This window comes from Micromonospora sp. NPDC006431, assembly GCF_042870725.1.
Classification (GTDB): domain Bacteria; phylum Actinomycetota; class Actinomycetes; order Mycobacteriales; family Micromonosporaceae; genus Micromonospora.
The window spans coordinates 267656-379102 of record NZ_JBIAHQ010000001.1 but is presented as its reverse complement, the minus strand read 5'-3'; the positions used below and the strand labels follow the sequence as shown (position 1 = coordinate 379102).

The following is a 111447-nucleotide window of genomic DNA, read 5'->3' as shown; positions in this document are numbered from 1 at the left end:
GGCCGCTCCCCTGCTGGTCGAGGAGCTTGGCCAGGGTGGCCACGATCCGGCCGCCGGTGGCCGCGAACGGGTGCCCGGCGGCCAGCGAGGAGCCGTTGACGTTGAGCTTGTCCCGGTCGATCGGCCCGAGCGGCGCGTCCAGGCCCAGCCGCTCCTTGCCGAACTCGGGCGACTCCCAGGCGGCCAGGGTGGCCAGCACCTGCGCGGCGAACGCCTCGTGGATCTCGTAGAAGTCGAAATCCTGCAGGGTGAGGCCGGCCCGGGCCAGCATCCGGGGCACCGCGTACACGGGGGCCATCAGCAGCCCCTCGTCGCCGTGCACGAAGTCGACCGCCGCGGTCTCGCACCAGGAGAACCAGGCCAGCACCGGCAGGTGGTGCTCGCGCGCCCACTCCTCGGAGGCCAGCAGCACCGTCGACGCGCCGTCGGTGAGCGGGGAAGAGTTGCCGGCGGTCATGGTGGCCCGCTCGGCGTCCGGTCCCTTCGTGCCGAAGACCGGCTTCAGCGAGCCGAGCTTCTCCAGGCTGGTGTCCGGACGGAGGTTCTGGTCCCGGGTGAGCCCGAGGTAGGGGGTCATCAGGTCGTCGAAGAACCCCTTGTCGTACGCGGCGGCGAGCCGCTGGTGCGAGCGGAGCGCCAGCTCGTCCTGGGCCTGCCGGTCGATGTTCCAGCGCAGCGCCGTCCGCGCCGCGTGCTCCCCCATGGACAGCCCGGTACGCGGCTCCGCGTTGCGCGGGATCTCCGGCTTGAACGGCTGGAGCGGGCGGAACTTCGCGGCGACCTTCAGCCGCTCGCCGACGGTCCGGGCGGAGTTGAGCGCGAGCAGCGTACGGCGCAGGTCCTCGTTGAGGGCCAGCGGCGCGTCCGAGGTGGTGTCGACACCCCCGGCGATGCCGACCTCGAGCTGCCCGAGGGCGATCTTGTTGGCGACCAGGATGGCGGCTTCGAGTCCGGTGCCGCAGGCCTGCTGGATGTCGTACGCCGGGGTGTGCGGGTCGAGCCGGGAGCCGAGCACCACCTCCCGGGTGAGGTTGAAGTCCCGGGAGTGCTTGAGCACCGCGCCGGCGACCACCTCGCCGACCCGCTGCCCGGCCAGGCCGAAGCGGGCGACCAGGCCGTCGAGCGCCGCGCCGAGCAGATCGGCGTTGGACGCGTGCGCGTAGCGCGAGTTGGACCGGGCGAACGGGATGCGGTTGCCGCCGATCACCGCGACCCGCCGGACACTCTGCATGATCGGCCTCCTCGATTCGGTTGCCCGTACCCTACTCGCCAGTAGGCTACGCCGCGCGGCGGCCACGGCGCGAGTCCAGTGGGCAGGTGTCAGCAGGGGCCCCTGTAGAACGCGAGGCGTCAACAGGGGACCCCTCCTTTCCACTCAGCGACCGAGGTCGCGGCGGGCGAAGCGGAGGATGCCCGCAGCGAGCAGGACGGCGATGGCGGCGGCCAGGACGAGCGGGTCGGCCGGCGCGAAGCCGTACCGCAGCGGCTCCCCGCCGAGGTAGTAGTGGAACGGGGTGAGGTGGCGCAACCACTCCGCGCCGGTCTGGGGAGCGAAACCGTGCAGGGCATAGCCGAGCACGCCCAGGCCAGCGGTGAGGCCGAAGACCGTGGCCCGGCTCTTCCCGGTGGCCGCGCCGAGGGCAGTAGCGAGCGCGCCGAAGAACAGGCCGAGCAGCGCCAGGTTGACCGACTGGGCGGTGAAGTTGGCGACGCTGATCGAGTCCAGGCGGGCAGTCGTCCGCACGGCGAGCACGGCGACCAGGACGGCGGCGGAGATCACGACAGCGCCGACGGCGAGGGCAGCGAACCGGTGCAGCAGCAGCCGGGCCCGCCCGATCGGGTGCGCCAGCAGCAGGTCGAGGTAGCCGGTCTCCTCGTCCGCCGCGGTCATCCGCGCGCCGGTCGCCGCGCCGTAGAAGGTAACCAGCAGCGGCACGAGCAGTCCGAACACCGCTCCCTGGAGGTAGCCGGCCGCGCTGGCGGTGTCGTCCAGCCCGAAGCCCCGCATCGCCTCCGGCACGCTCGCGGCCGAGTCGGCGGAAAGCTGCGGATAGAAGCTGGCGTACGCCATGGTGAGCAGACCGGTGGCCAGCGTCCAGACGGCGAAGATCCGGCGGTTGTCGTAGAGCGTCTTGGCGAACACCGACCGGCTGAAGACCCGGGCCAATGTCGACGTCCCGGGGACCGTGCCAGCCACGGTCGAGTTGGCCTGTGTTGCTGCTGGGTTCATCGTGCCGCCGTTCGTCGCCGCGCCCGCACGGGCGCCCGAGTGGGTGGAGGGGAGGGAGGCGCGGGCGTCAGGCGACATCGGCCATCTCCCGCCGCGCCGGTTGACCGGTGTAGTAGCCGTGGAACAGCTCCTCCAGATCTGGGGTGTCGGCGTGCAGGCCGGTGACGGTATGCCGGGCGGCCGCCTTGAGCAGCGCGTCCGGGGTGCCGTCGATCCGGCAGTCGAGGACGGAGTCCCGCACGACCAGGTCCCGGACGCCGGGAATGCCGGTGAACTCCGCGGCCCGGACCGGCTCGGCGAAGGTGATCCGGACCCGCAGGTGGGACCGGGCACGCAGGTCGGCGACGGTGTCCAGGGCGACGAGCCGACCCTGCCGGATGATCGCGACCCGGTCGGCGATCGCCTCGACCTCGCTCATCACGTGGCTGGACATGAAGACGGTCCGCCCGTCCTGCCGGGCGTCGGCGACCAGGTCCAGGAACGTCTGCTGCGCCAGGGGGTCCAGCCCCGACGTCGGTTCGTCCAGGATCAGCAGTTCCGGCCGGTGCATGAACGCCTGCACCAGACCGACCTTCTGCCGGTTGCCCTTGGACAGGCTCCTGATCCGAGCGGTCAGGTCGAGTTGGAGGCGGTCGGCCAGTTCGACGATCCGCGCCGGGGGGACCCCGCCGCGCAGGTTGCCGAGGAAGCTCAGGCACTCCCCGGCCCGCTGACGGCCGTCGACCACGAAGTCACCGGCGAGGTAGCCGACCCGGCGGTGCAGGTCGACTGTGTCGGCGGCGGGATCCAGCCCGAGCACGCGGGCGGAGCCCGAGGTGGGGCGGATCAGGTTCAGCAGCAGCCGGATCGTGGTGGACTTGCCGGCCCCGTTGGGGCCGAGATAGCCGAACACCTCGCCGGGCTGCACCTCGAGGGTGAGCTCGGTCAGCCCGCGCCGGGCACCGTACGTCTTGGTGAGCTTGCTCAGCTCGATAGCGGGAGGCATGCGCCGACCGTATCAGAGCCTTCAGAGATTTTTGAAGACTGAGAGATGATAGAGTTGGTCGGGATCACACAGGAGGGGCGATGACCTTGGCGGACACCATTGCGGCGGCGGAACACCTGGCGCTGATCCTGTCCGAGGGTGGGCTGCAGAAAGCGACCGCGCGGGTGATGGCGGCGTTCCTCTTCGCCGACTCGGAGAGCGTGACCGCCACCGAGCTCACCGAGCAGCTCGGCGTCAGCTCGGGCTCGGTGTCGGGCGCGATCAAGATGCTGTCAACGGTGGGCCTGATCGAGCGGGTGCCGGCACCGGGCAGCCGCCGGGAGCACTACCGGCTGCGGGAGGGTGCCTGGGCGACCCTGATGTCTGCGCAAAACGGCCTGGTCAAGTCCATGTTCGAGGCCGCCGACCAGGGGATAGCCGCCGCGGGAAAGGACAGCCCCGCCGCCCGACGGCTGGCGGAGATGCGGGACTTCTACGGTTTCATGTTCCGCGAACTCCCCGCCTTGGTGGACCGCTGGCGGGCCCAGCGAACCGCCGGGCCAGCTACCGACGCCTGACAGCCGGCCACGGCACCGAAGGGGTTGCGTCCAACCTACTCGCCAGTAGGCTACGGGCATGAGCGAGCGCCAGCGAGCGAATCAGTGCAGTGCGGTGGCGGTGGTGCCTCATGCCGGCACTGCTCACAGTCCGATCCCCGGCCGAGGCCGTATCGACGCTGCGGGATACACCGAGGCGGCCGGGGCTCGGACCGTTCGGCGAAACGGAGGGCCGGCATGAGCGACCGCTACGCGAGCTTCGTCCAAACGGGGGCCGGCCGCGGGCTGGTCAAGCGCCTCGGGCTGCCCGACCCGCCCCGACTGCGCCGGCACACGCCGGGCGACCCGCTCGTTCCCGGGCCGGTCCTGCTCGGCTCGTCGACCGGTGGCCGGCTCGCCGAGCCGGTCGGCAAGATCCTGGCCACCGCCGGGGTCGAACTGCCCGACCCGGCCGCCGCCACCGACGCCACCTCGCGCTTCGCCGCCCTGGTGTACGACGCGACCGGTCTCACCGACTCGACCGAGCTGCGCCAGCTCTACGACTTCTTCCACCCGCACGCCCGGGCCCTGCTTCCCTGCGGCCGGGTGATCGTGCTGGGCACCCCGCCAGCCGAGTGCGACTCGCCCCGCGAGGCGACCGCCCAGCGCGCCCTGGAGGGGCTGACCCGCAGCATCGGCAAGGAGTTCGGCCGGGGCGTCACCGCCCAGCTCGCGTACGTCACGAAGCACGGCGACGCCGGCACCCCGGTCAGCCTGGAGTCCACGCTGCGCTTCCTGCTGTCGGGCCGGTCCGCGTACGTCTCCGGGCAGGTGATCCGGGTCGGCGCCGGCGCGGCCACCCCGCCGGCCGACTGGGGCCGGCCGCTGGACGGCCAGGTGGTCCTGGTCACCGGGGCGGCCCGGGGCATCGGCGCGGCCCTGGCGCGGGTGCTCGCCCGGGACGGCGCCCGGGTGGTGGCGCTGGACATCCCCGCCGCCGGGGACGAGCTGGCCACCGTCGCCAACGAGGTCGGCGGCAGCGCGGTGCAGCTCGACCTGACCGCGGCGGACGCGCCGACCCGGCTGGCCGAGCATCTGGCGAGTCGGCACGGCCGGGTCGACGTGGTGGTGCACAACGCCGGCATCACCCGGGACCGGACACTCGGCCGGATGGACGCCGACCGCTGGGACTCGGTGATCGACGTGAACCTGTCCAGCCAGGAACGGATCAACGACCTGCTGCTGGAGCGCGACCTGATCCCGGCCGGCGGCCGGATCGTCTCGGTCTCCTCGATCGCCGGCATCGCCGGCAACCGGGGGCAGACCAACTACGCGACCAGCAAGGCCGGCGTGATCGGCCTGGTCGACTCGCTCGCCCCGGTGCTGCGCGAACGCGGGATCAGCCTCAACGCGGTCGCGCCCGGGTTTATCGAGACCCGGCTGACCGCCCGGATCCCGTTGCTGATCCGGGAAGCGGGCCGCCGGATGAACAGCATGGCCCAGGGCGGACTGCCGGTGGACGTGGCCGAGACGATCGGCTGGCTCTCGTGGCCGGCGACCGGCGCGGTCAGCGGCAACGTGGTCCGCGTCTGCGGCCAGAGCCTGCTGGGGGCGTGATGGCGCGGCGCAAGCAGCGGCGGCCGGAGGAGCCGGTCGAGGAGCTGTCGGTACACGAGCTGATCGAGGGCCCGACCCAGGACCTCACCGCGGCCCGGGCCGCCGCGGCGCGGACGGCCGGCGAGCCGCGCCCGTCCGCCGACGAGACGCAGGACCTCTCCGGCGCGGCCGCCGAGGTCACCCGGGACCTGTCGGCCGTCGCCGGGGCGGCGGTCGCGCCGGCGACCGTCGGCACCGCGGGGCGCGTCCGCATCGACCTGCCCCGGATGCCGGTGGCCGGCGTCCTCTACCGGCGGGCCCTGCTCGGCGCCCTGCCCGGGATGGGCGGCCGGCGCGGCCAGGAGCTGCCCGAGGTGGAACTCGGCGTGGGCGGGGTGACCGTGGACCGGGCGCACCTGGCCGACTACGACCGGGTCTGCGGCTTCCGGCTCACCGACCGGCTGCCGGCGACGTACGTGCACGTGCTGGGCTTCCCGCTGGCGCTGCGGCTGATGACCGCGGCGGAGTTCCCGATCCCGCTGACCGGGGTGGTACACGTGGCAAACCGGATCACCGTGCACCGGCCGATCGAGGCCGGCGAGACCCTGGACTTCCACACGTACGCCGAGAACCTGCGCCCGCACGAGCGGGGCCGGCAGCTCGACGTGGTGCTGGTCGGCTCGGTCGACGGCACGGAGGTCTGGCGGGGCGTCTCGACGTACCTAGGGAAGGAGCGGAAGGCGGGCGGCGGCCCGCGACGCGGCCGGGGTGACCGCCCGGACCTGCCGGCCGCCGCGGCGCACTGGCGGGTGACCCCCCGGGTGGGTACCGACTACGCCCGGGTCTCCGGCGACCACAACCCGATCCACACCTCGGTGCTCGGGGCACGGCTGTTCGGTTTCCCCCGCCCGATCGCGCACGGCATGTGGAGCAAGGCCCACTGCCTGGCCGCGCTGGAGAGCAGGCTGCCGGAGGCGTATTCGGTGGACGTGGCGTTCAAGCTGCCGGTGCCACTGCCGTCCACGGTGGCCTTCAGCGCCACCGCGGCCGGCGGGACCTGGGATTTCGCCCTGCACGACGCACGGTCCGGCGGGCCGCAGCTGGTGGGCACCGTCCGCTGACCCCAACCCGATGGCCCGACCGCGGCGGACAGGTGACCGGTAAAGAAGGGCCCTTCTCACCGGCGGGTGCGGGGCCGGCAGGGCAGCGGGCGCGGGGCGTGATCCGGCGACTCGGCCCGCCGGCCCGTCCGGCGGCACCAGCATGGGGGCATGGGGGACGTGCTCGACCTGCTGCGCCAGACGGCGACCTCGCCGTGGGCGTACCTGGTGATCTTCGTGGTCACCGCGATCGACGCGTTCTTCCCGCTGCTGCCCGGCGAGACGGTGGTGATCACCGCCGCGGTCTTCGCGGCGGACGGGGAACCCGCCCTGGTCGCGCTGATCGTGGCCGCCGCGCTCGGCGCGCTCGCCGGCGACCACCTCTCGTACGCCATCGGGCGCGGCGGCGGCGCGCACCGGCTGGCCCGGCTGCCCGCCGACAGCCGGCGGCGGGCGAGTTCCGAGTGGGCCCGCCGGGCGGTCGACCGGCGCGGCGGGCTCATCCTGACCACCGCCCGCTACGTCCCCGGCGGCCGGACGGCGGTCACCCTGACCATGGGCGCGGTCCGCTACCCGCTGCGCTGTTTCCTGATGTATGACCTGCTCGCCTGCGCCGCCTGGGCGCTCTACTGCGGGCTGCTCGGCTACTTCGGCGGGCTGACCTTCAAGCAGAACCCGATCCAGGGCCTGCTGCTCGGGGTGGGTCTGTCGCTCGTGGCCACCGGAGTGTTCGAAGCCGTCCGCTGGATCCGCCGCCGGTCCCGGTCGCGCGCCGCCACCCGCCGCTGAGCCGCGCTCAGTCGGCCGGCGGGTGCCAGGTGACGCCGCGCAGGAGGCGGTCGGCGCCGAGCCAGGCGACGTTCATCATCCGGGTGGCGGTCTTCTCCGGGTCCGCCTCCGGGTGGTCGGCGAGCCAGTCGGCCAGCGACTCGCTCGCCCCGACCAGGGCGTACGCGACCACCTCCAGGTCGGTGCCGCGCACCTCGCGCCCCTGTGCGCGCAGCGCGTGGTCGAGCATGCCGGCGACCACCTCGACCAGCCGGCCACGCATGGTGGCCACCTCGGCGGCGAACGGCCGCTCGCCGCGGGCCTGCCGGTAGAGCACCGCCCAGCCGTCGCGGTGCGCGCCGACGAAGCCGAAGAAGGCGCGCAGCCCGCGCCAGAGCCGTTCGTCGGCGGGTAGGTCGGGGGCGGCGGCCCCGGCGATGGCTTCCATCAACCGGGTGCCTTCCCGATGCAAGCAGGCGACGAAGAGTTCTTCCTTCGTGCCGAGATACGCGTAGACCATCGGCTTGGAGATGCCGGCGTCTTCGGCGATCTCGTCCATGCTGGCCGCGTGAAAACCCCTGCGTGAGAACACCTTGACCGCCGCGTCGAGCATCTGCTGTTCGCGTACGGACCGGGGCAGGCGCTTGAAGGTCGGGCTGGACACTCTTGCGAGCATACCTACTCGTGCGTAGGGTTACGGCTGAGTAACCAAAGTCGGCCCGCTCCGGAAGGTGCAATCCCCCATGACTGACTTCGACCCGGCCAATTTCACGAACGTCGGCCCGAAGGAGTTCGCGCAGCTGGTCAAGTCCACCCCTGACGACAAGATCGCCGAGGTCATGTCCGGCGACCTGCGCGGCAAGATCCTGAGCGAGGTCTTCAACCGGATGCCGAGCCTGTTCCGGGCCGACCGCGCCGGCTCCACCAACGCGGTCATCCACTGGAACGTCACCGGTCGCCCCGACGGCGGCACCGACACCTACGAGATCGTCATCGAGAACGGCACCTGCGCCGTCTCCGACACCCCGCAGCGGGACCCGAAGCTCAGCCTCACCATGGGCCCGGTCGAGTTCCTGAAGATCGTCTCCGGTGGTGGCAACCCGGTCATGATGTTCATGACCGGCAAGCTGAAGGCCAAGGGCGACCTGGGCCTCGCCGCCAACATCGCCAACCTGTTCGACATCCCGAAGGCCTGAAGTGGTGGAGTTCTCGCTCGACCTGAACGAGGAACAGCGGGACCTCCGCGACTGGGTGCACGGCTTCGCGGCCGAGGTTGTGCGCCCGGCCGCGGCCGAGTGGGACGCCCGCGAGGAGACGCCCTGGCCGGTCATCCAGGAGGCGGCGAAGGTCGGCCTGTACGGCTTCGAGTTCCTCGCCACCTGCTGGGCCGACCCCACCGGGCTTTCGCTGCCGATCGCCAGCGAGGAGCTGTTCTGGGGCGACGCCGGCATCGGGTTGGGCATCTTCGGCACCTCGCTGGCCGTCGCCGCCATCTACGGCGCGGGCACACCCGACCAGCTCGTCGAATGGGTGCCGCAGTGCTTCGGTGACGTCGACCAGCCCGCGGTCGCCGCGTTCTGCACCACCGAGCCGGAGGCCGGCTCCGACGTCGGGTCGATGCGTACCCGCGCCGTCTACCAGGAGGCCACCGACGAGTGGGTGCTGAGCGGGCAGAAGGCGTACGCCACCAACGGCGGGATCGCCGGGGTGCACGTGGTCACCGCCTCGGTCGACCCCGAGCTGGGCTCGCGGGGGCAGGCCGCATTCGTCGTACCGCCGGGCACGCCGGGGCTCAACGCCACCCGCAAGCTGCGCAAGCTCGGGCTACGCGCGTCCCACACCGCCGACGTCTTCCTCGACGACGTCCGGGTGCCGGGGCGCTGCCTGCTCGGCGGCAAGGAGGCGCTCGACGAGCGGTTGGCCCGGGCCCGCTCCGGGCAGCGCGCCTCCGGCCAGGCGGCGATGCGCACCTTCGAACTGTCCCGCCCGACCGTCGGCGCGCAGGCGCTCGGCGTGGCCCGCGCCGCGTACGAGTACGCCCTCGACTACGCCAAGAACCGGGTCCAGTTCGGCCGCCCGATCATCGAGAACCAGGCGGTCGCGTTCGCGCTCGCCGACATGAGAATGGAGATCGACGCGGCGCGGCTGCTGGTCTGGCGGGCCTCCTGGATGGGCCGCAACAACCGGCCGTTCACCGCGGGCGAGGGCTCGATGTCCAAGCTCAAGGCCGGCGAGGTGGCCGTCTCGGTCACCGAGAAGGCGGTCCAGCTCCTCGGCGGGGCCGGCTTCCTGCGTGACCACCCGGTGGAGCGGTGGTACCGGGACGCCAAGATCTACACCATCTTCGAAGGAACCTCCGAGATCCAGCGCCTGGTCATCTCCCGGGCCATCTCCGGGATGCAGCTCCGCTGATCGCCGGCGGACCCCGATCCGGCCCGCGACGACCGACCGCTGTGCCGAGCGGCACGCCGTCGCGGGTCGGGCCGCCGGTCTCCAGCACAGGCGGCCCAGGCGCTCCGGCGGTGATCACCCCGGCTGGGCGCCGCGCCGCCGCGGGTACCTGATCGAGAGGAGGGTTGCCGCGTGGACCTGCCGTTCGTCGTCGCCACGCTGACCCGACGCGGGCTGCTCAACCCGGGCCGGCCGATCCGGGTCGCCGCCCAACTCGGCGCGCTGCGGCAATGGGGCTGGAGCCTCGCCGGTGAGCTGCGCCAGGCCGCCGCCCGCGACCCCGGGCGCACCGCGATCGTCGACGAGCACGGCGCCACGCTGACGTACCAGGAGCTGCTGGACCGGACGGAACGGCTGGCCCGGTCGATTCGGGCCGGGTTCGGCGTACGGACCGGCGACCGAATCGGCGTGCTCTGCCGCAACCACCACGGGCTGGTCGAGGCGGTCGTCGCGGCGATGCTGCTCGGCGCGGACGCCGTACTGGTGAACACCGGACTCTCCGCGGCACAGCTCGCCACCGTGGCGGAGGAGCAGGCGCTGCGGGTGCTGGTGCACGACGCCGAGTTCGCCGAGCGCATCCTCGGCCTCCCCGCCGACGTGCACCGGGTCGACGAGCGCGCCCGGGACGAACTGATCGCCGGGGCCCTGCCCGGGGAGCAGCTCCAGCCGCCGGAGCGGGACGGGCGGACCATCGTCCTCACCTCCGGCACCACCGGCGCACCCAAGGGCGCCCGCCGGCCCACGCCGAACGGCTTCGGCCCGCTGGTCTCCATCATCGACCGGATCCCGCTGCACGCCCGGGACACGTGATGATCGCCGCCCCGCTCTTCCACACCTGGGGGTACGCCGCCCTCCAGGTGGCGTTCGCCATGCGCGCCACCATCGTGCTGCACCGCCGCTTCGACCCGGCTGCCACGCTGGCCGCCCTGGTGGCGCAGTCCTGCGACGCGCTGTTCGCCGTACCGGTGATGCTGCAGCGGCTGATGGAGGTGCCGGCGCCGGACCCCCGGCCGCCGCTGAAGGTGGTCGCGGTCAGCGGCTCCGCCCTTCCCGGCGGGCTGGCCACCGCGTTCATGGACCGCTACGGCGATGTCCTGCACAACCTCTACGGCTCGACCGAGGTCTCCTGGGCGTCCATCGCCGGCCCGGCCGACCTGCGTGCGGCGCCCAACAGTGCCGGCCGCCCGCCGCACGGCACCCGGCTGGCGATCCTCGACGACGCCGGCGAGCCGGTCGGGGAGGGGCAGGTCGGGCGGATCTTCGTGGGCAACGAGATGCTCTTCGAGGGCTACACCTCGGGGGCCAGCCGGGAGCGCCGCGACGGCCTGCTGGACACCGGTGACCTGGGCCGGCTCGACGACGGCCTGCTCTTCGTCGACGGGCGGGCCGACGACATGATCGTCTCCGGGGGCGAGAATGTCTTCCCCGCCGAGGTCGAGGACCTGATCGCCCGGCTGCCGCAGGTCCGCGAGGTCGCGGTGATCGGCGTACCGGACGCCGAGTACGGCCAGCGGCTCGCCGCGTTCCTGGCCCTGCACCCCGGCGAGACCCTCGACCCGGAGGCGGTCCGCGAGTACGTGCGGCACTACCTGGCCCGCTACTCGGTGCCCCGGGACGTGGTCTTCGTGAAATACCTGCCGCGCAACGCCACCGGCAAGGTGCTCGCCCGCGAGCTACGCCGCTACTACGACTGAGCCAAGGGGCCAAAAGGGACCTACTGCCCTGGGAGGGCGGGATGGTACGTTCCATCCGCCGGCGGTCCCCGGCAGGTCCGTTCACTCGTCCGGGAGCTGCCTCCATGGTCCGACTCCGCCGACGCTGGGCACTCGGCCTCCTCCTCGGCGGCGCCTCCGCCACCGCACTCGGCGCCACCGAACCCGTCCTCGGCCGGCGCCGCGCCGGCACCCTCATCCGCCGCCAGCCCCCGCCGGTCGAGGTGGAGAACCACGCGGCCGGGGAACCCTGGTGGCCGCAGGACGGCCCCCGCGCCGCCGACGACCGGCAGCGCCAGATCCAGGGGTACGCCTCGGCGACCAGCGTCGCCCCCGGGCAGACCGTCGACTTCCACGTCGCCGTCAACCCGGCCGGCCCGTTCCGGATCACCGTCCACCGGCTCGGCTGGTACGACGGCGCCGGCGCCCGCACCATGCTGACCAGCCCCGAGCTGGCCGGGGTGCCGCAACCCGTCCCGGCGGCCGACCCGGCGACCGGCACCATCGCGTGCCGCTGGCCGGTGTCCTGGACCCTGCGGATCCCCGACCACTGGACCTCCGGCCTCTACCAGGCGGTGTTCACCTCGGCTGCGGGCTGGCGCGCCTGCACGCCGTTCGTGGTCCGCGACGACCGGCGCGCCGCCCCGCTCTGCGTGGTGCTGCCGGTGACCACCTGGCAGGCGTACAACCAGTGGCCGACGGACCGGTTGATCGGCAAGAGCCTCTACAACGGCTACACGGCCGGCCGGCGGGACCCCCAGGTCCGGGCCCGGGAGGTCTCGTTCGACCGGCCGTACTCCAACGAGGGCATCCCGATCCACCTCAGCCGGGACCACGACGTCATCCATTGGCTGGAACGCAACCGGTACGACGTCAGCTACGCGACCAACTTCGACCTGCACTCCGGTCGGCTCGACCCGACCCGGCACCAGGGCATCGTGTTCGCCGGGCACGACGAGTACTGGTCGGTGGAGATGCGGCGGGCCGCGGAACGGGCGGTCGCGGCCGGCCGGAGCCTGGCCTTCCTCGGCGCCAACAGCGTCTACTGGCACATCCGGGTCCGGCCAGCCGCCGACGGGCGCGCCGAGCGCGTGGTCGCCTGCGCCAAGACCATGCCCGATCCGGGTCAGGACGGCGCCGGCCCCACTCTCCAGTGGCGCAGCATCCGCCAGCCCGAACAGGCGCTGATCGGCGTGCAATACAACGGCATCGTCGGCGCGCCGCAACCGCTGGTGGTCAACTCGGCGAACCACTGGTTCTGGGCCGGCACGGGGGTGGCCGACGGCGACCGGATCCCCGGGATGGTCGGCGGCGAGGCCGACGGCCTCAACCCCAGGACGCCCCGCCCGGCCGCCGTCACGGCCACCGTGCTGAGCCGGTCGCCCTACCGGACCCGGGAGGGCGGGAGGCGGATGCAGAACACGCACCTGTACGAGACGCCGCAGGGCGGTCTCGTCTTCGCCACCGGCACGCTCTGCTGGACCATGGCGCTGAACCGCCCTGGGCACCGCGACGAGCGGATCGAACGGGCCACCGCCAACCTGCTCGACCGGATCGTCGGCCGCGCCCGAGCCGCGGCCGAGGCCCGGGCGTCCGAGCCCGCCGCGGGATAGCGAAATCGACCGCCCGGCTCGCCGGGTCGGCCGCGCACCACCTTCTGGCGCCTCGGCCGCTCCGCGGGTCGCCCGGTCAGGCGGGGACGGTCACCTGGCCGGCCACCGCCGCGGCGGCGATGTCGGTGCGGTGGTGCGAGCCGGCCAACTCGATGTCCCGTACCAGGGCGTAGGCGGCATCCCGAGCGGCGGCCAGGTCCGGGCCGGTGGCCGTACCGCAGACGACCCGGCCCCCGGCGGAGCGCAGCGTGCCGTCGGCGTCCCGGCGGGTGCCGGCGTGGATGACCCCGGGGCGGTCCGCGCCGGTGATCACGTCGCCGGTACGCGGCGCCGCCGGGTATCCCTCGGCGGCCACCACGACGGTGACCGCCGCGCCGTCCCGCCAGCGCAGCGGCGGGTGCGCGGCCAGCGTGCCGGTGGCGGCGGCGTGCAGCAGCCCGGCGAGCGGCGTCTCCAGCAGGGCGAGGACGACCTGGGTCTCCGGGTCTCCGAAGCGGGCATTGAACTCGATCACGCGGGGGCCGACGGCGGTGATCGCCAGGCCCACGTAGAGCAGGCCCGCGAACGGGGTGCCCCGGCGGCGCATCTCGACCAGCGTCGGGTGCACGACGTCGCGCATCACCTCGTCCACCAGGCCGGGCGGCGCCCAGGGCAGCGGCGCGTACGCGCCCATGCCGCCGGTGTTCGGGCCGGTGTCACCGTCGCCGACCCGCTTGAAGTCCTGCGCGGGCAGCAGCGGCAGGGCCGCCTCCCCGTCGGTGACCACGAAGAGGGAGACCTCGGGGCCGGCCAGGTACTCCTCGACCACCACCCGGCCGCAGTCCTGTGCGTGCTCTTCGGCGACCGCCCGGTCGCTGGTCACCACGACGCCCTTGCCGGCGGCCAGCCCGTCGTTCTTCACCACGTACGGCGGCCCGAACTCGTCCAGCGCCCTGCCGGTGCTCTCCTGCTCCGTGCAGGTGTACGCCCGCGCGGTCGGCACCTTGGCGGCGGTCATCACGTCCTTGGCGAACGTCTTGGAACCCTCCAGCCGGGCCGCCTCCGCCGACGGGCCGAACACGGCGATGCCCTTGGCGCGTACCGCGTCGGCGACGCCGGCCACCAGCGGCGCCTCCGGCCCGATCACCACCAGGTCGGCACCCACCTCGACGGCGAGCGCCGCCACCGCCGCCGGATCGGTCGGAGCAACGTCCCGCAGCTCAGCCACCGACGCGATCCCAGGATTCCCCGGCGCCGCGATCAGCGCCGTGACGGACGGATCACCGGCCAACCCGAGCGCGAGCGCGTGCTCCCGCCCCCCACCACCCACAAGCAAAACCCGCACAACCCCGCATCCTACTGACCCCACCTCCCCACCCCGTTGATCAAGGAGTTTGCGTCTCAATTCCGCCTCTGGACGGCCGAAACTTCTTGATCGACACAGAATGGTCAGCCATGCCGGTGGATCAGCGGTGGCGGAGGGCTTGCTTGACGGTCTCAGGGATGTAATCGGGGCGAAGGGTGTCGGACCAGGTGAACCGGAGAACCACCCAACCGGCGTTGACCAGGCGGTTCTGCCTGAATCGGTCCTCGTAGACCGCCTGGGGTGTGCGGTGAGGGTCCTTGCCATCGGCTTCCGCGATCACCCGAGCTCGACGCCAGCCGAGGTCTCCTATGCCGAGCAGATAGCCGTCCTCATCGCGGACCTCGAGTTGAAGCGCCTCGGGTGGTACGCCTCCGTCTACACACCGCAGCCGCGTGCGGGTCTCCAACGGCGACTGCGCCCGGCCGTCCGCCTCCGCCAGACATCGTCTGGCCGCCACGGCTCCGCGCCTACCTGCGAGGAGGGCCGGGATGGCCGAAAGATCCGCCTCGGTGAGCAGTCGCCGGTTGAGCGCGGAATCCAGGAGACAGACCGCCGGATAGCGATCCACCCGGAGGATGACGTCGGCGACGGTACGGATCGGGGTCGTGACAGATGTACCAGCAAGGCTGATCACATCGGCCTCGTTGAGGGTGAGCTGGTGCACCACGAGATCCGGATCGGTGAGGCGCTGCGGGCGGGGGCAATCCACCGGCACCGACACATGGATCGCCGGTGCCGCCCTGACGCCGCTGATGCGATGCATCTCGGCGGCCGTGTGGAGGACCACCACGGCACCGGGCCCCAGACTGCGGACGGCCGCACGGATCCGGGCCAGTCGCAGCGTGCCCACGTCCAGCTCAGGAGCTGGCACGAAGCAACCGCGCGCCACCCTGATCCAGCGCCCGGACCGGGCCAGATGACGGATCTGATCCCGGCTGAAGCCCGCAGCCAACGCCTGGACGGCCGTCACCACGCCGCCCTGCCGGGCAGCCATCCGATTCAAAAGATCGAGATCACCCACCCACCCAGGCTGCCGACATCCCCGGCCGCCCCGCCGCCCCTGTGGACAACCACCGACCTCCTGTGGACAACCCTGACCCTCGGCGGCGTTGATCAAGGAGTTTGCGTCTGTCCGGCTTCAAATCCAGACGCAAACTCCTTGATCAACCACGCTTCTCGGGTGGGGGTGGGGGTGGGGGTGGGGGTGGGGGTGGGGGTTAGAGGAGGGGGTGGCGGAGGACGTTTTCGTCGCGGCCGGGGCCGACCCCGACGACGCTGACCTGGGTGCCGGTTAGTTCCTCGATGCGCGCGATGTAGCGGCGCGCGTTCTCGGGGAGTTCGTCCTCGGTGCGGGCCTTGGTGATGTCCTCCCACCAGCCGTCGAGCTCTTCATAGATCGGCGTCGCGTGGTGGAAGTCGGTCTGCGTCATCGGCATGTCGTCGACCCGCTCGCCGTTGATCTCGTACCCGACGCAGATCGGCACCTTGGGCAGGCCGGTGAGCACGTCCAGCTTGGTGACGACCAGATCGGTGACCCCGTTGAGGCGGCACGCGTACCGGGCCACGACGGCGTCGAACCAGCCGGCCCGGCGCTCCCGGCCGGTGGTGGTGCCGTACTCGTGGCCGATCTTGACAAGGTGCCGGCCGTTGTCGTCGAAGAGCTCGGTCGGGAACGGTCCCGCGCCCACCCGGGTGGTGTACGCCTTGCTGACCGCGATGACCTTGGTGATCGCGGTGGGCGGGATGCCCGCGCCCACGCACGCCCCACCGGCCGTCGGGTTCGACGACGTCACGAAGGGGTACGTGCCGTGGTCCATGTCGAGCATGGTGGCCTGGGCACCCTCCAGCAGGACCGTCTCGCCCCGGTCCAGCGCGTCCCAGAGCATCGCCCGGGTCTCGGCGATGTACGGCTTGAGCCGCTCGGCGTACCCGAGGTACTCCTCGATCGTCGCGTCGACGTCGATCGCCTTGCGGTTGTAGACCTTGAACAGCACCTGGTTCTTCTCGCGGAGCGCCAGCTCCAGCTTCTTGCGCAGGATGCCGGGGTCGAGCAGGTCCTGGAGCCGGATGCCCATCCGGGCGACCTTGTCCCCGTACGCGGGGCCGATGCCGCGGCCGGTCGTGCCGATCCGGGACGAGCCGAGGTAACGCTCGACCACCCGGTCCAGCGCCCGGTGGTGCGGCATGATCAGGTGCGCGTCGCCGGAGATGCGCAGCCGGGAGACGTCCACGCCCCGCTCGGCGAGACCGTCGATCTCCTCCAGCAGCACCTTCGGGTCGACCACCACGCCGTTGCCGATCACGATCATCGCGCTCGGCGAGAGCGCGCCGGACGGCATGAGGTGCAGCGCATACTTCTGGCCGTCCGGGGTGATCACCGTGTGCCCGGCGTTGTTGCCGCCGGAGTAGCGCACCACGTAGTCGACCCGCCCACCCAGCAGGTCGGTAACCTTGCCCTTGCCCTCGTCGCCCCACTGGGCGCCGAGGAGCACGATCGCTGGCATCTTCTCCGCCTCCAAGAGGCTCGGGTGCCAGGTGGCGACCGGTCAGCGAGCCCGGGGTGTCAGGCTAACAAGAGGTAACGGCGGGACCGGCAGGGGTTCGTCGAGAAGCAGGAGGCTCCTTCGTGTACGACGTGGTGCTGCTCAGCCTCGGCTCGGCGCGTGACGCGCCCGGCGGCGGCTGCGGCAGCGGCGGGGCCTGCTGCGGTGGCGCCGACGAAGCCGGCGGCGCGACGTCCGAGGAGCGCTGCGAGACCCCGCGCGTACCGGTGCTGGCCTGCGCGGACGCGCTGACCGCCCGGGGTGCCCGGGTGGAGACGGTCACCGCCCGCTCGGACGCCGACATCGACCAGGTGCTGGCCCGGCTCGACGGACCGCCGCGGGCGGACGGCCTCACCTGGCCCGATCCGGACGGCAAGACCCGCCTGGTGGTCGCCACGGCCAGTGACGGGCAGTTGCGCGCCGTGCTGCGCCGGCTGGTCCGGCGGTACGCTCCGCCGCCGAGCCGCCGTCCGGCCGACCTGCCCGGCAACCGGACGGTCCCGGACCTGCCGCCGGTCGGCGTACTCCCGCTTGATCCGGCCCGGACCGGGGCGGCCCGTGACCTGGCCGCCCAGCTCGGGTTGCCGCGCGACCCGGCGGCGGTGGCCGCCGCGGTGCTGGACGGCACCGCCCGCCGGCTCGACCTGCTGCGCAACGACGGCGGCTCGGTGACCCTGGACGGCGCGCTGCTCGGCGCGGCCGACGACGCGGGCCGGCCGCTGCACTGGCGCGGCCGGGTCGAGGTCGACGACGCGATCCTCTCCGACGGCGAGGAAGCGATCATGGCCTGCGCGATCGGCAACGCCGCCGGGTACGCGCGCCTCGACGACGTGACGCTGCTGGCCGACCCGGACCCGACCGACGGCCGGGTCGAGGTGGCGGTGGCCGTTCCGGTGGTCACCCGCTCCAGGTTGGGCCGCAGACGGGTACGCCTCGAGGTACGCCGGGCCCGGGGCCGGGCGGTGGCGGTCGTGCCCCGCGACGAGAAGGTGCCCTTCCTCGACGACGGCGTCGAGGGCGAACTGAACCGGAAGCGGTCCTGGTGGACCGAGCCGGGCGCCTGGGCGGTCTGGACGTCCTGACCTCCGTCGATCTCGTGCGGCCCCCCGGCTGACCGGACGGCCTATCCTCGGCGGGAGGAAGGGGGAGGAACCGTGGTGCACGAGAACGCCGACCGGGCCCACGTACCGGGCCATCCGCAGGTGCCGGAGCGGGACATCGAACCGCTCTGGCCGCCGGAGCAGACCGACCCGACCACCGCCGTTCCGCCCTGGGCGGCTCCCAGCCAACCAGGCGCGCCCGCCTGGCCCGCCCCGCCCCCGCATGCCGCCGCACCGGCGTCCGGCGGGCCGGTGGGCGGCGCGCCCACCGAGCCGGCCCGGGGCGCCACGGCCACCGGCGCGGCGACGGACGACGTGACGCGGGCGGGCGGCACCGGCAACGGGACGCCCGCGCCCCGCCCGGCGCAGCCTCCGGTCGACCTGGACCTCCCGTTCACCCTCGACCAACCGGCGGTCGCCCCGAGCAGGTCCACGGGCGCCGATGGCCCGTCGGCCGGCACCCCGGCGGCCGGGTCGGCATCGGCCGGCGCGGGGGCGGGCGGCGGATCCGGCGCCCCGGACCGGTCCTCGAACGGGTCCGGGCAGGCCGACGACTCCCCGGCCAGCACCGGCAGCCGGACGGATTCGCCCTGGGCCCAGCCGCCGCAGCGGTCGACCACCGGGCCGGCCGAGCCGGCCACCGACGCGCCAGGTCCGGACGCCGTGCCGCCCGCCGAGGGGCAGCCGGACGCTCCGCCGCCGCCCCGGCTCGGGCCGTTCCCGCCTTCCCCGGGCGTGCCGCTCCCGCAGTCCGCGTACGGGAACGGCACGGGCTATCCGCCGGGGCCGGGCGGGTACGGGCAGCCGGACGGGTCGGCGTACCCGCCGCCACCCGCGGCGGGCGGGCCCGTGTCGCCCACCCCGACACCGGGCTGGTATCCGTCCGCCTGGCCCCAGCAGGGCACCCCGCCGCCGCAGCCCGGCCCGCCGCAGCAGCCGGTGCCCGCCGCGTACCCGGAGCCGGCCTGGACGCCGGAGGGCGGGGCGCCCCCGACCGCGGAGGACTTCGCCCGGCGCCGGCAGGCCCGGCCGCTCGATCCGGTGGCCACCATGGGCGTCCGGGCGGTGGTGAACCGGCTCGGCCTGGTCCGGCTCCCACCCGGGCAGCACGAGCAGGAGGTACGGCGCGACATCGAGATGGTCCGCCGCAACTTCGGCGGGCTGCGCCAGGTGACCGTGGTCAACCCGAAGGGCGGCGCCGGCAAGACGGTGGCCATCCTGCTGCTCGCCATGACCTTCGGCCAGAAACGCGGCGGATACGTGCTGGCCTGGGACAACAACGAGACCCAGGGGACCCTCGGGATGCGGGCCCAGCAGGACTTCCACTCGCGTACGGTGCGGGACATGCTGCGCGACCTGGCCCAGTTCCAGGGCGCGCACGGCCGGGTCGGCGACCTGTCGCAGTACGTCCGCTCGCAGGGCGAGGGGATGTTCGACGTGCTCGCCTCGGACGAGTCGGCGACTGGCGGCGAGATGCTCACGGCGGCGGCGTTCGCCGAGATCCGCGAGGTGGTCAGCCGCTTCTACAAGCTGATCTTTGTGGACACCGGGAACAACGTGCGGGCGCAGAACTGGCAGGCCGCGATGGACGCCACCGACCAACTCGTGGTCACCATGTCGGCGCGCAACGACTCGGCGGAGACCGCCGCGCGGATGCTCGACCACCTGGAGCAGAGCGGCCGGCAGCGGCTGGTCCGGCAGGCGGTGACGGTGGTGTCGATGCCGCCGTCGCGCAAGGAGATCGACCTGCCGGCCATCCAGGGGCACTTCGCCGCCCGGACCCGGGCGGTGCTGCTCGCGCCGTACGAGCGGCTCATCGACACCGGCGAGCCGATCCGGTACGGGCAGCTCTCCTCGGCCACCCGGGACGCCTGGCTGAAGATCGCCGCCGCCGTGGCGGAAGGACTGTGACCAGGCGCGACGGCCGGCCCGACCCGGTGGTCGGACCGGCCGTCGACGCGGTTCAGTGGCTGGCGAGGGCGTCCGCGGCGGCCGGGTCGCAGTCGCGGAGGAACTGGGCGCAGCGGGCCGCCTCGTCGGCCTCGCCGATCTCGCCGGCGGCTCGGGAGAGCACGTAGAGGCAGCGGAGGAAGCCCCGGTTGGGCTTGTGCGACCAGGGCACCGGGCCGTGCCCCTTCCAGCCGGCGCGGCGCAGCTGGTCCAGTCCGCGGTGGTAGCCGGAACGCGCGTAGGCGTATGCCGGGACGACCTGGCCCGCGGCGAGCGCCCGGGCGGCCAGTGCCGCCCAGGCCGCGCTGTGGGCCGGGAAGCGGGCCGCGACGTCCTGGTACGCCTCGTCGGTGTCCTGCTCGGCGGCGGCGGCCAGCGCGGCGTCGGCCTCCTCGTGCGCGGGCAGGAGGGTGGCCGGTGGCTCAGGCAACAGGTTCTGCATCGCCCCATTCAACCCGCTTCGCGCCGGGGTACGCGAGGGGGTCCGGCGAGCCGGTCAACTGAACGGCTGAGGGGTTCGTCACGCCTGCGGCGGGCCGGCACGTACCCCCGGCCCATGCCACCCGGAGATATTTTCCACTACAACTAAAGATCCGGAGCCTCCCCAGGACCCGGTTATGCAGGAGCCCGGTGGCCTGGCCGCCGGGCTCCTGTCCGTCCGGCCGGCGTTTGGCCGGCTTGCCCGGCCGGGGCAGGATGATCTCGTGCCGACCCCACCTCCCGCGGACGTCATCGAGCCGCACGACACCAGCATCGACGAGATCGAGACCCGGGCCGAGTTCGACCGGCGGCTGGCCGAGGGCACCCTCGCCGGGCTGACCGTGCAGGGCCTCCGCCTCGACCTCGACCCGGTCCCCGACCTGCGCGGCGTCGAGGTCGCCGGAACCCTCTTCGTGGGCTGCCGGTTCGCCGGCCGGCAGGTCGGCGCGGACCTGGTCCGGCGCGGTGCCAACGTGGTGCCGCCCTTCTCCGGGCTGCCCTACCCCACCCAGCCGGCCCACCTCTACACCGCCGACGAACTGGCCGCCGGTTTCACGGACGGCGGCTTCGCCGGGATGTACGACACCCGGGTGTACGCGCACTTCCGGGCGCACGGCGGCGCGCTGCCGGACGTCCGGGAGGCGCTCGGCCAGCGGCTGCACGACCACGGGGTGGACAACGCCCTGGCCGATGCCACCCGGACCTGGCTGGCGGTGCACGGGCCGCAGTCCGTGGTGGGTGTGATGGGCGGGCACGCGGTGCCGCGCGGCAGCGCCGCGTACCGGATGGCGGCGGTGCTGGGCTGGGAGCTGGCGCGGGCCGACCGGCTGGTGGTGACCGGCGGCGGGCCCGGCGTGATGGAGGCGGCGAACCTGGGCGCCTTCCTCGCGGCTTGGCCGGCGGAGGAGCTGACCGCGGCGATCGACCTGCTCGCCACCGCCCCCGACTTCACCGACCACGACCGCTACACCGAGGTCGCGCTCCGGGTCCGGGAGCGGTACGCCGCCGGGCCGACGCTGCCCGCGCCCCGTCCCGCTGCGGCCGGCACCGAGTGGGCCCGCTCCGGCGGGCTGGCCATCCCCACCTGGCTGTACGGGCACGAGCCAGCGAACCTGTTCGCCGGGCGGATCGCCAAGTACTTCTCCAACGCGATCCGGGAGGACACCATCCTGCGGCTGGCCCGGGGCGGGATCGTCTTCGCGCCCGGTCGGGCCGGGACGGTGCAGGAGGTGTTCCAGGCGGCCACCAAGACCTACTACGGCACCGACGGGGCCAGCGGCGCGTACGTGTTCCTAGACCGGACCTACTGGACCACCGAACTGCCGGTCGAGTCGCTGCTGCGGCCGCTGCTGGCCGCCTCCCCCTTCGGCGACCTGTCGTCCACGGTGCACCTCACCGACGACGTGCGGGAGGCGGTCCGGCTGCTCACCGCCGCGTGAGACCCGAACGGCCGGCTCCCGTTGCGGGGAGCCGGCCGCCGTGACGGGCTGGTGGACTACTTGTTCATCGTGGTGCCGGTGGAGCGCAGCGCCTCGCAGGCCTCGACGACCCGGGCGGCCATGCCGGCCTCGGCGGCCTTGCCCCAGACCCGCGGGTCGTACATCTTCTTGTTGCCGACCTCGCCGTCGACCTTGAGCACGCCGTCGTAGTTGCGGAACATGTGGTCCGCCACCGGCCGGGTGAAGCAGTACTGGGTGTCGGTGTCGATGTTCATCTTCACCACGCCGTAGTCCAGCGCCTCGCGGATCTCCGACAGCAGCGAGCCGGAACCGCCGTGGAAGACCAGGCTGAGCGGCTTCTCCTTGCCGTACTTGGCGCCGACCGCCACCTGGATGTGGTTGAGCACCTCGGGGCGGAGCTTGACGTTGCCCGGCTTGTAGACGCCGTGCACGTTGCCGAAGGTCAGCGCCGCCATGTAGCGGCCCTTCTCGCCGAGGCCGAGCGCCTCGACCATGGCCAGGCCGTCCTCGACGGTGGTGTAGAGCTTCTCGTTGATGGCGTTCTCGACGCCGTCCTCCTCGCCGCCGACCACGCCGACCTCGATCTCGAGGACGATCTTGCCCTTGGCGGCCTCGGTGAGCAGCTCCTCGGCGATCTGCAGGTTCTCCGGCACCGGCACGGCCGAGCCGTCCCACATGTGCGACTGGAACAGCGGCTCCTTGCCGCGCTGCACCCGCTCCTGGGAGATCTTCATCAGCGGCCGGACGAACTTGTCCAGCTTGTCCTTCGGGCAGTGGTCGGTGTGCAGGGCGATGTTGACCGGGTAGTGCTTCGCCACCTCGTGGGCGTACTTCGCGAAGGCGACCGCGCCGCTGACCATGTCCTTAACGGACGGGCCGGAGAGGTACTCGGCGCCACCGGTGGAGACCTGGATGATGCCGTCGCTCTCCGCGTCGGCGAAGCCCTTCAGCGCCGCGTTCAGCGTCTGCGACGACGTCACGTTGATGGCCGGGTACGCGTAGTGGCCGGCCTTGGCGCGATCCAGCATCTCCGCGTAAGCCTCGGGGGAAGCGATGGGCATGTCGAACGCTCCTTACTTACCACTGTCGGCCGTGCAGGCCGCTGTCTTCCTTGGGTGCGCCGGACCGCGCTGTCCACCGCGGGCAGTATCCCGTAGCAGGCGGCGACCGGCACAACCGGCCCGGGAACCGCTCACCGGCGGCCCGGCCGGTCCGGCACCACGACGCTGATCAGCCAGCTCACCACGGCCATCACGATCGCTCCCCAGAAGCCGGCCCAGAATCCGTCCACCTGGAACGGCAGCTGCAACTGCCGGGCGATCCAGCCGGTGAGCAGGAACAGCAGGGCGTTGACCACGAGCGCGAACAGACCGAGCGTGAACAGGTAGAACACGCAGCCGAACACCTTGATGACCGGCTTGAGCACCGCGTTGACCACGCCGAAGATGACCGCCACCACGACCAGGGTGAGCACCGTCTCCGTACCGGTGCGCCCGGTCACCTCCACCCCCGGCACGATCAGCGTGGTGATCCACAGCGCGAACGCGGTGATCACCAGTCGGATCAGGAGGCCCACGCCACCATCCTGGCACCGGAAACCGGGCCCGGAGGGACAATCCGCCGACTCGCCCGGGCGGGGGTCAGGCCGCGCCCGCCGCCGGGCCCGCCCTGCGGTTCGGCCGGCACCGAGCGGGACCCGGAGCCAGCCCGTACGGTGTGGTGGTGACTGTCCGCACCGAGATCCAGGGAGGGACGATGGGTCAGCCCGACGAGGACTTCGCCCCGAGCGACCACCTCGCTCCGGAGGAGCGGGACCTGGAGGCGGAGCCGGCCGACGCGGTCGAGCAGGCGGCGGCGATCAACCCGGAGGACGGCGACATCGAGCCGAACCGCGGCCTGGAGGTCGGCGACTGGGACGCGATGGAACAGGCCCGGGTGGTCACCGCCGACGAGGACGACTACCGCTGACGCCGTTCCCGGCGGCCGGCACACCGGCCCGACGTCGCACCGCGCTCGCGCAGGCGCCGCCCGGCAAAACAGGCCGGGCGGCGCCCGGTCAGCGGATCGGGGTGATCCCGTCCGGGTGCGCCGCCGCCCACTCGGCCAGCCGGTCCTCGCGCAGCGCGGCGAGGAAGGCCGGAGCGCTCTCCGGATCCGCACGCAGCCGCGGGTCGCGGCCCTCCGGACCGAGCACCGGAAGGCTGAGCCCGACCGGCTCCATCGCGGCCATCTCCGGAACCACCCGCAGCAGGTCCAGCACCGATCCGCCGGCCACGGTCAGATCCGGGCCGACCTCGGCGACGACGCGGGAGAGCCACACCGGGTTGCGCAGCACGTCCTGCTCCCCGGCGCGCCGGAGGAGGCCAGCCGCGAAGCGCTGGGCGTTGCGGTCACGGTCCATGCCGCCGCCGGGCAGCCCGCGCCGCTGGCGCAGCACGTCGGCCGAGGCGGCTCCGTCGAGGCGCTGGCAGCCGGCCGGGTAGACCCGGCGGGTGTGGGAGGACGTGATCTGCTGCGGCAGGCAGACCTCCACCCCGCCGAGCGCGTCGGTCACCTTCCGCAGCACTGGGTAGGTCAGCACCGCGCCGGCGTCGACGCGTACGCCGGTCAGGGCGGCGACCGTCCGACGGGTCAGGTCGTAGCCCTTGTTCCGGTCGGCCGGGTCGTTGCCCGCACCGTAGGCGAAGGCGGCGTTGAGCTTGTCCCGATGCAGCCCGGGGATGTCGACTTCCAGGTCGCGCGGGATCGAGATCAGGTACGGCCGGCCACGGTCGGCCGGGATGTGCACGAGCAGCACCGAGTCGGCCAGCGGTGGGCGCTGCGTCGACGTCGAGTCGATGCCGAGCAGCAACACGTTCAGCGCGCCGGTCGGGGCCGGCTCGCCGAGCACGGCTGCGGGCGGCGGCTGGCGCGGCACGACCGCCGTGAAGCCGGCCAGAGCGGCGGCCGCCACCGCCAGCGCGGTGCCGCCGAGGCGGAGGCGGAATCGGCGCCGCCGGCGGCGGACCACGGCCCGGTCGATGGCGGCCCGGACCGGGCCGGCGGGCGGGGCCAGCGACTCGTGCCGCGCGAAGGCGGCTCGCAGGTCGTCCTCGATCATGAGCAGACCTCCACGTACTCGGCTCGGAGGGTGGCCAGCGCGCGGGAGATGCAGGACCGGACGGTCCCGACGGCGCAGCCGAGGATCTCGGCGATCTCCGCGTCGGGCAGGTCCTCGTAGTACCGGAGCACCAGCGTGGCGCGCTGCCGTCGGGGCAGCCGGGACAGCCAGGACCAGACCTGGTCGCGATCCACCGCGGCCTGCGCGTGGTCGGTCGGCGCCGGCACCGCCGCGTCCGGTTCGCCGCGCAGCAGCACCCGGCGGGCCCACGAGCCGCGCCGCCAGTCGACGTACTGGTTGGTGAGCATCCGGCGGACGTACCGCTCCGGGGCGTCGCTACGGGCCACCCGCCGCCAGTTCAGCTGGACCCGCACCATGGTGTCCTGCACCAGGTCCTGCGCCTGGTGCGGATCGCCGGTCAGCATGACCGCGTACCGCAGCAAGGCATCCAGCCGCGCGTCGGCGAACTCCTCGTACGTCATCTGCACCTCCCGGTGTCCCGACTGATTGACGGACCCGGGGCGGCCGAAGATTGCACACCCGGGCGATCAACCTTTCGGTCGGTTCGGCAGGCCAACCAGCCAGTCAGGGCAGCGGCGCGACTTAAAGATTCTTTAAGCTCCTCAGACTCCCCCTGAAAATTCACTGGAGGAACCCCCACATGCTCAGGAACTCCACTCGGCGCTGGCTCGCCGGGTTGGGCGTCGCAGGCGCGTTCGTCGCCGCCTCCGCCACCCCCGCCCTCGCCGAGGAGGCGCAGGTCAAGCTGGGTCTCTACTTCGGGGACACCACGATCGCGGCCGGCTCCAACGGAAAGATCGAATACAGCACCATTCACAGCTCGGCCCCCGTCGTGCTGCGTGACCTCACCGTCCGTTACGACTTCACCAACCTGGCCGGGAAGGTGACCGTCGGCGAGGAGGAGGACACCTTCTCGGACTGCACCAGCCCCTCGGAGAACGTGCTGCTCTGCACCGAGCAGTTCGAGGTCGGCCTTGACGAGTGGGGCCTGGCCGGGATCTTCCCGGTGCAGATCAAGCCCACCGACAAGGCGCAGGACGGGGACGTTGGCACGCTCAAGGTGACAATGACCGCGGCGGGCTTCGACGCGGTCTCGCACGAGGCGAAGATTCGCATCGGCGAGGGCGTCGACCTGGCGGCTGGTCCGGAGACCGCCCTCTCGGTCGCAACCGGCAAGAGCTTCACCGCGCCGCTGAAGGTCAGCAACGCAGGCGAGACCACCGCCAAGGGTGCCACCGTCGTCTTCTACAACGACTACGGCCTCAACGCGGGCAAGCACTTCAGCAACTGCACGTACGTGGGCGACGAGCTGCGGACCTGCCAGTTCAAGGAGGACCTGCCGGCGGGCACGAGCTTCAGCGCGTCGCTGCCGTATGTTCTCGGCAAGGACAGCTTCGCTCCGGGCTTCAAGTACGGCGAGATCGTCTGGATGACCCCCGCCGAGTTCGAGGACTTCCAGAACTACCTGGGCCACTACGACGTGACCATCGGCAAGCCGGGTACCGACGGCGAGCTGACCCTGGCCCAGGCCACCACGCGGGGCTTCCAGGCGGACAATCAGCCGGACAACAACTGGACCAACCTCCAGGTGACCGTCACCGGCCAGAACAGCACCGACCTCGAGGCGCTCGGCGCCTCGCTGACCGGCAAGGCCGGCGACTCGGTGAAGGCGACCATCGGGATCCGCAACAACGGTCCGGCGACGCTTGACTACAGCCGGGGCGGCAGCTCGATCACCTACATGAACTTCGATGTTCCGAAGGGCACCACGGCCGTCGAGGTGCCGCAGAGCTGCGCGCCGATGAACGGGAAGGAGTGGGGCGAGCCGGGCGAGCCAGGAGCGCCGCACTACCGGTGCTACTTCGAGCCGTTCCTGAAGGCCGGCGACTCGGCCATGCTGGACTTCTCGCTGCGGATCGACAAGGTGATCCCCAACGCCACCGGCCTCGTGAAGATCAACGTTCCGTGCGAGTGCGACGGCGGCTTCTACCGCGACCTGAAGCCGGCCAACGACACCGCCAAGGTTGTGGTGAACGCCGCTCCGGGCGGCGACGGTGGCCAGGGCGGTGGTGATGGCGGCACCCTGCCGATCACCGGCTCCGCCACCGGCCTGATCGCCGGCGTCGGCGCTCTGCTGCTGGTCGCCGGGCTGGGCGGCTACCTCGTGGCCCGCCGCCGCAAGACCCGATTCGTGGCCTGATCCGAAGGTCCAACAGGACCGGTCTGCCCCGTCGACCCCTCCGTCGGCGGGGCACCGCCACATCCCGATCCTTGAACTCCTATGGGAGGAACCCCCACATGCTCAGGAATTCCACCCGGCGCTGGCTCGCCGGGTTGGGCGTCGCAGGCGCGTTCGTCGCCGCCTCCGCCACTCCCGCCGCAGCCGCTCCGGGCTCGGACGACATGCTGCTGTACGCGAACAACGCCCTGGTCGCTCCGGGCGGTGAGGCCCGGAACGTCGCCCTGTTCGCCTACGCCGAGGCCCTGCCCAAGAACCTGACCCTCACCATCGACCGCACCGCCGTCCAGGGCTTCGCCTCGGTCACCCTGACCGACGACCTGAAGAACTGCACCGAGAGCGGCGCTGTCATCACCTGTGCCTTCAAGGACAAGGACCTCGTCGACTACGTCGTCGACCTGACTGTCCAGGCCAAGGAGAAGGCCGAGGTCGGCGCGAAGGGCGACATCGTACTGAGCCTGGCCGGCGACGGCCGGAAGGCAACCACCCGCTCCACCGTCGAGATCGGCGAGGGCGTCGACCTCGCGGCCGGGGCCGACATCACCGCGGCGGGTGCTCCGGGCGCCACCATCACGGCTCCGATCATGGTCGCGAACGTCGGCGACACGACCACCCACGGCGCGGTGCTCCTGCTGGCCACCATGGAGGCACTTGCCCCCGCCCAGCGCTACAGCAACTGCTCCTACCTCGACGGCTTCGGGTCGCACTTCGCCCAGTGCACCTTCGACGAGGACATCGCCCCCGGAGCCGGGATGCGGCTGGACGGCACGTCCGGGCTGCGGATCGCCCCGGACGCCTGGGCCCCGGGCGAGCTGTTCGGCTTCGCGTCGTGGTATGCCAAGGGCGACTGGGAGGACATCGAGACCGAGCTCAAGGAGCTGGACGGCTGGCAGCAGGGCACCGGTGCGCCGCTGAAGCTGGCCCCTGCGACGAAGGCGCAGCTGCAGCCGCTGCGGCAGACCGACAAGGACACCACCAACAACGGCGCCGGCATCGAGGTGAAGGTGACCGGCGAGCAGCGGGCCGACGTGGCCGCGATCGGCGCCGAACTGCCGGGCACCAAGGGCAAGACGGTCCAGGCCAAGGTCGGCTTCGTGAACAACGGCCCGGCCATGACCAACTCGTACTCGCCGGGCGGGGAGATCGTGACCGTTGCACAGGTCTCCATCCCCGCCGGCGCCACCGTCGTGACCGCACCCGACGGGTGCGCCACCGACATCGAGGGCGGCCCGGCCGAGCCGGGTGCCAAGGTCTACTTCTGTGAGTGGTTCGAAACCCTGCACAAGGGCGACCAGGCCCTCTTCGAGTTCGGCCTGCGGATCGACAAGGTCGACGCCGCGCCGGGCTCGGTGAAGCTGATCCACTTCGACCTGGAGAGCGACGGCCCGGTGGCCGACCTCAACCCGCGCAACGACACCGCCGCCCTGGTCATCAAGGGCAACGGTGGCCAGGGCGGCGGTGACGGCGGCACCCTGCCGATCACCGGCAGCTCCACCGGCCTGATCGCCGGCATCGGCGCCCTGCTCCTCGCGGCCGGTGCGGGTGGCTACGTCATGGCCCGCCGCCGCAAGACTCGCTTCGTCGCCTGACCCCAGGCACCCACGAAACAAGGTGCCCCGCCGACCTCCCGGTCGGCGGGGCACCTTGCATTTCCGGGTCACCCCGACACCCGAAATCAGATCGACACCCCTGGGAGCATCGAAACCGTGCTGCTGACCCTGACCACGACCCACCGCCCCGCGACCGACCTCGGCCACCTCCTCGTCAAGCACCCGGACCGCGTGCAGAGCTTCGACCTGCCGGCGGGCACCGCGCACGTGCTCTACCCGGAGGCGGACGAGCAGCGGTGCACGGCGGCCCTGCTGGTCGAGATCGACCCGCTGCAGCTGGGCGGCGGCCGGGGTCGCGGCCGTACCCAGGCGACCACCCCGGAGACCTTCACCCTCGGCCAGTACGTCAACGACCGCCCGTACGCCGCGTCCAGCCTGCTCTCCTCGGCCCTGGCGAAGGTGTTCCGGTCGGCGCTGCGCGGCGAGTCCCGGGACCGGCCGGAGCTGGCCGCCACCCCGATCCCGCTGGAGGTGCGGGTGCCCGTGCTGCGCTGCCGGGGCGGCGCAGAGCTGGCCGTACGGGTCTTCGCCCCGCTCGGCTGGACGGTGACGGCCACCCCGATCCCGCTGGACGAGGCGTACCCGGAGTGGGGCGACAGCCGCTACGTGAACCTGACCCTCGCCGGCGCGCTGCGGCTCGCCGACGCGCTCAACCACCTGTACGTGCTGCTGCCCGTGCTCGACGACGCCAAGCACTACTGGGTGGCGCCGGACGAGGTGGACAAGCTGCTCCGGGCCGGTGCGGGCTGGCTCGCCGACCACCCGGAGCGGTCCCTGATCAGCCGCCGTTACCTGGCCCACCGCCGGGCCCTCGCGGGCGAGGCGCTGGCCCGCCTGGCCGAGCTGCGCCTCGCCGACGAGGTACCCGTCGACGACAGCGTCGAGAGCGACCATCCGCGCGAGGCGCCACGTGCCTCGCTGGCCGTACGCCGGCGCGAGGCGGTGCTGGCCGCGCTGCGGACCAGCGGCGCCAGCCGAGTGTTGGACCTGGGCTGCGGGGACGGGGCGCTGCTCACCGCGCTGGTCGCCGACCGGCGGTTCACCGAGATCGTCGGCACCGACGTGTCGAGCCAGGCGCTCACCCTGGCCGCCCGGCGGCTGCGGCTGGACCGGCTGCCGGAGCGGCAGCGGGACCGGATCCGGCTGTGGCAGTCGGCGCTGACCTACCGGGACGACCGGCTGCGCGGGTACGACGCGGCGGTGCTGATGGAGGTGGTCGAGCACGTCGATCCGCCGCGCCTGCCGGCGCTGGAGGACGCGGTGTTCGGGCACGCCCGACCTGGCACGGTAGTGGTGACCACCCCGAACGTCGAGTACAACGTCCGCTACGACGGCCTGGGGGCGGGCCGGTTCCGGCACGCCGACCACCGGTTCGAGTGGACCCGGACCGAGTTCGCCGCGTGGGTCGAGCGGGTGGCGGCGACCCACGGCTACACCGCCACCATCGACGGCGTCGGCGACGACGACCCCGAGGTGGGCACCCCCACGCAGCTCGCCGTGCTGACCCGGAAGGAGGAGACGAGCGCATGACCATCCTGGACATTCCCGAGCTCGCCCTGGTGGCGCTGGTGGGCGTCTCCGGGTCGGGCAAGTCCACCTTCGCCCGGCGGCACTTCCGGCCCAGCCAGGTGCTCTCCTCGGACGCCTTCCGGGGGATGGTGGCCGACGATGAGAACGACCAGTCCGCGTCCGGCGACGCGTTCGACGCGCTGCACCACGTCGCCGGGCTCCGGCTGCGCCGGGGCCGGCTCACCGTGGTCGATGCGACCAACCTGCAGCCGCACGCCCGGGCCGCCCTGGTCCGGGTGGCCCGCGAGCACGACGTGCTGCCGGTGGCGGTCGTGCTCGACGTACCGGAGGCGCTGGCCTGGGAGCGTACGCAGGGCCGGGCCGACCGGACGCACGGCCGGCAGGTGCTCGCCCGGATGCAGCGCGACCTGCGGCAGTCTTACGGGCGGCTGGCCCGGGAGGGCTTCCGCAAGGTGCACGTGCTGCGCGGGGTCGAGGAGATCGACGCCGCCGAGATTCGCTACGAGAAGCTGTTCAACGACCGGCGCGAGCTGACCGGGCCGTTCGACATCGTCGGCGACGTGCACGGCTGCCGGGAGGAGTTGGAGGAGCTGCTGCTCCGGTTGGGCTGGTCACTGCGACGGGACGACGCGGGCCGCCCGGTGGACGCGGTGCACCCGTCGGGGCGTACCGCGGTCTTCGTCGGCGACCTGGTGGACCGCGGCCCGGACTCCCCTGGCGTGCTCCGCCTGGTGATGGGCATGGTGGCGGCCGGCCACGCGATCTGCGTGCCGGGCAACCACGAGCAGAAGCTGCTGCGCAAGCTGCGCGGCCGGGACGTGCGGCTCAGCCACGGCCTGGCCGAGACGATGGCCCAGCTGGAGTCGGAGCCGGAGCGCTTCGTCGCCGAGACGGCCGCCTTCATCGACGGCCTGGTCAGCCACTACGTGCTGGACGGCGGCCGGCTGGTGGTCGCGCACGCCGGCCTCAAGGAGGCGTACCAGGGCCGGGCGTCCGGCCGGGTCCGCGCCTTCGCGCTGTTCGGGGAGACCACCGGCGAGACCGACGAGTACGGCCTGCCGGTGCGCTACCCGTGGGCGCGCGACTACCGGGGCTCGGCCATGGTCGTGTACGGGCACACCCCCACGCCGGAGCCGGAGTGGCTGAACAACACCATCTGTATCGACGCCGGCTGCGTCTTCGGCGGCCGGCTCACCGCACTGCGCTACCCGGAGAAGGAGCTGGTCTCCGTCCCGGCGGTGAAGGAGTGGTACGCCCCGGCCCGCCCGCTGGTCGCGCCCGCCGCAACCCGCCCGGACACGGTGCTGGATCTGACCGACGTGACCGGGCGGCGGCACCTCACGCACACATACGGGACGCTGACCGTGCCGGCGGAGAACGCCGCCGCCGCGCTGGAGGTGATGAGCCGGTACGCGGTCGACCCGGGCCGGCTGGTCTGGCTGCCGCCGACCATGGCGCCCTGCTCGACGTCGGCGGTCGAGGGGTTCCTGGAGCACCCGGAGCAGGCGTTCGCCGACTACCGCTCGGCCGGTGTCGAGCGGGTGGTCTGCGAGGAGAAGCACATGGGCTCGCGGGCCGTGGTGCTGTTGGAGCGGGAGCCGGGGCGGTTCGCCGGCGGGGCGGTGCACACCCGTACTGGTCGGCCCTTCTTCGGGCCGCCGCTCGACGACGAGCTGCTGGCCCGGGTACGCACCGCGGTGACCGCGGCCGGGCTCTGGGCCGAGCTGGACACCGACTGGCTGCTGCTCGACTGCGAGCTGCTGCCCTGGTCGGCGAAGGCGGGCGGGCTGATCCGCGAGCAGTACGCCGGGGTCGGCGCGGCCGGCCGGGCGGCGCTGCCGGCAGTGCTCGCCACGCTGGACGCCGCCGCCGGGCGAGGGCTGCCGGTCGCGGAGCTGCGCGGCCGGATGGCCGACCGGGAGTCCGAGGTCCGGGCGTACTCGGCGGCGTACCGGGCGTACGTCGGGCCGACCGACGGGCTGCGCGGGGTGACGCTGGCGCCGTTCGCCGTGCTGGCCGGGGCCGGGGCGAGCTACGCCGACCGGGACCACGGCTGGCACCTCGACCTGGCGGACCGGCTCTGCGCGGCGGACCCGGAGTTCTTCACCGCGACCCGGCGGCAGGTGGTCGACCTGACCGACGAGGCGGCGGTGGCGGCGGCGACCGACTGGTGGCTGACGCTCACCGCGGCCGGCGGCGAGGGCATGGTGGTCAAGCCGTACGCCGGCCTCGCCGCCCGCTCGCCGAAGGGCGCGCTGCTCCAGCCGGGGATCAAGTGCCGGGGCCGGGAGTACCTGCGGATCATCTACGGCCCCGGGTACACCGAGTCGGGGCAGCTCGCCGCGCTGCGCAAGCGCTCGCTGGGACGCAAGCGGGGGCTGGCCCTGCGGGAGCACGGCCTCGGTCTGGCCGCCCTGGACGCGCTGGCCGAGGACGCCCCGCTCTGGCGCCGCCACGAGCTGGTCTTCGCGATCCTGGCCTGCGAGTCCGAGCCGGTCGACCCCCGGCTGTGACCGGTACGCCCGGTCCGGCGTGAGGCCGGGCCGGGCCCAGGTACCCTTTGTGGCCGTGGACACAGCAGAGAAGACCCGGATGCTCTCCGAAAGCGTGGCGCTGAACCCGCTCGATCCGAAGGACTTGATCCACACCTTCGGGTTGGTCGGCGTCTGGGTGATCCTCTTCGCCGAGACCGGCCTGCTGGTCGGCTTCTTCTTCCCGGGCGACTCGCTGCTCTTCCTGGCCGGGGTGGCCGCCTCGCCGGTGGCCGACGCGATCTTCGGCGCCGGCACCCGGCTGAACCTGGTCGCGCTGCTGGTCGGCGGGCCGCTCTGCGCGATCATCGGCGCGCAGCTCGGGCACTGGTTCGGGGCCCGGTACGGCCGGCGGATGTTCGAGCGCCCCAACTCCCGCCTGTTCAAGCGGGAGTACGTGGAGAAGGCCGAGTACTACTTCCAGAAGTTCGGCCCGGCGAAGGCCGTGGTGCTGGCCCGCTTCATCCCGATCGTGCGGACCTTCCTCAACCCGGTGGCCGGGGTGCTCGGCATGCCGGCCCGGCAGTTCCTGCTCTGGAACGTCGTCGGCGCGATCCTCTGGGTGGACGGCATCCTGCTGATCGGCTACCTGCTGGCCGACCAGATCTACAACGCCATCGGCGACAAGATCGACCGGTACATCCTGCCGGTGGTCGCCCTGATCATCGTGATCTCGGTGCTGCCGATCTTCTTCGAGTTCCTCCGCGACCGGCGGGCGCGCAAGCGCGGCGAGGCCGCCGCGGTGGTCGCCGCCTCCAGCGCGGCGGGCGCGGCCGAGGCGTACCGGGACGCCCTGCGGGACGACGACCACCGACGCCGCGGCCCGCAGGACCGCTGACCGACGTACGCCGGATGGCCGGCCCCCTCACCGGGGAGCCGGCCATCCGCGTACGACCTGCCGCTCTGCGGTGGAACGGATGACGGGCAGCCGTCACCGTCCGGTGGTGGCGCCACCCCTGGCACGCCACCCATCGCCGCATTCAATCGGGGCGGCCTACGGACATCCGGGCTCGGCCGGCGGCCACAATTCGGCCGCTGCACCGCTAGGCGGCACGCCGGACCGAATGAAGGCCGTCTGACGCCGCGCCCTGACCCCGGACCGTCAACCCCGAAGCTTGGACACGTCCGGTTTCAGCGGGCCTTCTTGGTGGCCCGCTTACGCGGCGGGGTCAGCAGATCCGCGATCGTGGCGATCGCGGTCGGCACCAGCCGGTAGTACGCCCAGACACCGCGCTTCTCCCGCTCCAGCAAGCCGGCCTCGGTGAGGATACGCAGGTGGTGACTGACCGTCGGCTGCGAGAGGCCGAGCGGCGCGGTGAGGTCACACACGCACGCCTCGCCCTCGGGGGCCGACTGGATCAGGCTGAGCAGCCGCAGCCGGGCGGGGTCGGCGAGGGCCTTGAGGACCCCCGCGAGCCGCTCGGCGTCGGCACGTTCGATCGGCTCGCCGGCAAGCGGCGAGATCTGAGGCATGGTCATTTCAGCCAACGCAGTTCCCACGTATTCCATCCTTCCACCAGCAGCATCGATCCGCCTGCATATCAGCAGATCCGAATCGGCAAACTTTTAGGCCACAAGGCCGAGGTCAGCCAACGTATAGGCCGCCCGATACGGCAGTCCGGCGGCTCGCACCGCGTCGCCGGCGCCTCGATCAACAATAACCGCAACACCGACCACGTCGGCCCCGGCCTCACGCAACGCCTCGACGGCGGTCAACACGCTGCCACCCGTGGTCGAGGTGTCCTCCACCGCCAGGACCCGGCGACCCGCGACATCCGGCCCCTCGACGCGCCGCTGCAGACCGTGCGCCTTGCCCGCCTTGCGGACCACGAACGCGTCCAGCGGCCGGTCGGTCCCGGCCGAGGCGTGCAGCATCGCGGCGGCGACGGGATCGGCCCCGAGGGTCAGCCCGCCGACCGCGTCGTACGCCCAGTCGGCGGTCAGGTCACGCATCACCCGGCCGACCAACGGCGCCGCCTGGTGATGGAGCGTGACGCGACGCAGATCCACGTACCAGTCCGCCTCGCGGCCCGACGAGAGCACCACACGGCCATGGACCACAGCCAGGTCGGTGATGAATTTACGCAGGTCGTCGTGGTCCTCCATGGCGATAGAGGGTACTTCGCGAGTCTGGGAGGTGTGTGTGGGGTCCTCCCGGGTCAACCCTGCGGGCGACCGACGACTGGCTATGGCCGACTACGCTGTGCGACCGTCCATCCGGGTTACCGGACGATGATCCCGGCGACGGGAACGCCCACGCGACCGGCCGGCGGTCAGTCCCGGCCCCGGCCGACCCGCCCCCGGGTGTCCCGGGAGACGCCGCGCAGCAGCCGTCGCGGCGCGTGCCGCAGGCCCGCCACGGCCAGCTTGTACTTCCAGTTCGGCACGCTGACCAACTTGCCTTTCCGCAGGTCACGCAGCCCTTCTTCGACCACCTCGGCGGGCCGCAGCCACATCCAGCCGGGGGTGCGCGACATGTCGATGCCGGCGCGCTCGTGGTAGCCGGTGCGGGTGTAGCCGGGACAGAGCGCCATCACCCGCACGCCGAGCGGCGCCACCGACTGGCCGATCGACTCACTGAAGTTCGTCACCCACGCCTTGCTGGCCGAGTACGTCGATCCGGGCATGGGCACGCCGAAACCCGCAACGGAAGAGACATTTATCACTGCCCCACTGCCCCGCTCGATCATCGGCGGGAGAGCCGCGTGAGTCAGCCGGAGCACGGCCAGCACGTTCAACCGCAGCAGCCGGGCCTCGTCCTCGACCGTCGAGCGGACGAACGGGGTGTTCAGGCTGATGCCCGCGTTGTTCACCAGCAGCCCGACCGGCGGCTCGGCGACGAGGCGGCGTTCCACCACCGAACAGCCGTCGTCGGTGGACAGATCCGCGGAAATCGTCTCGACCTGGCGGTCGTACCGCCCGCCGAGTTCGGCGGCGGTGGCGGCGAGCCGGCCGGCGTCCCGGGCCACCAGGACCAGGTCCCAGCCGTCGGCGGCGAGCCGGCGGGCGAACGCCTCGCCGATGCCCAGGCTGGCACCGGTGATCAGCGCGCGACGCGGGGAGGGGAGCGGTTCGTCGGTCACGGGCGATCCTCAGGGGGCGGCGTCGGTCCGAACGGGGTGGGCGGCGGGCCGTCCGGTCCCGGCCCGGCCGGCGGAGGTGCGGGTGGCGCCCACGGCGAGCGGGATCCGTCGGCCGCCGATGGACCGGGATACGGCGGTGCCGAAGCGGGCGGGCCGGAATACGGCGGAGCCGCAGCGGGCGGGCCGGAATACGGCGGAGCCGAGCCGGCGGACGCGGGCGGCGCGGACGACGGCGGACCGGATGCCGGGGACGCCGGCCCGGCCGGCGGCAGCGGACCGGCCGACGGCATCGGGGGCAGCGGACCGGCCGGCGGGACGGGGCCGGTGGGGGCCGCCGGGCCGGCGGTGGGACCGGTGGGCGCGGGTCGGCCGAAGAAGGCGCTCGCGCCAGGCAGCGTCAGCAGGGCGGCGACCACCAGGTACCCGAGCACCTGGGCCACCGACAGGGCCGCGTTCAGCGGAATCCACCAGCCTGGGTACGCGTCGCCGAGCCGGGCGAGCAGGTCGGCGGTCACCCGCTCGTCGGCGCCGAGACGCAGCGGGGCGGCCCGCTGACCGACCAGCACCGCCAGTCCGCAGCAGCCGCAGAACAGGCCCAGGCCGGCGACCACCCAGGTGCCGACCCGGGCTCCGGGGCGGCCGGCGAGCAGGCCGAGAGCGAGCCCGACGAGCACCAGCCCGACGAGCACGCCGACCACGGCCGACAGTGCGGTAGAGCCCCGCAGCAGCGACACCAGCGGGTCGATCTCGCTATCGCGGGCCCCGGTGGCGCGCGCCGCCACCCGGAACCGGTCCACCGTGCCGGGCGTGACCGCCAGGTTGGCGACCGCGTACGCCACGGCACCGACCGCCATCAGCAGCAGCACCGCCGCCGCCGCGACGACCGCCCCCGGACGGCGGGGCGGAGCCTGAACGGGGTGCGACACGACAGATCCCTCCGGTAGGCGTCGGCTTGCAACCTACTCGGAGGGATCGTCCGAGTCGCTCTTATCGGAGCGTCAACTTCCGGATGGCGGCTGGGGACCGGGCCGGTCCTCGGGAGCCGACGACGGACCGGGCTGGCCAGGCTGGCCGGGGGCCGGTGGCTGACCCGGAGCCGGCGGCTGACCCGGAGCCGGCGGGTAGCCGGGCGCCGGTGGCTGACCGGGGTAGCCCGGCGCGGGCGGGTACCCGGGGGCCGGCGGGTAGGTCGGGTAGGTGCCACCCGGCAGGGGCGGCTCCCAGGCCGGCTTCGGCTTGCGGAAGAACTCGTTGGACCTGGGCAGCGCCAGCAGGATCAACGCGGCCAGCAGGGCCAGCAGGGCGACCAGGCCGAGGAGGTTGCTGACCGGGCCGTACCAGGACGGCAGGGCGTCCGAGAGCCGGCGCTGCAGCTCCTCCGGGCTCGGCATGTTGCCGCCGGTCGAGCCACCGCCGGTCAGGCCGCCGGTCGCGTTGCTCACCAGGCCCGCGCCGCTGCAGCAGAACAGGATGCCGCCCAGCACCCAGGTGGTGATCCGGGCGCCGTTCTTTCCCCGGTTGTTCAGCAGTGCGAGCACGACGAGCGCGATCGCGAGCAGCAGCGTGAGCGCGGCGCCGCCGATGGCGGCCGCGTATGCGAAATCGCCCGCCTGCTCGGCGGCGCTGCCCCGATAGGCGTCCCGCAGGACGTCCCGGACGGTGCCGATGGTGGCGAGCGTCAGGATCAGGTTCACCACCTGAATGGCGGCGACGAGGATGAGCAGCCAACTGGAGAGCGTCACCACTCCCGGGCGGGTGCGGGCCGGGGGGCCCTGGGCATCGACCATTGTTTCTCCTTCCCTAGATCACACGACCACGGTAACGAGACCGGGCCAGGAGGGCACGGCACGAGAGCGGGGACCCGCCGCGCCCCGGAACCTAATAGCCGCGCCACTCCGCGCGGGCGTACTCCAGCACATGGGGTTGCAGCAACGTGGAGGCGGGCACGTCCACCCGGGACCGGTCGGCCGGGAAGGTGGCCGCCGCGGCCAGCACCGACGGGGTGAGGAAACGCAGCGGCGGGGCGTCGGCGGGCAGTTCCAGCGCCGGCGCGGCGGTGCCGGGCGCGGCCAGCACGAACCCCCAGTCGCCAAAGCTCGGCACGTCCACGTGGTACGGCACGGTGGCGAAGCCCGCCTCGCGGACCGATCGCTCGATCGACCAGTACGACCGCGGCGCGAAGTACGGCGACCCGGCCTGCACCACCAGCCGCCCGCCGGCGGCGAGCACCGAGCGGACCAGCGCGTAGAACTCGATCGTGTAGAGCTTGGCGGTGGCCGTCTCGTCCGGGTCGGGCAGGTCGGCCACCACCACGTCGAAGCGTTCCGTGGCGGTACGCAGCCAACCGAACGCGTCCAGGTTGAGCACCCGCACCCGGGGATCGGCGAACGAATTCCCGTTGAGCTCGCGCAGCTGCGGCTCGCGCTTCGCCAGCCGTACCACGGCCGGGTCGAGGTCGACCACGGTCACCCGGCGCACGTCCGGGTACTTCAGGATCTCCCGCAGCGCCAGCCCGTCCCCGGCGCCGAGCACCAGCACCTCGCCGCGCGGGCCGCGCAGCACCGGGTGCACCAGCGACTCGTGGTAGCGGTATTCGTCGACCGAGCTGAACTGGAGGTCACCGTTGAGGAAGAGCCGCAGGTCGCTGTCGGCGTGGCCGACCTCGCGCACCGACCGGGTCAGCACGATCTCCTGGTAGCGGCTGCGTTCGGCGTGCACCACCGGGTCGCGGTAGAGCTGCTGGCGGGCGGTCACCTCGAAGTCGTGCGCGGTGATCCAGGCGTACCCGAGCAGGAGGGCGACCACGACGGAGCCGGCCCCCAGCCCGAGCCGCGCCCGGCGGCCGAGGTCGGCCCGGAAGACCGTGCAGACCAGCGCGAGGCCGGCGACCGCGTTCACCGCGCCGACCACCAGGGCGCCCTTGAGCTGGCCGAAGACCGGTATCAGCAGGAACGGGAAGGCCAGCCCGCCGAGCAGTGCGCCGACGTAGTCGGCGGCGAAGAGGTCGGCCACCGCGTCGCCGGCGGACTGCTCGCGGATGCGTTGCAGCAGCACCATCAGCAGCGGGATCTCCGCGCCGATCAGCAGGCCGAGCACGAACGCGGTGCCGACCAACGCCGGCCCGTAGAGGTCGAGCCAGGCGAAGGCGGCGTACAGGCCGAGCACGGAGAGGCCGCCGAGCAGGGCGAGGGTCAGCTCGACCGCGGCGAACGCGGCCGCCGCCCGGGACTGCCACGGCTTCGCGGCGAGCGCGCCGACGCCCATCGCGAAGACCATCACGCCGAGCACGATCGACGCCTGGCCGACCGCGTCGCCGATCAGGTAGCTGCCGAGGGCGACCAGCGCCAGCTCGTACACCAGGCCGCAGGCCGCGCAGACGAAGACCGCGAGCAGCACCGCCGCGCGGGCCGCGCGCCGTCGCGGCGGCGCCGGCTCCTCGGTGGTCACGCCTTCTCCCGGGTACGCCCGGCGGCTTCCGCCCCGGCGCGCTGCGCGGGCACGCGCGACCGGAGCTTGCGACTACTCCGGCTCGGCGCGTCTGCCGCCGCGCCGCGACCCGGAGCAGTCGTCCGGCGGCGCTGCACCACGCCCACGGTGATGAAGAGCGCGGCGAGCAGGAGGAGCGCCACGGCAGCGAGCAGCCAGCCCCAGCGGTCCCGCCAGAAGTCGTCGCCGGCGGACGGCAGCGGGCTCGCCGGGGCCGCCGGGCCGGCGCTCGGGGTGGCGGCCGGCCCGGCCAGGCCGGCTTCGGCGGCGAGCAGCGGCAGCGTGGTGGCGGCACGGGTGATCGCCCAGCCCGGGTCGTCGACGAAGGCGTCCTCGTCGAGCCCGAACCGGCCCAGCCCGGTCTCGACGGCTTGCAGGTCGGCGAGGCCGAGGTCGTCGGAACCCCGCACCCGGATCCAGGCGGAGTCGTTGGCGTCGCTGCTCTCCGAGGTGTAGGTGATGTCCGCGCTGACCTCGATCCAGCGCGGGCAGCCCGGCGCGTCCCCAACCGCCGTCCCGTCGCCGAGGTTCGAGCCGACGTTCACCACGTCGTACCCGTCCGTCAGTCGCCAGCCGTAGCAGATGCCCTGGCTGGCGAAGGCGTCCCGGAGGATCGGCACGGTCTCCGTCCGCTCGTCGGTCGCCGGGGCGGGGACGCTCAGGTCGTCGGAGCTGCCGCTGACGGCCCCGACGACGCAGAGGCCGATGGCGCCCAGGAGCACCGCCGCACCCAGGGCCGCCTGCCACCCGCGCGACTTCCCCTTCGCCGGGGGCTTCGCCTGGGCCGGGCGCGTCCCGCCGGCCATCAGCTGATCGCGGCGGCGATGATCGCGCCGGTGGCGAGGTGCACGACGGCGGAGACCCAGACCGCCGGGTGCGGCTCCGGGTCGACCAGCAGTTCACCCAGCTTGCCCGGGGTGGCCACGTCCAGCAGCACGAAGGCCGCCGCCATGATGACCAGACCGAGGATGCCGTACGCGGCCGCGCCGACCAGGCCGAGCACGAAGTCGTCCGGGCTGGCGGCGATCGCGGCGACCACGATGATGCCGACGCCGGCCAGGTTGGAGGCGAGCAGCAGCGCCGCGTTGCGGTTGCGCTCGGTCCAGATGAGCTGGTTGAGCCGGCCCGGGGTGGCCAGGTCGACCAGCAGGTAGCCGATGCCCATCAGGACGACGCCGACCACCCCGTAGGCGACGGTGACCAGCAGATCGGTGACGAGATGCTGCACAGGGGACTCCAGGGTGAGGGGGTCGGACGGGCTACTTGCCGGCGCCGGGGCCGCCGCCCCGGACGGTGCTGCCACGGCCCCAGCCCCAGCCGCGACCGACGACGTGGTGGTAGCGGGGGTAGGCGGTGGTCATCCGCTCGAGCAGGATCAGGGACCCGGCGGCAACCGGCAGGATCACCACCGAGTCGTCGTCGTAGCGCAGGTAGACGCCGCTGCCGTCGACGTATTCGTCAGCCGGCTGCCAGGCGTCGGTGACCTCCTTCGCCACCTGGCTCGGTGACCGGGTCGAGGTGTACGCGAGCGCGGCGGAGCCGATGTCCCGGCCGGCCGCCCGGGTGTAGTGGTCCTCGACGTAGCCGCGCGGCGAGAAGCTGCCGTAGAAGACGGCGAAGACGGCGACCAGCACGCCGACCACCGCGACGGCCACCCCCACCACGAACCACCGTCGGTACGTCACAGTTCCACCTCGGTTCGCGACTGCGGGGCTCGCAACCCCGGCTCACTCCTCGCGCTCACAATTGCCACCACCGTCTCGGTCAGGACCAGCTCGTTGGTCTGGGGATACGCGTGCCAGGTGCGCCAGGCCACCGAGCCGCCCGGCGGGTCGGGGCGGACGGAGAGCGCGGTGACCGCGTCCACGTCGCCGGGGAAGACCCCGACCAGCGCGTACGGGTCGTCGGCCAGGTCGGCGCGGAGCGCGGCGACCTGGGTACGCAGCCCGTCGCCGGCCGGCCGCAGCACCGTGGCGGTAAACCGGTAGCCGGCCACCGGGTCGTGCAGGGTGTCGGGCAGGTGCGGCGCGCGGCCGGGCAGGCAGGCGACGGTCTCGACCAGCGCGCCGCAGACCACCTGGTGCGAGGCGCCGAGCAGGCGCAGCCGCAGCCGGACGCCATCGGGCAGGGCCAGCTCGCGGACGTGCAGGGCGGGGCGTTCGGGGCCGCCGAGGGCCAGGCTCAGGTCGGCGGCACTGGTGTCGACGTACGGGGCGTCCAGGGCGACCAGCACGCTCAGCCCGCCTGCTCCGGGTCGCCCTGCGGGTAGATCATCACCTCGGCGCGGTGCAGCTTCTCGCCGAGGGCCACCTCCCAGCCGGCCTCCCCGTACGCCTCGAAGGAGAGCCGGGCCCCGCCGGGCGCCTGGTAGTCGTGGTAGCGCATGGTGCCGCGCGGGTCGAGGCCGGTGCCCTCGGTGGCGGTGTAGCGCGCCTGGCCGGACTCGTCCCAGCTGTAGCGGCGGCCGGCGACGTCGAGGGTGGGCGCGCCGGGGGTGACCGTGGCGGACGGTTGGCCGGTCCAGAGCACCAGCTCCAGATCCGGGTCCGTCTCGACGGAGAGCCAGCGCTTCACCCCGCCGGCATCGTCGAGCAGGTGTTCCGCCCAGCTCCAGCCGCCCTCGACCAGGTGCACCGAGCCACGGACGGTGTACGGGACCTGGCGGATCTCCACGATGTCGCCGGGCTTGAGCCGGCGGGGGTCGCCGCGGAGCGCGTCGGCGTCCCGGTCGTGGAACGGGTCCCCGGGGGCGGGCGGGCGGAGCCGGGTGCGGGCCTTGCGCAGCGCCACCAGGGCGATCACCACACCGGCCGCCCCGAGCAGGCACCCCAGGGTCACCAGCAGATACGCCACCGTTCCGTTCACGACCGCCTCCCCACACGCGTCGGCGGAGACGGTAACAACCGGACGCACGCCCGCCGAAACGACGTTCGCTGAGTGGCCGGTCAGCTACCCGGCGTCGCTCAATCCCGGGTGGGATCGGCCTGCGGGGGCGGCCCGTCGGGCGCTCCCGTGGGATCGAGCGGCGCGGCGGGGGCGGGCGCGCTGGCTTCCGGTGCGGCCGGGTACTGCCACGGGACGCCGTGGGCCCGCGGGTCGGGGCAGATCATGTAGCCGGGCGGCAGCAGGTAGGGCGCCGGATAGGCGACCGGCGGGTGCGGCGGTTGCGCGGCCTGGGGCACGAACCAGTGGCGGGACGTCGGCAGCGCCAGCAGCACGATGGCGGTGGCGGTGAGCCCGAAGACCAGCAGCGCGATCAGTCCGCCCCCGGCGAAGAGGAGGTCCTCGGCCGGATAGGAATCGGTGTCGTAGAGGGTCTGGATGAACCTCGACTCCTCCTGGAAGAACTCGGGGGGCATGTCCCCCTCCTCGGGCGGGCCGCCGAACGCGAAGAGGAACGGGAGCGCCGCGCCCGCGCAGAGGCACTGGCCGAGGCCGACCAGCAGTTGCAGACCGCCGGCCACGAAGACGGCGATCCGGGCGCCGACGCTGCCCCGGCGGACACCCCAGGCGGCGCCACCGAGGACGGCCGCGAGCAGCAGCGCCGGCACCCCCACCACGCAGGACGTCATGATGTTGCCGAAGCGCTCACCGTCCACCTCGGCCGGATCGGCGGCGGGCACCAGCCGAGCCGCGTGGTCGATCTCGCCGTTCCACCAGATCGCGTGCCACACCACCAGGCCGACCGCCACCAGCAGCAGCGCCGACGCAGCGAGCTGCAACCAGGAGGCCGTCGTGACGGCCTTCGGGCGGGGCGGGCGGGTCGGCGGAGTGGCGGTCGAGGTCATCCCGGAAAGCTACGGGGCCCCACCAGTTTCCGCAGTCCCGTTTCGGGTGGACCGCCGGTCAATTCCCGGCGAGGCGTTCCGTGGCGTACTCGCGCAGGCTGGCCCGACCCATGAGGCAGCCGGTGAACGTGGTGAACTCGGCCTCGTCGGTCCGCAGCCTCATCCACGCCGCGCGCCCCGCCGCCGCGTCGGCCTTGTCCAGCAGCGTGGCGGCGTACGCCTTCCCGGCCGGCGACCCGTGCCGGAGCAGCCAGTCGACCTGCTTCCGGGCCGCGTCGGGATGCTCGTCCAGCGCCTGCTCGACCCGCCGGTACGCCTCGGTCTCCGGCAGCAGCGTCCCGGCGAACCCGACGCCGCCGAACGCGAGCGTGTCCGCCCGGGCCAACTCCTCGACGGCCGAGTCCAACTCCCGGTCCTTTCCGATCCCCACCATGCCCTTAATCCTTTCCCCGAACGCCCCTCCCACCACTCGTTGATCGGAAAGTTGTCGCAGGCCGCAACACCGGGCGCAGGTGGACCGGGGCCCGGGGACAGGACCGGCCCCGCCCGAGGGGTGGGGCGGGGCCGTTCCGGGCGGGTGGGTCAGGCGGCGGTGACGGTCAGGCCTTCCTTGCTGTCGGCCAGGTCGACCTTGACCGTGTCGCCGTCGCGGATCTGGCCGGCCAGCAGCGCCTTCGCGAGCTGGTCGCCGATCGCCGACTGCACCAGCCGGCGCAGCGGACGGGCGCCGTAGATCGGGTCGTACCCGTGCTCGGCGAGCCAACTCCGGGCCGGGTCGGTGATCGCCAGGCCGAGCCGGCGGTCGGCCAGCCGGCGGCGCATCCGGTCCAGCTGGATGTCGACAATGGCCCGCAGATCCTCGCCCTGCAGGGCGGCGAACACCACGATGTCGTCGAGGCGGTTGAGGAACTCCGGCTTGAAGTGCGACCGGACCACCGCGAGGACGCCCTCCCGACGCTGCTCCTCGGTCAGCGTCAGGTCGCTGATCACCGACGACCCGAGGTTCGAGGTGAGGATCAGGATCGCGTTGCGGAAGTCCACGGTACGGCCCTGGCCGTCGGTGAGCCGGCCGTCGTCGAGCACCTGGAGCAGCACGTCGAAGACGTCGGGGTGGGCCTTCTCCACCTCGTCCAGCAGCACCACCGAGTACGGCCGGCGGCGCACCGCCTCGGTGAGCTGGCCGCCCTCCTCGTAGCCGACGTAGCCGGGCGGGGCGCCGACCAGGCGGGCGACGGAGTGCTTCTCGCCGTACTCGCTCATGTCGATGCGGACCATGGCCCGCTCGTCGTCGAAGAGGAACTCGGCGAGCGCCTTGGCCAGCTCGGTCTTGCCGACACCGGTCGGGCCGAGGAAGAGGAAGCTGCCGGTCGGACGGTCCGGGTCGGCGACGCCGGCCCGGGCACGGCGGACCGCGTCGGCGACCGCGCCGACCGCCTCGCGCTGGCCGACCACCCGGGAACCCAGCGACTCCTCCATCCGGAGCAGCTTGGCGGTCTCCCCCTCGAGCAGCCGGCCGGCGGGGATGCCGGTCCAGGAGGCGACCACCGCGGCGATGTCGTCCGCGCCGACCTCCTCCTTGAGCATCGCGCCGTCGGCCTGGAGCCGGGCCAGCTCCTCCTCGGCCTGCGTCAGCTCGGCCTTGAGGGCGGGGATGCGGCCGTACCGCAGCTCGGCGGCGCGTTCCAGCTCGCCGTCACGCTCGGCCCGCTCGGCCTCGCCGCCGAGCCGCTCCAGCTCCTCCTTGGCGGTCGAGAGCTTGGTGATGTGGCTCTTCTCCAGCTGCCAGCGCTCCGAGAGCGCGGTGAGCTGCTCCCGCTTGTCGGCCAGCTCCTTGCGGAGCCGCTCCAGCCGCTCGGCGGAGGCGGCGTCCGGCTCCTTGGCCAGCGCCATCTCCTCGATCTCGAGCCGGCGCACCGCCCGCTCGATCTCGTCCACCTCGACCGGGCGGGAGTCGATCTCCATCCGGAGCCGGGACGCGGACTCGTCGACCAGGTCGATCGCCTTGTCGGGCAGGAACCGGTCGGTGATGTAGCGGTCGGACAGGGAGGCGGCGGCGACGAGCGCGGCGTCGGTGATCCGTACGCCGTGGTGCACCTCGTAGCGCTCCTTGAGGCCGCGCAGGATGCCGATGGTGTCCTCGATGGTCGGCTCGCCGACCAGCACCGGCTGGAAGCGGCGCTCCAGCGCCGGGTCCTTCTCGATGTGCTCGCGGTATTCGTCCAGCGTGGTCGCACCGACCATCCGCAGCTCGCCCCGGGCCAGCATCGGCTTGAGCATGTTGCCGGCGTCCATCGAGCCCTCGCCCTTGCCGGCGCCGACCACGGTGTGCAGCTCGTCGAGGAAGGTGATGACCTGGCCGTTGGAGTTCTTGATCTCCTCCAGCACCGACTTCAGCCGCTCCTCGAACTGCCCGCGGTACTGCGCGCCGGCCACCATCGCGCCGAGGTCGAGCGAGACGAGCTTCTTGTCCCGCAGCGACTCGGGTACGTCACCGGCGACGATGCGCTGGGCCAGGCCCTCGACGATGGCGGTCTTGCCGACGCCCGGCTCACCGATCAGCACCGGGTTGTTCTTGGTACGCCGGGACAGCACCTGGATCACCCGGCGGATCTCGGAGTCCCGGCCGATGACCGGGTCGATCTTCCCCTCGCGGGCGCTGGCGGTGAGGTCGACGCCGTACTTGGCGAGGGCCTGGTAGGTCTGCTCCGGGTCGGCGGTGGTGACCCGGCGGTCCCCACCGCGGACGGTCGGGAAGGCGGCGACCAGGTTCTCCTCGGTGGCCCCGGCGTTCTTGAGGGCGACGGAGACCGCGCCACCCACCCGGGCCAGGCCGGCCAGCAGGTGCTCGGTCGAGGTGTATTCGTCGCCCAGCGGCCGGGCGATCTGCTCGGCGGCGCCGATGGCGTTGACGAACTCGCGGGCCAGGGTGGGCTCGGCGATGCTGGAGCCGTGCGCGGCGGGCAGGGCGTCGACCGAACGCTGGGCGACCCGGCGCAGCTCGGCGGGGTCGGCCCCGACGGCGCGCAGCAGGCCGGCGGCGGTCGAACCCTCAGTGTCGAGCAGCGACAGCAGCAGGTGCCAGGGCTCCACGGTGGCGTGGCCGCGCTGGTTCGCCAGCGCGACGGCGCCGGTGATGGTCTCGCGGCTCTTGGTGGTGAGGCGTTCCGTGTTCATGGGCTCCCCCGGATCGGCGTGTCCACTGGAATCGACACAACCAGAGTTGAGTCTATTCCGCTCAACTCCGATGGTGTGAGCTGGCTCACTCGGAGCGTCGCCACCGCCAGTCGAACTCCCCGACCGCCGGCGGTGGCCCGGGCAGTGACGGCTCGGCCACGGCAAGACCGGCCAGCAGCAGCGCCAGGTGCCGGCGACGCAGCTCCCGGGTCCGCTCCGGATCGGGTACGCGGATCGCGGCGCACCCCTCCAGCAGCAACCCGACGTCCTGCACCACCACATCCGCGCGGAGCCGACCGGTGGCCCTGGCCCGCTCGACCAACTCCGCGGTGAGCTCACCGGAGCGCACCGCGTCCCGCCCCATCTCCTCGGTCGGCGTGAAGGTGCCGGCGAGATGCACGGTCAGCGAGTGCACGTCGGCATCGACGACACGCTCCAGGAACCCGGCGAAGGCCCGCCAGCCGTCCGGGTCGGCGGCGGACTCCTCCGCCACGGCGATGTACCGCCGCAGGCCGTCGTGGCAGAGCTTGCGGAGCAGGTCCTCCTTGCCGGCATAGCGCCGGTAGAGGGCGCTGATGCCGACGCCGGCGCGCTCGGCCACTGCGGCGATGGGCGCCTTCGGGTCAGCCAGGAAGACGGCGCGGGCGGCTTCCAGGATCACCGCGTCGTTGCGGGCGGCCTGCGCGCGGCGGCCGGGGAGCTGCGGAGCCGCGGTGGGGTTCGGCATGAATCCAGATTAGCAGTGGAACGGATCGTTCCGCTCTGCTACAGTCAAACGGAACGAAGCATTCCGTTCTGAAGGAGCAGCGCATGTCCAGCACCACCATCCGCCCGTTCCGCGTCGAGATCCCGCAGTCCGCGCTCGACGACCTGGCCGACCGGCTGCGCCGCACCAGCTGGCCCGGAGAGCTGCCCGGCGCCGGCTCCGCGTACGGCATGCCGACCGGTCGGGTCCGCGAGCTGGCGACGTACTGGCTGGAGAAGTTCGACTGGCGGGCGGTCGAGGCGCGGCTCAACGCGTCCCCGCAGTTCGTCACCGAGATCGACGGCGAGGACATCCATTTCCTGCACATCCGGTCCTCCCGGCCGGACGCCACCCCGCTGGTGCTCACCCACGGCTGGCCCGGCTCGGTGGTCGAATACCTGGACGTGATCGCCCCGCTGACCGAGCCGGCCGACCCGGGCTCGCCGGCGTTCCACCTGGTCATCCCGTCGCTGCCCGGCTTCGGCTTCTCCGGCCCGACCCGCAGCGCCGGCTGGAACCGCTACCGCACCGCCCACGCCTGGGCGGAGCTGATGGCCCGCCTCGGCTACGACCGCTACGGCGCGGTCGGCAACGACGGTGGCTCCCTGGTGTCGCCCGAGGTCGGCCGGATCGACCCCGAGCACGTGCTCGGCGTGCACGTCACCCAGCTCTTCTCGTTCCCGTCCGGCGACCCGGCCGAGTTCGCCGGACTCTCCGAGGCCGACCAGGCCGCCCTCAAGCACCTGCAGTGGTTCTACGAGAACAAGTTCTCCTTCAACCAGGTCCACAGCCAGCAGCCGCAGACCCTGGCGTTCGCGCTGGCCGACTCACCGGTCGGGCTGCTCGCCTGGAACGCACAACTCTTCGACGAGAGCCTGGACGCCGACTTCATCCTGGCCAACGTGGCGGTCTACTGGTTCACCGGCACGGCCGCCTCGTCCATGCGGTTCTACTGGGAGGACGCGCACACCACCGAGCACCCGACCGGGCCGACGACCACGCCCACGGCGCTGGCCATGTTCCCCGGCGACTTCCAGTCGATCCGCCGATTCGCCGAGCGGGACCACGGCAACATCGTGCGGTGGACGGCGTACCAGACCGAGGTCGAGGGGCGCGGCGACGTCGGCGGGCACTACGCGGCCCACGAGGCGACCGACGTGCTGGTCGGCGACATCCGGGAATTCTTCGCCTCGCTTCGCTGAGCATCGGCCGCTCACGCGCCCGGTCGGGGATCCGGTCCCGACCGGGCAACCCACCGCGGTCAGCGGGGCAGGCGGGCCGTACAGGGAGTCTCGTGGTCGGCGCGCAGGATGCATCGGCGGCCGTCGTCGAGACGGTGGTCGCAGAACACGCGATGGCGTACCCCCTGGTTGTCTTCGGTGGAGACGGTGGTCTCGCCGGAGTCGACGTGGGTGAGGAAGGCCAGCGAGCGGGCGGCGGTCCGGCCGAGCATCTTCGCCCGAGCCAGGTCGGGTGCCCGGACCGGCAAGTGGATAACGTAGCGGCTGGTCACGGGCGCCGGGCCAGGTCACGCATGGTGGGGGCCTGGCGGGACTGCCACTCGCGGAGCGCGTCCTTGATCCGGGCCGTTTCCGCCCGACTGCGGGCCACCTCGGCCTGCGCCGCGGCAAGATCGCCGGCGACGCGGTCGAGGAACGCGGCCACCTCGACCGGGTCGAGGCCGCGCCGCCGGGTGGCGAAGGTGCGGCTCCGCACCTGCCACGGCCGCAGCGGCAGGTACGACGTCGAGCGGTACGCGCCGGGCGGCGGTTGGTTGACCGGGCCGACGTTGCGGCGCTTCGACAGGGGCCGCAGGAAGTTACGCACGATGCTGATCCCTTCTCGACATCAGTGACCGAGGGGCGGAGGCAGCGGACCAGCCGAGCACCATTGATCAGCCGGCCCGCCCGTCCTGCCACCGCAGCCCTGGTCGGCGGTACGGCAGCAGGGCCGTTTCCTGGGCACGCCGGTCCCACCCGGCGTATGGGTACGCGGAGCTGGCACGACCGGTCCACACGACGGCGGTCCAGTCGTGCCAGCGACGGATGCCCGACGAGCGAGGCCGGTTGCCTACCAGGCTTTCCGCTGCGAGGCGTCCGTCCAGCAACATACAATGCAAAGCATTCAATGACAAGGAGTGGCCATGCTAAGCACGCGAAGTGTTGGCTGACGTGTATCACCCGTGGGAAGATCTTGGGGCCTACCAGGAGTTGCTGCCATGCCCCGAGTTTCCGACCGCCAGCGAATCGCACAGGACATCAGAGACAAGATCGCCTCGGGTGAGTACGCCCCAGGGGACAAGCTCCCGTCGCTGCGTGAGCTGATCGCGCACTACGGAGTCTCCGCTGAGCCGGTCCGCTCAGCGCTGTTGATCCTCCAGGCCGAGGGCTTGGTCGAGGGCCACCAGGGCAAGGGCATCTACGTAACCCCCCGAGACGCTGCCCCCTGATCTGGTCCGCTTGAGGTCCGTAGGCAGGTCAGGTAGCAGCCGGGATCGCGATCGTTGACGGCCACGCTGCACCATTATCGGCGAGTCGAGTCGCTCAGCTGCCGACGATCATGAGCGGGCCCGCGAACGTGATGGCGCAAACGATTCAGGTCCAAAGGACGCCACCACCACAGACCCCGGTCGCCGGAGCGCTGCCGGGACGAGCGCGGCCAAAAGGCCGAGCGGTCAGTCGCCGACCAGGACCACCCTGATCCAGCGGCGGGCGCCCACCGGGCCGACGGACAGGACCGTCTCGTCCGGGGCGCGGGCCGCGAGCGTGCCGTCAGCGAGCAGCGACAGGTAGTGCTCGGGGCCGACCGGCCAGCTGACCCGCTCGTACCGGCCGTCGACCACCACCCCCACGCCGTCCGGCCCGGTCACCGCCACCCGCCCAGCGCCGGCGGGGACCACCGAGTGGATCCGGTCCGGGTGGCCGTCGGCGCGCACCAACTGCCAGTTGCCCCGGTAGCGCCAGAGCGCCGGGAAGCCCGTCCGGTCCGGTCGCTCCCCGACCAGCCAGGCCTCGCCGTCGGGCGAGCGCATCACCCGCACCACACCGACCTCACCGTCGGGCGCCGGCACCTCCGTCCGCTGCCAGCGCCGTCCCTGGTCCGCGGAGACCGCGGCGTACGGCCTCCCGTCGCTCGCGCCGGCCGCCACCAGCAGATCCTCGACCTCGCGCACGGTGTTCACGGCCGGCAGTCCCGGCTGGGCGGCCAAGGGTCGCAGCCGGCGGCCGTCCCAGCGGGCCACCTGGCCGTCCTGCTCGGCCACCTGGAACTGGCCGTTGGCCCCCGACAGCACCGGCGACGGCGCGGTCCCCGGGTGGTGGGTGAAGGTGACGCCGCCGTCGGTCGAGGCGTACCAGCCGAACGGCTCGGCGGCGAGCACCAGCAGGCCCTTCGGGGCGTAGAGCTGCTGGTTGTCGGCGACCGGCCTGGGATGCGGCAGCGCCCGCCAGGACCGCCCACCGTCCCCGGTGCCGAAGAGCTGTGCCGGGCAGTCCCGGCCGGGCGGCCGGCCGTCGCAGGTGGCGAAGAGGGCGTACGCCTGGTCGGCGTCGACGAACTCGACGAACGGCGGGTCGTACCGGTCGGGGACGGCGACCTGCACGCGGCGTACCTCATCGACGTCGGCGACCGGCGGCGCGGTCGCCGACGGTCGGGGTGACGCGGAGGCCCGGTTCGGCGGTGGCCGGCGGACGTCGCCGATCGAGCAGGCCATCAGCACGGGCAGCAGCAGGAGGAGGACGACCAGGCGGCGGGATCTTGCCGAATCCATCCGAGCTCCAACCGGGTAACCTCGCCAGCGTGCGAGTACGTGTCGAACAGACTGCCTTACCGGGGATCGGCGTACGTCACGACCTGGTGACGGAATCGGGCCGCCGGGTCGGCGTGGTGTCCCACCGCAACGGCCGACGGGATCTCGTCCTCTACGACCCGGACGATCCCGACTCCTGTCAGGCCGACATCCCGCTGACGGACGACGAGGCGGAGGCGCTCGCCGACATCCTCGGCGCGTCGCTGATCCTCGGCCAGCTCTCCGGGCTGCGTGAGCAGGCCGCGGGGCTGCTCACCGAGCAGATCGCCATCCCGGCCGGCTCGAAGTACGTCAACAAGCGGCTGGGCGACACCAAGGCGCGTACCCGCACCAGCGCCTCCATCGTGGCGGTGCTACGGGACGGCGAGGTCATCGTCTCGCCGGACCCGACCTTCCGCTTCGCGGCCGGTGACGTCGTGGTCGTGGTGGGCAACCGCCAGGGCCTCGACGGGGTGAGCGCAATCCTTGCCGACACCGACCCGGACGGCTGACGCGGATGCACGAAACCACGATCCTGCTCATCGAGGTCGGCGCGCTGCTGCTGCTGCTCGGCCTGCTCGGCCGACTCAGTCGCCGGGTCGGCCTCTCACCCATCCCCCTCTACCTGCTCGCCGGGCTCGCCTTCGGCCACGGCGGCCTGCTGCCGCTCAACGCCAGCGAGGAGTTCTTCGCCGTCGGCGCGGAGATCGGCGTGATCCTGCTGCTGGTCATGCTCGGCCTGGAATACAGCGCCAACGAACTGGTGGGCAACCTCCGCTCGGCGGCCCCGGCCGGCCTGATCGACGCGGTGCTCAACGCGCTGCCCGGCTTCGCCTTCGCCCTGCTGCTCGGCTGGGGCTGGACCGCCGCCGTGGTGCTCGCCGGCGTCACCTGGGTCTCCTCGTCCGGGGTGATCGCCAAGGTCCTCGGCGACCTCGGCCGGATCGGTAACCGGGAAACCCCGGTGATCCTCTCCGTGCTGGTGATCGAGGACCTGGCAATGGCCCTCTACCTGCCGCTGCTCACCGCGCTGCTCGCCGGGGTCGGCCTGGTCAAGGGCGGCGTGGCGCTCGCCGTCGCGGTGCTCACCGTGGTCGTCGTGCTGGCCGTCGCCATCCGGTACGGCCACCTGATCTCAGCGGCGCTCTCCGCGAAGGACCCCGAGGCGCTGCTGCTCGGGGTGCTCGGCCTGACCCTGCTGGTCGCCGGCGTCGCGGCCAAGCTGCAGGTGTCCGCGGCGGTCGGGGCGTTCCTGGTCGGCATCGCCCTCTCCGGCCCGGTGGCGCACCACGCGACGGAGCTGCTCTCCCCGCTGCGGGACCTCTTCGCCGCGGTCTTCTTCGTGTTCTTCGGGCTGGTCACCAACCCGCTGGACATGCCCCCGGTGCTGCTGCCGGCGCTGGGGCTGGCCGTGGTCACCATGGGGACGAAGCTGCTCACCGGCTATCTGGCGGCCCGGCGGGCCGGGATCGCCGAGCCCGGTCGCTGGCGGGCCGGCTTCGCGCTCACCCCGCGCGGCGAGTTCTCCATCGTCATCGCCGGGCTCGCCGTCGCCGCCGCGCAACCGATCGAACCGAAGCTGGCGGCGCTCGCCACCGCGTACGTGCTGATCACCGTGGTGACCGGGCCGATGCTGGCCCGCCTGCCCGACCTGCCCTGGTTCAAGCGCTGGTTGCGTGAGCGCACCGCCGCCCGGCGGCCCGTCCCGGTCGGGGCGGCCGACTGACCCTGGTCGGGGCCGGGTCGACCGTACGGTGGACCCGGCCCGGCCAACGGTCGCCGAATTGGTTCCGGGAAGGTCTACCGCAGGTACGCGCAACCGCGTTACCGTGTCGCCCCAGCAGCCAGCGTCCGCGGGTGGCCGGTGCCCCCGCCAGCGGAAACGGAAGGTTGGCCGGTGAGCGTGCAGGAGTCAACGTTCCGCGGCTTCGCCAACCCCGTCGACCCCTCGCCGGCGGAGCTGCGGGCCTGGGCGTACCAGCCGGACTCCGTACCGCTGACCTCCATGCCCCCGGACTGGGACCTGCTGGTCGCCGGTGACCACCTGGTGCAGACGCTCTTCCAACTGGCCATGGACACGGCCTGCCCGGCCCGCCGGTTCGCCCTGCACTGCCTCTACATCTACGCCGCCGACGGCATCCGCACGAACTTCCGGGCCCACCCGAAGCGCCGCTTCCGCAAACTGGTCGAGCAGGCCGAGCGGACCGGGGACGAGCTGATGCGCAACTGGGCGCACAACAGCCGGGTGCTGCTCGCCCGGCCGGACCTCTTCGCCTACGGCGACTGGTGCGAGGGCGGCCTGGTGCGGGAGAACCGGCGGCTCTAGCCCTCTTTTCCTCTTGTGGTGGGGGTGTGGCCCTGGCACGGCGAACGGGCCGGGACCCCCCGTGGGTCCCGGTCCGCACGTCGACGGGTCGTCAGCTCGTCGATCCGCCCTGCTTCTTGCGCCGCTCGTCGAGCCTGGCCCGGTCGATGCCGTGGTCCAGCTGGTCAGCGAAGCGGCCTTCTTTGATCTTGTCGGTGAAGCGGCTCTCGGTTAACCGATCGAACCGCTCGCGGATGTTCACGGCCATCTTCTCCAGCCGGTCCTCCGCCTCCTGCGCCACCTTCTTCGCCGATTCCGTCATGGCTCCCCCTGCCAAGTTCGGAGTCCGGATTGAGTTGGTTGGGCCTGATTCACAGGTTAGCGGAGAGAGTGGCTGCCGGACGCGGAACAGCCACTCATCCCATTGATCTGCACGGAATGAGTGGCGACGGGCGGCGGAGCGCGGGATCAGCGGTCGCCGGTGCGGCGTGGCCGCCAGACGACCAGCGCCGTCGAGGTGCGGTTGGTGGGCACGAGGTCGCCACGGGACAACCGGCCCAGCGACTCCAGCTCGGCGATCCGCCGGTACGCGGCGTCCAGCTCCGCCTCCAGCCGGGCCACCCGCTGCTGGGCCTCCTCCAGCAGCCGTTCCAGGCCGATGATCCGCTTGACCCCGGCCAGGTTGATGCCGTCGTCCTGGCTGAGTCGCTGCACCTCGCGGAGCAGCACCACGTCCCGGACGCTGTACCGGCGGCCACCGCCGGACGCCCGGCCGGCCTGCACGAGGCCGAGCCGGTCGTACTGGCGCAGGGTCTGCGGGTGCATCCCCGCCATCCGGGCCGCCACCGAGATCATCAGGACCTTGGCCTCGTAGGCAGGGTCACCCGAGCCGACGAACTCCTGCGACATCCCCGCTCACCTCCGCTGCCTTCACCGGTCAACTGAACCGACGCACCCGGGCGTCGAGATGTTCCCGCGCGGCGGGCGGGGTCTGTTCCGCGAACGCCTCGAGCGCCGCCCGCGCCTCGTCCGACACCTTCGCCGGGACCACCACGTCGAGGGTGACCAGCAGGTCACCGGCGCGGCCGTCCTTGCGTACGACGCCCTTGCCCCGGGCCCGCAGCACCCGGCCGCTCGGAGTACCCGCCGGCACCCGCAGGGTCACCGTCCCGTCCAGGGTCGGTACGCGCAGGTCGGTGCCGAGCACCGCCTCCGCGAACGTGATCTGCACGGTCAGGGTCAGATCGTCCCCGGAGCGCCCGAACAGCTCGTCCGGGCGGACCTTCACGTGGACGAACAGGTCGCCCGCCGGGCCGCCCCGCTCACCCGGTTCGCCTCGGCCGGCCAGCCGGATGCGCTGGCCGTCGGCCACCCCGGCCGGAAAGCGCACGTTCAGCGTGCGGGTCTTGGTGACCCCGCCCGTGCCGTGGCACTCCGGGCACTTCTCCTCGACGATCGTGCCGACGCCCTGGCAGTTGCGGCACGGCTCGGAGAAGCTGAACGACCCCTGGTTGCGGGTGGTCACCCCGGCGCCTTGGCAGACCGGGCAGGCCACCGGCTGGGTGCCCGGCTTGGCGCCGTTGCCGTGGCAGGTGTCGCAGACCCCGGGGGCGCGCAGCGTCAGCGGCAGCGTGACGCCGCGTACCGCGTCCTCGAAGTCGAGCGCCACCTCGGCCTCGACGTCCCGGCCGCGCGCCGGGCCGCGAGCGCGGGCCGGACCGGCGCCGCCGCCCGAGAAGATCGAGCTGAACAGGTCGGTGAACCCGCCGCCACCGAACCGGGTGTCGGTGCCGCCGGCCGCGCCGCCGAACAGGTCGGAGACGTCGAAGGGCATGCCGCCCGGCTGGCCTCCGGCACTGGCGTGGCGCCGGAACGCGCCTGAGCCGAACAGCGACCGCATCTCGTCGTACTCGCGGCGCTTCTTCTCGTCGCCGAGCACGGCGTACGCCTCGGAGACGGCCTTGAACCGCTCCTCGGCCTTCGGGTCGCCGGGGTTGTGGTCCGGGTGCGACTCCCGGGCCAGCTTCCGGTACGACTTCTTGATCTCGTCAGAGGAGGCGGACTTCTCCACGCCCAGCACGGCGTAGTAGTCCTTCTCGATCCAGTCCTTGGAACTCACCCGTCCACCCCCTTCCACGGGACGTACCCCGGTCGTCCCGCCCGCCCGGTGCGGGCGGGCGGGACGTCACGGGTCGGCACTACTCGGGGTCGGCGACCGCGACCAGGGCCGGCCGCAGCAGCCGTTCGCCGAGCTGGTAACCCCGACGCATGACCTGCACGCAGGTCGGTTCGGTCACGTCGGCGGAGGTCTGGTGGGCCACCGCCTCGTGCCGGGTCGGATCGAACGGGTCGCCCTGCTCGCCGAACGCGGTCAGGCCGAACTTGCCCAGCGCCGTGGTGAGCTGCTCGGCCACCGAGCCGAACCCGCCCACCAGGTCGCCGTGCTCGCGGGCCCGGTCCAGGTCGTCGAGGATCGGCAGCAGCGCGGTCAGCACCGAGCCGGTCGCCTGCTCCTGGACCAGGGCGCGGTCCCGGTCGACCCGCTTGCGGTAGTTGGCGTACTCGGCCGACACCCGCTGCACATCCCGGGTCCGCTCGTCCAGCTCGGCCCGGAGCGCCTCCAGCTCGGCGCCGAGCGGCCCGCCCGGCTTGACGACCTCCTCGACCTCCTCGGTCGGCTCGGCCGGCGCGTCGACGACGGGCGGACCGGAGACCGGCGCCTCGGTCTCGATCTCGTCAACCACGACCTCGGTCTCCTCGACCAGCCCCTCGGCGGGCGCGTCGGCCGCGGCGTCCGCGGCTGCGGCGTCCGCCGCGGGCTGCTCGGTGGTCTTGCCGATTCTGCGCTTGTCTCGGATGACGATCCGCGGCTCGTCGCCGGCGCCCGGTCCGGCGCTGGCCGAGCCACCCGGCGCCGACCCGGTGGAGCCCGGGTCGGCCGCTCGTGGCTTCTCCGTCACTTCTTGTCCTCGTCCACGATCTCCGCGTCGACCACGTCGTCGGCGCCGCCGGCCTTCGCGCCACCCGTCGCACCGGTCGCACCGGCGCCCGGCCCGGCCGCGCCCGGCGCACCCTGCTCGCCCTGCTGCTGCGAGTAGAGCAGCGAGCCGGCCTGCTGGGAGACCTGGGCCAGCCGCTCGTGGGCCGCCTTGATCTTGTCGATGTCCTGGCCGCCGAGCGCGCTACGCAGCTCGCCGAGCGCCTCGTTGAGCTGGTCCCGGTTCTCGCTGGGCAGCTTGTCGCCGCTCTCGGCGAGGAACTTCTCGGTCTGCCACTGGAGCGCCTCGGCCACGTTGCGGGTCTCCGCCTCGTCGCGGCGCCGCTTGTCCTCCTCGGCGTGCTCCTCGGCGTCCCGGCGCATCCGCTCGATGTCGTCCTTCGGCAGCGAGGAGCCGCCGGTGATCGTCATCTTCTGCTCCTTGCCGGTGCCCAGGTCCTTGGCGTGCACGTTGACGATGCCGTTGGCGTCGATGTCGAAGGTGACCTCGATCTGCGGCACGCCGCGCGGCGCCGGCGGGAGGCCGGTCAGCTCGAAGGTGCCGAGCTTCTTGTTGTAGGCCGCGATGTCCCGCTCGCCCTGGAACACCTGGATCAGCACCGACGGCTGGTTGTCGTCCGCAGTGGTGAAGACCTCGGAGCGCTTGGTCGGGATGGTGGTGTTGCGCTCGATCAGCTTGGTGAAGATGCCGCCCTTGGTCTCGATGCCCAGGCTCAGCGGGGTCACGTCGAGCAGCAGGACGTCCTTCACCTCACCCTTGAGCACACCGGCCTGCAGGGCGGCGCCGACGGCGACGACCTCGTCCGGGTTCACGCCCTTGTTGGGCTCCTTGCCGGTGAGCTGCTTGACCAGGTCGGTCACGGCCGGCATCCGGGTCGAGCCGCCGACCAGGATGACGTGCTCGACGTCCGAGACCTTGATCCCGGCGTCCTTCACGGCCTGCTCGAACGGGCCCTTGCAGCGGTCCAGCAGATCCTGCGTCATCCGCTGGAACTCGGCGCGGCTCAGGGTCACGTCGAGGTGCAGCGGGCCGGCGGAACCGGCGGTGATGTACGGCAGGTTGATGTTGGTGGTGGTGGCGGCGGACAGCTCGATCTTGGCCTTCTCGGCCGCCTCCCTGAGCCGCTGCATCGCCATCTTGTCCTGGGACAGGTCGATGCCGTGCTCGCCACGGAAGGTCTTCACCAGGTGGTCGATGATCCGCTGGTCCCAGTCGTCACCACCGAGGTGGTTGTCACCGCTGGTGGACTTGACCTCGATGACGCCCTCGGCCAGCTCGAGCAGTGAGACGTCGAAGGTGCCGCCACCCAGGTCGAAGACCAGAACGGTCTGCTCCTTGGAGCCCTTGTCCAGGCCGTACGCCAGGGCGGCCGCGGTCGGCTCGTTGACGATCCGCAGCACGTTGAAGCCGGCGATCTCACCGGCCTCCTTGGTGGCCTGGCGCTGCCCGTCGTTGAAGTAGGCGGGGACGGTGATCACCGCGTCGGTGATCTGCTCGCCCAGGTACGCCTCGGCGTCCCGCTTGAGCTTCATCAGCGTGCGGGCCGAGATCTCCTGCGGGGTGTACTTCTTGCCGTCGATGTCGACGGTCCAGTTGGTGCCGATCTCCCGCTTGACCGAGCGGATGGTCCGGTCGGGGTTGGTCACCGCCTGGCGCTTGGCGACCTCACCGACGAGCACCTCCCCGTTGCGGGCGAACGCGACGATCGAGGGGGTCGTCCGCGAGCCCTCAGCGTTGGCGATGACGGTGGGCTCACCGCCCTCGAGAACGCTGACGCAGGAGTTCGTCGTGCCGAGGTCGATGCCGACCGCACGTGCCATGTTCGCTTCCTCGCTTCGTAACGGTGAGCAGGTCAGGGGCCTCGCCCCCGAGCTGCCCGGCGGGTCGCCCGCAGCGACCGCACCACAAGTTGAGTGGACCGGACTCAATAGTGCCACGCGGCCGGCAAACCGCAAGTCGAGGTTGAGTCGACCCGACGCAACCTGACCGTTATTACTGTCCGGTTGTCTTCCCTTGCATCGGTCGGGCACGCTTTAGCGGTGACGACGCATGGCGATTCCGCCACCCATTCCGGCACGCCCGCCGTCGCAGCCCGCTCCGGACTCGACGTCGGGGAGGACCCGCCCGCCACCGGCGCCGAGGGCCTGCCCGCCGCGCTCGCCGGCCTGCGGGCCGCGATCGGGGCGGCGCGGTTCCCGCTCACCCTGCCCTCGGCGGAGCCGGCCCGGCGCGCCGCCGCCGGCCTCACCGACCAGCTTGACGACTATCTGCTGCCCCGGCTCGCCCGGCTCGACGCCCCGCTGCTGGTGGTGGTCGGCGGCTCGACCGGCGCCGGCAAGTCGACCCTGGTCAACAGCCTCGTCCAAGCGCGGGTGAGCGCCGCCGGGGTGCTCCGCCCCACCACTCGCTCGCCGGTGCTGGTCTGCAACCCGGCCGACGCCGCGTGGTTCCGCCGGGGCGACCTGCTGCCGGGCCTGACCCGGACCAACGAGCCGAGCGAGCACCCGGGCACGCTGCACCTGGTCACCGCGCCCGCGCTGCCGGCCGGGCTGGCCTTCCTCGACGCGCCCGACATCGACTCGGTGGTCGACGCCAACCGGGCGCTCGCCGGGCAGCTCCTGGCCGCCGCCGACCTCTGGCTCTTCGTCACCACCGCCGCCCGGTACGCCGACGCCGTCCCCTGGGAGCTGCTGCGCGGCGCCCGGGCCCGCGGCACGGTGATCGCCATGGTCCTGGACCGGGTGCCGCCGGAGGCGGCCGACGAGATCGCCGCCCACCTGTCGGAGATGCTCGCCGCCCAGGGCCTCGACGCCGCGCCGCTCTTCGTACTGCCGGAGACCTGGGTCGACGGGCAGGGGCTGCTCCCCGACAAGGTCACCGCCCCGCTGAGCGCCTGGTTCGCCCGGCTCGCGGCGGACGCCGAGGCCCGCTCCGCCGTCGTCCGGCACACCCTGGACGGCGCGCTGGCCGCCCTGCACCCCGCCGTGGAGGGGCTGGCCGACGCCGCCGACGAGCAGGTGGCCGCCGCCGACGCGCTGGACGAGCGGGTGCGGGCGGCCTACCGGGGGGCGGAGCGGACCGTCGCGGAGGGGCTCAAGGACGGCCGGCTGCTCCGCGGCGAGGTGCTGGCCCGCTGGCAGGAGTTCGTCGGCACGGGCGAGTTCTTCCGCACCCTGGAAGCCCGGATCAGCCGGCTGCGCGACCGGGTGGTGGGCAGGTTCACCGGGCGTCCGGCCCCGGCCGCCGAGTTGCGGACGGCCATCGAGTCCCAGCTCGTGACGCTGCTGCGCGGGGTGGCCGCCGAGGCGGCGGAGCACGCGTACACCGGGTGGAAGGCGCACCCCGCCGGTGCGGCGCTGCTCGAACCGGAGCTGGCCCACGCCTCGGCCGACCTGCCCGCGCGCGCCGAGCGACTCGTCCGCGACTGGCAGCGCGGGGTGCTGGAGCTGGTCCGGGCCGAGGGCGGGGACCGCCGCTTCGTGGCCCGCACGGCCGCGTACGCGGTCAACGCCACCGGGCTGGCGGTCATGATCGGGGTGTTCGCCTCCACCGCCTTCATCCCGACCGGGCTGGAGGTCGCCACCGGCGCCGGCACCGCGGTCGCCGGGCAGGCGGTCCTGCAGGCGATCTTCGGGGACCAGGCGGTCCGGAACCTGGCGACCAAGGCCCGGGCGGACCTGCTCGACCGGATCGGCACGCTGCTGGCGGAGGAGGCGGCCCGGTTCCTCGCCCGCACCGAGGCGGCCCGCCCGGGCGTCGAGGCCGGCGCCGACCTGAGCCGGGCGGCCAACGAGGTGGAGAAGGCCCGGCACCGCAGCGGCCTGACCCGTGCGGACGGGCCGGTGCTGCCCGCCGTCGACCAGGGTGGCCACCGGTGAGCACGCCGACCACAGGCCGGGCCGGGGCCCGGGCGGGACGCCGCTCGGCCGGGTGGGCCGGAGACGAAGGTGGGCCGAGGTGAGCAACATCGTCGGTCGGATGCGCGAGGCGTTCCGCGGCGACCAGCGGGTCGACCCGGACGTCCTGGTCACGCGCCTGCAGGCGGTCCAACGCTTCCTCGAGGCGGTGGACGGCCAGGTGCCCGACTCCCAACTGGTCACCGCGCACACCGTGGTCGAACGGGCCGGCACCCGGCTCGCGCTGTCCGGGCACCACACCGTGGTCGCCCTGGCCGGGGCGACCGGCAGCGGCAAGTCGAGCCTGTTCAACGCCCTCGCCCGGCTGGACCTCTCGCCGGTCGGCGTACGCCGGCCGACCACCGGGGTCGCGCACGCCTGCGTCTGGGGGCCGCTGGACGGCGCGGCCCGGCTGCTCGACTGGATCGGGGTGCTGCCCCGGCACCGGTTCGTCCGGGAGAGCGCCCTCGACGGCGACGACGAGTCGGCCCTGCACGGCCTGGTCCTGCTGGACCTGCCCGACTTCGACTCGGTGCAGCGCGCCCACCGGCTGGAGGTGGACCGGCTGCTCGGCCTGGTCGACCTGGTCGTCTGGGTGGTCGACCCGCAGAAGTACGCGGACCGCGTGATCCACACCAGCTACCTGCGCGAGTTCCACCGGCACAAGGACGTGACGGTGGTGGTGCTCAACCAGGCCGACCGGCTGCCCCCGGCCGAGCTGCCCCGGGTCCTCGGTGACCTGCGCCGGCTGCTCGACGCCGACGGGCTGACCGGGGTGCCGCTGCTGCCCACCGTGGCGGTGGACCCGGCCAGCCTGGACGGGCTCCGCGCCGAGCTGGAGAAGACGGTCGCCGAACGGCAGGCCGCCCTACGCCGGCTGACCGGCGACGTGGACGCGGTGGTGGCCGGGCTGGCGGAACTGGTGGGGCCGGAGCCGCCACGCACCGGCCCGGACGACCGCTCGACGAAGGAGCTCACCGCAGCGCTGGCCGGGGCGGCCGGGGTGCCGACGGTGGCCGAGGCGGTCGAGGCGGCGTACCGGCACCGGGCCGGCGGGACGACCGGCTGGCCGCTGGTCCGCGGCTGGCGGAGGCTCCGGCCGGACCCGCTGCGCCGGCTGCACCTGCCCGGCGGGGACGCCGCCGCGCCGGCGGAGAGCCTGGTCGCGGCGACCTCCGTACCCGATGCCACCGCCGCACAGCGTTCGGCGCTCAACCTGGCCGTCCGCGCGGTGGCCGACCGTTCCGCCGCGGACCTGCCGGCGCCCTGGCCGGCCGCGCTGACCGCCGCAGCCCGGTCCCGGCTGGCCGACCTGCCGGACGCGCTGGACCAGGCGGTCGCCGCGACCGACCTGGGGATGGCCCGACGACCCACCTGGTGGCGGGTGGTGGGCGGCCTCCAGTGGCTGGTCACCCTCGCCGCGCTGGCCGGGCTGGGCTGGCTGGTGCTGGGTTACGCGCTGCGCGCGCTGGGCCTGCCGGCGCTGGAGCAGCCGAGGCTCGGCGAGGTGCCCTGGCCGACCGTGCTGCTTCTCGGCGGCCTGCTCACCGGGCTGCTGCTGGCGGCGCTGAGCCGGCCGGTGATCCGGTGGGCTGCCGGGCGCGCCCGGCAGCGGGCCGAGGGGCGGCTGCTGACCTCGGTGGGCCGGGTCGGCGAGAAGTACGTGCTGGACCCGGTCTGGGCGGTGCTGGGCCGCTACGCCGAGGCCCGGGAGGCGCTGCAGGACGCCACCCGGCGCTGAGCCCGGGCGCGCTGGACCGTGTCCGGACCGGCCGACCGGCGTAGGGTCGGTGCATGGCCACGCCACAGACCCCCTACGAGGCGGTGCTGCACGCCGCTCGCGACGTGACGAGGCTCGACTCCGCCCTCGACGCCGAGATGCTCGGCGCCGCGCTGCTGGGCAGCGTCTACGCCGTGGCGGAGTCCGACCGGGAGACCGCCGTCCGCGAGTTCGTGGCCGGCTTCCTGGCCGCCACGTCCCGCCGCCGCAGCGCCGCCGCCACCACGATCCGCGCAGTCTTCGCCGCGCTGGTACCGGACGCCGAGGGCGCCACCCGGGTACGCCCCGGCGCGTACGCCCCGGACTGGGCCGGACAGCTCGGGCGGGTGCACCTCACCGGCGCCTGGGCGTACGGGGACGTGTACGGCGACCAGACCTCCTACCTGGCCACCTTCGCGTACGACGACGCCGAGGGCGGCCCGGAGCACGCCCTGGTTGCCCTGGTCGACCACAACATCGGCATCACCAAGGACGTCTTCGTCGGCGGTCCCGCCGGGCGGATCGTCGAGCAGGCCCGCCAGATCTGCACCGAGGACGAGCTGACCTGGTTCCGTACCGAGGACCCGGCCCGGATGCACGCGGAGGTGCGCCGACACCTCGCGGTCACCGACGACCTCGGGGAGCTGCCCGCCCAGGGTTCCCTGGCCACCGACCGGGCGCTGGTCGGCGCGCGGTTGGCCGTCCTGCCGGGCCCGGCCCGGGCCGGCGTCGGGGACGTCCCGCCGCCCACCGACGCGGAACGGACCCGGCTGGTGCGGGCCTTCCTCGCCGCGCCGGAAGCCGCCCGGTTCGGCCTGGACACGGTGGCCGACGCGGAGCTGGCCTCGCTGCACTTCTGCCTGGGCCTGCTGCTCGACCATGCGGCCAGCTTCCCGGACGCCGACCCGATGCGTTGGAGCCCGACGGTGGCCGAGCTGTTCCTGCTGGACTGGGTGCACCGCCGGGCCGTGCTGGACATGGACGACGCGGCGATGCTGCCTCGGGTGCTGCGCGGCTGGGCGGCGTACGCGGCCCGCCAGCGGGGCCTGCCGGCGGCGGCGGTCCGGCGGACGGACGAGGCGATCGAGGAGATGGTCCCGGAGTTCGCCCGGCTCTACACCACCGGGGAGCGGCGCAGCCCCGCCACCGCCGCGGTCGCCCAGCTCATGGCGGACGGCGTCGACCCCGACGATCCGGCCGCCCTGGACGCCTGGATCGAGGCCAACCGGCATCGCCTCACCGACGACCCGGCCTGAGGCGGCCGGCGGGGCACCCGCACGCGATCGCGCAGATTCCCAGAAGGAGTGGCCTTCCGCACGGGAGGCCACTCCTTCTGGGAATCAGGCTGCTCCGGTACGCAGCCGGTGGGTGGCCGGCACGGTGGCGCTCGGGCCCGGTTCGGCGGTGGGGCGGAGGGTCGGCCTGGGCGTCTCCTCGGGCGGCGCGCAGGTCGGCGGCGGCGAGTTGTCCGGTGACGCGGTCGCGCTGGGCTGCGCGCTCGGGGTGGTGGAGGGATCGGTCGCCGGCCCGGAGAGGGTGCTGGTCGGCTCGGCCGTGGGGCTCGGCGTCGGGTCCGGCGTGGCCGGGTCGGAGGCCGACGGCGAGGGTGACGGGACCGGCGACGGGCGCGACGGGATGGTCGGCCTGGGGCGGCTGGGCACCTTCGCGGGTGCGGTCGGCCGGGGCCGCCGGCGCGAGCCCAGGTCGGCGTCGTCGGGCAGGGCCGGGGCGGCGGCGAGGGCCGGCAGACTGGCGGCGTCGGCCACGGGCGTCCGGGTGGGGACGACCGGGGGCTGGGTGCCCTGGATGACCACCGGGCCGACCGAGGGGGTCGGGATGAACGGGGTGCTGCTGTCCGGGAGGGCGCTGTTGCCCACGGTCGCCGACCCGGCGCTGATCGCGGCCAGGATCGGCATGGACGCGGTGCCGGCGAGCAACGCGACGGTGAAGAGATAGCCCCGGCTCGGGGAGTTCAGGCCGGGTGCGCGGTGGGCCCCGACCACCCGGCGGTACGCGGCCCGGGGCGACGCGCGGTGGTGGCCGAGGAGCGGGGCACCGGGACCCTCTGCTGGCTGGGACACCGCACACTCCTCGTACGTCGACACGGCGGCATGCTCATCCGAGTTGGACAAAGGCCATCAAACGCCTCGTCATGGAACACCAGTCAGCTTGAACCAGCAACCCTGAGTTCACCAGCCATCACCGCGTGTCGACACACCCGGTGTCCGTCGACTCGTGAGAACTTGCGCGACAAAAAACCCATGCGTCGCGAACCAGACCGAACGTCACCGGCGGGGGAGGCCATACTGTGGGCCCGCTCACGACCTCTGCAATCATTCAGGCACGACGGCAACGCAGCCGCCACCTCCGCGTACCTCGCGGCGGTGCGGAACGGCGCCGGCGCTCCCGGGTCGGGTTCCTCCACGGACCCGGCTCACGCCGCGCGGCAACCCTCACCGGGGCTAGGCGCGGCCGCCAGGAACCAGCCCGGCTCGAGCCGGGCGGCGCACGATGTGCGCGGCACGGGTCACCCCCGGCGCCGGCGCAGACCAGACAGGGAGAGACGGATGGCAAAGGGCGACCCCGGGGTCACCAGCCGCGGCCGGCGGGCCGCACCCCGTTCCAAGCGTGCCGCCGCAGCAGGCGAGCCGGAACTCGTACAGCTGCTCACGCCCGAGGGCGAGCGGATCGAGAGCGCACTCGGCCCGGACGGGACCGAGTACCGCGTCGACTTCACCGACGAGGAGTACCGCGGGCTCTACCGCGACCTCGTGCTGGTCCGCAAGCTCGATGCGGAGGCCACGGCGCTGCAGCGCCAGGGCGAGCTGGGCCTGTGGGCCAGCCTGCTTGGCCAGGAGGCGGCGCAGGTCGGCTCCGGCCGCGCGCTGCGCACTCAGGACATGGCCTTCCCCACCTACCGGGAGCACGGCGTCCTCTACTGCCGGGGCATCGACCCGATCATGCCGCTCGGCCTGTTCCGCGGCGTCGACCAGGGCGGCTGGGACCCGAACGAGTTCAAGTTCAACATGTACACGATCGTCATCGGGGCGCAGACCCTGCACGCGACCGGGTACGCCATGGGTGTCGCCATGGACGGCAAGACCGGCAGCGACGACGGCGAGGCGGTGATCGCGTACTTCGGTGACGGCGCCACCAGCCAGGGCGACGTCAACGAGGCGTTCGTCTGGGCCAGCGTCTTCAACGCCCCGCTGGTCTTCTTCTGCCAGAACAACCAGTACGCCATCTCCGAGCCGCTGGAGCGGCAGACCCGCGTCCCGCTCTACCAGCGGGCGGGCGGCTTCGGCTTCCCCGGCGTCCGGGTGGACGGCAACGACGTGCTCGCGTCGTACGCGGTGACCCGGCACGCGCTGGACAACGCGCGACACGGCCAGGGCCCAAGCCTGATCGAGGCATACACCTACCGGATGGGGGCGCACACCACCTCCGACGACCCGACCCGCTACCGGATCGCCAGCGAGGTCGAGGCCTGGCGGGCCAAGGACCCGATCGCCCGGATGAAGGCGTTCCTGACCAAGCAGCGGATCGCCGACGAGTCGTTCTTCGCCGAGGTCGACGAGCAGGCCCGCGCCGAGTCGGTGCACCTGCGCGAGCGGGTGCTCGCCATGCCGAACCCGGAGCCGGTGACCATGTTCGACCACGTCTACCCCACCGGGTCCCCGGAGCTCGACGAGCAGCGGGCCCAGTTCACCAAGTACCTGGAGTCGTTCGAGGGGAGCGCGCACTGATGGCCACGGAGACGCTCACCCTCGGCAAGGCCCTCAACGCCGGCCTGCGCAAGGCCCTGGAGCACGACCCGAAGGTCGTGATCATGGGCGAGGACGTCGGCAAGCTCGGCGGCGTGTTCCGGATCACCGACGGCCTGCAGAAGGACTTCGGTGACCAGCGGGTGATCGACACCCCGCTCGCCGAGTCCGGCATCATCGGCACCGCGGTCGGCCTGGCCATCCGCGGCTTCCGGCCGGTCTGCGAGATCCAGTTCGACGGCTTCGTCTACCCGGCGTACGACCAGATCGTGTCGCAGGTGGCGAAGATGCACTACCGCTCGCAGGGCAAGGTCCGGATCCCCATGGTCATCCGGATCCCGTACGGCGGCGGCATCGGCGCGGTCGAGCACCACTCGGAGTCGCCCGAGGCGTACTTCGCGCACACCGCCGGCCTGAAGGTGGTGACCTGCGCGAACCCCCAGGACGGCTACTCGATGATCCAGCAGGCGATCGCCTCGGACGACCCGATCGTGTTCCTGGAGCCGAAGCGGCGCTACTGGGAGAAGGGCCAGGTCGACGTCGACGCCCCGCTGGCCGAGGCGTACCCGCTGCACGCCGCCCGGGTCGCCCGGCCGGGCACCGACGCCACCGTGCTGGCGTACGGCCCGATGGTCCGCACCGCCCTCGACGCGGCCACCGCCGCCGCCGAGGACGGCCGGGAGTTGGAGGTCATCGACCTGCGCTCGCTCTCCCCGCTGGACCTGACCTCCGCGTACGAGTCGGTGAAGCGCACCGGGCGGTGCGTGGTCGTCCACGAGGCCCCGGGCAACCTGGGTCTCGGTGCCGAGATCGCGGCCCGGATCACCGAGGAGTGCTTCTACTCCCTGGAGTCCCCGGTGCTGCGGGTTACCGGCTTCGACACCCCCTACCCGGCCGCCCGGGTGGAGGAGGAGTACCTGCCCGACCTCGACCGGGTGCTCGACGCCGTCGACCGCACCTTCGGCTGGTGAGCGCGATGTCCCGGATCAAAGAGTTCAACCTCCCCGACCTGGGCGAGGGCCTGACCGAGGGCGAGATCCTCGCCTGGCTGGTCAAGGTGGGCGACGTGATCGAGCTGAACCAGCCGATCGTCGAGGTGGAGACCGCCAAGGCGGCGGTCGAGATCCCGGCGAAGTGGGCCGGCCAGGTGCAGGCGATCTTCCACCCGGAGGGGGCCACCGTCGAGGTCGGCACCCCGATCATCGCGATCGACACCGACCCGGGCGCCGGGCCGATCGAGGAGTCCACGACCGCCGGCCTGCCCACCCCGTCGGCGGCCTCGCTGGCCGCCGTCGAGATCGCGCCCGAGGAGGGCATGGTCGAACCGGGCCTGATCGGCGGCGCGGCACCGGGCGGGCGGACCGCCGTGCTGGTCGGCTACGGCCCGCGGAACGCGCCGGCCAAGCGCCGGCCGCGCAAGGGTGCCGTCCCGGCCCAGGCCGCCGCGGCCCCGGTCCAGGCCGCCCCGGTTCCGGCTCCGGTGTCGCCCGCTCCGGTGGTGAACGGCACCGGCCGGGCCGGTGGGCCGGTGCTGGCCAAGCCGCCGGTCCGCAAGCTCGCCAAGGACCTCGGCGTCGACCTGGCCGCGCTGGCCGGCTCGGGCCCGCTGGGCTCGATCACCCGGGAGGACGTCCAGCGGGCCGCGTCGGCCCCGGCGGCGGCCGAGCCGCTGACGGTCGCGGCCCCGGTGGCCGCGAGCTTCGGCGCCGACCGCGAGCAGCGCATCCCGGTCAAGGGGGTACGCAAGCTCACCGCGGAGAACATGTCCCGGTCGGCGTTCACCGCGCCGCACGTCACCGAGTTCCTGACGGTCGACGTGACCCGGGCGATGAAGGCCCTGGACCGGCTCCGCGAGCGGCGCGAGTGGCGGGACGTCCGCGTCTCGCCGCTGCTGCTGGTCGCCAAGGCGGTGCTGCTGGCGGTCAAGCGCCACCCGATGGTCAACTCGGCCTGGGCCGGCGACGAGATCGTGGTGAAGGACTACGTCAACCTGGGCATCGCGGCGGCCACCGAGCGCGGCCTGATCGTGCCGAACATCAAGGACGCCGGCCGGCTCTCGCTGCGCGAGCTGGCGGACGCCCTGACCGCGCTGGTGCAGACGGCGAAGGCCGGCCGCACCTCCCCGGCCGACATGTCCGGCGGCACGCTGACCATCACCAACGTCGGCGTCTTCGGCGTCGACACCGGCACGCCGATCCTGCCCCCGGGCGAGTCGGCCATCCTCGCCTTCGGCGCCGTACGGGAGCTGCCGTGGGTGCACAAGGGCAAGGTCAAGCCCCGCCTGGTCACCACGCTGGGCCTCTCCTTCGACCACCGGATCATCGACGGCGAGCTGGGCTCGAAGTTCCTCCGCGACATCGGGGACTTCCTGGCCGATCCGGAGGCGGCGCTGCTCGCCTGGACCTGACGGTCCACGACACCAGGCAACGGCCGGTGTGCCACGGGTGAACGCCCGGCACACCGGCCGTTGCCGTTTGGGGGACGAAATCGTCGGCGGCGGAAGGGAGGCGGCCTACGATCCTTCGGCGCGTGGCTCAGCTCACCTAATAATCGATGGAAGCTGGCCGCGTTACGTGCTTCAATAAGAGACATCAAGGGGCTGACAACCGAATAGCCAGGAGGAGAGACCCAGATGAGCATGATCGAGCGAATCCGCACCCGCCGCGACGCCAACCGCCGCGCCCGCGCCATCGAGCAGGCGCTGCGCTCCGCCAACTCCCCGGCGGTCCGCGAGGAGCTTCTCGCCATCGCCCAGCGTCACATGAGCTGACGCCCCCAGACTTTCCTCACCTCCTCCAGTTCGAAGACCCGCCCGGTCACCCCGGGCGGGTCTTCGGCGTTTCACGTCGATTGGCACCGGGATTCCACCTCGCCGCACCGCCCGGTACGGTGGGGCTCGGTCGCCACCCGCCCGCCGCTGGACCGATCGCACTGACAGAAGCCGATCGACAACATCCGGTCACGGTAAGTGGCGACCGGGGCTCCCCCAGGCGCCTCCGGGCGGCCACCCGATACGGTGCGGGGAGCCCGCACGGCCGGTTACCCGCCGGCAACGCCGGCAACCGGCCGACGGTCCCGATCGGTATCGGTGGCCGACATGTGATGGAGGAGGCGTACCCATGACGTCCGAGGCCCCGAACCGCCCTGGCCAGGAGCCGGGCGAGGCGTCGTCGGGCGCCGGCGGACCGGCACCGTACGGCGACCGCCCGGCGCAGCAGGGCAACGGGTACGGCGGCGCTCCCGACCTCGGCTGGGCACCGCCGCCACCGGCCGGGCGGCCCGCCCCGTCGGCCCCCGCCTGGGGCGCACCGGACGACCAGCCCGCCGCCTGGGCGCCACCGGGTGGCCAGGCCGCCGGCCGGGCCACCGCGCAGGTGCCGCCGCCCGCCGAGGGTTGGGGTGGCCCCGCGCAGCCGGGCTGGGGAGCCCAGGAGCAGGCCACGCCCGACTGGACCGCCGCCCCGCAGACTGCCTCCCAGGAGCAGGGCGCGCCCGCCTGGGCCGCCGGCCCGTCGAATGCTTCCGCCGAGCCCGGCCCACCCGCCTGGGGGGCCGCGCCGGGCGGGCCCGCCTGGGCCGCCGCCGCTCCGCCGGCCGGTTCGCCCGGCGAGCAGCCGGCCTGGGCGCAGTCCGGTGAGGCGGGCGCCCGCGGCGCCGCCTCGGTCCCCGCGCCGGCCACGGCCCCGCACGAGGCGTGGGCCACCGGCCAGCAGGACGACAACCCGGCGCGCTCGGACGGCTGGCCCGCCGCGGCCAGCCCGCAGGACGACCGCTCCGGCGGCTGGGCCGTCGGGACCGGCGCCCAGCAGCAGGACGACCCGAACCGCTCGGGCGGCTGGGGCACCGCCCCGCAGGAGGACCAGCCGGCCTGGGGCCAGCCGGGCGAGCACGGCACCCCCGCCTGGTCGCCCGCCGAGCCGCCCGCCCGCGCCGCCGCCAAGGTCTCCGTACCGGGTGTGCCGGCCGAGAACGCCTGGCCCGGCCAGGACGACCCGGCCCGCTCGGGCGGCTGGGACACCGGAGCGGCCGCCCCGCACGACGACAACCCGGACCGGTCCGGCGGCTGGGCCGCCGGCCGGGCCACCGAGGCCGGCCAGCAGCCCGGTTGGGCCTCCGCCGCCGTCCCGCCGCCCGGCGACCGGCCCGAGTCCGGGGCCTGGCCGTCGGCGGAGTCGCCGGCCCGGGCCAGCGCCTCGGTCCCGTCCCCCGACTCGCCGGCCTGGGGCGACAACCAGGACGGCCCCGCATCGTGGACGCCCGAACGACCGGCCATTCCGGACGCCGCACCGTGGGCGCCCGGCGAGGCGTGGGGCCGGGCCGCCGAGGCCCAGCCCGAGGAGTCGCCGATCTACCAGCCGGCCCCGGGTCCGGGCATCTCCCCGGCCAACGCCGTGCCCCTCCCGCCGCAGGAGCAGCGGGTGCCGGGCGCCGCGCTGGCCGCGGCGCCGCCCGCCGACTACGTGCCTCCCGCGCAGTTCGCCCCGACCGACCGGGACCCGTACGAGGCGGAGCAGTCGGGCGGCTGGGGTGCGCCGGAGTCGGCGCACGACGAGCACCAGTCGCCGGCCGGACCGGTGGTGCCGGGTCCGCGTACCTCACCGGAGGCAGGCGGTCACGTCTCCGCCAGCGCCTCGGTGCCGGTGACCAGCCGGGTGACGCCCCCGGCCGACCAGGCCCTGCACACGGCCGGCGTGCCGGCCCCGCAGCCCCGGGTGTACGGCCGGCCCACCCGCCCCGAGCCGGAGGAGGCCCCCGGAGCGGACGGCTTCCCGGAGCCGGGCCCGCGCTTCGACGAGCACGGCCCGCTGTCGCGGACGGACGAGCCGGACCGTCCGCACGGCTTCGCCGCGGCGCCCCCGGTGCCGTCCGCCCCGCCGTCCTCGCCCGCTGCCCCGCCGCCGTTCCCGCCCGGCGTGCCGTCCTTCGCCAACCCGCCCGGCAGCACCCGCCCGGTGAACGGGGTGCACCCACAGAACGACGGGCACGCCGGCGGCCAGCACGACCCGTACGGCGCTCCCGGCGGTCACCCCGACCCGTACGGCGCTCCCGGCGGTCACCCCGACCCGTACGGCGCTCCCGGCGGTCACCCCGACCCGTTCGGCGGCACCGGCCCGAGTGACCCGTACGGCGGGCCCGGCGGTCCGCACGACCCGTTCGGCGGGTCGCCCGCCGGCCCGGGTGACCCGTACGCGCCGGGGGGCGGTCGCGCGGCGGTTGCCGCACCCGGGCAGGGACCGATGGGCGAACCGGGCCCGGGCGGGTTCCCGCCCCCGTTCCCGCCGCCGCCCCAGCAGGCGCCGCCGGCCTGGCAGCAGGGCCCGGCCAACGAGCCGGAGCAGGGCCGCTTCGACGCGTTCAAGCCGGAGGCCGAGCCGAAGACCGAGGCGCCCACGCCGAAGGTCCGCAACGGCCGGGTGCTGGCGGCCGTGCTGATCGCGGCGGTGCTGATCCTCGCCGTCCCGCTCGGCCTGCTCACCCTGCTCGGCAAGATCGGCGGGGACGACAAGCCGGCTCCGTTCAACCCGGCCGTGGGCGCCTGCATCAAGCAGTCCGGCACGGGCGCGGCGGACGCCGACTGCGCCGAGCCGGGCGCGTTCAAGGTCCTCTCGAAGGTCGACAGCAAGGACCAGTGCGCCGAGCCGACGCAGCCGCACGTGGAGCTGCAGGGCGTCGAGGGAAACCGGGTGCTCTGCCTCAAGCCAGCCGGCAAGTAGCGGCTCTCCGACGGCGGGGTCACGGTGGTCCGTGGCCCCGCCGTCGTCCGTCCCGGATGTGATCCACCCCGCCGGGGGTGCCGGCCGAATCAGGGCCCGCGGTCCGGCAGACTGAAGGCATGAGCGCACGAGTACGGGCACCTGAGCTGCGCGGCCGGGGCTGGCTGAACACCGGCGGGAAGGCCGTCACCCTGGCCGACCTGCGCGGCAAGATCGTTTTGCTCGATTTCTGGACCTTCTGCTGCATCAACTGCCTGCACGTGCTCGACGAGCTGCGCCCGCTCGAGGAGAAGTACGGCGACGTCCTGGTCGTGATCGGCGTGCACTCGCCGAAGTTCGAGCACGAGAAGGACCCGGAGGCGCTGGCGGCGGCCGTCGAGCGGTACGGCGTGCACCACCCGGTGCTCGACGACCCCGAACTGGACATGTGGCAGCAGTACGCGGCCAAGGCCTGGCCGACGCTCTCGGTGGTCGACCCCGAGGGGTACGTGGTCGCCACCATGGCCGGCGAGGGGCACGCCGAGGGACTGGCCCGGCTGATCGACGAGCTGATCGCCACCCACGAGGCGAAGGGCACCCTGCACCGGGGCGAGGGCCCGTACGTGCCGCCGGCCGAACCGGAGACGACACTGCGCTTCCCCGGCAAGGCCGTCGTGCTCGACGGCGGCAACCTGCTGGTCTCCGACTCGGCCCGGCACTCCCTGGTCGAGCTGGCCCCGGACGGCGAGAAGGTGCTCCGCCGGATCGGTTCGGGTCCGCGGGGAGCCGACGACGGCCCGGCGGAGAGTGCCACCTTCTCCGAGCCGCAGGGGCTCTGCCTGCTTCCCGGGCACGTCGCCGAGGTGGCCGGGTACGACCTCGTCGTCGCGGACACCGTCAACCACCTGCTGCGCGGCGTGAAGCTGGCCACCGGCGAGGTGGTCACGGTCGCCGGCACCGGGCGGCAGTGGCGCTCGACGGTCGACGACCACGCCCACGACGCACTCTCGGTCGACCTCTCCTCGCCCTGGGACGTCGCCTGGTTCGACGACAAGGTCGTCATCGCCATGGCCGGCATCCACCAGCTCTGGTGGTTCGACCCGATCAAGCGGACCGCCGGCGTGTACGCCGGGACCACCGTCGAGGCGCTGCGCGACGGTCCGCTGCCGGACGTCTGGATGGCCCAGCCCTCCGGCCTCTCGGTCTCGGCCGACGGCACCCGACTGTGGATCGCCGACAGCGAGACCAGCTCCGTCCGGTACGTCGAGGCCGGCGTGATGCACACCTCCGTCGGGCAGGGACTCTTCGACTTCGGCCACGTCGACGGCCCGGCCGACCGGGCGTTGCTCCAGCATCCATTGGGGGTGTGCGCGCTGCCCGACGGTTCGGTGCTGATCGCCGACACGTACAACGGCGCGGTGCGCCGCTTCGACCCGGAGACTGAGCAGGTCGCCACGGTGGCGGACGGGCTGGCCGAGCCGAGCGACGTGGTGCTCACCGCCGAGGGTGCGGTGCTGGTGGTCGAGTCGGCCGCACACCGGCTGACCCGGTTGGCCCCGGGGGCGCTCACCGCGGCCGGCGCGAACACCGTGGACGGCCCCCGGCACAAGCTTGAGCGCAGGCCCACCGACGTGGCGGCCGGCGAGCTGACCCTCGACGTGATCTTCACGCCCGCGCCGGGGCAGAAGCTGGACGAGACGTACGGCCCGTCGACCCGGCTGGTGGTGTCGGCCTCCCCGCCGGAGCTGCTGGTCGAGGGGGCCGGTACGACCACCGACCTGTCCCGCCGGCTGGTGCTGAACGGTGCCGTGGCGCAGGGCGTGCTCCAGGTGACCGCCCAGGCGGCCACCTGCGACGCGGACGTCGAGCACGCGGCCTGCCACCTGACCCGGCAGGACTGGGGCGTACCGGTGCGCGTGGTCGACGGCGGCACCACCCGCCTCCCGCTGATCCTCCGCGGCCTCGACGAGGCCTGACCGCGCTCAAGATCCGCGCAGTTCCCGGAAACTGTCGCCTGCTCGCGAGCTGAGGGGACTCTTTCGCTGGAGTTGCGCGAATCTTGACGCGGGTGACGGGCGACGGGAGTCAGGCGAACGGGCGGAGGGGCACCCCGGCGTCGATGAGGGCGGCCCGGACCAGCTCGGCGCAGCGCACCGCGCCCGGGGTGTCCCCGTGCAGGCAGATCGACTCGACCAAACACGGGACGACGCTGCCGTCGACCGCGACCACGGTCCGCTCGGTGGCCATCTGGACCGCCCGGGCGGCCACCTGCTCCGGGTCGCTGACCAGCGCGTTGCCGGCGGTCCGGGGCACCAGTGAGCCGTTGGGCAGGTAGTTGCGGTCCGCGAAGCCCTCGGCCACCACGCGCAGGCCGGCGCCGACGGCGAGCTGGGCGAGCACCGAGCCGGGCGGGCAGAGCAGCGGCAGCTCGTGGTCGTACCGGCTGACGGCGGCAACCAGCGCGGCCGCCTGCGCCTCGTCACAGGCCGCCGCGTGGTAGAGCGCGCCGTGCGGCTTGAGGTAGCGCACCCGGGTGCGGAACAGCTTGCAGAAGGCGTCCAGCGCGCCGAGCTGGTAGATCGTCTCGTCGTGCAGCTCGGCGAAGTCGTACGCGATGTGTCGCCGGCCGAAGCCGGCGAGGTCCCGGTAGCCGACCTGGGCGCCGACCGCGACCCCGCGGTCGGCGGCGCCGGCGCAGACCCGGTGCATCGTGGACGGGTCGCCGCCGTGGAAGCCGCAGGCGACGTTGGCGGAGGTGATCAGGTCCAGCAGCGCCTCGTCGTCACCGAGCCGCCAGATGCCGAATCCCTCGCCGAGGTCAGCGTTGAGGTCCATGGAACGTCACCGTAGTCCCTGGTCGGGCCTGTGCGAGCGGCGTCACGTCGTCCACCACCCCGATCACCGGGTAGCCGCCGGTGGTCGGGTGGTCGGCCAGGAAGATCAGGGGTTGGCCGTCGGGCGGCACCTGCACCGCGCCGAGGACGAGGCCCTCGCTGGGCAACTCGCCGGGCACCGCGCGGGGCAGCGCCGCGCCGACCAGTCGCGCGCCGACCCGGTTGCTCGCCGGGCTGATCGCGTACGGGGTGGTGAACAGCAGGTCGAGGGCGGCCGGGGTGAACCAGTCGTGCCGCGGGCCGGGGCGGACGGCCAGCCGCACCTCGTCGGGGAGGGGCGGGGCGGCGATGACGTCCACCGGGGCGGGGTGGCCGGCGGGCCGGCCGAGGGGCAGCCGGTCGCCGTCGCGTACCGGGGGCGGGCCGAGGCCGGAGAGCGTGTCGGTGGCGCGGCTACCCAGCACCGGCGGCACGTCGATCCCGCCGGACACGGCCAGCCAGGTACGCAGCCCGGCGCGGGCGGGACCGATCCGCAGCACCGCCCCGGCGGGCAGGGACAGCGGCCGGCCCAGGTCGCCCGCCCTCCGGTCGGCGTGGACGTCCACCTCGGCGCCGGTGAGCGCCACGGTGACGGCCCGGGTGACGCGGAGCGCGCAGCCGGTCAGGGTGATCTCCAGTCCGGCGGCGGTCTCCGGGTTGCCGACGAGCCGGTTGGCCAGGCGCAGCGCGGCCGGGTCGAGCGCGCCGGAGCGGGGCACGCCGAGGTGGGCGTACCCGGGCCGGCCCTGGTCCTGCACGGTGGTGAGGGCACCGGCCCGAAGCACCTCGATCATGTGAGCCGGACCCGGGTGCCGGGGGTGAGCCGGGCCGGCGGGTCGGCGTGCACGTCGAAGAGCACCAGGTCGGTCCGTCCGACCAGCAGCCAGCCGCCGGGTGAGGCGGTCGGGTAGATCCCGGCGTACGGGCCGGCCAGCGCGATCGACCCGGCCGGCACGCGGGTACGCGGGGTGGCCAGCCGGGGCACGGCCAGTTCCGCCGGCAGCCCGGTCAGGTACGCGAACCCGGGCGCGAACCCGCAGAACGCCACCCGGAAGTCGGTACGCCGTAGCCGGTCCACCACGGCGGGCACGTCGACGCCCCAGTGCCCGGCGACGGCGGGCAGGTCGGCCCCGTCGTACACCGTGGGGACCTCGACCTCGGCGGCGGCGGCCGGGACGGCGTCGGCCCGCGGGGTCCACCCGGCGATCCGCGCGGCGGCCGCCTGCGGGTCCGGTACGCCGTCGAGCAGCACCGTGGCCGCCGCGGGGACGATCTCGACGGCGCTGAGTTCACCTGCCGCCCGCCGGCGCCACAGCTCGGTCCGCCACGCCTGGACCTGGTCGGGGTCGTCGCAGTCGAGCAGCAGGGCGTGGGCGCCGACGGGTCTGATCCGCATCCCGTCATCCTCGCGGATCATCCGTCCACCGGGGTCCGCCAGCCGTTCAGGAGGCGGGACGGTACGCACTACTTGTAGGTAACCTACGGTGTCGTAACCTATTTGGCGTGACCACCTCCGCACCGCTTCGGCTCAAGCCGGTCGACATCGGTAAACCCCGGATGCGCGGCTGGCTGCACACCTACGCGTTCTTCGTCGCGCTCGTCTGCGGCATCGTGCTGTGCTCCATCGCGGCCGCCCGTCCCGGCTGGGCACCCCTGGTGAGCTGCCTGATCTACAGCCTGACCGTGTGCGGCCTCTTCGGCACCAGCGCCCTCTACCACCGGCGAGTGTGGTCCGAGCGCGGCTACCAGATCATGCGCCGGCTGGACCACTCGATGATCTTCGTGTTCATCGCCGGCACGTACACCCCGTTCTGCGCGCTGTTGCTCGACCGACGTCCGGCCGAGATCATGCTCGCCCTGGTATGGGGCGGAGCGCTGTTCGGGGTGGCGCTCAAGATGATCTGGCCGCACGCCCCGCGCTGGGTCTCCGCGCCGCTCTACCTCGCGCTCGGCTGGGTCGCGGTGGCGATGCTGCCGCAGATCCTGCACGCCGGCGGGATCACCGCCCTGGTGCTGCTGATCGTCGGCGGCGCCATCTACAGCGTCGGCGCGGTCTTCTACGCGCTGCGCCGGCCGAACCCGTGGCCGACCGTCTTCGGCCACCACGAGTTCTTCCACGCCTGCACCCTGGCCGCCGCGATCTGCCACCACATCGCGATCTACTTCGCCCTGTTCGCCTGAGCGCGGTGGCCCGGCCGCCCGGGCGGCCCCGGAAACGTGCGAGGACCCCGCACCGGCGCGGCGCGGAGCCCTCGACGGTCTCGGAATGGCTCAGGCCGGGTAGCCCGGGCGGCGCACCTCGCGGTACTCCTCCCGCACGACCCGGTCGTCCTGCACCGGCACGACGGGCTCGGCGACAACCCGCTCGCGCACCGGCCGGGCGACCACCGTACGGCGGCGGTTGTTCCAGAAGTAGAGCGTGATGAGCAGCCCGACGACACCGGCGAGCATGAGCACCCAGCCCACGACGTTCAGGTTGAGCCATCCCAGGTTGGCGTCGATGGCGAACGCGAAGATCGCGCCCAGCGCGATGAGGAAGATGCTGGCACCGATGCCCATGACGTCGCCTCCTTGGCGTTCTGCTGGCGTTTCCTACCGCCGCGGCCATGGCTGAGGTAGCGGCACCCATCGACTTACCCAGGCGGTCCGATCGCGAATCAGGCAAGCTGAGCCCATGACGGAGGGCAGGAACCAGGAGCGCACGTTGGTGCTGCTCCGGCACGCCAAGGCCGAACAGTCCCAGGACGTCCCGGACGCGGAACGCCCGCTGACCGCGCGGGGGCACGCCGACGCCGCGGCGGCCGGAGCCTGGCTGGCCCGGCACGCCCTCCTCCCCGACGTGGTGATCTGCTCCACGGCCCGGCGTACCCGCCAGACCTGGCACGGGGTGGCGCTGGGCATCACGGGCTCCCCGCCGGAGGGCGGACCGGCCGGCCCGTCGCCGGTGGTGCGCTACGCGGCTACCGCGTACGAGGGGCAGCCGGAGGATCTGCTGACCCTGGTCCGGGCGGTCCCGCCGGAGACCGGCACGGTCCTGCTGATCGCCCACAACCCGGGCATCTCGCTACTCTCGGCACTACTCGACCCGGAGCGGGCGGACCCGGACGGGCTGCGTACCACCGATCTGGTGGCGCACCGCCCGACCACCAGCTGGACGAACCTGGGACCGGGCGGCGCACCCATCACCGCCCGCCACACCGCCCGCGGCTGAGGCGCAGCGAAGGGCCCCTTCTTCACGCCTCGGATGAAGAAGGGGCCCCTCTCAGCACTGGTTCCGCACGCCCAAGGTCAGGACGGCGGCGCCGTGGGCGGCGGCGGATCGGGTGGCGGGGGCATCATCGCGGTCGGGTGGGAGAGCCGGTTCTCCTCCACGATCAGCGTGCGGGCCCGCTTGCGCCGGTCCTGCCAGAACCAGAGCGTGGTGAGCAGGACGGCCAGCCCGGCCAGGATCAGCACCCAACCGACCGCACGCAGGTCGATCCACCAGACGTTGGCCCGGATGGCGAAGGTCAGGATCGCGCCGACGGCGATGAGAAAGATTCCGCTTCCAATGCCCATGTGCGCTGCACTCCCCCGTGCGATGGCTCTTGGGCGTGTCCTGTCGTGGTCCGCGATGGTTACCCGTCAGGCGGCCGGCCTACCGGCCGGGCGGCGAAACAAACGGCGGCGGCCGGCGAGCTCTCCGCTCACCGGCCGCCGCCGTCGAACCGGTCGGATCACCCCACGGGGGATCAGAACGCCTCCTCCGGGAGGTCCATGATCTCCACGTCGGCGCCCTCGATGATCCGCCGGTCGGCGCCGATGCGGGGCAGCACCTCGCGGGCGAAGAACCGGGCGGCGGCCACCTTGCCGGTGTAGAACGCCTTGTCGGCGGCGGAGACCTCGCCACCGAGCGCCTTCAAGGCCACGTCGGCCTGCTTCTGCAGCAGCCAGCCGACCACCAGGTCGCCGATCGCCAGCAGGAACCGGCGGCTGCTCAGGCCGACCTTGTAGAGGGCCCGCGCGTCGCCGCCCTGGACCTCGCCCAGCCAGCCGGTCAGCACGCCGAGGATGTTCTGGATCTCGGCGAGCGCCTTGCCGAGCGCCTGCCGCTCCTCCTTGAGCTGGCCGTTGCCGGCCTCGGAGGTGATGAACTCCTGGATCTCACCGGCGACCGCCAGCAGGGCCTTGCCGTTGTCCCGGACGATCTTCCGGAAGATCAGGTCGAGGCTCTGGATCGCCGTGGTGCCCTCGTAGAGGGTGTCGATCTTGGCGTCCCGGACGTACTGCTCCAGTGGGTAGTCCTGAAGGAAGCCCGAGCCACCGAAGGTCTGCAGCGACTCGTGCCCGAGCAGCTCGTACGCCCGCTCCGAGCCGACGCCCTTGACCAGCGGCAGGAGCAGGTCGTTGACCCGCTTGGCCAGCTTGGTGGCCTGCTCGTCACCGGCCGCCTCGGCGATGGCGACCTTGTCCTGCCAGCCGGCCGTGTAGCAGACCAGCGCCCGCAGGCCCTCGGCGTACGACTTCTGCAGCAGCAGCGAGCGGCGCACGTCCGGGTGCTGGGTGATGGTCACCCGCGGGGCGGTCTTGTCGGTCGACCGGGTCAGGTCGGCGCCCTGCACCCGGTTCTTGGCGTACTCCAGCGCGTTCAGGTAGCCGGTGGAGAGGGTGGCGATCGCCTTGGTGCCGACCATCATCCGCGCGTACTCGATGATCATGAACATCTGCCGGATGCCGTCGTGCTTGTCGCCCAGCAGCCAGCCCTTGGCCGGAACGCCGTGCTCGCCGAAGTTCATCTCGCAGGTGTTGGAGACCTTCAGGCCCATCTTGTGCTCGACGTTGGTGGCGAAGACGCCGTTGCGCTCGCCCAGCTGGCCGGTCTCCTCGTCGAAGTGGTACTTCGGCACGACGAAGAGCGAAAGGCCCTTGGTGCCGGGGCCGCCGGCACCCGCCACGCCGACCGGGCGGGCCAGCACGTAGTGGACGATGTTGTCGGAGAGGTCATGCTCACCCGAGGTGATGAAGCGCTTGACGCCCTCGATGTGCCACGAGCCGTCCGGCTGCGGGATGGCCCGGGTGCGACCGGCCCCCACGTCCGAGCCGGCGTCCGGCTCGGTGAGCACCATGGTCGAGCCCCACTGCTTCTCGATGAAGAGCCTGGCCCACTTCCGCTGCTGCTCGGTGCCCTCGACGTGCAGCACGTGCGCGAAGGACGGGCCGGAGGCGTACATCCAGATCGGGGCGTTGGCGCCGAGCACCAGTTCGGCGAGCGACCACCAGAGCGCCCGCGGGGCGTTGGTGCCGCCGAGGGCCTCGGGGAGGTCCAGGCGCCAGAACTCCGAGTCCATGAACGCCTGGTACGACTTCTTGAACGACTCCGGCAGCGGCGCGGTGTGCGTCGCGGGGTCGAAGACCGGCGGCGTGCGGTCACTGTCCGAGTAGCTGGCGGCCAGGTCCTCGCGGGCCAGGCGGTCGACCTCGGAGAGGAAGCTGCGGGCGGTGTCGACGTCCAGGTCCGTGTACGGCTCCTGGCCGAACGTCCGGTCCGCCCCGAAGACCTCGAACAGGTTGAACTCGAGGTCCCGAAGGTTGCTCTTGTAGTGGGTCATGCTCGCTGGCCCCGCTTCCGGACAGATATTACCGATCAGTAACTGAGACTCTATTACTCACCGGTAGCCAGCGACAAGCCGATCACCGAAGTGACGGCGATTACACACCCCCGGTTCAGCCTGCGGCCACTCGCGCAGCAGTGCGGCCGCGACCAGCACGAGCAGCCCGTCGGCCGACGAAGGATGCGCTCGCTGGACCGTCAGCTCTCCGCCGCGCCGACCTCCCAGCTCGGCACGGGCGCCTTCGCGCCGCTGGCCGGGCCGCCGTATTCCATCAGGACCAGCGCGATGTCGTCGTCAAGTCGGCCGTGCACCCACTCGACCAGGGCGGTCTCCAGCGAGGCCAGGCCGTCGGCCACCGTGCCGTGGCCGAGCAGCCGCCACGCCCGGTCGGCGGTCGGGAAGAACTCGCCGTCCCGCCGGGCCTCGCCCAGCCCGTCGGTGAAGAGCAGCAGCCGGTCGCCCGGTTCGAGCCGTTCCACCCGGGGTCGGACCACCGGCATGAAGCCGAGCGGGGGCGCGGGCGCGGGCGGTTCGAGCGGGATCACCGCGCCTCCGCGCAGCAGCAGCGGTGGCGGATGTCCACAGTTGACGATGGTGAGCGTGCCGCCCCGCTCCTCGACCAGCGCGGCGGTGACGAAGTCCTCATCGCCCACGTTGCGGGCCACCGCCCGGTCCAGATCGGTCACCACGGCGCGCAGGTCCGCCCGCTCGTACGCCACGTGCCGGTAGGAGCCGAGGACGATGCTGGCCAGCCGGACCGCGTCCAGCCCCTTGCCGCGGACGTCGCCGATGATCATGCGGACGCCGTACGGGGTGTCCATCACCTCGTACAGATCGCCCCCGATCACCGCGGTGGCCGTGGAGGAGATGTACCGGGCGGCGACCGCGAGGGTGCCCACCTGCGGACCGAGCGGCCGGAGCACCGCCTGCTGGGCGACCGAGGCGAGCCGGGACAGCTCGGCGATCCGCTCCGACTGGCGCTGGCGGGCCGCCGCCACGGCGGTGGCGATCGCGGTGGCCAGCGCGATGCCCGCGACGTTGACCGCCGTGACCAGGGACATGGCCGGATCGGCGAGGGCGAAGGACCCTCCGATCGCCGTGCCGAGGACACCCGCCCCGAGCACCACCCGCCAGGAGGCCAGCGCGGCGGCGAGGAACGGGGCGGCGGCCATCAGCGCGAGGAAGTGCGCAGTCCGGCCGTCCGCCAGTTCCACGGCGGAGACGATTGCGAGCAGCCCGAGGGCCGCGCCGAGGCCGGCGCGGGATCCGGGGCTCAGCGGGCGGGGGCCCGACTGGAAGGGTTGCGTGCGTACATCGGACAGCATGCCTGATGGAGGTGAACGGGTGAATGAACCTGACCCGTCGTCCGACGGTATTCTGCCCGGCCGGACCGTTCCGGCGGCACGATCGCCGTCGGTCACCCGGTCAGCCGAGGACCTCGTACCGGACGGTCACCTCGCCGAGGTCGGTCGAGGCGATGGCCGCGAAGGCGGCGCGGGACAGGTCCAGGCACCGGCCGGCGACGAACGGGCCGCGGTCGTTGATCCGGACGACCACGGACTTGCCGTTGGCCGGGTTGGTCACCCGCACCTTGGTGTCGAACGGCAGGGTCTTGTGCGCGGCGGTCATGGCGTTCGGGTTGAACGTCTCCCCGTTCGCGGTCATCTGGCCCTCGTCGTAGAAGGACGCTCCGCAGGAGCCGCTGTCGACCACCTTCGGCGCGGGGGTGGTCTTCTTCGCGGTTGGCTTCGGGCTCGCGGTCCGGGTCAGGCTCCGGGAGGCCGCCTTGGTACGGGTCACCTTCGGGCTGGGGGTGGCCTTCGGCGACGGGCTGAGGCTCGGCGATACGGACGCACTCGGCGAGGCCGACGCGCTCGGGGACGAGGCCGCCGAGGTGGGGACGACGGCGCTGGGCAGGGCCTCGGCGACGGCGGGCCCGGCCGCGGGCTCACCCGAGGTGAGCCGCACCGCGCCGACGGTGCCGCCGACGGCGAGCAGCACGCCGACGGCCGCGGTGGCGGCGATGCCGGCGGGCGAGGAGAACTTGCGGGTACGGAGGTGCCTACCAGCCACCGCGCGGTCCTTTCGTCAGCGGAGCAAACCGGCTCGGACCGTAACGAGAGAAGCACTTCCGAAGTCAACGTGATCATAGTGCTATGCCCGCATTTACCCCGATACGTCTATCCACTCGTGTGAACATTCCTCATCCGAACGGACGAAGGGTCGCTGGCCGGGGCCGGTGCCGCATCGTCTGGCGTCGGTGCCCGAGGATGGGAGGCGTGCTGAGCCACCGCCTCGTCGAGCTGTTCCGCTGGGTCGACCCCGGTCCGGACAGCAGTCACCTGGTCAGCGACATGTCCGGCTGGTGGCGGGATCCCGGGGTGCTGGCCGGCATCGGACCGGCCCTGGCCGGCCTGTTCCCGGACGCCCGGCCCACCGTCGTGGTCGCCCCCGAGGTGACCGGGCTGCTGCTCGGCCCGCTGGTGGCGGTGGCCGCCGGCGCCGGCTTCCTGCCGGCGTACAAGCAGGACGGTGGGCGGCGGCGGGTCGGCCCGATGCGCTGGGCCGAGACGCCACCGGACTACCGGGGCCGGCGACTGCGGATCGGCGCGGACGCCCGCCGGCTCGGCCCCGGCGACCGGGTGCTGCTCGTCGACGACTGGGTGGCCACCGGCGCCCAGCTCGACGCGCTCCAGCGGGTGGTCCGGGACAGCGGGGCGGAGCCGGTCGGCGCCGCCGCGGTCGTGGCGACCTGCCCGCCGCAGGTGGCCGAGCGGCTCCGGCTGCGTACGCTGCTCAGCCCCGACCAGCTGCCCTGAGCGACGGCGGTATTGACCTCAAGCACGGTTGAACGTCGAGGATCGCCACATGGACGACGGCATCCTGGACGAGGCGTACCAACGACTGCACCGCACCGGCCCGGAGTTCGAGGGCTGGCTCTCCAACCACGGCCCGATGGCGGTCGAGGCGATGGTCCGGCACGGGCACGGCGCACGGGTGCACCGCTGGCTGGACGACTACCTGCGCCAGCTGGACGAGCGGCCCCGCGGACTGCGACCGATCGACGACTGGCCGACCGCGCTCGGCGACCCGAAGCGGGCCGGCGACTGGCTCGCCCACTTCGACCGGGAGGTGCGTGAACGCCCCTGGCGGGAGGTGCTGGGCACCTGGTGGCCACGGCTGCTGCCGGGCATCGCGGCCGGCGCCACCCACGGCGTGATCCGGGTCGGGCACGCGGTGCGGGTGCTGCGCGCCGACGGGGTGAACCGGGAAAGGCTCGCCGAGCTGGGCCAGGCGCTCGGCTACTGGGCCGCACGCTGGCAGCCGGTGCCCGGGGCCGGCCCGCTCACCGGCCGGTCCGGCGTGGTGGCGGCGCTGGCCGGGGTGCCCCGGATCCCCGAGCAGAGCGGCGGCATCCGGGAACGGCTGGGCCGGCTGCCCGACGTACCGGACTGGCCCGGGGCGGTGGCGGCGCTGCGCCCGCCGGACGGCCCGGCAGAGGCCGAGCGGACCCTCACCGAGCTGGTGCACCGGGCGGGCCTGGACTACCTCCGGTTCGGGCACGGCAACCCGGTGATGCTGGTGCACGCGGTGACCGCGCCGACCGCGGTGCTGCGTACGCTGCCGGCTCTGGATCCGGCGCTCTGGGCGCCGAGCGTCGCCGCGGCCTGGTCGGCCACGGCCGCCGTGACCTCGGTGTACGCCCCTCCGGCGCCGGCCGCCCCACCGGCGGTCACGCCGGTAGGGCCGGCGGAGGTGTTCGCCCGGGCGGCCCGGCACGGCGACGCACACGTGGTGAAGCTGGCCGACGCGGTGCTGGACGCGCACGCGGCGACCGGCGATGCCCGGGTCCTCGCGGCAGCCGGCTACGCCGGTCAGCTCATCTGACGAAGCCTCGACGACCGTGCAGGGCCCGCCCTGTCCCAGGCTGGGCGTCGAGGCGTGGGGCGGACGAAATCCCGCGACGGGCCACCGCACCGCCAGTAGCCTCGGCAGGATGTGGCCCCGCATCGGTGGACTTCGCACGCTCGCCCTCGGCACGCCCGGCGAGATGCGCGCCAACCTCAACACCCTCGTGCTGGCCGGCGTGAAGACCGCCACCGCCGGCCTGCTGACCAGCGAGTACGCCGACGAGAACGAGGAACTGGAGCACGTCGGTGAACGGCTGGTCCTGGTCGACGACCACGACGCGCTGGTCGGCCTCGTCGAGGTCACCGGCGTGGAGGTGGTCCGCTTCGCGGACGTTTCCTGGGATTTCGCCCGCTCGGAAGGGGAGGGTGACCGGTCGATCGAGGAGTGGCGGGAGGGGCACCGCCGCTACTGGGCTCGGGAGGGCTTCGCGGTCGACGACGACTCCCAGGTGGTCTGCATCCGGTTCCGGCTGGTGTCCGCCGGGGACGGCGGCATCAGCACCGGCGACCTGGGCACCTGACCCCGCGGGGGATCAGACCCGGCGCAGCTCGGGCAGCAGGCCGGCCGCCTCCACCAGCACCGCCTCGTCGCCGGCGTACCAACTGCTGGCCCGGGGCCAGTGCGTCACCACGTCGGTGAAGCCCAACCGGCCGGCCCGCGCGACCTGCTCGGCAAAGAAGTCCGCGCTGCCGAGCGAGAAGACCGGCGCCGAGTCCAGCGACAGGTAGCGGTCCAGGGTGGCCAGGTCCCGGCCGGCCCGCTCCAGGGCCTCGTCCATCCGGCCGGCGAGGTCCGCGACCGACGACCACCAGCTCTCCAGGTCGTCGCCGCCGAGCCCGGTGGTCACCCACCCCTGCCCGAACCGGGCGACCAGGCGCATCGACCGGGGCCCGTTCGCGGCGACCACGAACGGCACCCGGGGCTGCTGGACGCAGCCGGGATTGTTCCGCGCGTCCACGGCGGCGAACCACTCGCCCCGCCAGGTGGTGCCGTCCTCCCGCAGGATCAGGTCCAGCAGCTCGGTGAACTCGGCAAACCGGTCGACCCGCTGCCGGGGCGGCAGGGTCTCCCCGCCGAGCACGGTGGCGTCGAACCCGATGCCGCCCGCGCCGATGCCGAGCAGCAGCCGGCCGCCGGAGACGTCGTCCACGGTGGTCACCTGCCGGGCGAACGCCGCCGGGTGCCGGAAGTTCGGCGAGGCGACCAGCGTGCCCAGGCGGATCCGGGAGGTCACCGTCGCGGCGGCGGTCAGCGTGGTCATCGAGTCGAACCAGGGACCGTCGACCAGATCCCGCCAGCCCAGGTGGTCGTACGTCCAGGCGTGGTCGAAGCCCCACTCGTCCGCCTGCCGCCAGCGCCGCTGGGACTCCGACCAGCGCTGGTCCGGCAGGATCACGATGCCAATCCGCATGATCGCCAGGGTACGGCCTGGCCGGCCGGACCGAGCGGGCCGGCCGACCCGGTCCGTACTACGCCGTCACCACGTCGGCGACCACGCAGGCGACATTGTCCGGCGCGCCCGCCGCGTACGCGAGGTCGACCAGGCGCCCGACGGCGGTCTCCGGATCGTCCGCCCCGGCGAGCGCGGCGTGCAGCGCCTCCGGGGCGACCACCGCGGAGAGCCCGTCGGAGCAGAGCAGGTACCGGTCACCGGCAATCGCGGTCCGCAGCGCCAGGTCGGCCTCGACCTGCGCACCCGTCCCCAGTGCCCGCACCAGCAGGGCCCGCTGCGGGTGTGCGGCGACCTCGGCCGGGCTGAGCCGGCCCTGGTCGACCAGCGACTGCACGTACGTGTGGTCCTGGGTCAGCCGGACCAGCTCGCCCCCGCGCAGCAGGTACGCCCGGGTGTCCCCGACGTGCACCAGGGCGAGCTGCGACCCGCGCCGCAGGATCGCGGTGAGCGTGGTGCCCGGCTGGTGCCCGTTGGTGGCGGAGGCACGTACCGTGCGGTCGGCCGCGGCCACCGCGTCGGCCAGCGTGGCGAGCAGTTCGGCGGCCGGCGCGGCGGAGAGTTCCAGCGGCCGGAGCGCGTCCACGGCGGCGGCACTGGCGGCGGCCCCGCCCGGACCGCGCATGCCGTCCGCCACGGCGAGCAGGCTCGGACTGGCGTACGCGGTGTCCTCGTTGGAGTCCCGGACCGCGCCCGTTTCGCAGCGGACGGCGTACCGGAGGGTGGGTTCGGACATGGTGGTGCCCCTCTCGGAGAGCTGGTCGACGAGGAGCGCGACGACGCGTCCGCGGGCCGCGGTGTCGGCGCTGACCCGGCGCCACCAGGCGTCGACCGCCCCGGCCGCCGCGTCGGGTGGCAGGCCGCAGACGGCCCGGATGTCCGCGAGCGGCATCCCGGCCCGGCGCAGCGCGGCGATCAGCCGGGCCCGGTCGAGCTGGGCCGGCGCGTAGTAGCGGTAGCCCGAGTGCGGGTCGACGGCGGCGGGCGGCAGCAGCCCCAGTTCGTCGTAGAGCCGCAACGCCTTCGGCGTCAGCCGCGCCGCGCGGGCGAACGCCCCGATGGTCAGCAGCTCCACGGACGCATCCTCCTCGTGCCGGTCCCGGCGACCGGCACGGACCACGCTCGGGCTTGCCGCAAGGGCAAGGTCAAGGGGTGAGTTCGGCCAGCTCGTCGCCGGGCGTCAGCGCCCCGATCTCGTCCCGCACACCGGGCATGCTGCCAACCGGGTCCGATACCGTCAGTCGCCGGACGCGGGGTTGGCGTCGACCGCGGCGCGGACGAACTCGCGTACCCGGGCCGTGGTGTTGCTCTCCCGCCAGACCGGCCCGCGGCGGATCGGCGGCGCGTCGCGGATCGGCACGTACGCCAGATCCGGCCGGGGATAGTAGCGGCGGGTCTCCGCACCCACCGGCAGCACCCCCCGGCCCATCGCGACCAGGGACAGCATCTCGGAGAAGGTTTCGCCCACCGGCCCCTTCGGCACCGGCCGGCCGGACGGGGTGCGCTCCGGGGTGCGGTCCCGCTTGAACTCGGCGGAGGTCACCGCCGGATACTGCACCACCGGATGCTCGGCCAGCGCCTCCAGCGACACCGACTCCTCGCCGGCCAGCGGATGGTCCGCGGCCACCGCGAGCACCCGCTGCTCGCGGAGCAGCGCCGGGCCGTTCGCCATGCCGTCGAAGGGGTACGACGCGATGAGCACGTCGACCGTGCCGTCGCGCAGGCTCGACCGGGTGGTGGCCAGCGGCGCCTCGTGGACGTGCACCACGCACTCCGGGTGACGCTCGGTGAAGAGGCTGACGGCACGCAGCAGCACCGGCGCGGTCGACTCGCCGACGAAGGCCACCCGCAGCTCGCCGGAGAGGCCACGCCCGGCCTCGACGGCCCGCCGGACGGCGTCCTCCATGCCGGCCACCAGCGGGCGCAGTTCCTCGGCGAGGCGGGCGCCGATCGGGGTGAGCCGGACGACCCGGCTGGTGCGCTCGAAGAGTGGCGCACCGATCCGGCGTTCCAGCTTCCGGATCACGTGACTGATCCGTCCTGTGGTCACCCGCAGCCGCTCGGCGGTATGCCCGAAGTGCAGCTCCTCGGCCAGGGTCAGGAACGTCTCGATCTCGTACCGCTCCAGCACGCCCACTCCCATCGTTGAATCCGGGTCAACGATCGTAGTCCGATCGCGGCTTGGTCGGCGACGGCGTCCGGACGAGGGTGGAGGGCGACCCCTTCGAGGAAAGGAACCTGATGGACCCCGTCATCGACTACCTGGCTGGCCTCGACGCCCCGCTGCGCGAGACCGCCGAGAGGCTCCGGACCGTCATCGACGCCGCGCTGCCCGAGGCCAGCGGCGCGATGTGGCACGGCCACCCGGTCTGGGGCCTCGGCGACCGGCCGGGGAAGACGCCGGTCTGCCTGGTCAAGGCGTACCCGTCGTACGTCACCTTCGGGCTGTGGCGGGGGCAGGACGTGGCGGACGCCTCCGGCCGGCTCACTCCGGGCGCGCGGCGGATGGCCTCGGTCAAGCTCCGGACCATCGACGAGATCGACCCGGACCTGTTCGCCGGCTGGCTCCAACAGGCGTACGCCCTGGAGGAGGCGCAGTGAGCGCGGTGCGGGTGATGGCCTTCGACCACCTGGTCCTCACGGTCACGGACGTGGAACGCTCGCTCGACTTCTACTGCGGCACCCTCGGCCTGGCGCCGGTACGGGTCGACCGCTGGCGGGCCGGCGAGGTGCCCTTCCCCTCGGTACGCGTCAGCCCCGAGACGATCATCGACCTGGTACGCGGCGAGCCGACCGGGTCGAACGTCGACCACATCTGCCTGGTGGTGGAACCCGTCGACTGGTCGACGGTGCTCGACTCCGGCGCGTTCACCGTGCTGACCGGGCCGGTGCCACGCTTCGGCGCCCGGGGCACCGGCACCTCGATCTACGTACGCGACCCGGACGGCAACACCGTCGAGCTGCGCTGCTACCCGCAGTAGCCGTCGTTGCCGGCGGGCGGCTGTCCGTTAGCGTGGCGCGATGCCTCAACTCCAGCGACTCGACGTCCACCATGCTCCCGCGCTGCTCCGTTTCGAGCGGGAGAACCGGGCGTACTTCGCGCGGACCGTGCCGGACCGGGGCGACGACTACTTCAGGGAGTTCACCGCCCGGCACGCGGCGCTGCTCGCGGAGCAGGCCACCGGCCGATGCCAGTTCCACGTCCTGGTCGACGACGACGGCACCGTGCTGGGGCGATTCAACCTGGTGGACGTCGCCGACGGCAGCGCCGAGCTGGGCTACCGGGTGGCCGAACGGGCGACCGGCCGGGGCGTCGCGCAGGACGGCGTCCGCCAGGTCTGCGAGCTGGCCCGCGACGAGTACGGGCTGCGCCGGCTGGTCGCCTCCGCCGCGCTGGCGAACCCGGCGTCGCTCGCGGTCCTCCGGCGTACCGGGTTCGTCCCGGCTGGTGAGGTGCTACTCAACGACCAGCCCGGCCTCCGGCACGTCCGCGACCTGGCCGCCCCCGTCTGAGGGCCGGAGGCCGCCAGCAGGCCGAGGCCGGACCGGCGCGGCCTGCCTGCGGGTCGCCTTGGCTGACGCACATAAGCAGCGCTTTCAACCACAGGGTTGACGGATGGGCGACTTCCGATCTATCTCTCAACCATTCGGTTTAAGCTGAGGAGGATGACCACGGACGCGCTGTCCCGAGCCTTCGCCGCTCTCGCCGATCCGACCCGGCGCGACATGGTCGCCCGGCTCTCCGAGGGCGACGCGACCGTAAGCCAGTTGGCCGAGCCGTACCGGATGACGCTGCAGGCCGTCTACAAGCACCTGCGGGTGCTGGAGGACGCCGGGCTCGTCAGCCGACCGCGAGGGCCGCAGCCCCGGCCGGTGCGCCTGGAGGCCCAGGCCTTCGACCTGATGGACACCTGGATCGAGCGCCACCGGAGCCGCGTCGAGCACCGCTACCGCCGCCTTGACGCCGTCCTCGCGAAGATGAAGAGAGACGAGCATGAACAGGATCACGGAGACAGTCATCGAAGCTGACCCGAGGCTGCCGGTCATCCGGACAACTCGTGACTTCGCGGCAACGCCCGAGCAACTGTTCCGCGCCCACACCGATCCCGCGCTGTTCGCCCAGTGGGTCGGTCCCAACGCCATGGCCACCCGGATCGAGCACTGGAACGCGTGTACCGGCGGCAGCTGGCGATACATCTCGGTACGCGACGACACCGAATACCGGTTCCACGGCAGCTTCCATGAAGTGCGGCCGGACCGGATCGTGCAGACCTTCACCTTCGAGGGCGATCCCGACGGAGTCGCGCTGGAGACGTTGTGGTTCGAGGACCTGGGCGACGGCCTTACGCGGCTGCGGACGCAGTCATTGGTCGACAGCTTCGAAGGCCGCGATGCGTGGCTGCGCAGCGGCATGGAGGGCGGTATCAACGAGGGCTACGCCAAGCTGGACAGGATGCTGATCGATGGCGCTGTCTGACCGCCCAGCCGAGCGACACCGGCAGATTGCCGGGCTCTTCACCGACCGCGTCCGCGGTACCCGGTCCTGGGACGTGCCATCCCCGGTCGCCGGCTGGACCGCCCGCGACGTCGTACGTCACCTGACCGGATGGTGCTCCGGCTTTCTTGCCTCCGGTGCCGGCATCGAACTGCCCCACGGACCGTCGGTGGACGAGAACCCGGTCGCCGCGTGGCAGGTTCACTGCGACGGTGTGCAGGCGGTGCTGGACGATCCGGAGACGGCGCACCGGGAACTCACCAACCCACACATCGGCCACATGCCGCTGGAGAACGCGATCGACCAGTTCTACACGGCTGACGTGTTCATGCACACCTGGGATCTCTCCAGGGCCACCGGCCAGGACGATCGGCTGGACCCCGACTTCTGCGCTCAACTCCTCGGTCAGATGGAGCAGATGGAGCAGGTTCTCCGCTCCTCCGGCCAGTTCGGCACCCGGGTCGACGTACCCGGCGATGCGGACACCCAGACCAGACTGATGGGTTTCATCGGCCGGGACCCATTCTGGTCGGGGCGGCGAGCCGGGCGCCCCTGACCTGGCTCGACAACGTTGAAGGCCCTGACCGGGACTCACGTCCTGATCAGGGGCCTTTCGCGTGGAGCGGGTGACGGGAATCGAACCCGCACTGTCAGACCCGAAAATCTAACGGTGAGTGGGCAGTCGGCAGCACCCGGCGCAGCGCAGCGGAGCCGGGTTTGGATGGGTGGGTCAGGCGGCTTTGGGTTCGGCGATGACGGCTTTGCCATCGCGGATGGTGATCTGTTGACCAGTGATGGCCTGGAGTTGTGCGGCGAGGTTGCGGGCCCGGCGCTGTTTCCATCCGTGCCCGCTGGTGACCGTCGGGGGTAGGGACTACTGGCACGTGGGTGGCACGGCGACCAAGGGATTATGAGATCAAGTTGCCCGCTCCGACGACCTCGGCAATCGGGGGCCTAGCAGCGGAAACGCCTCTCGACACCTCACACCACTCCCCCGCTGTCCGCCGGCCTCTTGCGGACTGCTGACCCCTGATCCGTCGACGCGGGGCCGGTCACGGACGGGGGCAACGACTTGGCGTGAGTGACGGTAATATCTCCACGTTTTGGCCTGCAGCGGGGAGGAAGACGCACATGCGATGGAAGATTCCGGCCGGCGTCCTAATGGCGCTGGCCTTTCTGATTCCGGCGGCACCGGCGGTGGCTCAAACCGAACCGCCCGGGCTGAACGAGGCCTGCCAAACGGTCGAGCGCAAGGTGTACAAGGATATCCGCGAGCTCCTCACCATCGACCTGGATGCCGCCACCAATGTAGAGGTGCGCGTGTTGGCCAACCAGATCCTGGCCGCGGCAAACGCCGACTCGTTGCCCGTTCTGCCTGACGCCATTCAGGAGCGCCTGGACGGCACCGCGGATGATCTGCGCGCATTCCTCAAGGCGGACGTGCAGAATGCTTGGTCAACGGCTCTGCGGGTCACGGTGGTCCGGACGTTGACGGGCGCTGGTGCCAACGTGAAGGCGGCCGCGCAGAAGGCGCTTGATGAGGGGACCGTCGATGCCTACCTGGCTTTCCTGAACAACGGCCTGTACGCCGCACGTGCGCTCGACTGCGCGTCTCAGCCCGCACCGACAGCAACGTCTCAGCCCACGCCCACACCGAGCGCCACGCCCAGCGCCACGACGACCATTGCACCGGCTCCTGCTTCCTCCGCCAGCCTGGGAGCCCCCGGCGGCGGCGAGGGCGGTGGGCTGCCCGTCACCGGTGACGACACCGCGACCGTGGCCGGCATCGGCGGTGCGCTTCTGCTCCTCGGCGGCGCTGGCTACCTGATCGGACGCCGACGCCGTTCCCGCTTCGTGGCATAGCCTGCTCGACGCGCCCGGCTCGATGCTCCGTCCGGCTGGGCGCGATCGGCGCTGTGCTTGGCGCGGTTCGTCGCGGCCCGAAGGCGTGCTGCCAGCTTCGAAAGCAAGCCGCAACGTATGTGGGCCGACGAGCCGGCGGCAATCCCCGTACCACTGAGGGCATCGTGACAATGACGGAAACGCTTTGGAGTGCCCAACACTCGCGTCACGGTGGAGGACCGAACTTGCGATGCCAGAACCAGGACGAGGCGGAGGCCGCGGTCAACCTGGCGGTATTCCGGATTCAGTGGCTCTCCACGGGTGTGCTGCGGAAGGCTTAGTTGCGCTAGCGGATTTCCTCGTCGGGCAGTCGTAGACCGTCCGGCCTTCCCGGACGGGGACAAGGTGGAGCGCCCTACCGGACGAACGACCTTGGCCCCGTCCGGGAAGGCTGGTAGCCCTCGTGGTGCCCGGCGAGGTGATTCGCCTTGGCTGATCTCTGAGGAGGGTCGGGGTTCGGGGCAGAGCCCCGAGGTCTTCGAAGTCTGGCAATCCCGAAGCGTGGCCGGCCGGCCCGGCCGATGCCGGCCGGAGGTCGCCAGCAGGCCGGGGCCGGGCCGGCGCGGCCCGCTTTGCTGGCCGCCTTGATCAAGTTGGTCCAGCCCGTTCGCCTCAGCGTCGTCCGCGTAGTCGCCCCTCATGATCCGCTCCACGAGGATCGCCTCGTCTCGGGTCAGTTTCGGCGCCAGGTCGCTCACCTCCCACAGCAGGCTAATGCGCCAATGGCACGGACAACGGCCGCAGTCTGGGAAACGTCGAAGGCCCTGGCTGGGACTGCCGTCCTGGCCAGGGCCTTTCGTGTGGAGCGGGTGACGGGAATCGAACCCGCACTGTCAGCTTCGGAATCGCGTTGATCTACACGCCGCGTAGCGACATTCTGAGGTCAGGCGGCACGCAGCGTGTCTGCCTCGCCAATCGGGCGTCCCTCGCTGCCCCATACTGACCGCTGCATCGGGCACGCTACGGGCACGGTCATCTGACGTCGAGGAGGGTCGTCATGGCGTTGGTCAAGAAGGGCTCTCGGCTCACCACGGTTGACGGGGTCACCTACAGGTGGCGAGTGCGCGGCAGACCAACCTATGCCCAAGGGCTGTGTGAGCGACCGCTCGCTGTCGCTGTAGAACAGGTCGACTGCAAGGGCAGGGTGTTGCTGGTCAGCATGCCTCAGGACCATCCAAGCAACTGGATTGGCGGGTCGGCAGTGCCCGTTCTCCCGTCGGCGGTCGCTGCGATTGTCCGGAAGGCATTGGCCGAGGGACGGCAACCTACCCAGCCAGGCACGTCCTTCCATATGACTGCGCCCGTGGGCTGATGACACGACGCTTCGGTGACCGGGCCACGTTCGCGGTGGAGATCGGCGAGGTCGAGCCGCACCAACTCCGCGTCGTCGACTTGTGGGCGGCTAGCAAGAGGCTGACCACCGAGGACAACTGGGCCTTCCTCCCGTTCTTAATCCGCGTTATGCAGTCGAGCGCGGCGCAGGTGCGCCGACGCGACGTCAAGCCCTGTCCCTTCCCGGGCCGCGCGCCGGAGGAGATCTTCCGGCTGCTCCACGCAGACAAGACGGAGTTCCGGGAGCAGTTCTGGTTCATGCAGTGGGGGGAGACCATCGACAACGTCTCCATGTACGCCTACCTGGACGACGATCTAGTAATCGTCTTCGCGTTCTGGCGGGCAGACCATCCCTTTCCGGATGACCTGGGCAAGGTCTTCGTCGCCAGGATCCCACCGGAAGAGTTCGTGGCCACCGTCGAGGAAGCAGCCGACCTGCTGGACGTCGAGCTCGCTAACGTCGATCCGCCCCGGTGAGCGAACCGGCACGCCCTACCGCGTCAAGCTCACCTTGACGCGCGTACGGACGCCGTCGTGTGGGTGGATGAACAAGAGGGCTCACCGCTTACCTTCGCGGCCAGATTCCCAGAGGCTCAAACACACTCACGAACACCGACCGCCGCGCGTGACGAGCCTGTCGCGATCTCTGACATGCTTCTAGCCGTGGTCTGCATTGGGTCCGACGACCAAATCTACTGGGCGCACCGACTGCAAGGGTGAGCGAGGCCGACCGTCAGACGCTGAAGCGGAACTTAGAGCCGCTGCCCAGCAGCGGGCGAGGCTTCGTCAACCTCCCCCGGCGCTGCTCAACGAGTCCGCCAAGGTACGGACAGGTCCGCCGGGATTCACTGCCTCGGCTACTCGCGTGGCTGCTCGTGCACGAGCGGGAGCGTTACTCGGCGGGCTGCTCACCATCCTGTGCCGCCGGCCCGTGCAGCTCCTTGCGCCACAACTCGTGTCCCCACATCAACCAGCCGACCCAGAAGACCGAAAACAAGATCAGGAAGCACGCAAACAGCACGATGGCAAGCACTGCCGCGATCGGCTGAAAGCGGCCAGCATCACCGTTCCATCCGCTCGCCGCGACTACTCCCAGGCCGAAGAACACGATCATGAGCAGGATGATGGACGGCCGGTCAACCGGGTGACGGTTACGGGGAAGACGCAACTTCGGCTCCTTCAGTCTCTGGCAGCAGACGTCCACCCACGGTCGCCTCCGGTCGCTGCATCCTGCCAGAGAGACCAGATCAGGGCCAGAAATGAGAGATCCAGAATCCGGCGTACAGGTCGACTCGTCCGTCGCCCACCAGGCCAGCTACCGTCACACGGGCAGCGTCGGCGGTTGTGGGCAGTCTTGGCTGTACGAATGGCTGTAGGGGGCACTGGCAGCTGATTTCTATGGTTCACGATCATGGATCCCGTAGTCGCAACCGCTCTCGTCTACGCGCTGAGCCTCTTCGTTCTCTACTGGGTGATCCGTCTTGCGGTCCGGCACGCGATCGAAGACGCCGACAAGCGCCGGTCGCGGGAGTGGGTCGAGAAGGTGGGGGCCCGCGTCTCGCGCGAGCGTCGGATCTGAGCCCAGAGCGTCAGGTTGGAAGAGCACGCTCAACCGGCCGTGATGCCCGAAACGCCTGCGGCCGACAGCCCGGGCGGCTGCGGCTCATGCTCCCTCGTGACCGCTGCGCACCCCGACTACTGGCCCGTGGATGGCCCGTGACGGCTGCAGACCTTGGCCGATAAGATCCCGCGCCATGAGACGAGCGATGATCGCGCTGATGAGCGCGGGGGCGGTTGCCCTTGTGGGAGGCGGATATGCCATTGGCGCGGTCAGCCATCGTGACACCAACAAGCAGTCTGCGGTGTGTAACCAGGCCAAGCAGGAATTCGAGAACCGCGCCGGTCAGCTCCGAAAGCAAGTGCAGAGGCTGCAGCGCGGGTCCGGGCTCGACGGGAACGCGCGGGATGAAGCCCTCGATGAGGCGCAGCGCAGGATTCTCGCCGAGGTCGTGCAGCAGAACGCGAGATGCTTTGGCGCGGGGATGCGTGCGGCGGCAGCCGTGATCCAGCAGTCCCGATCGGAAAAGGAAGCTGACGCGGCGTTCTGCGATCTTGTTGGCATCAAGGCCTACGACTGTGCGGGGCGCCACCTCGGCCAGCGTTGAGAAAGCAATCTAGGAATGGCCCAAGGATTCCCCCTCCTTCAGTCGCCATGCGTAGCAACCAGGAAGGGGAGCGGATCTCCTCGTCGGGCAGTCTCCGGCCGTCCCCGGAGACTGGTAGCCCTTGTGGTGCCCAGCGAGGGGATCCGCGGCTGATCTCTGAGGAGGGCCGGGGTTCGGGGCAAAGCCCCGAGGTCTTCGAGGTCTTGTCGTCCGTCAACATTGCCGGCCGGCCCGGCCGATGCCGGCCGGAGGTCGCCCGCAGGCCGGGGCCGGGCCGCCTTGACGACTCAAGAGCGGAACTCGGCAAGATGCCGCTGTTAGGACTCGCGACTCGTTCGGTGTGAAAGAATGATCGGCGGGCGGTGAGCTGCCCGTGAGCCCATGCTGAGCTGCTGCGGCAAATCGCGGTGACAGTTCGCTGCGGGCCCGCTTCGGGCTTGATGTCACAGGCGTAACTTGTGGGCTGCCTACTGATGGCCGACGGGCGAGAACAGCTACCAGGCTGTCAGCTTCTGATCTCGCACCTCGACTCCCTCGCGGGTCTTGGGGCTGGCTACAGCATGCGTAGAAGGCCGTACGTCGCGGCGAAGTCCGTGTCGGCGCGTGGTGGTGTCCGCCGCAGCATCTGCTCAACCTCGCGGTTGCGGCGCTCGGTGCCCAGGCCGACGGCGACGTGTTCAAGCGTCGGGTGATCAACGAACGGCGTGAACGCATTAGCCGGGAGCAGCGACTCAGTGACCAATAGCTCTCGCAGTTGGGGTGCGGCAGCGAGGCCCTGTAGGGATGCCGGGTGTCGAAGGTGTCGCATGGCGGTGCAGTCGGCGCGTCGCAGTGGGGTGCAGGAGCTGAAGTCGGGAAGTCGGTCCAGGGCGAGCGCGTCCAACCACAGCCATTGCAGTGCGGGCAGGCGTGTCACGGCGTCGAGGTCGGTGAGTTTGCGAACTGCGCGAAGCGCGACGTAGCGGAGCGTGGGGACCTGGAGCAGCCATTCCCCGTGTGCCAACGAGCCGAGGGTCAGCGCCAATGACTGCAGGTGGGGCAGGGCAATCAGTGGGAGGTGTTGGTCGATCGGGAGTCGCCACAGCGCAAGTCCCTGCAGGCCGGGGTTGGCGTCGAGCAGTTCCGGAAGGCCGCGTCGGTGCGCGACGATCCGCAGTTGGCGAAGGTCATGGAATGCGGCGACCGGGGTGAGGTTGAGAGGCTTGCGGGTCTCGCCGATGTCCAAGAGCTCGACATTGGCGTTCAGCTGGTGTAGCGGCGCCAAGTCAGTCAGGTTGTGTAGGTGGGCGACGCTGAAGCGACTTAGGCGTGGGAACCAGCGCAGGAACCGCAGCGTGGCGAGGTCCTTGTCGAAGCCGTACGCGCGCAGAGTGACCGTCGGATGGTCCGCCAAGACCGCGGCGAGCGACCTGTACTCCGCCTCGGCGAGTGGCTGGCTGAACTGAACAACCGAAGCATCGCCGAGCCTGACCCGAAGCTGGTGCACGTCGATGGGGCTCGACACGTCCACGATGCGGCTCATGACCCGCGATCTTCCCGCCTGGGCCGCCAGCATGCCAGCGTCGTGAACCATGGCGTCACCGTCGGTGTCCGGAGCTCTCAGGGTCCGTGTAACCCATCAAGTGGCGTCGCTGTGTAACGCATCAACCGGAGTACGACACCAGCCGGCAGCCGGCGGCCGTCCTCTTGGGTTACTGGATGGCAGCTGCCAGCTTCACCAACTCCGGCCAGGTTCGCCGGGTGCCGCCGGTCAAGCTGTCCTTCGGCAAGGTCGCGGAGATGCAGCGCCGGGGCGTGGTCCACTACCACGCAGTCATCCGCCTTGACGGCGTCGCCCCGCGCGACTCCCGACGCGGTGATCCCGCCGCCGGCCGCCCTCGGCGTCGACGACCTAGCCGCCGCCGTTGCCCACGCCGCCGCCACGGTCGCCTTCGCCACCCGCCCCCATCCGGTCCAGCCGGCTGGCTGGCGGATCACCTGGGGCGACTGACAAGGGCCTCGACGTGCGGCCGATCAACGCAGATGGCGACATCACTGACGGGAAGGTCGCCGGTTACCTAGCCAAGTACGCCACCAAGAGCACCGAAGCCACCGGCCATGTGTCCCGCCGCCTCGACGGCAACACCATCGACCTGTACGCCAACGAGCACGGCCCACCCCGAACGGCTCAGGACGGCACCCTGACTTTCGGCCCGCCCAAGACCGATGCCGGCCTGCGGACCATCACCATCCCAACGGCATTTCGCCGCGATGTGCGTAAGCACCTGGCCGACTTCGTGGATGAGGACCAGGACGCGCTCGTCTTCACTGGCGCTGCTGGCGCAGTCCTGCGCCGCTCCAACTTCCAGCGGACCAGCAACTGGCGCGTGTCCGTGGCTGCGGCCGGCCTGCCCGGCTTCCACTTCCACGACCTGCGGCACACCGGGGACACCCTCGCGTCACGCACCGGGGTGAGCCTCGCCGACCTGATGGCCCGGATGGGTCACGCCTCGACCCGCGCCGCGCTGATCTACCAGCACACCGCCCAAGAGCGTGATCAGCACATCGCTGACGGCCTCAGCGAGCAGATCAAGAAGGGCCGCGATCGGGCACGTAGCGGGCACGGCAAGCCGAAGAAGTGACGAAATGAATGAGGCCCAGGTCGGGAACTTGTCCTGACCTGGGCCTCAACCCGGAGCGGGTGACGGGAATCGAACCCGCACTGTCAGCTTGGGAAGCTGATGTTCTGCCATTGAACTACACCCGCAGGCGGCACCACTGTACCTGAGGTCACCGCCTCCGTGCACCCAGGTACCCCCGTGGCGGCTCCCACGCGCTGCGAACCGGCTCGAAACGATCTTGCAACCTCCGCACCCGGCCTCAGCAGGAGAAAGTTTCACGGCGGCGAAACATGGCCATTCTCAAATCTGTCGATCGGTTGTAACGTCTCCCCAACGTTTCAGCCACGGCGTGACACACCCCCGGTCGCGCCGCCAGAAAGAGGTGGCCCATGGGACTTCGTCCCAACCTGCTGACCCGGCGTACCGCCGGTGTCGCGTCGACGACGCTCGCGCTGCTGCTCAGCACCGCCGCAGTGGGCGTCGTCCCGGCAGCTTCGGCCTTCTCGGCCGCCCCGGCGGGCGGCTGCGTCGAGCCGGCCGACGTCCACTCGGACGCCCGGGTCAAGGCCGGCGCGCACGCCAAGCACGAGCCGAACGAGCTGACCGCTGCCCAGGTCCGTGAGCGGGAGGCGGACCTCGCCGCAGCCCTGGCCGAGCGGGCCCGGTTCCGGGCCGGCGCCGGGGCCGCACCCCTGGCAACCGTGACCATCCCGGTCGTGGTGCACGTCATCCAGCGGGACAGCACCCGCGCCGGCGGCAACATCCCGGATTCGATGATCACGCAGCAGATCAGCGTGCTCAACCAGGCCTACAGCGGCGCCACCGGCGGTGCGCCCACCGCCTTCAGTTTCCAGCTCCAGAAGATCAACCGGGTCACCAACCCGTCCTGGTACCCGATCATCTCGGGTTCCTCGGCTGAGCGGTCGATGAAGACCACCCTGCGCGAGGGCGGCAAGAACACGCTGAACATGTACCTCGGCGAACTCAGCGACGGCCTGCTCGGCTGGGCGACCTTCCCGAAGCGCAAGCTCGACAGCATGGACGGCGTGGTCGTGCTGAGCGAGTCGCTGCCGGGTGGCACCGCCACCAACTACAACCAGGGCGACACCGGCACCCACGAGATCGGCCACTGGCTGAACCTCTACCACACCTTCCAGGGCGGCTGCTCGGGCTCGGGCGACAGCGTGGACGACACCGCGGCCGAGGCCTCGCCGGCGTACCAGTGCCCGACCGGTCGGGACACCTGCACGGCGGCGGGCCTGGACCCGATCACCAACTTCATGGACTACACCTACGACTCGTGCATGTACCAGTTCACCCCGGGCCAGGCGAGCCGGATGCTGACCGCGTGGAACGCCTACCGCGCGGCGTAACCGCCGAGCACAGCGAACCGGTGCCGGCCTCGTCCTCGGACGGGGCCGGCACCGGTGTTCATACGGTCAGGCGGCCGGGCGGCGGGTGTCGAAGCCGTGGCGGCCGCGCCGCCCCTCGGGGACGGCCGGGGCACGCCGCGCGGGAGCGGTCGCCTGCGGGTCGAACCAGACCCGCACCTGCGGCCGGCCCGTGCCGAGGTGGGCCGCCTGGTCGCGCCGGGTCAGCATCGCCACGTCGACGGTGAACTCGAACAGCTGCCAGTCGACGTGCGGCGCGGCCCGGCCGATCCCGGCCACCCGGGCCACGGTCGCCGGGTCGGTCACCGGGTGGGCCCGGCCGGCGACGTACGCCTCGTCGTCGCTCTCCTCCGGCGGGAAGGAATGCAGCGCGTAGCGGCCGTCGCGTTCGAGGTCGCGACGCTTGGGCGAGTCGATGACGAAGCAGTAGAGCCCGTCGTCGGTGATGACCGGGGAGACCGGGTGGACCCGGGGGCCGCCGTCGGCGCGGACCGTGGCGAGGTAGCCGAAGCCCGGCCCGTACTGCTGCAGGAGAAGGCGGATCTCGTCGGCGAGTCGGGGCTCGTCGGCGGCGAATTCGGACCAGGAAGCCATGCGGACATTCTATCGAACACGTGTACGAAGATGTAGTCCGACACGCAGGTCGCCCGTACCGGTCGCTATGGTGTTCCGATGCTGCTCTCCGACCGCGACCTGGTCTCCGAGATCAAGGCGGGCGCACTCGCGCTGGAGCCCTTCGAGCCTACGCTGGTGCAGCCGTCCAGCATCGACGTACGCCTGGACCGGCTCTTCCGGGTCTTCAACAACCACCTCTACACGCACATCGACCCGTCGCAGCAGCAGGACGACCTGACCTCGATGGTGGAGGTACCCGAGGGCGAGCCGTTCGTGCTGCACCCGGGCGAGTTCGTGCTCGCCTCGACGCTCGAGGTGATCTCGCTGGGCGACCAGCTCGCCGGCCGACTCGAGGGCAAGTCCAGCCTGGGCCGGCTCGGGCTGCTCACCCACTCCACCGCCGGCTTCATCGACCCGGGCTTCTCCGGGCACGTCACGCTGGAACTCTCCAACGTGGCCAATCTGCCGATCACGCTCTGGCCCGGCATGAAGATCGGCCAGCTCTGCATCTTCCGACTCTCGTCGCCGGCCGAGCACCCGTACGGCTCGGCGGTCTACGGCTCGCGCTACCAGGGGCAGCGCGGGCCGACCCCGAGCCGGTCCTGGCAGAACTGGCGTACCTGGCCGACCCGCTGAGCACGACGCAGGGGCTCCCGCGACGCGGCAGCCCCTGCGTACCCGTCAGCCCGGGCGGCCGTAGCTGTTGATCTGGCCGTCGTCGACGCGTTTCATCGTGATCGGCTTGCCGGACTGGGAGGCGTGCACCACCCAGCCGCCGCCGACGTACATCCCGACGTGGTGCAGGTCGCTGTAGTAGAAGACCAGGTCACCGGGGCGTAGCTCGCCGCGGCTCACCCGCCGGGTGACGTCGTGCTGCTCGCGGGCGTTGTGCGGCAGGGAGACCCCGGCCTTGGCCCAGGCCGCCATGGTCAGGCCGGAGCAGTCGTAGTGGTCCGGGCCGGCGGCGCCCCAGACGTAGATCTTGCCGATCTGGGCGCAGGCGAACTTGACCGCGACACCGGCCGGGCCGCCCGGGTAGCCGGCGGGGCAGGGCGCGGGGCGCAGCGGTCCGCCGCCGCCGTTGCCGTACACCTTGAGCCGGAGCTTCTGGAGCCGGGCGATCTCGGCGTCGATCTGCTTCTTCTGGGCCGCGAGCTGAGCTTCGGTACGGGCCAGCTGGGCGACCATCGCGTCCAACGGCTTCTTCTTCGCGGCCAGCTGGTCGCGCAGCTCCATGACGGCCTGCACCTGCTCGTGCTGGTGGTGCGCGTAGCGGTCGAGCAGTTCGAGGCTGTTGACCACCTCGCTCGGCGACCGGCTGCCCAGCAGGGCGTTGACGGTGGAGAGGTTGTTGCCCTTGTACGCGTCGGCGGCCAGCCCGCTGACCTGCCCGAGGGCGGCGTCGACCTGGGCCTCGAGCGGGGCGATCTGCTTCTCCAGCGCGTCGGCCTGCTTGCGCCGGACGGCGAGCTGCCCGCGGGTGGAGTTGACCTGTTCGATGATCGGTTCGAGCTTGTTCCAGTCCTGGTCGATCTGGCGCTCGATCTCGGTGACCGACGGTTCGGCGTGGGCCGCCGTGGCGCCACCGGTCAGGACGACGGCGGTGCCGACCAGGGCGGCGAGGGCGGTGGTGAAGCGGGACCAGCGTGAACGCGGCGCAGCCGTCGACCGGTCGACCGACCGGTCCGACGGTGGCCGCGGGGCATGGTGTGCCACCGGGCTCCGTACTCCTTCTTCCTGACCGCCTACCGGGTTAGCTGACGGGTTCGGGCGGGAAGGGAGCCGCCCTACCGCATTGGCTGCGGATTCACCCCAGGTACCTGGGTCCCCGGCTCGCCTGGCGGCGACTCGGCGGTGTCGGACCGTCACCACCCGGGATGGACGGTGAACCTACCGGTCGACAACTGACCAGAGTAGGGACCGTCGTTATCAATCCGCAACCCGATCCGCCGTGACACTCCGTACGCAGATTCGGAAACCACCCGACCGTGAAGGTTTTTTACGCCCATCATCACCACCTGGAAAGGTATTGACCTGGGGCCATCTGCGGAGTGAGGGTGGGGACGCAGTCACCCCCATCCCTATCTGGAGGTTCGATGCACCTCTCAGCCCTGCCATCGCGCAGACGGATACTGCTGGCCGCCGCCGTCGCGGCGGCCACCGCTCTCGCGACCAGCGGTCCCACCGCGGCGGCGCCCCTCACCGCCGCCGGCACCATCGACAGCCCGGAGCGCCAGCAGCAGTACGCCGCCGCGGCGGCGGAGTACGGCGTGCCGCAGAGCGTCCTGCTGGGCGTCTCCTACCTGGAGTCCCGCTGGGACACCCACTCCAGCCAGCCCAGCACCAGCGGCGGCTACGGGCCGATGCACCTCACCGACGCGCAGCAGGTCGCCTCGGCCCCGTCCAGCGCACACGTGGACGAGAACGAGGACCCCCGCGGCGACGAGTCCCGCCCGCTCACCGTCGACCTGACCGCCGCCGCCGCGCCGGCCGGGGACACCCTGCCCCTGGCCTCGCTGCAGACCCTGGACACCGCCGCCGACCTCACCGGCGTGTCGAAGGAGGCGCTGCGCGACGACGCGGCGGCCAACATCCGCGGCGGTGCGGCGCTGCTGGCCTCGTACCAGCAGGACCTGGGCGGGCCGGTCGGCGCCGGCAGCGACCCGGCGGCCTGGTACGGCGCGGTGGCCCGGTACTCCGGCGCGGACACCGAGGACGCGGCGGCGGCCTTCGCCGACGAGGTGTACGACCAGATCGGCCAGGGCGCCACCCGGACCACCGACGACGGCCAGCGGGTGACCCTCACCGCCACCGCCGTCACGCCGGACCAGTCCGGGCTGCACAAGCTCGGCCTGCGCCGCGCCGAGCGGCCGGACGGCCTGGAGTGCCCAGTCCGCCTCGCCTGCGAGTGGATCCCCGCGCCGTACGGGGAGTACACGATCCCCGAGACGAACATCGTGGACTACGGCAACTACGACATCGGCAACCGGCCGGCCCAGCAGAAGCTCGAATACATCATCATCCACGACACCGAGGGCTACTTCGGCCCCAGTGTGGGCCTGGTGCAGGACGTGACCTACCTGGGCTGGCACTACACTCTGCGCTCGGTGGACGGGTACGTCGCTCAGCACATCAAGGCCAAGGACGTCGGCTGGCAGGCCGGCAACTGGTACGTCAACGCCAAGTCCATCGGCATCGAGCACGAGGGCTTCGCGGGCCACGGCACCTGGTACACCGAGGCCATGTACCGCGCCTCGGCCAAGCTGGTCCGACACCTGGCGCTGCGGTTCCAGATCCCGCTGGACCGGCAGCACATCCTCGGCCACGACAACGTCCCCGGCATCACCGCCGGGAATGTCGCCGGGATGCACTGGGACCCGGGCCCGTACTGGGACTGGTCGCACTACTTCGACCTGCTGAAGGCGCCGTTCCACTCGACCGGCACGCCGAACACCGGCCTGGTCACCATCGACCCGGACTTCGCGTCGAACAAGCCGGCCTTCTACGGCTGCAACCAGCAGCCGCCGGGTGTCCCGAAGCCGCCGCCGCCGGCCGAGCCCTGCCCGCTGCGGGGCTCCTCCTCGGTCATCCTGCGCACCGGCCCGAGCCTGGACGCGCCATTGGTCAACGACCTCGGCCTGCGCAAGGACGGCACGCCGAACACCATGTACATCAAGGATCACGGCGCCCGCGCCTCGGCCGGTCAGACGTACGCCCTCGCGGGCATCCAGGGCGACTGGACCGCGATCTGGTACCTCGGCCAGAAGGCCTGGTTCTACAACCCGACCTCGGCGCCGACGGCGAAGTGGGCGAACGGCTTCGTGGTGACCCCCAAGCCGGGCAAGACCAGCATCCCGGTATACGGACGGGCCTACCCCGAACGGGCCGCCTACCCGGCCACGATCCCGTACCAGGCCATCTCGCCGCTGCAGTACACCTTCCCGGCCGGTCAGCGGTACGCGGTCGGCGGCGTCCTGCCGGGCGAGTACTACCGGGCCGTCTCCTTCGACGGTTCGGCGCCGGGTGACCGGACGGTGGTCCGCGGCGAGAACAAGTACGTCCAGGTCCAGTTCGGCCACCGGGTGATGTACGTGAACCTCGACGACGTGCAGATCACGCCGGCGTCGGTCGGTTCCCCCAGCTGACCCTCGGCGAAACGAAGGCCCCCGGTCCGTGTGGACCGGGGGCCTTCGTGCTGCTCGAGAGGGTCAGCTGACGCGGCGGAAGCCGGCGACCGGCATGTAGCTGATCTTGGTTACCTGGACCGGTTTGCCGGTCCGTGGCGCGTGCACCATCATGCCGTTGCCGAGATACAGGCCGACATGGTGCAGGTCGCTGTAAAAGAAGACCAGGTCACCGGGGCGCGCGTCGCTGCGGGACACGGCCCTGCCCTCGTTCCACTGCGCTCCCGTGAAGTGGGTGAGGGAGATGCCCGCGGCCTTGTAGGCGTATTGGGTGAGGCCGGAGCAGTCGAAGGCGTTCGGGCCGGTGGCGCCCCACACGTACGGGTCGCCGACCTGGGCGCAGGCGGTCTTGATCGCGGTCCGCGCGGCGCTGCTCACCACGCCGTCGATGGCCGGGCAGCCGGCCGGACGGATCGAGGTCACCGGCAGCATCGCGGTCAGCCGCTTGATCTCGCTGTCGATCTGCTTCTTCTTCGCCGCCAGCTCGTTGCTCTGCTTCGTCTGGGTGGCGATCAGCTCGTCCAGCTTCCGCTTCTGCCGGTTGTACTTGTCCCGGACGGCGAGCACGCTGGCGACCTGCTTCTTCTGCTCGGCGGCCAGGTGATCGAGGATGACGAGCTGCTCACCGAGGATGCCCGGCTTGGTGCTCGTCAGCAGGGCGCCGATCTCCTGCGAGGGCCCGCGCATGTAGTAGCGGGCCGCCATGTCGCCAACCTGGTTCATCGCCAGGTCCGACTGCAGCTGCAGCGGCACCATCTTCTTCTCGAGGTCGTCCGACTTCTTCTTGTTGACCTTGAGCTGGGCGCGGACCTTGTTGTAATTCTCGATGGTGGGCTCGAGCTGTTCCCACTGCTTGTCGATCTGGGCGTCGATCTCATCCACGGACGGCGCCGCGTGCGCCGGAGCCGCCAGCAGCCCGGCACCGACCGCGGCGGCCGCGACCAGGGTGAGGAGACGGCGTACGACCCGGCGCGCCCCGACCGGTGGGGCGGGCGACTGGCTCGGGGCGTGACGATGAGGGGGCATGGTTGCCACCGGCACGGACTCCTTTGCAACCGACCGCCGGGCGCCTCGCGAGAGGGGAAGTCGAGGCAGACGACCCACAGCGGTCGGTGCCCCACATTAGGGAAGGCGACGGGGTGGAATCAAGGCGGCGTATCGCTATATCACGTATGCGCAACCGCTTGCACACAAACGGTGTTCAATCACTTCCCAACTATCGCCGTCAATACATCATCGAGCGTCACCACACCCAGAGGTCGACGTCCGTCACTCACCAGGACCATGTGCCGCCGCTCGCGCCGCATCGAGAGCAACAGGTCGGCCAGCGTACGGTCGGGTGGCACCACCGCCAGCGGCCGGTAGACCTCGGCGGGCACCGGCGCCCGGCGACTCGCGCCCGCATACCCGAGCACGTCCTTCACGTGGACGAAGCCGAGCACCCGCCGGGTGGACCGTTGCACCACCGGGAACCGGGACCGGCCGGTACGGGTCGCCAGCACCTCCAGCGAGGCCGGTGACACGTCCTCGGCCACCGTGGTCACCGTCGACCAGGGTTGCAGCGCGTCCGCCGCGGTGCGGCTGTGCAGGGCCAGCGCGCCGGTGATCCGGGCATGCTCCTCGGCGTCCAACAGCCCCTCGGTCCGCGCCTGGGACACCAACCCGGCCAGTTCCTCCGCCGTAAACACCGTCTTCACGGCGTCCGTCGCCTCGACCCGCCACCACCGCAGCACCTGCCGGGCCGACCACTTCATGGCCAGCAGCAGCGGCTTGGTGGCCAGGCAGAACGCCAGCATCGCCGGGCCGAGCCAGAGCGCCGACAGCTCCGGACCGGCCAGGGTGATGTTCTTCGGCACCATCTCGCCGACCACGGTGTGCAGGTAGACCACCACGCCCAGGGCGATCACGAAGGCCACCGGGTGCACCGCCGAGGCGGGCAGCCCAAGCGCCTCGAACGGCGTCTCCAGCAGGTGGGCCAGCGCCGGCTCGGCGATCGCGCCGAGGCCGAGCGAGCAGACCGTGATGCCGAGCTGCGCCCCGGCGATCATCAGCGGGATCTGGTTCATCGCGGCGAGCGCCCACCGGGCGCGTTTCGAGGTCGCCGCGAGCGGCTCGATCACCGTCCGGCGGGACGCGATCAGCGCGAACTCGCTACCCACGAAGAAGGCGTTGCCGAACAGCAGCAGGACGGCGACGGCCAGCTCACTCATCGTCGTCCGGCTCCTCGGGGCGGACCACCCGGACCTGCTCGATCCGGTGCCGCTCGACCTCGACCACGGTGAACTCGTACCCGCCCGCCTCGACGGTCTCCCCGGGTACGGGGATGTGCCCGAGGCGGGCCATCAGGAAGCCGGCGAGGGTCTCGTACGGGCCCTCGGGCAGCCGGAACCCGGTCTGCTCGGCCAGCTCGTCCGCGCGCAGCACGCCGTCCACCAGGACGGTCCGCTCCCCACCCGGCACGGTCAGCTCCACCGGCCCGAGCTCGTCCACCGCGTCCGGGTCGAACTCGTCGGCGATCTCCCCGACCAGCTCCTCGACCAGATCCTCCACGGTCACCACACCGTCGGTGCCGCCGTACTCGTCGACCACGATGGCCAGGTCGGCACCGGCCGACTTGAGGGCGGCGAGCACGCCGTCCAGGTCGAGGCTCTCCGGCACGTACACCGGTTCGCGGGCGACCGCGGCCACCGTCGTCCTCGTCCGCTGCGCCAGCGGTACGCCGAGCGCGTCCGGCACCCCGGCGACGCCGGTGACGAGGTCCAGCGTCTCCTCGTAGACGGGGAACCGGGTCCGGCCGGTCTGCCGGGACAGGTCCAGCAGCTCGGCGACGGTCGCGGTGGCCCGCAGCGCGATCACGTCCACCCGGGGCGTCATCGCCTCCGCGGCGCGCTTGTCGCCGAAGCGGATGGTGCGGCGCAGCAGCATCGCGGTGTCGGGCGGGAGCGCACCGGCCCGGGCCGAGATCGCGGCGAGCAGCCCCAGTTCCTCCGGCGACCGGGCGCTGGCCAGCTCCTCCTGCGGCTCCACCCCGAGCCGGCGGACCAGCCGGTTCGCCGAGTCGTTCAGCAACCGGATCAGCCAGCCGAAGGTCCGGGAGAAGGTCCGCATCGGCCCGGCGGTGGCGAGCGCGGCCGGCATCGGCCGGGCCAGCGCGAGGTTCTTCGGCACCAGCTCGCCGAAGAGCATCGAGATCAGCGTGGCCAGCGCGAGGGCGAGCAGCGTGCTGAACCGCTCCGCCCCGTTGAACGGGCGCAGCAGCGGGGCGAAGAGCCGGGCCAGGGCGGGTTCGGCCAGGTAGCCGGTGAGCAGCGCGGTGATGGTGATGCCGAGCTGCGCGCCGGAGAGCTGGAAGGAGAGCTCGCGCAGCGCCCGGCGTACCGTGGCGGCCCGGCCGTCGCCCTCGCCGGCCCGCCGGTCGATCTCCGCGCGGTCCACCGTGACCAGGGCGAACTCGGCCACGACGAAGAACGCGTTGCCGGCGGTCAGCAGGACGAAGCCGACCAGGGGCAACAGCGTGGTGACCAACAGGGCATCGATGATCGGCTCACCTCGGCGCGATTCTTCCACGGCCCCGCCAGCGGCACGAGTGGACGCGAGCCCGGGGTGGCCCGGCCGGGCTAGCGTGGCGGGCATGAACGGGCTCACTCTCGCCGACGAGCTGGTCCTCCTCGCCTACGACGAGGCCGGCACCAACCGGCTGGGCCGCCCGCACCTGGACTACGGGCTCGCCGGGGCGGTGCTGCTGGAGCTGACCCTCGCCGGCCGCGTCGAGCTGGTCGAGGGCCGGCTGGCCGTCGTCGACCCGACCCCGGTCGGGCACCCAATGCTGGACGAGGCCCTGGCCAGGGTCGGCGCGGAGGGCAAGCGCCGCCGGCCCAAGGATTGGGTCGGGCGGCTGGCCCGGCAGCTCTCCGACCGCGTGCTGGCCGGGCTGGTCGAGGCCGGTGTGCTCCGACGCGAGTCGGACCGGCTGCTCGGGCTCTTCCCGCGTACCCGGTATCCCTCGCCCACCGGCGGCGAGCCGGTGCCGGAGACGGAGGCCCGGCGGCGGATGCACGCCGCAGTCGTGGCCGACGGGCCGGTCGACGCGCGGACCGGCGCGCTGATCGCGCTTAGCCGGTCGGTCGGGCTGGACCGCAAACTCTTCCCGGACCTGCCGAAGGACCGGGTCAAGGCCCGGCTGGCCGAGATCACGGCCGGCGACTGGGCGTCCGCGGCGACCCGGAAGGCGATCGAGGAGACCCAGGCGGCGGTGCTCACGGCCATCACGACCGCCGTCATCGTCACCACCGCCGCCACCTAGACTCCACGACGGCGGTGGCTCCACCGGGGGCCACCGCCGTCGAGTGCCGGGCCGTCCCGGCGTACGCCTAGCCGGCGACCGGCTCGGCTTCCTTGTCGCCCCGGGTGCTCTCCGGCTTGACCGAGCGGAGCAGCACGCTGGCAACGTCGATCACCTCGACCTGCTCCCCGGCGCCCTTGCCGTTGACCCCGTCGTTGAGCATCGTCGAGCAGAACGGGCAGCCGACCGCGATGGTCCTCGCCCCGGTGGACATGGCCTCCTCGACCCGGTCCACGTTGATCCGCTTGCCGATCTTCTCCTCCATCCACATCCGGGCACCGCCGGCACCGCAGCAGAAGGAGCGCTCGCTGTTCCGCGGCATCTCGATCAGGCCGCTGTCGCGGCCTGCACCGGAAGCGCCGGCCGCGCCACCCTGGCCGCCGCCGAGAGCGGCGCCCAACACCTCGCGCGGCGGGGTGAAGACCCGGTTGTGCCGGCCCAGGTAGCAGGGGTCGTGGTAGGTGAGGCCGCCATCCACGGGCTGCACCGGGGTGAGCTTGCCGGTGGCGACCAGGTGGGCCAGGAGTTGGGTGTGGTGAACCACCTCAAACTCGCCGCCGAGCTGGCCGTACTCGTTGCCCAGGGTGTTGAAGCAGTGCGGGCAGGTGGCGACGATCTTGCGCTTGCTCCGCTCCCGGCCCTCGAACGCCTCGTTCAGCGTCTCGACGTTCTGCTGGGCGAGCATCTGGAAGACGAACTCGTTGCCGATCCGGCGGGCCGGGTCACCGGTGCAGGTCTCGCCCTCACCGAGGATGGCGAAGGAGACGCCGGCCTCGTGCAACAGCGTGGCGACCGCGCGGGTGGTCTTCTTGGCCCGGTCCTCGAACGCGCCGGCACAGCCGACCCAGAACAGGTACTCGAAGTCCTCGACCTCGCCGACCCGGGGCACCTCGAAGCCGAGGCCCTTGGTCCAGTCCTCCCGGGTGTTCTGCGGGGCGCCCCACGGGTTGCCCTTGTTCTCCAGATTGCGGAGCATGACGCCGGCCTCGGACGGGAAGCTCGACTCGATCAGCACCTGGTAGCGGCGCATGTCGACAATGTGGTCGACGTGCTCGATGTCCACCGGGCACTGCTCGACGCAGGCGCCGCAGGTGGTGCAGGACCAGAGCACGTCCGGATCGATGACGCCACCGTCGGCGGCGGTGCCGATCAGCGGCCGGTCGGCCTCGGCCAGGGCCAGCACGTCGACGTTCGCCAGTTGCTCCTGGGTGGCCTTCTCCTCACCGGTCAGGTCCTTGCCGCCGCCGGCCAGCAGGTACGGCGCCTTGGCGTACGCGTGGTCGCGCAGGCTCAGCACCAGCAGCTTCGGCGACAGCGGCTTGCCGGTGTTCCACGCCGGGCACTGCGACTGGCAGCGGCCGCACTCGGTGCAGGTGCTGAAGTCCAGCAGGCCCTTCCAGGTGAACTGCTCGACCTGGGCGACGCCGAACTGGTCCTTCTCCGGGTCGGCCTCCTCGAAGTCGAGCGGCTTGCCGTCGCTCGTCATCGGCCGCAGCGGGCCGAGGCCGGAGCCGGCCGACTTCTCCGGGTCGCGCTTGAAGAAGATGTTGGGGAACGCCAGGAAACGGTGCCAGGCGACGCCCATGGTGACGTTCAGCGAGATCACGATGAGCCAGGTCATCGAGATGACGATCTTGACGAGCGCGGCGAGGCTCACGCCGGCCGTCCAAGCCGGGAGCGCCGCGCCGACCGCGTGGCTGAGCGGGGTGGCCCAGACCGGGAACTCGAAATGGTCGGTGGCGACCTTGAAGCCCCGGATCACGAAGCCGAAGATCAGGACCAGCAGGACGACCCACTCCACGAAGTAGCCCTGCCACATGGTGGAGCCGGTGAACCGGGACCGGTTGCCGGGCCGGTTCGGCCGGTTGCGCAGCCGGATCGCCATCAGCACCAGGATGCCGAGCAGGCCGAAGATGCCGATCAGCTCCGTGACCAGGCCGAAGATCGTCCAGTGCCCGATGATCGGCAGGCCGCCGCCGGGCGTGACCACCTCGAAGTACGCCTCGAGCACCAGCAGCGACAGCACGATGAACCCGACCATCACGAACCAGTGCGCGGCGCCCACCACGCTCCACTTGAGCATGCGGGTGTGACCAGCGGTCTCCACCAGCACCTTCGCCGTGCGGGCGCCCTTGTCGGCGAACCGCTCCGGGGCCGGTTGCCCGAGCCGGATGACGGCCACCATCTGCATGACCGCGCGCACCGCAAGCCCCACCGCCACCGCGGTGACGGCGGCCGCGAGGATCGTGGTGACGATCTGGACGCTGCCCATCGAGTTGGCCTCCCGGTCTGCTGCCTGTCGAGCGGCTCGGCGACCGCGCGGGGCTCAGGGCTGGGCCGGCGTTGCGCCGCTCCCACCCACCCCGACCCGACCGGTCGATGACCTCGCTCCGCTCGGTCATGCAGTGCAGCCTACGCGCAAGGTTACCCAGCAGTAACGTGAGTCATCTCGCATCCGGCCGCGCCGCCCTGCCGACACCTTAGGGGGACCGGGCGCCGCCCGCCGGTCAGGGGCGTCGCGGCGTGACGTAACCCCCCGGAGCGGGTGGTGGAACCGGTCAGCGGCGGCCGCCCGGGGCAGGACAGGGCCGACGGCCCGCCCCCGGTACGACGGCTTCAGGTCGCTGTGCCGCGTCAGACGCGCCGAGCTGAAGGTGTCGCGGGGGGCGGGCCGGACGTCGACCGGTCAGCGCCAGCGGGAGAGCAGGATCAGCGAGGCGACCATCCCGCCGAAGCCCACCGCGAGGTTCCAGTAACCCCACGACATGACCGGATACGCCTGCTCGGAGAGGTAGTACACGACCAGCCAGCCGATGCCGACGACGATCAGCGCCACGGCCGTGATCGGCAGCCAGATGGGGCTCGGCTTGCGCGTCGCCGCCGTTGCCGTGGGACGAACGTCCGTCGGCGGGGTGTACACCTTCTTCTTGCGGACCTGAGACTTGGGCACGACGCTCTCCAGAGGGGGGTACGACCTCGTCCGGCCTGACAACCGGGCGCGGGGGCGACGGTCCATGGCCAATAATGGTTCGACAGCTAGCGTAGTCCCGACGGACCGTCCAGGCCACGAATGGGGTCAGGCCAGTGCGCGGAGTGACCGAAAAGGCGGGACTTTTCGGGTCGAACACACCGGTCCGGGTCGACGCGGACCGGAACGAGACGACGGGAAAGGGAACGCCCGGTGGAGTACACGTCCGGCGCCGCCTCCTGGCAGAAGGTCCTCCGGCGGGCGGTCGC

At 72.4% G+C, this 111447-nt stretch carries 106 protein-coding genes, 1 tRNA gene, 3 pseudogenes and 1 riboswitch (2 of these 111 only partly in view); of the genes and pseudogenes, 53 read left to right on the top strand and 57 right to left on the bottom strand.

Annotated features, from left to right (window positions below):
• The 3 genes from ACFYM6_RS01860 to ACFYM6_RS01850 form a co-directional block, all read right to left on the bottom strand.
• On the bottom strand, positions 1-1231 hold the 5' portion of the coding sequence (locus tag ACFYM6_RS01860) for an acetyl-CoA C-acetyltransferase (RefSeq protein ID WP_387271301.1). It extends 62 nt beyond the left edge of the window; 1231 of the gene's 1293 nt are visible here — the first part of the coding sequence; its start codon is at positions 1229-1231; its stop codon lies beyond the left edge, outside the window.
• Between the two features lie 144 nt (positions 1232-1375).
• A complete protein-coding gene (locus ACFYM6_RS01855; protein ID WP_387271299.1) occupies positions 1376-2308 on the bottom strand; it encodes an ABC transporter permease subunit in 933 nt (310 codons plus the stop codon).
• Entirely contained in the window at positions 2298-3215 is a 918-nt protein-coding gene (locus tag ACFYM6_RS01850) for an ABC transporter ATP-binding protein (RefSeq protein WP_387271298.1), read from the bottom strand. Before ACFYM6_RS01850 ends, ACFYM6_RS01855 begins: the two co-directional genes overlap by 11 nt.
• Positions 3216-3295: 80 nt before the next feature.
• Here ACFYM6_RS01850 and ACFYM6_RS01845 point away from each other — a divergent pair, with 80 nt between their 5' ends.
• The 4 genes from ACFYM6_RS01845 to ACFYM6_RS01830 all read left to right on the top strand — a co-directional run bounded on the left by ACFYM6_RS01845 (position 3296) and on the right by ACFYM6_RS01830 (position 7215).
• Entirely contained in the window at positions 3296-3772 is a 477-nt protein-coding gene (locus ACFYM6_RS01845) for a GbsR/MarR family transcriptional regulator (protein WP_387271297.1), read from the top strand.
• Between the two features lie 216 nt (positions 3773-3988).
• Positions 3989-5347 (top strand): 3-oxoacyl-ACP reductase, encoded by a 1359-nt coding sequence (locus ACFYM6_RS01840; RefSeq protein ID WP_387271295.1) that lies wholly within the window; start codon positions 3989-3991, stop codon positions 5345-5347.
• Positions 5347-6447 (top strand): MaoC/PaaZ C-terminal domain-containing protein, encoded by a 1101-nt coding sequence (locus tag ACFYM6_RS01835; protein ID WP_387271293.1) that lies wholly within the window; start codon positions 5347-5349, stop codon positions 6445-6447. The genes ACFYM6_RS01840 and ACFYM6_RS01835 overlap by 1 nt, the downstream gene beginning before the upstream one ends.
• 150 nt (positions 6448-6597) lie before the next feature.
• Positions 6598-7215 (top strand): DedA family protein, encoded by a 618-nt coding sequence (locus ACFYM6_RS01830; protein ID WP_387271291.1) that lies wholly within the window; start codon positions 6598-6600, stop codon positions 7213-7215.
• A 7-nt stretch (positions 7216-7222) separates the two neighbouring features.
• Here ACFYM6_RS01830 and ACFYM6_RS01825 read toward each other — a convergent pair whose 3' ends face one another.
• Positions 7223-7870 carry a TetR/AcrR family transcriptional regulator gene (locus ACFYM6_RS01825; RefSeq protein ID WP_387271289.1) on the bottom strand — a complete coding sequence of 216 codons (648 nt, stop codon included), beginning with the start codon at positions 7868-7870 and terminating at the stop codon, positions 7223-7225.
• Positions 7871-7937: 67 nt separating this feature from the next.
• Between ACFYM6_RS01825 and ACFYM6_RS01820 the strand changes: the two genes are divergently transcribed.
• From ACFYM6_RS01820 to ACFYM6_RS01805, 4 genes and pseudogenes are all read left to right on the top strand, one after another.
• Entirely contained in the window at positions 7938-8390 is a 453-nt protein-coding gene (locus ACFYM6_RS01820) for an SCP2 sterol-binding domain-containing protein (RefSeq protein WP_387271287.1), read from the top strand.
• 1 nt (position 8391) lies between these two features.
• Complete coding sequence (locus ACFYM6_RS01815; protein ID WP_387271285.1) at positions 8392-9606, top strand: acyl-CoA dehydrogenase family protein; 1215 nt, start codon at positions 8392-8394, stop codon at positions 9604-9606.
• A gap of 171 nt (positions 9607-9777) precedes the next feature.
• Positions 9778-11339, top strand: a pseudogene (locus ACFYM6_RS01810) (AMP-binding protein).
• A 104-nt stretch (positions 11340-11443) separates the two neighbouring features.
• A complete protein-coding gene (locus ACFYM6_RS01805; RefSeq protein WP_387271283.1) occupies positions 11444-12970 on the top strand; it encodes a N,N-dimethylformamidase beta subunit family domain-containing protein in 1527 nt (508 codons plus the stop codon).
• Between the two features lie 76 nt (positions 12971-13046).
• Here ACFYM6_RS01805 and purD read toward each other — a convergent pair whose 3' ends face one another.
• From purD to ACFYM6_RS01790, 3 genes are all read right to left on the bottom strand, one after another.
• A complete protein-coding gene (purD, locus tag ACFYM6_RS01800; RefSeq protein WP_387271280.1) occupies positions 13047-14294 on the bottom strand; it encodes a phosphoribosylamine--glycine ligase in 1248 nt (415 codons plus the stop codon).
• 121 nt (positions 14295-14415) lie between these two features.
• Positions 14416-15336 (bottom strand): type IV toxin-antitoxin system AbiEi family antitoxin domain-containing protein, encoded by a 921-nt coding sequence (locus tag ACFYM6_RS01795; RefSeq protein ID WP_387271278.1) that lies wholly within the window; start codon positions 15334-15336, stop codon positions 14416-14418.
• Positions 15337-15532: 196 nt separating this feature from the next.
• Positions 15533-16819 (bottom strand): adenylosuccinate synthase, encoded by a 1287-nt coding sequence (locus tag ACFYM6_RS01790; protein ID WP_387271277.1) that lies wholly within the window; start codon positions 16817-16819, stop codon positions 15533-15535.
• A gap of 122 nt (positions 16820-16941) precedes the next feature.
• Between ACFYM6_RS01790 and ACFYM6_RS01785 the strand changes: the two genes are divergently transcribed.
• The gene (locus ACFYM6_RS01785) at positions 16942-17940 is read left to right on the top strand and encodes a hypothetical protein (RefSeq protein WP_387271275.1); all 999 of its coding nucleotides are present in this window, start codon (positions 16942-16944) and stop codon (positions 17938-17940) included.
• 72 nt (positions 17941-18012) lie between these two features.
• A complete protein-coding gene (locus ACFYM6_RS01780) occupies positions 18013-19869 on the top strand; it encodes a chromosome partitioning protein (RefSeq protein ID WP_387271273.1) in 1857 nt (618 codons plus the stop codon).
• Positions 19870-19921: 52 nt separating this feature from the next.
• Here ACFYM6_RS01780 and ACFYM6_RS01775 read toward each other — a convergent pair whose 3' ends face one another.
• Positions 19922-20350 carry a DUF3151 domain-containing protein gene (locus ACFYM6_RS01775; protein WP_387271271.1) on the bottom strand — a complete coding sequence of 143 codons (429 nt, stop codon included), beginning with the start codon at positions 20348-20350 and terminating at the stop codon, positions 19922-19924.
• 262 nt (positions 20351-20612) lie between these two features.
• Here ACFYM6_RS01775 and ACFYM6_RS01770 point away from each other — a divergent pair, with 262 nt between their 5' ends.
• Positions 20613-21827, top strand: a complete 1215-nt coding sequence (locus ACFYM6_RS01770) for an LOG family protein (protein WP_387271269.1) — start codon at positions 20613-20615, stop codon at positions 21825-21827.
• Between the two features lie 56 nt (positions 21828-21883).
• Here ACFYM6_RS01770 and fbaA read toward each other — a convergent pair whose 3' ends face one another.
• The gene (gene fbaA, locus ACFYM6_RS01765; protein WP_073835029.1) at positions 21884-22909 is read right to left on the bottom strand and encodes a class II fructose-bisphosphate aldolase; all 1026 of its coding nucleotides are present in this window, start codon (positions 22907-22909) and stop codon (positions 21884-21886) included.
• Positions 22910-23040: 131 nt separating this feature from the next.
• Positions 23041-23424 (bottom strand): phage holin family protein, encoded by a 384-nt coding sequence (locus tag ACFYM6_RS01760; protein WP_387271267.1) that lies wholly within the window; start codon positions 23422-23424, stop codon positions 23041-23043.
• A 179-nt stretch (positions 23425-23603) separates the two neighbouring features.
• Here ACFYM6_RS01760 and ACFYM6_RS01755 point away from each other — a divergent pair, with 179 nt between their 5' ends.
• Entirely contained in the window at positions 23604-23816 is a 213-nt protein-coding gene (locus tag ACFYM6_RS01755; protein ID WP_357434775.1) for a hypothetical protein, read from the top strand.
• 88 nt (positions 23817-23904) lie between these two features.
• Here ACFYM6_RS01755 and ACFYM6_RS01750 read toward each other — a convergent pair whose 3' ends face one another.
• Together ACFYM6_RS01750 and ACFYM6_RS01745 are read right to left on the bottom strand one after the other, a co-directional pair.
• Positions 23905-24948, bottom strand: a complete 1044-nt coding sequence (locus tag ACFYM6_RS01750) for an LCP family protein (protein WP_387271265.1) — start codon at positions 24946-24948, stop codon at positions 23905-23907.
• Positions 24945-25430: a SigE family RNA polymerase sigma factor gene (locus ACFYM6_RS01745; protein ID WP_387271263.1), complete on the bottom strand. Its 486-nt coding sequence runs from the start codon at positions 25428-25430 to the stop codon at positions 24945-24947. The genes ACFYM6_RS01750 and ACFYM6_RS01745 overlap by 4 nt, the downstream gene beginning before the upstream one ends.
• 179 nt (positions 25431-25609) lie before the next feature.
• On the opposite strand from ACFYM6_RS01745, the gene ACFYM6_RS01740 reads away from it, so the two are divergent.
• The 5 genes from ACFYM6_RS01740 (at position 25610) to ACFYM6_RS01720 (ending at position 33717) form a co-directional block, all read left to right on the top strand.
• Entirely contained in the window at positions 25610-27169 is a 1560-nt protein-coding gene (locus ACFYM6_RS01740) for an LPXTG cell wall anchor domain-containing protein (RefSeq protein ID WP_387271261.1), read from the top strand.
• A gap of 98 nt (positions 27170-27267) precedes the next feature.
• Positions 27268-28797, top strand: a complete 1530-nt coding sequence (locus ACFYM6_RS01735; RefSeq protein WP_387271259.1) for an LPXTG cell wall anchor domain-containing protein — start codon at positions 27268-27270, stop codon at positions 28795-28797.
• Positions 28798-28914: 117 nt separating this feature from the next.
• Entirely contained in the window at positions 28915-30348 is a 1434-nt protein-coding gene (locus ACFYM6_RS01730) for a 3' terminal RNA ribose 2'-O-methyltransferase Hen1 (protein ID WP_387271257.1), read from the top strand.
• The gene (locus tag ACFYM6_RS01725) at positions 30345-32861 is read left to right on the top strand and encodes a polynucleotide kinase-phosphatase (protein WP_387271255.1); all 2517 of its coding nucleotides are present in this window, start codon (positions 30345-30347) and stop codon (positions 32859-32861) included. The genes ACFYM6_RS01730 and ACFYM6_RS01725 overlap by 4 nt, the downstream gene beginning before the upstream one ends.
• Before the next feature lie 79 nt (positions 32862-32940).
• Complete coding sequence (locus ACFYM6_RS01720) at positions 32941-33717, top strand: DedA family protein (RefSeq protein ID WP_387271841.1); 777 nt, start codon at positions 32941-32943, stop codon at positions 33715-33717.
• A 293-nt stretch (positions 33718-34010) separates the two neighbouring features.
• On the opposite strand, the gene ACFYM6_RS01715 is transcribed toward ACFYM6_RS01720, so the two are convergent.
• The 15 genes and pseudogenes from ACFYM6_RS01715 to ACFYM6_RS01645 all read right to left on the bottom strand — a co-directional run bounded on the left by ACFYM6_RS01715 (position 34011) and on the right by ACFYM6_RS01645 (position 47137).
• On the bottom strand, positions 34011-34388 hold the full coding sequence (locus tag ACFYM6_RS01715) for a helix-turn-helix transcriptional regulator (RefSeq protein ID WP_007073957.1): 378 nt from the start codon (positions 34386-34388) through the stop codon (positions 34011-34013).
• Positions 34389-34445: 57 nt separating this feature from the next.
• Complete coding sequence (pyrE, locus tag ACFYM6_RS01710) at positions 34446-34985, bottom strand: orotate phosphoribosyltransferase (RefSeq protein ID WP_357434557.1); 540 nt, start codon at positions 34983-34985, stop codon at positions 34446-34448.
• Positions 34986-35152: 167 nt separating this feature from the next.
• Positions 35153-35962, bottom strand: a complete 810-nt coding sequence (locus ACFYM6_RS01705) for an SDR family NAD(P)-dependent oxidoreductase (RefSeq protein ID WP_387271253.1) — start codon at positions 35960-35962, stop codon at positions 35153-35155.
• Positions 35963-36288: 326 nt separating this feature from the next.
• Positions 36289-36816: pseudogene (locus ACFYM6_RS01700) on the bottom strand (hypothetical protein); the annotation flags it as partial.
• Between the two features lie 144 nt (positions 36817-36960).
• Positions 36961-37749 carry a hypothetical protein gene (locus ACFYM6_RS01695; protein ID WP_387271251.1) on the bottom strand — a complete coding sequence of 263 codons (789 nt, stop codon included), beginning with the start codon at positions 37747-37749 and terminating at the stop codon, positions 36961-36963.
• A 91-nt stretch (positions 37750-37840) separates the two neighbouring features.
• Positions 37841-39409, bottom strand: coding sequence for a polyamine aminopropyltransferase (locus ACFYM6_RS01690; protein ID WP_387271249.1), 1569 nt, complete (start codon positions 39407-39409; stop codon positions 37841-37843).
• Positions 39406-40254, bottom strand: a complete 849-nt coding sequence (locus tag ACFYM6_RS01685) for a hypothetical protein (protein WP_387271247.1) — start codon at positions 40252-40254, stop codon at positions 39406-39408. The genes ACFYM6_RS01690 and ACFYM6_RS01685 overlap by 4 nt, the downstream gene beginning before the upstream one ends.
• The gene (locus ACFYM6_RS01680; protein WP_387271245.1) at positions 40254-40676 is read right to left on the bottom strand and encodes a DUF350 domain-containing protein; all 423 of its coding nucleotides are present in this window, start codon (positions 40674-40676) and stop codon (positions 40254-40256) included. The genes ACFYM6_RS01685 and ACFYM6_RS01680 overlap by 1 nt, the downstream gene beginning before the upstream one ends.
• 31 nt (positions 40677-40707) lie before the next feature.
• Entirely contained in the window at positions 40708-41133 is a 426-nt protein-coding gene (locus ACFYM6_RS01675) for a DUF4247 domain-containing protein (RefSeq protein ID WP_387271243.1), read from the bottom strand.
• Entirely contained in the window at positions 41130-41681 is a 552-nt protein-coding gene (locus ACFYM6_RS01670) for a DUF2617 family protein (protein WP_387271241.1), read from the bottom strand. Before ACFYM6_RS01670 ends, ACFYM6_RS01675 begins: the two co-directional genes overlap by 4 nt.
• Before the next feature lie 2 nt (positions 41682-41683).
• Positions 41684-42313 carry a DUF4178 domain-containing protein gene (locus ACFYM6_RS01665; protein WP_387271239.1) on the bottom strand — a complete coding sequence of 210 codons (630 nt, stop codon included), beginning with the start codon at positions 42311-42313 and terminating at the stop codon, positions 41684-41686.
• 98 nt (positions 42314-42411) lie between these two features.
• Entirely contained in the window at positions 42412-43236 is an 825-nt protein-coding gene (locus ACFYM6_RS01660; RefSeq protein WP_387271237.1) for a hypothetical protein, read from the bottom strand.
• A gap of 58 nt (positions 43237-43294) precedes the next feature.
• Positions 43295-43669, bottom strand: coding sequence for a hypothetical protein (locus ACFYM6_RS01655; RefSeq protein ID WP_387271236.1), 375 nt, complete (start codon positions 43667-43669; stop codon positions 43295-43297).
• Between the two features lie 149 nt (positions 43670-43818).
• Complete coding sequence (gene clpB / locus ACFYM6_RS01650) at positions 43819-46410, bottom strand: ATP-dependent chaperone ClpB (protein ID WP_387271235.1); 2592 nt, start codon at positions 46408-46410, stop codon at positions 43819-43821.
• 85 nt (positions 46411-46495) lie between these two features.
• Positions 46496-47137 (bottom strand): TetR/AcrR family transcriptional regulator, encoded by a 642-nt coding sequence (locus ACFYM6_RS01645; protein WP_387271233.1) that lies wholly within the window; start codon positions 47135-47137, stop codon positions 46496-46498.
• Between the two features lie 83 nt (positions 47138-47220).
• Between ACFYM6_RS01645 and ACFYM6_RS01640 the strand changes: the two genes are divergently transcribed.
• Positions 47221-48357 (top strand): epoxide hydrolase family protein, encoded by a 1137-nt coding sequence (locus ACFYM6_RS01640; protein WP_387271231.1) that lies wholly within the window; start codon positions 47221-47223, stop codon positions 48355-48357.
• Between the two features lie 59 nt (positions 48358-48416).
• On the opposite strand, the gene ACFYM6_RS01635 is transcribed toward ACFYM6_RS01640, so the two are convergent.
• Entirely contained in the window at positions 48417-48644 is a 228-nt protein-coding gene (locus tag ACFYM6_RS01635) for a hypothetical protein (protein ID WP_387271229.1), read from the bottom strand.
• 20 nt (positions 48645-48664) lie between these two features.
• Positions 48665-48982 carry a DivIVA domain-containing protein gene (locus tag ACFYM6_RS01630; protein WP_387271227.1) on the bottom strand — a complete coding sequence of 106 codons (318 nt, stop codon included), beginning with the start codon at positions 48980-48982 and terminating at the stop codon, positions 48665-48667.
• Positions 48983-49373: 391 nt separating this feature from the next.
• Here ACFYM6_RS01630 and ACFYM6_RS01625 point away from each other — a divergent pair, with 391 nt between their 5' ends.
• On the top strand, positions 49374-49604 hold the full coding sequence (locus tag ACFYM6_RS01625; RefSeq protein WP_387271225.1) for a winged helix-turn-helix domain-containing protein: 231 nt from the start codon (positions 49374-49376) through the stop codon (positions 49602-49604).
• Positions 49605-49829: 225 nt separating this feature from the next.
• On the opposite strand, the gene ACFYM6_RS01620 is transcribed toward ACFYM6_RS01625, so the two are convergent.
• A complete protein-coding gene (locus tag ACFYM6_RS01620; protein WP_387271223.1) occupies positions 49830-50924 on the bottom strand; it encodes a hypothetical protein in 1095 nt (364 codons plus the stop codon).
• 29 nt (positions 50925-50953) lie between these two features.
• Between ACFYM6_RS01620 and ACFYM6_RS01615 the strand changes: the two genes are divergently transcribed.
• From ACFYM6_RS01615 to ACFYM6_RS01605, 3 genes are all read left to right on the top strand, one after another.
• On the top strand, positions 50954-51454 hold the full coding sequence (locus ACFYM6_RS01615; RefSeq protein ID WP_387271221.1) for a cation:proton antiporter regulatory subunit: 501 nt from the start codon (positions 50954-50956) through the stop codon (positions 51452-51454).
• A gap of 5 nt (positions 51455-51459) precedes the next feature.
• Complete coding sequence (locus tag ACFYM6_RS01610) at positions 51460-52668, top strand: cation:proton antiporter (RefSeq protein WP_387271219.1); 1209 nt, start codon at positions 51460-51462, stop codon at positions 52666-52668.
• Between the two features lie 171 nt (positions 52669-52839).
• Positions 52840-53268 (top strand): hypothetical protein, encoded by a 429-nt coding sequence (locus tag ACFYM6_RS01605; protein WP_387271217.1) that lies wholly within the window; start codon positions 52840-52842, stop codon positions 53266-53268.
• Positions 53269-53359: 91 nt separating this feature from the next.
• Here the strand turns inward: ACFYM6_RS01605 and ACFYM6_RS01600 are convergent, their stop codons facing one another.
• The 5 genes from ACFYM6_RS01600 to dnaK all read right to left on the bottom strand — a co-directional run bounded on the left by ACFYM6_RS01600 (position 53360) and on the right by dnaK (position 58066).
• Positions 53360-53569: a hypothetical protein gene (locus tag ACFYM6_RS01600; RefSeq protein ID WP_387271215.1), complete on the bottom strand. Its 210-nt coding sequence runs from the start codon at positions 53567-53569 to the stop codon at positions 53360-53362.
• Positions 53570-53715: 146 nt separating this feature from the next.
• Positions 53716-54156 (bottom strand): heat shock protein transcriptional repressor HspR, encoded by a 441-nt coding sequence (locus ACFYM6_RS01595; protein WP_387271213.1) that lies wholly within the window; start codon positions 54154-54156, stop codon positions 53716-53718.
• A 28-nt stretch (positions 54157-54184) separates the two neighbouring features.
• Positions 54185-55366, bottom strand: coding sequence for a molecular chaperone DnaJ (dnaJ, locus tag ACFYM6_RS01590; protein ID WP_387271211.1), 1182 nt, complete (start codon positions 55364-55366; stop codon positions 54185-54187).
• A 79-nt stretch (positions 55367-55445) separates the two neighbouring features.
• Positions 55446-56207, bottom strand: a complete 762-nt coding sequence (gene grpE / locus ACFYM6_RS01585; protein WP_357434537.1) for a nucleotide exchange factor GrpE — start codon at positions 56205-56207, stop codon at positions 55446-55448.
• Positions 56204-58066, bottom strand: a complete 1863-nt coding sequence (gene dnaK, locus ACFYM6_RS01580) for a molecular chaperone DnaK (RefSeq protein WP_357434536.1) — start codon at positions 58064-58066, stop codon at positions 56204-56206. Before dnaK ends, grpE begins: the two co-directional genes overlap by 4 nt.
• A gap of 219 nt (positions 58067-58285) precedes the next feature.
• Here dnaK and ACFYM6_RS01575 point away from each other — a divergent pair, with 219 nt between their 5' ends.
• The 3 genes from ACFYM6_RS01575 to ACFYM6_RS01565 all read left to right on the top strand — a co-directional run bounded on the left by ACFYM6_RS01575 (position 58286) and on the right by ACFYM6_RS01565 (position 63157).
• Positions 58286-60124, top strand: coding sequence for an ABC transporter (locus ACFYM6_RS01575; RefSeq protein WP_387271209.1), 1839 nt, complete (start codon positions 58286-58288; stop codon positions 60122-60124).
• A 100-nt stretch (positions 60125-60224) separates the two neighbouring features.
• Positions 60225-61883 (top strand): GTPase, encoded by a 1659-nt coding sequence (locus tag ACFYM6_RS01570; protein ID WP_387271839.1) that lies wholly within the window; start codon positions 60225-60227, stop codon positions 61881-61883.
• A 53-nt stretch (positions 61884-61936) separates the two neighbouring features.
• The gene (locus ACFYM6_RS01565) at positions 61937-63157 is read left to right on the top strand and encodes a hypothetical protein (RefSeq protein WP_387271207.1); all 1221 of its coding nucleotides are present in this window, start codon (positions 61937-61939) and stop codon (positions 63155-63157) included.
• Positions 63158-63241: 84 nt separating this feature from the next.
• Here ACFYM6_RS01565 and ACFYM6_RS01560 read toward each other — a convergent pair whose 3' ends face one another.
• Positions 63242-63982, bottom strand: a complete 741-nt coding sequence (locus ACFYM6_RS01560) for a hypothetical protein (RefSeq protein ID WP_387271206.1) — start codon at positions 63980-63982, stop codon at positions 63242-63244.
• Positions 63983-64468: 486 nt separating this feature from the next.
• Between ACFYM6_RS01560 and pdhA the strand changes: the two genes are divergently transcribed.
• The 6 genes from pdhA (at position 64469) to ACFYM6_RS01530 (ending at position 73334) form a co-directional block, all read left to right on the top strand.
• Positions 64469-65647 carry a pyruvate dehydrogenase (acetyl-transferring) E1 component subunit alpha gene (gene pdhA, locus ACFYM6_RS01555; RefSeq protein ID WP_387271204.1) on the top strand — a complete coding sequence of 393 codons (1179 nt, stop codon included), beginning with the start codon at positions 64469-64471 and terminating at the stop codon, positions 65645-65647.
• Positions 65647-66636, top strand: coding sequence for an alpha-ketoacid dehydrogenase subunit beta (locus ACFYM6_RS01550; RefSeq protein WP_387271202.1), 990 nt, complete (start codon positions 65647-65649; stop codon positions 66634-66636). Before pdhA ends, ACFYM6_RS01550 begins: the two co-directional genes overlap by 1 nt.
• A 5-nt stretch (positions 66637-66641) precedes the next feature.
• Positions 66642-68072 (top strand): dihydrolipoamide acetyltransferase family protein, encoded by a 1431-nt coding sequence (locus ACFYM6_RS01545; RefSeq protein ID WP_387271837.1) that lies wholly within the window; start codon positions 66642-66644, stop codon positions 68070-68072.
• Between the two features lie 225 nt (positions 68073-68297).
• The gene (locus ACFYM6_RS01540; protein WP_187413317.1) at positions 68298-68435 is read left to right on the top strand and encodes a hypothetical protein; all 138 of its coding nucleotides are present in this window, start codon (positions 68298-68300) and stop codon (positions 68433-68435) included.
• 349 nt (positions 68436-68784) lie between these two features.
• On the top strand, positions 68785-71379 hold the full coding sequence (locus ACFYM6_RS01535; RefSeq protein WP_387271200.1) for a hypothetical protein: 2595 nt from the start codon (positions 68785-68787) through the stop codon (positions 71377-71379).
• 119 nt (positions 71380-71498) lie between these two features.
• Complete coding sequence (locus ACFYM6_RS01530; RefSeq protein WP_387271198.1) at positions 71499-73334, top strand: NHL domain-containing thioredoxin family protein; 1836 nt, start codon at positions 71499-71501, stop codon at positions 73332-73334.
• A 109-nt stretch (positions 73335-73443) separates the two neighbouring features.
• Here ACFYM6_RS01530 and ACFYM6_RS01525 read toward each other — a convergent pair whose 3' ends face one another.
• Genes ACFYM6_RS01525 through ACFYM6_RS01515 form a run of 3 tightly spaced genes read right to left on the bottom strand, consistent with a single transcriptional unit; the run spans position 73444 to position 75627 of the window.
• Positions 73444-74193, bottom strand: a complete 750-nt coding sequence (locus tag ACFYM6_RS01525) for a LamB/YcsF family protein (RefSeq protein WP_387271196.1) — start codon at positions 74191-74193, stop codon at positions 73444-73446.
• Positions 74177-75025 carry a biotin-dependent carboxyltransferase family protein gene (locus ACFYM6_RS01520; RefSeq protein ID WP_387271194.1) on the bottom strand — a complete coding sequence of 283 codons (849 nt, stop codon included), beginning with the start codon at positions 75023-75025 and terminating at the stop codon, positions 74177-74179. Before ACFYM6_RS01520 ends, ACFYM6_RS01525 begins: the two co-directional genes overlap by 17 nt.
• Positions 75022-75627, bottom strand: coding sequence for an allophanate hydrolase subunit 1 (locus ACFYM6_RS01515; protein ID WP_387271192.1), 606 nt, complete (start codon positions 75625-75627; stop codon positions 75022-75024). The genes ACFYM6_RS01520 and ACFYM6_RS01515 overlap by 4 nt, the downstream gene beginning before the upstream one ends.
• Positions 75628-75734: 107 nt before the next feature.
• On the opposite strand from ACFYM6_RS01515, the gene ACFYM6_RS01510 reads away from it, so the two are divergent.
• Complete coding sequence (locus ACFYM6_RS01510; RefSeq protein WP_387271190.1) at positions 75735-76412, top strand: hemolysin III family protein; 678 nt, start codon at positions 75735-75737, stop codon at positions 76410-76412.
• A gap of 90 nt (positions 76413-76502) precedes the next feature.
• Here the strand turns inward: ACFYM6_RS01510 and ACFYM6_RS01505 are convergent, their stop codons facing one another.
• Positions 76503-76790, bottom strand: a complete 288-nt coding sequence (locus tag ACFYM6_RS01505) for a DUF6458 family protein (protein ID WP_073835074.1) — start codon at positions 76788-76790, stop codon at positions 76503-76505.
• A 115-nt stretch (positions 76791-76905) separates the two neighbouring features.
• On the opposite strand from ACFYM6_RS01505, the gene ACFYM6_RS01500 reads away from it, so the two are divergent.
• On the top strand, positions 76906-77442 hold the full coding sequence (locus tag ACFYM6_RS01500; protein WP_387271188.1) for a SixA phosphatase family protein: 537 nt from the start codon (positions 76906-76908) through the stop codon (positions 77440-77442).
• Positions 77443-77519: 77 nt separating this feature from the next.
• Here the strand turns inward: ACFYM6_RS01500 and ACFYM6_RS01495 are convergent, their stop codons facing one another.
• The 4 genes from ACFYM6_RS01495 to ACFYM6_RS01480 all read right to left on the bottom strand — a co-directional run bounded on the left by ACFYM6_RS01495 (position 77520) and on the right by ACFYM6_RS01480 (position 81895).
• Positions 77520-77789, bottom strand: a complete 270-nt coding sequence (locus ACFYM6_RS01495; RefSeq protein WP_073835076.1) for a DUF6458 family protein — start codon at positions 77787-77789, stop codon at positions 77520-77522.
• A gap of 173 nt (positions 77790-77962) precedes the next feature.
• Positions 77963-79819, bottom strand: a complete 1857-nt coding sequence (locus tag ACFYM6_RS01490) for an acyl-CoA dehydrogenase (RefSeq protein WP_387271186.1) — start codon at positions 79817-79819, stop codon at positions 77963-77965.
• A 200-nt stretch (positions 79820-80019) separates the two neighbouring features.
• Positions 80020-81147 carry a PP2C family protein-serine/threonine phosphatase gene (locus ACFYM6_RS01485; protein WP_387271184.1) on the bottom strand — a complete coding sequence of 376 codons (1128 nt, stop codon included), beginning with the start codon at positions 81145-81147 and terminating at the stop codon, positions 80020-80022.
• A 100-nt stretch (positions 81148-81247) separates the two neighbouring features.
• Entirely contained in the window at positions 81248-81895 is a 648-nt protein-coding gene (locus tag ACFYM6_RS01480) for a septal ring lytic transglycosylase RlpA family protein (RefSeq protein ID WP_387271182.1), read from the bottom strand.
• Positions 81896-82092: 197 nt separating this feature from the next.
• On the opposite strand from ACFYM6_RS01480, the gene ACFYM6_RS01475 reads away from it, so the two are divergent.
• The 3 genes from ACFYM6_RS01475 to ACFYM6_RS01465 all read left to right on the top strand — a co-directional run bounded on the left by ACFYM6_RS01475 (position 82093) and on the right by ACFYM6_RS01465 (position 84254).
• Entirely contained in the window at positions 82093-82641 is a 549-nt protein-coding gene (locus tag ACFYM6_RS01475) for a phosphoribosyltransferase (RefSeq protein ID WP_387271180.1), read from the top strand.
• 49 nt (positions 82642-82690) lie between these two features.
• Positions 82691-83710: a hypothetical protein gene (locus ACFYM6_RS01470; protein WP_387271178.1), complete on the top strand. Its 1020-nt coding sequence runs from the start codon at positions 82691-82693 to the stop codon at positions 83708-83710.
• Positions 83711-83819: 109 nt separating this feature from the next.
• Positions 83820-84254 (top strand): ASCH domain-containing protein, encoded by a 435-nt coding sequence (locus tag ACFYM6_RS01465; protein WP_387271176.1) that lies wholly within the window; start codon positions 83820-83822, stop codon positions 84252-84254.
• A gap of 12 nt (positions 84255-84266) precedes the next feature.
• Here the strand turns inward: ACFYM6_RS01465 and ACFYM6_RS01460 are convergent, their stop codons facing one another.
• The 3 genes from ACFYM6_RS01460 to ACFYM6_RS01450 all read right to left on the bottom strand — a co-directional run bounded on the left by ACFYM6_RS01460 (position 84267) and on the right by ACFYM6_RS01450 (position 87315).
• Positions 84267-85145 carry an LLM class flavin-dependent oxidoreductase gene (locus ACFYM6_RS01460; RefSeq protein ID WP_387271174.1) on the bottom strand — a complete coding sequence of 293 codons (879 nt, stop codon included), beginning with the start codon at positions 85143-85145 and terminating at the stop codon, positions 84267-84269.
• A gap of 58 nt (positions 85146-85203) precedes the next feature.
• On the bottom strand, positions 85204-86259 hold the full coding sequence (locus ACFYM6_RS01455; RefSeq protein ID WP_387271172.1) for a MerR family transcriptional regulator: 1056 nt from the start codon (positions 86257-86259) through the stop codon (positions 85204-85206).
• Positions 86260-86421: 162 nt separating this feature from the next.
• The gene (locus ACFYM6_RS01450) at positions 86422-87315 is read right to left on the bottom strand and encodes a LysR family transcriptional regulator (protein WP_387271835.1); all 894 of its coding nucleotides are present in this window, start codon (positions 87313-87315) and stop codon (positions 86422-86424) included.
• 110 nt (positions 87316-87425) lie between these two features.
• Here ACFYM6_RS01450 and ACFYM6_RS01445 point away from each other — a divergent pair, with 110 nt between their 5' ends.
• The 8 genes from ACFYM6_RS01445 (at position 87426) to ACFYM6_RS01410 (ending at position 93390) form a co-directional block, all read left to right on the top strand.
• Positions 87426-87785, top strand: coding sequence for a DUF1801 domain-containing protein (locus tag ACFYM6_RS01445; RefSeq protein ID WP_387271170.1), 360 nt, complete (start codon positions 87426-87428; stop codon positions 87783-87785).
• 14 nt (positions 87786-87799) lie between these two features.
• Positions 87800-88165: a VOC family protein gene (locus tag ACFYM6_RS01440; RefSeq protein ID WP_387271833.1), complete on the top strand. Its 366-nt coding sequence runs from the start codon at positions 87800-87802 to the stop codon at positions 88163-88165.
• 40 nt (positions 88166-88205) lie between these two features.
• Positions 88206-88697: a GNAT family N-acetyltransferase gene (locus tag ACFYM6_RS01435; RefSeq protein WP_387271168.1), complete on the top strand. Its 492-nt coding sequence runs from the start codon at positions 88206-88208 to the stop codon at positions 88695-88697.
• Between the two features lie 153 nt (positions 88698-88850).
• The gene (locus ACFYM6_RS01430) at positions 88851-89213 is read left to right on the top strand and encodes an ArsR/SmtB family transcription factor (protein WP_387271166.1); all 363 of its coding nucleotides are present in this window, start codon (positions 88851-88853) and stop codon (positions 89211-89213) included.
• Positions 89179-89661, top strand: coding sequence for an SRPBCC family protein (locus ACFYM6_RS01425; protein WP_387271164.1), 483 nt, complete (start codon positions 89179-89181; stop codon positions 89659-89661). The genes ACFYM6_RS01430 and ACFYM6_RS01425 overlap by 35 nt, the downstream gene beginning before the upstream one ends.
• On the top strand, positions 89648-90235 hold the full coding sequence (locus ACFYM6_RS01420) for a TIGR03086 family metal-binding protein (RefSeq protein ID WP_387271162.1): 588 nt from the start codon (positions 89648-89650) through the stop codon (positions 90233-90235). Before ACFYM6_RS01425 ends, ACFYM6_RS01420 begins: the two co-directional genes overlap by 14 nt.
• 575 nt (positions 90236-90810) lie before the next feature.
• Complete coding sequence (locus ACFYM6_RS01415) at positions 90811-91542, top strand: LPXTG cell wall anchor domain-containing protein (protein WP_387271160.1); 732 nt, start codon at positions 90811-90813, stop codon at positions 91540-91542.
• A 1350-nt stretch (positions 91543-92892) separates the two neighbouring features.
• Positions 92893-93390 carry a hypothetical protein gene (locus ACFYM6_RS01410; protein ID WP_387271158.1) on the top strand — a complete coding sequence of 166 codons (498 nt, stop codon included), beginning with the start codon at positions 92893-92895 and terminating at the stop codon, positions 93388-93390.
• Between the two features lie 415 nt (positions 93391-93805).
• On the opposite strand, the gene ACFYM6_RS01405 is transcribed toward ACFYM6_RS01410, so the two are convergent.
• The gene (locus ACFYM6_RS01405; protein WP_387271157.1) at positions 93806-94027 is read right to left on the bottom strand and encodes a hypothetical protein; all 222 of its coding nucleotides are present in this window, start codon (positions 94025-94027) and stop codon (positions 93806-93808) included.
• 297 nt (positions 94028-94324) lie between these two features.
• Here ACFYM6_RS01405 and ACFYM6_RS01400 point away from each other — a divergent pair, with 297 nt between their 5' ends.
• On the top strand, positions 94325-94492 hold the full coding sequence (locus ACFYM6_RS01400; RefSeq protein ID WP_387271155.1) for a hypothetical protein: 168 nt from the start codon (positions 94325-94327) through the stop codon (positions 94490-94492).
• 175 nt (positions 94493-94667) lie between these two features.
• Positions 94668-95078 (top strand): hypothetical protein, encoded by a 411-nt coding sequence (locus tag ACFYM6_RS01395; RefSeq protein WP_387271153.1) that lies wholly within the window; start codon positions 94668-94670, stop codon positions 95076-95078.
• 553 nt (positions 95079-95631) lie between these two features.
• Here the strand turns inward: ACFYM6_RS01395 and ACFYM6_RS01390 are convergent.
• Complete coding sequence (locus tag ACFYM6_RS01390; protein ID WP_387271151.1) at positions 95632-96600, bottom strand: hypothetical protein; 969 nt, start codon at positions 96598-96600, stop codon at positions 95632-95634.
• A 194-nt stretch (positions 96601-96794) separates the two neighbouring features.
• Here ACFYM6_RS01390 and ACFYM6_RS01385 point away from each other — a divergent pair.
• Positions 96795-97247 (top strand): annotated as a pseudogene (locus ACFYM6_RS01385) (replication initiator); the annotation flags it as partial.
• A gap of 83 nt (positions 97248-97330) precedes the next feature.
• Positions 97331-97699 (top strand): tyrosine-type recombinase/integrase, encoded by a 369-nt coding sequence (locus tag ACFYM6_RS01380; RefSeq protein ID WP_387271149.1) that lies wholly within the window; start codon positions 97331-97333, stop codon positions 97697-97699.
• A gap of 54 nt (positions 97700-97753) precedes the next feature.
• Here ACFYM6_RS01380 and ACFYM6_RS01375 read toward each other — a convergent pair.
• A tRNA-Gly gene (locus ACFYM6_RS01375) sits at positions 97754-97824 on the bottom strand.
• Positions 97825-98067: 243 nt separating this feature from the next.
• Between ACFYM6_RS01375 and ACFYM6_RS01370 the strand changes: the two genes are divergently transcribed.
• A complete protein-coding gene (locus ACFYM6_RS01370) occupies positions 98068-99051 on the top strand; it encodes a zinc metalloprotease (RefSeq protein ID WP_387271147.1) in 984 nt (327 codons plus the stop codon).
• Positions 99052-99117: 66 nt separating this feature from the next.
• Here the strand turns inward: ACFYM6_RS01370 and ACFYM6_RS01365 are convergent, their stop codons facing one another.
• Entirely contained in the window at positions 99118-99663 is a 546-nt protein-coding gene (locus ACFYM6_RS01365; RefSeq protein WP_387271145.1) for a pyridoxamine 5'-phosphate oxidase family protein, read from the bottom strand.
• 78 nt (positions 99664-99741) lie between these two features.
• Here ACFYM6_RS01365 and dcd point away from each other — a divergent pair, with 78 nt between their 5' ends.
• A complete protein-coding gene (gene dcd / locus ACFYM6_RS01360) occupies positions 99742-100320 on the top strand; it encodes a dCTP deaminase (RefSeq protein WP_073836893.1) in 579 nt (192 codons plus the stop codon).
• 45 nt (positions 100321-100365) lie between these two features.
• Here dcd and ACFYM6_RS01355 read toward each other — a convergent pair whose 3' ends face one another.
• A complete protein-coding gene (locus ACFYM6_RS01355) occupies positions 100366-101400 on the bottom strand; it encodes an NlpC/P60 family protein (protein ID WP_387271143.1) in 1035 nt (344 codons plus the stop codon).
• Between the two features lie 12 nt (positions 101401-101412).
• Positions 101413-101548: riboswitch (cyclic di-AMP (ydaO/yuaA leader) on the bottom strand.
• Positions 101549-101780: 232 nt separating this feature from the next.
• On the opposite strand from ACFYM6_RS01355, the gene ACFYM6_RS01350 reads away from it, so the two are divergent.
• On the top strand, positions 101781-103829 hold the full coding sequence (locus tag ACFYM6_RS01350; RefSeq protein WP_387271141.1) for an N-acetylmuramoyl-L-alanine amidase: 2049 nt from the start codon (positions 101781-101783) through the stop codon (positions 103827-103829).
• A 63-nt stretch (positions 103830-103892) separates the two neighbouring features.
• On the opposite strand, the gene ACFYM6_RS01345 is transcribed toward ACFYM6_RS01350, so the two are convergent.
• The 3 genes from ACFYM6_RS01345 to ACFYM6_RS01335 form a co-directional block, all read right to left on the bottom strand.
• On the bottom strand, positions 103893-104903 hold the full coding sequence (locus ACFYM6_RS01345) for a C40 family peptidase (RefSeq protein WP_387271139.1): 1011 nt from the start codon (positions 104901-104903) through the stop codon (positions 103893-103895).
• Positions 104904-105073: 170 nt separating this feature from the next.
• Positions 105074-106078 (bottom strand): hemolysin family protein, encoded by a 1005-nt coding sequence (locus ACFYM6_RS01340; protein ID WP_387271137.1) that lies wholly within the window; start codon positions 106076-106078, stop codon positions 105074-105076.
• Positions 106071-107378, bottom strand: a complete 1308-nt coding sequence (locus tag ACFYM6_RS01335; RefSeq protein WP_387271831.1) for a hemolysin family protein — start codon at positions 107376-107378, stop codon at positions 106071-106073. Before ACFYM6_RS01335 ends, ACFYM6_RS01340 begins: the two co-directional genes overlap by 8 nt.
• Before the next feature lie 121 nt (positions 107379-107499).
• Between ACFYM6_RS01335 and ACFYM6_RS01330 the strand changes: the two genes are divergently transcribed.
• Positions 107500-108171 carry a GPP34 family phosphoprotein gene (locus tag ACFYM6_RS01330; RefSeq protein WP_387271135.1) on the top strand — a complete coding sequence of 224 codons (672 nt, stop codon included), beginning with the start codon at positions 107500-107502 and terminating at the stop codon, positions 108169-108171.
• A 67-nt stretch (positions 108172-108238) separates the two neighbouring features.
• Here ACFYM6_RS01330 and ACFYM6_RS01325 read toward each other — a convergent pair whose 3' ends face one another.
• Together ACFYM6_RS01325 and ACFYM6_RS01320 are read right to left on the bottom strand one after the other, a co-directional pair.
• Complete coding sequence (locus ACFYM6_RS01325; protein ID WP_387271133.1) at positions 108239-110482, bottom strand: heterodisulfide reductase-related iron-sulfur binding cluster; 2244 nt, start codon at positions 110480-110482, stop codon at positions 108239-108241.
• Positions 110483-110896: 414 nt separating this feature from the next.
• A complete protein-coding gene (locus tag ACFYM6_RS01320) occupies positions 110897-111160 on the bottom strand; it encodes a cell division protein CrgA (protein ID WP_387271131.1) in 264 nt (87 codons plus the stop codon).
• Positions 111161-111391: 231 nt separating this feature from the next.
• Here ACFYM6_RS01320 and ACFYM6_RS01315 point away from each other — a divergent pair, with 231 nt between their 5' ends.
• Positions 111392-111447 carry the beginning of a DUF881 domain-containing protein gene (locus ACFYM6_RS01315; RefSeq protein ID WP_387271129.1) on the top strand. 751 nt of this gene lie beyond the right edge of the window, so the window shows 56 of its 807 coding nt (coding positions 1-56); the start codon lies at positions 111392-111394; the stop codon falls past the right edge of the window.

Bases quoted from the DNA above. Each gene is read 5' to 3' on its own strand.
- ACFYM6_RS01470 (WP_387271178.1), top strand. From the start codon at position 82,691: ATGGACGACGGCATCCTGGACGAGGCGTACCAACGACTGCACCGCACC.
- ACFYM6_RS01530 (WP_387271198.1), top strand. From the start codon at position 71,499: ATGAGCGCACGAGTACGGGCACCTGAGCTGCGCGGCCGGGGCTGGCTG.
- ACFYM6_RS01790 (WP_387271277.1), bottom strand. From the start codon at position 16,819: ATGCCAGCGATCGTGCTCCTCGGCGCCCAGTGGGGCGACGAGGGCAAG.
- ACFYM6_RS01755 (WP_357434775.1), top strand. From the start codon at position 23,604: ATGGGTCAGCCCGACGAGGACTTCGCCCCGAGCGACCACCTCGCTCCG.
- ACFYM6_RS01565 (WP_387271207.1), top strand. From the start codon at position 61,937: ATGGCCACGCCACAGACCCCCTACGAGGCGGTGCTGCACGCCGCTCGC.
- ACFYM6_RS01365 (WP_387271145.1), bottom strand. From the start codon at position 99,663: ATGGCTTCCTGGTCCGAATTCGCCGCCGACGAGCCCCGACTCGCCGAC.
- ACFYM6_RS01735 (WP_387271259.1), top strand. From the start codon at position 27,268: ATGCTCAGGAATTCCACCCGGCGCTGGCTCGCCGGGTTGGGCGTCGCA.
- ACFYM6_RS01645 (WP_387271233.1), bottom strand. From the start codon at position 47,137: ATGCCGAACCCCACCGCGGCTCCGCAGCTCCCCGGCCGCCGCGCGCAG.
- ACFYM6_RS01370 (WP_387271147.1), top strand. From the start codon at position 98,068: ATGGGACTTCGTCCCAACCTGCTGACCCGGCGTACCGCCGGTGTCGCG.
- pdhA (WP_387271204.1), top strand. From the start codon at position 64,469: ATGGCAAAGGGCGACCCCGGGGTCACCAGCCGCGGCCGGCGGGCCGCA.
- fbaA (WP_073835029.1), bottom strand. From the start codon at position 22,909: ATGCCCATCGCTTCCCCCGAGGCTTACGCGGAGATGCTGGATCGCGCC.
- ACFYM6_RS01740 (WP_387271261.1), top strand. From the start codon at position 25,610: ATGCTCAGGAACTCCACTCGGCGCTGGCTCGCCGGGTTGGGCGTCGCA.
- ACFYM6_RS01395 (WP_387271153.1), top strand. From the start codon at position 94,668: ATGAGACGAGCGATGATCGCGCTGATGAGCGCGGGGGCGGTTGCCCTT.
- ACFYM6_RS01490 (WP_387271186.1), bottom strand. From the start codon at position 79,819: ATGACCCACTACAAGAGCAACCTTCGGGACCTCGAGTTCAACCTGTTC.
- ACFYM6_RS01825 (WP_387271289.1), bottom strand. From the start codon at position 7,870: ATGCTCGCAAGAGTGTCCAGCCCGACCTTCAAGCGCCTGCCCCGGTCC.
- ACFYM6_RS01745 (WP_387271263.1), bottom strand. From the start codon at position 25,430: ATGACGTACGAGGAGTTCGCCGACGCGCGGCTGGATGCCTTGCTGCGG.
- ACFYM6_RS01625 (WP_387271225.1), top strand. From the start codon at position 49,374: ATGCCCCGAGTTTCCGACCGCCAGCGAATCGCACAGGACATCAGAGAC.
- ACFYM6_RS01400 (WP_387271155.1), top strand. From the start codon at position 94,325: ATGGATCCCGTAGTCGCAACCGCTCTCGTCTACGCGCTGAGCCTCTTC.
- ACFYM6_RS01425 (WP_387271164.1), top strand. From the start codon at position 89,179: ATGAACAGGATCACGGAGACAGTCATCGAAGCTGACCCGAGGCTGCCG.
- pyrE (WP_357434557.1), bottom strand. From the start codon at position 34,985: ATGGAGGACCACGACGACCTGCGTAAATTCATCACCGACCTGGCTGTG.
- ACFYM6_RS01350 (WP_387271141.1), top strand. From the start codon at position 101,781: ATGCACCTCTCAGCCCTGCCATCGCGCAGACGGATACTGCTGGCCGCC.
- ACFYM6_RS01440 (WP_387271833.1), top strand. From the start codon at position 87,800: ATGGCCTTCGACCACCTGGTCCTCACGGTCACGGACGTGGAACGCTCG.
- ACFYM6_RS01830 (WP_387271291.1), top strand. From the start codon at position 6,598: ATGGGGGACGTGCTCGACCTGCTGCGCCAGACGGCGACCTCGCCGTGG.
- ACFYM6_RS01595 (WP_387271213.1), bottom strand. From the start codon at position 54,156: ATGTCGCAGGAGTTCGTCGGCTCGGGTGACCCTGCCTACGAGGCCAAG.
- ACFYM6_RS01495 (WP_073835076.1), bottom strand. From the start codon at position 77,789: ATGGGCATTGGAAGCGGAATCTTTCTCATCGCCGTCGGCGCGATCCTG.
- ACFYM6_RS01545 (WP_387271837.1), top strand. From the start codon at position 66,642: ATGTCCCGGATCAAAGAGTTCAACCTCCCCGACCTGGGCGAGGGCCTG.
- ACFYM6_RS01465 (WP_387271176.1), top strand. From the start codon at position 83,820: ATGTGGCCCCGCATCGGTGGACTTCGCACGCTCGCCCTCGGCACGCCC.
- ACFYM6_RS01640 (WP_387271231.1), top strand. From the start codon at position 47,221: ATGTCCAGCACCACCATCCGCCCGTTCCGCGTCGAGATCCCGCAGTCC.
- ACFYM6_RS01330 (WP_387271135.1), top strand. From the start codon at position 107,500: ATGAACGGGCTCACTCTCGCCGACGAGCTGGTCCTCCTCGCCTACGAC.
- ACFYM6_RS01325 (WP_387271133.1), bottom strand. From the start codon at position 110,482: ATGGGCAGCGTCCAGATCGTCACCACGATCCTCGCGGCCGCCGTCACC.
- ACFYM6_RS01485 (WP_387271184.1), bottom strand. From the start codon at position 81,147: ATGCTGTCCGATGTACGCACGCAACCCTTCCAGTCGGGCCCCCGCCCG.
- ACFYM6_RS01550 (WP_387271202.1), top strand. From the start codon at position 65,647: ATGGCCACGGAGACGCTCACCCTCGGCAAGGCCCTCAACGCCGGCCTG.
- dcd (WP_073836893.1), top strand. From the start codon at position 99,742: ATGCTGCTCTCCGACCGCGACCTGGTCTCCGAGATCAAGGCGGGCGCA.
- ACFYM6_RS01855 (WP_387271299.1), bottom strand. From the start codon at position 2,308: ATGTCGCCTGACGCCCGCGCCTCCCTCCCCTCCACCCACTCGGGCGCC.
- ACFYM6_RS01525 (WP_387271196.1), bottom strand. From the start codon at position 74,193: ATGGACCTCAACGCTGACCTCGGCGAGGGATTCGGCATCTGGCGGCTC.
- ACFYM6_RS01725 (WP_387271255.1), top strand. From the start codon at position 30,345: ATGACCATCCTGGACATTCCCGAGCTCGCCCTGGTGGCGCTGGTGGGC.
- ACFYM6_RS01820 (WP_387271287.1), top strand. From the start codon at position 7,938: ATGACTGACTTCGACCCGGCCAATTTCACGAACGTCGGCCCGAAGGAG.
- ACFYM6_RS01655 (WP_387271236.1), bottom strand. From the start codon at position 43,669: ATGGTGGGGATCGGAAAGGACCGGGAGTTGGACTCGGCCGTCGAGGAG.
- ACFYM6_RS01850 (WP_387271298.1), bottom strand. From the start codon at position 3,215: ATGCCTCCCGCTATCGAGCTGAGCAAGCTCACCAAGACGTACGGTGCC.
- clpB (WP_387271235.1), bottom strand. From the start codon at position 46,410: ATGAACACGGAACGCCTCACCACCAAGAGCCGCGAGACCATCACCGGC.
- ACFYM6_RS01695 (WP_387271251.1), bottom strand. From the start codon at position 37,749: ATGGTCGATGCCCAGGGCCCCCCGGCCCGCACCCGCCCGGGAGTGGTG.
- ACFYM6_RS01720 (WP_387271841.1), top strand. From the start codon at position 32,941: ATGCTCTCCGAAAGCGTGGCGCTGAACCCGCTCGATCCGAAGGACTTG.
- ACFYM6_RS01660 (WP_387271237.1), bottom strand. From the start codon at position 43,236: ATGACCTCGACCGCCACTCCGCCGACCCGCCCGCCCCGCCCGAAGGCC.
- ACFYM6_RS01805 (WP_387271283.1), top strand. From the start codon at position 11,444: ATGGTCCGACTCCGCCGACGCTGGGCACTCGGCCTCCTCCTCGGCGGC.
- ACFYM6_RS01685 (WP_387271247.1), bottom strand. From the start codon at position 40,254: ATGGCCGGCGGGACGCGCCCGGCCCAGGCGAAGCCCCCGGCGAAGGGG.
- ACFYM6_RS01620 (WP_387271223.1), bottom strand. From the start codon at position 50,924: ATGGATTCGGCAAGATCCCGCCGCCTGGTCGTCCTCCTCCTGCTGCTG.
- ACFYM6_RS01835 (WP_387271293.1), top strand. From the start codon at position 5,347: ATGGCGCGGCGCAAGCAGCGGCGGCCGGAGGAGCCGGTCGAGGAGCTG.
- ACFYM6_RS01845 (WP_387271297.1), top strand. From the start codon at position 3,296: ATGACCTTGGCGGACACCATTGCGGCGGCGGAACACCTGGCGCTGATC.
- ACFYM6_RS01390 (WP_387271151.1), bottom strand. From the start codon at position 96,600: ATGAGCCGCATCGTGGACGTGTCGAGCCCCATCGACGTGCACCAGCTT.
- ACFYM6_RS01410 (WP_387271158.1), top strand. From the start codon at position 92,893: ATGACACGACGCTTCGGTGACCGGGCCACGTTCGCGGTGGAGATCGGC.
- ACFYM6_RS01610 (WP_387271219.1), top strand. From the start codon at position 51,460: ATGCACGAAACCACGATCCTGCTCATCGAGGTCGGCGCGCTGCTGCTG.
- ACFYM6_RS01715 (WP_007073957.1), bottom strand. From the start codon at position 34,388: ATGGAATACGTGGGAACTGCGTTGGCTGAAATGACCATGCCTCAGATC.
- ACFYM6_RS01435 (WP_387271168.1), top strand. From the start codon at position 88,206: ATGCCTCAACTCCAGCGACTCGACGTCCACCATGCTCCCGCGCTGCTC.
- ACFYM6_RS01340 (WP_387271137.1), bottom strand. From the start codon at position 106,078: ATGAGTGAGCTGGCCGTCGCCGTCCTGCTGCTGTTCGGCAACGCCTTC.
- ACFYM6_RS01445 (WP_387271170.1), top strand. From the start codon at position 87,426: ATGGACCCCGTCATCGACTACCTGGCTGGCCTCGACGCCCCGCTGCGC.
- ACFYM6_RS01750 (WP_387271265.1), bottom strand. From the start codon at position 24,948: ATGATCGAGGACGACCTGCGAGCCGCCTTCGCGCGGCACGAGTCGCTG.
- dnaK (WP_357434536.1), bottom strand. From the start codon at position 58,066: ATGGCACGTGCGGTCGGCATCGACCTCGGCACGACGAACTCCTGCGTC.
- ACFYM6_RS01535 (WP_387271200.1), top strand. From the start codon at position 68,785: ATGACGTCCGAGGCCCCGAACCGCCCTGGCCAGGAGCCGGGCGAGGCG.
- ACFYM6_RS01540 (WP_187413317.1), top strand. From the start codon at position 68,298: ATGAGCATGATCGAGCGAATCCGCACCCGCCGCGACGCCAACCGCCGC.
- ACFYM6_RS01505 (WP_073835074.1), bottom strand. From the start codon at position 76,790: ATGGGCATCGGTGCCAGCATCTTCCTCATCGCGCTGGGCGCGATCTTC.
- ACFYM6_RS01415 (WP_387271160.1), top strand. From the start codon at position 90,811: ATGCGATGGAAGATTCCGGCCGGCGTCCTAATGGCGCTGGCCTTTCTG.
- ACFYM6_RS01520 (WP_387271194.1), bottom strand. From the start codon at position 75,025: ATGATCGAGGTGCTTCGGGCCGGTGCCCTCACCACCGTGCAGGACCAG.
- ACFYM6_RS01600 (WP_387271215.1), bottom strand. From the start codon at position 53,569: ATGACGGAATCGGCGAAGAAGGTGGCGCAGGAGGCGGAGGACCGGCTG.
- ACFYM6_RS01430 (WP_387271166.1), top strand. From the start codon at position 88,851: ATGACCACGGACGCGCTGTCCCGAGCCTTCGCCGCTCTCGCCGATCCG.
- ACFYM6_RS01500 (WP_387271188.1), top strand. From the start codon at position 76,906: ATGACGGAGGGCAGGAACCAGGAGCGCACGTTGGTGCTGCTCCGGCAC.
- ACFYM6_RS01460 (WP_387271174.1), bottom strand. From the start codon at position 85,145: ATGCGGATTGGCATCGTGATCCTGCCGGACCAGCGCTGGTCGGAGTCC.
- ACFYM6_RS01840 (WP_387271295.1), top strand. From the start codon at position 3,989: ATGAGCGACCGCTACGCGAGCTTCGTCCAAACGGGGGCCGGCCGCGGG.
- ACFYM6_RS01515 (WP_387271192.1), bottom strand. From the start codon at position 75,627: ATGCGGATCAGACCCGTCGGCGCCCACGCCCTGCTGCTCGACTGCGAC.
- ACFYM6_RS01420 (WP_387271162.1), top strand. From the start codon at position 89,648: ATGGCGCTGTCTGACCGCCCAGCCGAGCGACACCGGCAGATTGCCGGG.
- ACFYM6_RS01570 (WP_387271839.1), top strand. From the start codon at position 60,225: ATGCGCGAGGCGTTCCGCGGCGACCAGCGGGTCGACCCGGACGTCCTG.
- ACFYM6_RS01405 (WP_387271157.1), bottom strand. From the start codon at position 94,027: ATGATCGTGTTCTTCGGCCTGGGAGTAGTCGCGGCGAGCGGATGGAAC.
- ACFYM6_RS01475 (WP_387271180.1), top strand. From the start codon at position 82,093: ATGGGAGGCGTGCTGAGCCACCGCCTCGTCGAGCTGTTCCGCTGGGTC.
- ACFYM6_RS01775 (WP_387271271.1), bottom strand. From the start codon at position 20,350: ATGCAGAACCTGTTGCCTGAGCCACCGGCCACCCTCCTGCCCGCGCAC.